Annotated in this window: 106 protein-coding genes and 1 riboswitch (2 of these 107 running past the window's edge); of the genes, 52 read left to right on the forward strand and 54 right to left on the reverse strand. The window is 70.5% G+C overall.

Translation table 11 applies throughout. The annotated features are described in order from the left end of the window. The 5 genes from ACQHII_RS43885 to ACQHII_RS43905 form a co-directional block, all read right to left on the reverse strand. Positions 1-435, reverse strand: the 5' end (the start) of a protein-coding gene (locus ACQHII_RS43885) for a 2-hydroxyacid dehydrogenase (RefSeq protein WP_427924508.1). 549 nt of this gene lie to the left of the window's left edge; 435 of the gene's 984 nt are visible here — the first part of the coding sequence; it begins with the start codon at positions 433-435; its stop codon lies off the left edge, out of view. A 32-nt stretch (positions 436-467) separates the two neighbouring features. After that, positions 468-1,163, reverse strand: a complete 696-nt coding sequence (locus tag ACQHII_RS43890; RefSeq protein WP_427924509.1) for an alpha/beta fold hydrolase — start codon at positions 1,161-1,163, stop codon at positions 468-470. Positions 1,164-1,209: 46 nt separating this feature from the next. Beyond that, a complete protein-coding gene (locus ACQHII_RS43895; protein WP_427924510.1) occupies positions 1,210-1,881 on the reverse strand; it encodes a cyclase family protein in 672 nt (223 codons plus the stop codon). After that, complete coding sequence (locus ACQHII_RS43900) at positions 1,881-3,467, reverse strand: purine-cytosine permease family protein (RefSeq protein ID WP_427924511.1); 1,587 nt, start codon at positions 3,465-3,467, stop codon at positions 1,881-1,883. Before ACQHII_RS43900 ends, ACQHII_RS43895 begins: the two co-directional genes overlap by 1 nt. A 209-nt stretch (positions 3,468-3,676) precedes the next feature. Then, positions 3,677-4,228 carry a hypothetical protein gene (locus ACQHII_RS43905; RefSeq protein ID WP_427924512.1) on the reverse strand — a complete coding sequence of 184 codons (552 nt, stop codon included), beginning with the start codon at positions 4,226-4,228 and terminating at the stop codon, positions 3,677-3,679. Between the two features lie 359 nt (positions 4,229-4,587). Between ACQHII_RS43905 and ACQHII_RS43910 the strand changes: the two genes are divergently transcribed. After that, positions 4,588-5,025, forward strand: coding sequence for a protease inhibitor (locus ACQHII_RS43910; RefSeq protein WP_427924513.1), 438 nt, complete (start codon positions 4,588-4,590; stop codon positions 5,023-5,025). Positions 5,026-5,163: 138 nt separating this feature from the next. Here the strand turns inward: ACQHII_RS43910 and ACQHII_RS43915 are convergent, their stop codons facing one another. The 3 genes from ACQHII_RS43915 to ACQHII_RS43925 form a co-directional block, all read right to left on the reverse strand. Then, complete coding sequence (locus ACQHII_RS43915; RefSeq protein WP_427924514.1) at positions 5,164-5,541, reverse strand: STAS domain-containing protein; 378 nt, start codon at positions 5,539-5,541, stop codon at positions 5,164-5,166. A gap of 136 nt (positions 5,542-5,677) precedes the next feature. Beyond that, the gene (locus ACQHII_RS43920; protein ID WP_427924515.1) at positions 5,678-6,184 is read right to left on the reverse strand and encodes a methyltransferase family protein; all 507 of its coding nucleotides are present in this window, start codon (positions 6,182-6,184) and stop codon (positions 5,678-5,680) included. 104 nt (positions 6,185-6,288) lie between these two features. Continuing rightward, positions 6,289-7,794 (reverse strand): MFS transporter, encoded by a 1,506-nt coding sequence (locus ACQHII_RS43925; protein WP_427924516.1) that lies wholly within the window; start codon positions 7,792-7,794, stop codon positions 6,289-6,291. Positions 7,795-7,918: 124 nt separating this feature from the next. Here ACQHII_RS43925 and ACQHII_RS43930 point away from each other — a divergent pair, with 124 nt between their 5' ends. After that, positions 7,919-8,761, forward strand: coding sequence for an alpha/beta fold hydrolase (locus tag ACQHII_RS43930; RefSeq protein WP_427924517.1), 843 nt, complete (start codon positions 7,919-7,921; stop codon positions 8,759-8,761). On the opposite strand, the gene ACQHII_RS43935 is transcribed toward ACQHII_RS43930, so the two are convergent. Continuing rightward, a complete protein-coding gene (locus tag ACQHII_RS43935) occupies positions 8,755-9,432 on the reverse strand; it encodes a TetR/AcrR family transcriptional regulator (RefSeq protein ID WP_427924518.1) in 678 nt (225 codons plus the stop codon). The genes ACQHII_RS43930 and ACQHII_RS43935 overlap by 7 nt on opposite strands. A gap of 76 nt (positions 9,433-9,508) precedes the next feature. Between ACQHII_RS43935 and ACQHII_RS43940 the strand changes: the two genes are divergently transcribed. From ACQHII_RS43940 to ACQHII_RS43950, 3 genes are all read left to right on the forward strand, one after another. Continuing rightward, positions 9,509-9,949: a VOC family protein gene (locus ACQHII_RS43940; RefSeq protein ID WP_427924519.1), complete on the forward strand. Its 441-nt coding sequence runs from the start codon at positions 9,509-9,511 to the stop codon at positions 9,947-9,949. 79 nt (positions 9,950-10,028) lie between these two features. After that, the gene (locus tag ACQHII_RS43945; protein ID WP_427924520.1) at positions 10,029-10,394 is read left to right on the forward strand and encodes an ArsR/SmtB family transcription factor; all 366 of its coding nucleotides are present in this window, start codon (positions 10,029-10,031) and stop codon (positions 10,392-10,394) included. A 6-nt stretch (positions 10,395-10,400) separates the two neighbouring features. After that, complete coding sequence (locus tag ACQHII_RS43950; protein ID WP_427924521.1) at positions 10,401-10,928, forward strand: SRPBCC family protein; 528 nt, start codon at positions 10,401-10,403, stop codon at positions 10,926-10,928. 24 nt (positions 10,929-10,952) lie between these two features. Here the strand turns inward: ACQHII_RS43950 and ACQHII_RS43955 are convergent, their stop codons facing one another. From ACQHII_RS43955 to ACQHII_RS43970, 4 genes are all read right to left on the reverse strand, one after another. Continuing rightward, positions 10,953-13,769: an NHLP bacteriocin export ABC transporter permease/ATPase subunit gene (locus ACQHII_RS43955; RefSeq protein WP_427924522.1), complete on the reverse strand. Its 2,817-nt coding sequence runs from the start codon at positions 13,767-13,769 to the stop codon at positions 10,953-10,955. Position 13,770: 1 nt separating this feature from the next. Then, complete coding sequence (locus ACQHII_RS43960) at positions 13,771-15,993, reverse strand: NHLP family bacteriocin export ABC transporter peptidase/permease/ATPase subunit (RefSeq protein ID WP_427924523.1); 2,223 nt, start codon at positions 15,991-15,993, stop codon at positions 13,771-13,773. Beyond that, positions 15,990-16,796 carry an HlyD family efflux transporter periplasmic adaptor subunit gene (locus ACQHII_RS43965; protein WP_427924524.1) on the reverse strand — a complete coding sequence of 269 codons (807 nt, stop codon included), beginning with the start codon at positions 16,794-16,796 and terminating at the stop codon, positions 15,990-15,992. The genes ACQHII_RS43960 and ACQHII_RS43965 overlap by 4 nt, the downstream gene beginning before the upstream one ends. 133 nt (positions 16,797-16,929) lie before the next feature. Then, positions 16,930-17,145 (reverse strand): type A2 lantipeptide, encoded by a 216-nt coding sequence (locus ACQHII_RS43970; protein WP_328826744.1) that lies wholly within the window; start codon positions 17,143-17,145, stop codon positions 16,930-16,932. 759 nt (positions 17,146-17,904) lie between these two features. Here ACQHII_RS43970 and ACQHII_RS43975 point away from each other — a divergent pair. Beyond that, a complete protein-coding gene (locus ACQHII_RS43975) occupies positions 17,905-19,296 on the forward strand; it encodes a S1 family peptidase (RefSeq protein WP_427924525.1) in 1,392 nt (463 codons plus the stop codon). Between the two features lie 86 nt (positions 19,297-19,382). Here the strand turns inward: ACQHII_RS43975 and ACQHII_RS43980 are convergent, their stop codons facing one another. Next, positions 19,383-21,533, reverse strand: coding sequence for a SpoIIE family protein phosphatase (locus tag ACQHII_RS43980; RefSeq protein WP_427925538.1), 2,151 nt, complete (start codon positions 21,531-21,533; stop codon positions 19,383-19,385). 170 nt (positions 21,534-21,703) lie between these two features. Between ACQHII_RS43980 and ACQHII_RS43985 the strand changes: the two genes are divergently transcribed. From ACQHII_RS43985 to ACQHII_RS44010, 6 genes are all read left to right on the forward strand, one after another. Next, positions 21,704-24,145, forward strand: coding sequence for a SpoIIE family protein phosphatase (locus ACQHII_RS43985; protein ID WP_427924526.1), 2,442 nt, complete (start codon positions 21,704-21,706; stop codon positions 24,143-24,145). A gap of 81 nt (positions 24,146-24,226) precedes the next feature. Continuing rightward, positions 24,227-24,511, forward strand: coding sequence for a hypothetical protein (locus ACQHII_RS43990; RefSeq protein ID WP_427924527.1), 285 nt, complete (start codon positions 24,227-24,229; stop codon positions 24,509-24,511). Between the two features lie 91 nt (positions 24,512-24,602). Further along, positions 24,603-25,670, forward strand: coding sequence for a glucose-1-phosphate thymidylyltransferase (locus ACQHII_RS43995; RefSeq protein ID WP_381238267.1), 1,068 nt, complete (start codon positions 24,603-24,605; stop codon positions 25,668-25,670). Then, entirely contained in the window at positions 25,667-26,638 is a 972-nt protein-coding gene (rfbB, locus tag ACQHII_RS44000) for a dTDP-glucose 4,6-dehydratase (RefSeq protein ID WP_427924528.1), read from the forward strand. The genes ACQHII_RS43995 and rfbB overlap by 4 nt, the downstream gene beginning before the upstream one ends. Beyond that, positions 26,638-27,519, forward strand: a complete 882-nt coding sequence (gene rfbD, locus ACQHII_RS44005; RefSeq protein WP_427924529.1) for a dTDP-4-dehydrorhamnose reductase — start codon at positions 26,638-26,640, stop codon at positions 27,517-27,519. Before rfbB ends, rfbD begins: the two co-directional genes overlap by 1 nt. After that, entirely contained in the window at positions 27,516-28,319 is an 804-nt protein-coding gene (locus ACQHII_RS44010; protein ID WP_427924530.1) for a class I SAM-dependent methyltransferase, read from the forward strand. The genes rfbD and ACQHII_RS44010 overlap by 4 nt, the downstream gene beginning before the upstream one ends. On the opposite strand, the gene rfbC is transcribed toward ACQHII_RS44010, so the two are convergent. The 4 genes from rfbC to ACQHII_RS44030 form a co-directional block, all read right to left on the reverse strand. Further along, positions 28,309-28,917, reverse strand: coding sequence for a dTDP-4-dehydrorhamnose 3,5-epimerase (gene rfbC, locus ACQHII_RS44015; protein ID WP_262056811.1), 609 nt, complete (start codon positions 28,915-28,917; stop codon positions 28,309-28,311). The two genes, ACQHII_RS44010 and rfbC, sit on opposite strands and share 11 nt — an antisense overlap. 55 nt (positions 28,918-28,972) lie before the next feature. Continuing rightward, positions 28,973-30,937 carry a glycosyltransferase family 2 protein gene (locus tag ACQHII_RS44020; RefSeq protein ID WP_427924531.1) on the reverse strand — a complete coding sequence of 655 codons (1,965 nt, stop codon included), beginning with the start codon at positions 30,935-30,937 and terminating at the stop codon, positions 28,973-28,975. A gap of 137 nt (positions 30,938-31,074) precedes the next feature. Then, a complete protein-coding gene (locus tag ACQHII_RS44025; RefSeq protein ID WP_427924532.1) occupies positions 31,075-31,668 on the reverse strand; it encodes a hydrolase in 594 nt (197 codons plus the stop codon). Between the two features lie 58 nt (positions 31,669-31,726). After that, positions 31,727-32,188 (reverse strand): MarR family winged helix-turn-helix transcriptional regulator, encoded by a 462-nt coding sequence (locus tag ACQHII_RS44030; RefSeq protein ID WP_427924533.1) that lies wholly within the window; start codon positions 32,186-32,188, stop codon positions 31,727-31,729. Between the two features lie 130 nt (positions 32,189-32,318). Between ACQHII_RS44030 and ACQHII_RS44035 the strand changes: the two genes are divergently transcribed. Together ACQHII_RS44035 and ACQHII_RS44040 are read left to right on the forward strand one after the other, a co-directional pair. Then, positions 32,319-33,134: an SAM-dependent methyltransferase gene (locus ACQHII_RS44035; protein WP_427924534.1), complete on the forward strand. Its 816-nt coding sequence runs from the start codon at positions 32,319-32,321 to the stop codon at positions 33,132-33,134. A gap of 26 nt (positions 33,135-33,160) precedes the next feature. Continuing rightward, positions 33,161-33,661: a metallophosphoesterase family protein gene (locus ACQHII_RS44040; RefSeq protein ID WP_427924535.1), complete on the forward strand. Its 501-nt coding sequence runs from the start codon at positions 33,161-33,163 to the stop codon at positions 33,659-33,661. A gap of 8 nt (positions 33,662-33,669) precedes the next feature. Here ACQHII_RS44040 and ACQHII_RS44045 read toward each other — a convergent pair whose 3' ends face one another. Further along, complete coding sequence (locus tag ACQHII_RS44045) at positions 33,670-34,776, reverse strand: XdhC family protein (RefSeq protein ID WP_427924536.1); 1,107 nt, start codon at positions 34,774-34,776, stop codon at positions 33,670-33,672. 177 nt (positions 34,777-34,953) lie between these two features. Between ACQHII_RS44045 and ACQHII_RS44050 the strand changes: the two genes are divergently transcribed. Both ACQHII_RS44050 and ACQHII_RS44055 read left to right on the forward strand, forming a co-directional pair. Beyond that, positions 34,954-36,921 (forward strand): GTP-binding protein, encoded by a 1,968-nt coding sequence (locus ACQHII_RS44050; RefSeq protein ID WP_427924537.1) that lies wholly within the window; start codon positions 34,954-34,956, stop codon positions 36,919-36,921. An 88-nt stretch (positions 36,922-37,009) separates the two neighbouring features. After that, positions 37,010-38,866: a cellulase family glycosylhydrolase gene (locus tag ACQHII_RS44055; RefSeq protein ID WP_427924538.1), complete on the forward strand. Its 1,857-nt coding sequence runs from the start codon at positions 37,010-37,012 to the stop codon at positions 38,864-38,866. A 50-nt stretch (positions 38,867-38,916) separates the two neighbouring features. Here the strand turns inward: ACQHII_RS44055 and ACQHII_RS44060 are convergent, their stop codons facing one another. Continuing rightward, positions 38,917-40,164 carry a YncE family protein gene (locus tag ACQHII_RS44060; RefSeq protein WP_427924539.1) on the reverse strand — a complete coding sequence of 416 codons (1,248 nt, stop codon included), beginning with the start codon at positions 40,162-40,164 and terminating at the stop codon, positions 38,917-38,919. Between the two features lie 164 nt (positions 40,165-40,328). On the opposite strand from ACQHII_RS44060, the gene ACQHII_RS44065 reads away from it, so the two are divergent. Then, positions 40,329-40,994 carry a TetR/AcrR family transcriptional regulator gene (locus ACQHII_RS44065; RefSeq protein ID WP_427924540.1) on the forward strand — a complete coding sequence of 222 codons (666 nt, stop codon included), beginning with the start codon at positions 40,329-40,331 and terminating at the stop codon, positions 40,992-40,994. Here the strand turns inward: ACQHII_RS44065 and ACQHII_RS44070 are convergent. After that, positions 40,991-41,965 (reverse strand): helix-turn-helix transcriptional regulator, encoded by a 975-nt coding sequence (locus ACQHII_RS44070; protein WP_427924541.1) that lies wholly within the window; start codon positions 41,963-41,965, stop codon positions 40,991-40,993. The genes ACQHII_RS44065 and ACQHII_RS44070 overlap by 4 nt on opposite strands. A gap of 100 nt (positions 41,966-42,065) precedes the next feature. Between ACQHII_RS44070 and ACQHII_RS44075 the strand changes: the two genes are divergently transcribed. Then, a complete protein-coding gene (locus tag ACQHII_RS44075) occupies positions 42,066-42,464 on the forward strand; it encodes a VOC family protein (protein WP_427924542.1) in 399 nt (132 codons plus the stop codon). On the opposite strand, the gene ACQHII_RS44080 is transcribed toward ACQHII_RS44075, so the two are convergent. Further along, entirely contained in the window at positions 42,461-43,687 is a 1,227-nt protein-coding gene (locus tag ACQHII_RS44080) for a glycosyltransferase (protein WP_427925539.1), read from the reverse strand. The two genes, ACQHII_RS44075 and ACQHII_RS44080, sit on opposite strands and share 4 nt — an antisense overlap. 211 nt (positions 43,688-43,898) lie before the next feature. Between ACQHII_RS44080 and ACQHII_RS44085 the strand changes: the two genes are divergently transcribed. Continuing rightward, a complete protein-coding gene (locus ACQHII_RS44085; RefSeq protein ID WP_427924543.1) occupies positions 43,899-45,857 on the forward strand; it encodes a ricin-type beta-trefoil lectin domain protein in 1,959 nt (652 codons plus the stop codon). A 49-nt stretch (positions 45,858-45,906) separates the two neighbouring features. Here the strand turns inward: ACQHII_RS44085 and ACQHII_RS44090 are convergent, their stop codons facing one another. Both ACQHII_RS44090 and ctaD read right to left on the reverse strand, forming a co-directional pair. Continuing rightward, entirely contained in the window at positions 45,907-46,248 is a 342-nt protein-coding gene (locus ACQHII_RS44090) for a hypothetical protein (protein WP_427925540.1), read from the reverse strand. Between the two features lie 5 nt (positions 46,249-46,253). Next, complete coding sequence (ctaD, locus tag ACQHII_RS44095) at positions 46,254-47,870, reverse strand: cytochrome c oxidase subunit I (RefSeq protein ID WP_427924544.1); 1,617 nt, start codon at positions 47,868-47,870, stop codon at positions 46,254-46,256. 105 nt (positions 47,871-47,975) lie between these two features. Here ctaD and ACQHII_RS44100 point away from each other — a divergent pair, with 105 nt between their 5' ends. Both ACQHII_RS44100 and ACQHII_RS44105 read left to right on the forward strand, forming a co-directional pair. After that, entirely contained in the window at positions 47,976-48,497 is a 522-nt protein-coding gene (locus ACQHII_RS44100) for an RNA polymerase sigma factor (protein ID WP_427924545.1), read from the forward strand. Between the two features lie 87 nt (positions 48,498-48,584). After that, complete coding sequence (locus tag ACQHII_RS44105) at positions 48,585-49,475, forward strand: CU044_5270 family protein (RefSeq protein ID WP_427924546.1); 891 nt, start codon at positions 48,585-48,587, stop codon at positions 49,473-49,475. Position 49,476: 1 nt separating this feature from the next. Here the strand turns inward: ACQHII_RS44105 and ACQHII_RS44110 are convergent, their stop codons facing one another. After that, entirely contained in the window at positions 49,477-50,325 is an 849-nt protein-coding gene (locus ACQHII_RS44110) for a bifunctional 5,10-methylenetetrahydrofolate dehydrogenase/5,10-methenyltetrahydrofolate cyclohydrolase (protein WP_427924547.1), read from the reverse strand. 21 nt (positions 50,326-50,346) lie between these two features. After that, positions 50,347-50,431, reverse strand: a riboswitch (ZMP/ZTP riboswitch). Positions 50,432-50,459: 28 nt separating this feature from the next. Continuing rightward, entirely contained in the window at positions 50,460-51,299 is an 840-nt protein-coding gene (locus ACQHII_RS44115; protein WP_427924548.1) for a hypothetical protein, read from the reverse strand. Positions 51,300-51,358: 59 nt separating this feature from the next. Between ACQHII_RS44115 and ACQHII_RS44120 the strand changes: the two genes are divergently transcribed. Further along, positions 51,359-51,847, forward strand: coding sequence for a MarR family winged helix-turn-helix transcriptional regulator (locus tag ACQHII_RS44120; RefSeq protein ID WP_427924549.1), 489 nt, complete (start codon positions 51,359-51,361; stop codon positions 51,845-51,847). 78 nt (positions 51,848-51,925) lie between these two features. Here ACQHII_RS44120 and ACQHII_RS44125 read toward each other — a convergent pair whose 3' ends face one another. Continuing rightward, on the reverse strand, positions 51,926-52,291 hold the full coding sequence (locus tag ACQHII_RS44125) for a nuclear transport factor 2 family protein (RefSeq protein WP_019067833.1): 366 nt from the start codon (positions 52,289-52,291) through the stop codon (positions 51,926-51,928). A gap of 170 nt (positions 52,292-52,461) precedes the next feature. Here ACQHII_RS44125 and ACQHII_RS44130 point away from each other — a divergent pair, with 170 nt between their 5' ends. Beyond that, the gene (locus ACQHII_RS44130) at positions 52,462-52,755 is read left to right on the forward strand and encodes a hypothetical protein (protein WP_359608693.1); all 294 of its coding nucleotides are present in this window, start codon (positions 52,462-52,464) and stop codon (positions 52,753-52,755) included. Between the two features lie 68 nt (positions 52,756-52,823). Here the strand turns inward: ACQHII_RS44130 and ACQHII_RS44135 are convergent, their stop codons facing one another. Further along, positions 52,824-54,578 (reverse strand): ABC transporter ATP-binding protein, encoded by a 1,755-nt coding sequence (locus ACQHII_RS44135; RefSeq protein ID WP_427924550.1) that lies wholly within the window; start codon positions 54,576-54,578, stop codon positions 52,824-52,826. A 136-nt stretch (positions 54,579-54,714) separates the two neighbouring features. Between ACQHII_RS44135 and ACQHII_RS44140 the strand changes: the two genes are divergently transcribed. The 3 genes from ACQHII_RS44140 (at position 54,715) to ACQHII_RS44150 (ending at position 57,434) form a co-directional block, all read left to right on the forward strand. Further along, the gene (locus tag ACQHII_RS44140; RefSeq protein ID WP_427924551.1) at positions 54,715-55,803 is read left to right on the forward strand and encodes an S-(hydroxymethyl)mycothiol dehydrogenase; all 1,089 of its coding nucleotides are present in this window, start codon (positions 54,715-54,717) and stop codon (positions 55,801-55,803) included. Continuing rightward, the gene (locus tag ACQHII_RS44145; RefSeq protein WP_427924552.1) at positions 55,803-56,432 is read left to right on the forward strand and encodes an MBL fold metallo-hydrolase; all 630 of its coding nucleotides are present in this window, start codon (positions 55,803-55,805) and stop codon (positions 56,430-56,432) included. Before ACQHII_RS44140 ends, ACQHII_RS44145 begins: the two co-directional genes overlap by 1 nt. 87 nt (positions 56,433-56,519) lie before the next feature. Next, positions 56,520-57,434 (forward strand): SDR family oxidoreductase, encoded by a 915-nt coding sequence (locus ACQHII_RS44150; protein ID WP_427924553.1) that lies wholly within the window; start codon positions 56,520-56,522, stop codon positions 57,432-57,434. A gap of 2 nt (positions 57,435-57,436) precedes the next feature. On the opposite strand, the gene ACQHII_RS44155 is transcribed toward ACQHII_RS44150, so the two are convergent. Further along, positions 57,437-57,973: a hypothetical protein gene (locus tag ACQHII_RS44155; protein WP_427924554.1), complete on the reverse strand. Its 537-nt coding sequence runs from the start codon at positions 57,971-57,973 to the stop codon at positions 57,437-57,439. Positions 57,974-58,023: 50 nt separating this feature from the next. On the opposite strand from ACQHII_RS44155, the gene ACQHII_RS44160 reads away from it, so the two are divergent. Next, on the forward strand, positions 58,024-58,815 hold the full coding sequence (locus ACQHII_RS44160) for an SDR family NAD(P)-dependent oxidoreductase (RefSeq protein ID WP_427924555.1): 792 nt from the start codon (positions 58,024-58,026) through the stop codon (positions 58,813-58,815). Here the strand turns inward: ACQHII_RS44160 and ACQHII_RS44165 are convergent. Continuing rightward, the gene (locus tag ACQHII_RS44165) at positions 58,801-60,189 is read right to left on the reverse strand and encodes a pyridoxal phosphate-dependent decarboxylase family protein (protein ID WP_427924556.1); all 1,389 of its coding nucleotides are present in this window, start codon (positions 60,187-60,189) and stop codon (positions 58,801-58,803) included. The two genes, ACQHII_RS44160 and ACQHII_RS44165, sit on opposite strands and share 15 nt — an antisense overlap. 140 nt (positions 60,190-60,329) lie before the next feature. On the opposite strand from ACQHII_RS44165, the gene ACQHII_RS44170 reads away from it, so the two are divergent. Together ACQHII_RS44170 and ACQHII_RS44175 are read left to right on the forward strand one after the other, a co-directional pair. Further along, positions 60,330-61,280, forward strand: a complete 951-nt coding sequence (locus ACQHII_RS44170) for an RNA-binding protein (RefSeq protein WP_427924557.1) — start codon at positions 60,330-60,332, stop codon at positions 61,278-61,280. A 141-nt stretch (positions 61,281-61,421) separates the two neighbouring features. Next, positions 61,422-62,120 (forward strand): L,D-transpeptidase family protein, encoded by a 699-nt coding sequence (locus ACQHII_RS44175; RefSeq protein ID WP_427924558.1) that lies wholly within the window; start codon positions 61,422-61,424, stop codon positions 62,118-62,120. A 32-nt stretch (positions 62,121-62,152) separates the two neighbouring features. On the opposite strand, the gene ACQHII_RS44180 is transcribed toward ACQHII_RS44175, so the two are convergent. Genes ACQHII_RS44180 through ACQHII_RS44195 form a run of 4 tightly spaced genes read right to left on the reverse strand, consistent with a single transcriptional unit; the run spans position 62,153 to position 66,654 of the window. Next, on the reverse strand, positions 62,153-63,352 hold the full coding sequence (locus ACQHII_RS44180) for a Gfo/Idh/MocA family protein (RefSeq protein ID WP_427924559.1): 1,200 nt from the start codon (positions 63,350-63,352) through the stop codon (positions 62,153-62,155). Positions 63,353-63,410: 58 nt separating this feature from the next. Continuing rightward, positions 63,411-64,766 carry an ABC transporter substrate-binding protein gene (locus ACQHII_RS44185; protein ID WP_427924560.1) on the reverse strand — a complete coding sequence of 452 codons (1,356 nt, stop codon included), beginning with the start codon at positions 64,764-64,766 and terminating at the stop codon, positions 63,411-63,413. Between the two features lie 10 nt (positions 64,767-64,776). Further along, complete coding sequence (locus ACQHII_RS44190) at positions 64,777-65,721, reverse strand: carbohydrate ABC transporter permease (RefSeq protein ID WP_427924561.1); 945 nt, start codon at positions 65,719-65,721, stop codon at positions 64,777-64,779. Between the two features lie 15 nt (positions 65,722-65,736). Beyond that, positions 65,737-66,654, reverse strand: a complete 918-nt coding sequence (locus ACQHII_RS44195; protein ID WP_427924562.1) for a carbohydrate ABC transporter permease — start codon at positions 66,652-66,654, stop codon at positions 65,737-65,739. Between the two features lie 170 nt (positions 66,655-66,824). Here ACQHII_RS44195 and ACQHII_RS44200 point away from each other — a divergent pair, with 170 nt between their 5' ends. Both ACQHII_RS44200 and ACQHII_RS44205 read left to right on the forward strand, forming a co-directional pair. Further along, positions 66,825-67,985, forward strand: coding sequence for an ROK family transcriptional regulator (locus tag ACQHII_RS44200; RefSeq protein ID WP_427924563.1), 1,161 nt, complete (start codon positions 66,825-66,827; stop codon positions 67,983-67,985). Positions 67,986-68,085: 100 nt separating this feature from the next. Beyond that, complete coding sequence (locus ACQHII_RS44205; protein WP_019067850.1) at positions 68,086-68,271, forward strand: hypothetical protein; 186 nt, start codon at positions 68,086-68,088, stop codon at positions 68,269-68,271. Between the two features lie 139 nt (positions 68,272-68,410). On the opposite strand, the gene ACQHII_RS44210 is transcribed toward ACQHII_RS44205, so the two are convergent. Then, positions 68,411-69,781, reverse strand: a complete 1,371-nt coding sequence (locus tag ACQHII_RS44210) for a S1 family peptidase (protein WP_427924564.1) — start codon at positions 69,779-69,781, stop codon at positions 68,411-68,413. Between the two features lie 222 nt (positions 69,782-70,003). Between ACQHII_RS44210 and ACQHII_RS44215 the strand changes: the two genes are divergently transcribed. The 5 genes from ACQHII_RS44215 to ACQHII_RS44235 all read left to right on the forward strand — a co-directional run bounded on the left by ACQHII_RS44215 (position 70,004) and on the right by ACQHII_RS44235 (position 72,915). Beyond that, entirely contained in the window at positions 70,004-71,182 is a 1,179-nt protein-coding gene (locus ACQHII_RS44215; RefSeq protein WP_427924565.1) for a MalY/PatB family protein, read from the forward strand. 76 nt (positions 71,183-71,258) lie between these two features. Further along, a complete protein-coding gene (locus ACQHII_RS44220) occupies positions 71,259-71,753 on the forward strand; it encodes a type 1 glutamine amidotransferase domain-containing protein (RefSeq protein ID WP_427924566.1) in 495 nt (164 codons plus the stop codon). Beyond that, entirely contained in the window at positions 71,732-72,010 is a 279-nt protein-coding gene (locus tag ACQHII_RS44225; protein WP_427924567.1) for a hypothetical protein, read from the forward strand. Before ACQHII_RS44220 ends, ACQHII_RS44225 begins: the two co-directional genes overlap by 22 nt. Positions 72,011-72,020: 10 nt before the next feature. Continuing rightward, the gene (locus tag ACQHII_RS44230; protein ID WP_427924568.1) at positions 72,021-72,407 is read left to right on the forward strand and encodes a PPOX class F420-dependent oxidoreductase; all 387 of its coding nucleotides are present in this window, start codon (positions 72,021-72,023) and stop codon (positions 72,405-72,407) included. 37 nt (positions 72,408-72,444) lie between these two features. Then, positions 72,445-72,915 carry a DUF1003 domain-containing protein gene (locus ACQHII_RS44235; RefSeq protein WP_427924569.1) on the forward strand — a complete coding sequence of 157 codons (471 nt, stop codon included), beginning with the start codon at positions 72,445-72,447 and terminating at the stop codon, positions 72,913-72,915. A 65-nt stretch (positions 72,916-72,980) separates the two neighbouring features. Here ACQHII_RS44235 and ACQHII_RS44240 read toward each other — a convergent pair whose 3' ends face one another. The 3 genes from ACQHII_RS44240 to ACQHII_RS44250 form a co-directional block, all read right to left on the reverse strand. Continuing rightward, on the reverse strand, positions 72,981-75,767 hold the full coding sequence (locus ACQHII_RS44240) for an alpha/beta hydrolase family protein (protein ID WP_427924570.1): 2,787 nt from the start codon (positions 75,765-75,767) through the stop codon (positions 72,981-72,983). Between the two features lie 209 nt (positions 75,768-75,976). Then, a complete protein-coding gene (locus tag ACQHII_RS44245; RefSeq protein ID WP_427924571.1) occupies positions 75,977-76,390 on the reverse strand; it encodes a Zn-ribbon domain-containing OB-fold protein in 414 nt (137 codons plus the stop codon). A gap of 150 nt (positions 76,391-76,540) precedes the next feature. Further along, positions 76,541-77,215 (reverse strand): TetR family transcriptional regulator, encoded by a 675-nt coding sequence (locus ACQHII_RS44250; RefSeq protein WP_427925541.1) that lies wholly within the window; start codon positions 77,213-77,215, stop codon positions 76,541-76,543. A 208-nt stretch (positions 77,216-77,423) separates the two neighbouring features. On the opposite strand from ACQHII_RS44250, the gene ACQHII_RS44255 reads away from it, so the two are divergent. From ACQHII_RS44255 to ACQHII_RS44265, 3 genes are all read left to right on the forward strand, one after another. Continuing rightward, complete coding sequence (locus ACQHII_RS44255; RefSeq protein ID WP_427924572.1) at positions 77,424-78,515, forward strand: substrate-binding domain-containing protein; 1,092 nt, start codon at positions 77,424-77,426, stop codon at positions 78,513-78,515. 84 nt (positions 78,516-78,599) lie between these two features. Continuing rightward, positions 78,600-79,454, forward strand: a complete 855-nt coding sequence (locus ACQHII_RS44260) for a hypothetical protein (RefSeq protein WP_427924573.1) — start codon at positions 78,600-78,602, stop codon at positions 79,452-79,454. An 81-nt stretch (positions 79,455-79,535) separates the two neighbouring features. Further along, positions 79,536-80,186, forward strand: coding sequence for a peptidoglycan-binding domain-containing protein (locus tag ACQHII_RS44265; protein WP_427924574.1), 651 nt, complete (start codon positions 79,536-79,538; stop codon positions 80,184-80,186). A 19-nt stretch (positions 80,187-80,205) separates the two neighbouring features. Here the strand turns inward: ACQHII_RS44265 and ACQHII_RS44270 are convergent, their stop codons facing one another. The 5 genes from ACQHII_RS44270 to ACQHII_RS44290 all read right to left on the reverse strand — a co-directional run bounded on the left by ACQHII_RS44270 (position 80,206) and on the right by ACQHII_RS44290 (position 86,833). Then, on the reverse strand, positions 80,206-80,580 hold the full coding sequence (locus ACQHII_RS44270) for a hypothetical protein (protein WP_019064417.1): 375 nt from the start codon (positions 80,578-80,580) through the stop codon (positions 80,206-80,208). A 414-nt stretch (positions 80,581-80,994) separates the two neighbouring features. Then, entirely contained in the window at positions 80,995-81,918 is a 924-nt protein-coding gene (locus tag ACQHII_RS44275) for a MurR/RpiR family transcriptional regulator (protein ID WP_427924575.1), read from the reverse strand. A 67-nt stretch (positions 81,919-81,985) separates the two neighbouring features. Continuing rightward, a complete protein-coding gene (locus ACQHII_RS44280; RefSeq protein WP_427924576.1) occupies positions 81,986-83,710 on the reverse strand; it encodes an ArnT family glycosyltransferase in 1,725 nt (574 codons plus the stop codon). A 92-nt stretch (positions 83,711-83,802) separates the two neighbouring features. Continuing rightward, positions 83,803-85,731 (reverse strand): phosphatase PAP2 family protein, encoded by a 1,929-nt coding sequence (locus tag ACQHII_RS44285; protein WP_427924577.1) that lies wholly within the window; start codon positions 85,729-85,731, stop codon positions 83,803-83,805. Positions 85,732-85,933: 202 nt separating this feature from the next. Further along, positions 85,934-86,833, reverse strand: a complete 900-nt coding sequence (locus ACQHII_RS44290; protein ID WP_427924578.1) for an N-acetylglucosamine kinase — start codon at positions 86,831-86,833, stop codon at positions 85,934-85,936. 295 nt (positions 86,834-87,128) lie between these two features. Here ACQHII_RS44290 and ACQHII_RS44295 point away from each other — a divergent pair, with 295 nt between their 5' ends. The 6 genes from ACQHII_RS44295 to ACQHII_RS44320 all read left to right on the forward strand — a co-directional run bounded on the left by ACQHII_RS44295 (position 87,129) and on the right by ACQHII_RS44320 (position 95,404). Then, positions 87,129-88,262, forward strand: a complete 1,134-nt coding sequence (locus ACQHII_RS44295) for an ROK family protein (RefSeq protein WP_427924579.1) — start codon at positions 87,129-87,131, stop codon at positions 88,260-88,262. Positions 88,263-88,536: 274 nt separating this feature from the next. Further along, entirely contained in the window at positions 88,537-89,859 is a 1,323-nt protein-coding gene (locus ACQHII_RS44300; RefSeq protein ID WP_427924580.1) for an extracellular solute-binding protein, read from the forward strand. A 123-nt stretch (positions 89,860-89,982) separates the two neighbouring features. Then, positions 89,983-90,897 (forward strand): carbohydrate ABC transporter permease, encoded by a 915-nt coding sequence (locus ACQHII_RS44305; RefSeq protein WP_427924581.1) that lies wholly within the window; start codon positions 89,983-89,985, stop codon positions 90,895-90,897. Further along, positions 90,894-91,796 carry a carbohydrate ABC transporter permease gene (locus tag ACQHII_RS44310; RefSeq protein WP_427924582.1) on the forward strand — a complete coding sequence of 301 codons (903 nt, stop codon included), beginning with the start codon at positions 90,894-90,896 and terminating at the stop codon, positions 91,794-91,796. The genes ACQHII_RS44305 and ACQHII_RS44310 overlap by 4 nt, the downstream gene beginning before the upstream one ends. Positions 91,797-91,798: 2 nt before the next feature. Then, positions 91,799-93,517, forward strand: a complete 1,719-nt coding sequence (locus ACQHII_RS44315; protein WP_427924583.1) for a hypothetical protein — start codon at positions 91,799-91,801, stop codon at positions 93,515-93,517. A 51-nt stretch (positions 93,518-93,568) separates the two neighbouring features. Next, the gene (locus ACQHII_RS44320; protein ID WP_427924584.1) at positions 93,569-95,404 is read left to right on the forward strand and encodes a hypothetical protein; all 1,836 of its coding nucleotides are present in this window, start codon (positions 93,569-93,571) and stop codon (positions 95,402-95,404) included. 4 nt (positions 95,405-95,408) lie between these two features. Here the strand turns inward: ACQHII_RS44320 and ACQHII_RS44325 are convergent, their stop codons facing one another. Then, complete coding sequence (locus ACQHII_RS44325; protein ID WP_427924585.1) at positions 95,409-96,074, reverse strand: nucleoside/nucleotide kinase family protein; 666 nt, start codon at positions 96,072-96,074, stop codon at positions 95,409-95,411. A gap of 114 nt (positions 96,075-96,188) precedes the next feature. On the opposite strand from ACQHII_RS44325, the gene ACQHII_RS44330 reads away from it, so the two are divergent. Then, a complete protein-coding gene (locus ACQHII_RS44330; protein ID WP_427924586.1) occupies positions 96,189-96,584 on the forward strand; it encodes a YybH family protein in 396 nt (131 codons plus the stop codon). A gap of 14 nt (positions 96,585-96,598) precedes the next feature. Here the strand turns inward: ACQHII_RS44330 and ACQHII_RS44335 are convergent, their stop codons facing one another. Further along, positions 96,599-97,513 carry an LLM class flavin-dependent oxidoreductase gene (locus ACQHII_RS44335; RefSeq protein ID WP_427924587.1) on the reverse strand — a complete coding sequence of 305 codons (915 nt, stop codon included), beginning with the start codon at positions 97,511-97,513 and terminating at the stop codon, positions 96,599-96,601. A 113-nt stretch (positions 97,514-97,626) separates the two neighbouring features. On the opposite strand from ACQHII_RS44335, the gene ACQHII_RS44340 reads away from it, so the two are divergent. The 3 genes from ACQHII_RS44340 to ACQHII_RS44350 all read left to right on the forward strand — a co-directional run bounded on the left by ACQHII_RS44340 (position 97,627) and on the right by ACQHII_RS44350 (position 101,069). Then, positions 97,627-98,217 carry a TetR/AcrR family transcriptional regulator gene (locus ACQHII_RS44340; protein WP_427924588.1) on the forward strand — a complete coding sequence of 197 codons (591 nt, stop codon included), beginning with the start codon at positions 97,627-97,629 and terminating at the stop codon, positions 98,215-98,217. 114 nt (positions 98,218-98,331) lie between these two features. Further along, a complete protein-coding gene (gene tmpA, locus ACQHII_RS44345) occupies positions 98,332-99,972 on the forward strand; it encodes a 2-trimethylaminoethylphosphonate dioxygenase (RefSeq protein ID WP_427924589.1) in 1,641 nt (546 codons plus the stop codon). Positions 99,973-100,148: 176 nt separating this feature from the next. Then, entirely contained in the window at positions 100,149-101,069 is a 921-nt protein-coding gene (locus ACQHII_RS44350; protein ID WP_427925542.1) for a S41 family peptidase, read from the forward strand. Between the two features lie 36 nt (positions 101,070-101,105). Here the strand turns inward: ACQHII_RS44350 and ACQHII_RS44355 are convergent, their stop codons facing one another. After that, positions 101,106-101,861, reverse strand: a complete 756-nt coding sequence (locus tag ACQHII_RS44355) for a GntR family transcriptional regulator (RefSeq protein WP_427924590.1) — start codon at positions 101,859-101,861, stop codon at positions 101,106-101,108. Positions 101,862-101,901: 40 nt separating this feature from the next. Continuing rightward, a complete protein-coding gene (locus ACQHII_RS44360; protein ID WP_427924591.1) occupies positions 101,902-102,285 on the reverse strand; it encodes a DUF5997 family protein in 384 nt (127 codons plus the stop codon). 58 nt (positions 102,286-102,343) lie between these two features. Here ACQHII_RS44360 and ACQHII_RS44365 point away from each other — a divergent pair, with 58 nt between their 5' ends. Continuing rightward, a complete protein-coding gene (locus ACQHII_RS44365) occupies positions 102,344-103,150 on the forward strand; it encodes a LysR family substrate-binding domain-containing protein (protein WP_427924592.1) in 807 nt (268 codons plus the stop codon). Positions 103,151-103,170: 20 nt separating this feature from the next. Here ACQHII_RS44365 and ACQHII_RS44370 read toward each other — a convergent pair whose 3' ends face one another. The 5 genes from ACQHII_RS44370 to ACQHII_RS44390 form a co-directional block, all read right to left on the reverse strand. After that, a complete protein-coding gene (locus ACQHII_RS44370) occupies positions 103,171-104,064 on the reverse strand; it encodes a M48 family metalloprotease (RefSeq protein WP_427924593.1) in 894 nt (297 codons plus the stop codon). Beyond that, positions 104,061-104,444 (reverse strand): BlaI/MecI/CopY family transcriptional regulator, encoded by a 384-nt coding sequence (locus tag ACQHII_RS44375; RefSeq protein WP_427924594.1) that lies wholly within the window; start codon positions 104,442-104,444, stop codon positions 104,061-104,063. The genes ACQHII_RS44370 and ACQHII_RS44375 overlap by 4 nt, the downstream gene beginning before the upstream one ends. A 562-nt stretch (positions 104,445-105,006) precedes the next feature. Next, positions 105,007-107,859 (reverse strand): BTAD domain-containing putative transcriptional regulator, encoded by a 2,853-nt coding sequence (locus ACQHII_RS44380; protein WP_427924595.1) that lies wholly within the window; start codon positions 107,857-107,859, stop codon positions 105,007-105,009. A gap of 580 nt (positions 107,860-108,439) precedes the next feature. Then, the gene (locus tag ACQHII_RS44385; protein WP_427924596.1) at positions 108,440-109,381 is read right to left on the reverse strand and encodes an NAD(P)-dependent oxidoreductase; all 942 of its coding nucleotides are present in this window, start codon (positions 109,379-109,381) and stop codon (positions 108,440-108,442) included. After that, positions 109,378-110,082, reverse strand: coding sequence for an SDR family NAD(P)-dependent oxidoreductase (locus ACQHII_RS44390; protein ID WP_427924597.1), 705 nt, complete (start codon positions 110,080-110,082; stop codon positions 109,378-109,380). Before ACQHII_RS44390 ends, ACQHII_RS44385 begins: the two co-directional genes overlap by 4 nt. 116 nt (positions 110,083-110,198) lie before the next feature. Here ACQHII_RS44390 and ACQHII_RS44395 point away from each other — a divergent pair, with 116 nt between their 5' ends. Next, positions 110,199-111,098 (forward strand): LysR family transcriptional regulator, encoded by a 900-nt coding sequence (locus ACQHII_RS44395; RefSeq protein WP_427924598.1) that lies wholly within the window; start codon positions 110,199-110,201, stop codon positions 111,096-111,098. Between the two features lie 147 nt (positions 111,099-111,245). Further along, a complete protein-coding gene (locus ACQHII_RS44400) occupies positions 111,246-112,385 on the forward strand; it encodes a hypothetical protein (RefSeq protein ID WP_427924599.1) in 1,140 nt (379 codons plus the stop codon). 20 nt (positions 112,386-112,405) lie between these two features. Here ACQHII_RS44400 and ACQHII_RS44405 read toward each other — a convergent pair whose 3' ends face one another. Then, positions 112,406-113,248, reverse strand: a complete 843-nt coding sequence (locus tag ACQHII_RS44405) for an SDR family NAD(P)-dependent oxidoreductase (RefSeq protein ID WP_427924600.1) — start codon at positions 113,246-113,248, stop codon at positions 112,406-112,408. Positions 113,249-113,309: 61 nt separating this feature from the next. Continuing rightward, positions 113,310-113,635 carry the 3' portion of a nuclear transport factor 2 family protein gene (locus ACQHII_RS44410; RefSeq protein WP_427924601.1) on the reverse strand. Its footprint extends 34 nt past the window's final position, so the window shows 326 of its 360 coding nt (coding positions 35-360); the start codon falls outside the window, past its right edge; the stop codon is at positions 113,310-113,312.

A 113,635-nucleotide genomic window follows, 5' to 3' on the forward strand; every position in this document is an offset into this window, starting at 1 on the left:
GCTCTGCAACCGGGGCAGCGCCCAGTCGCCGTCGGCGAGCGCGGTGTGCGCGGGGACGATCCGCTTGGCGAGCGCCAGCATCAGGGCGAAGGTCTGCTCGGCCACGTTCTGTTCCTCGGCGCCGCTGGAGCCGATGTTGCAGACGAGCACGCCCTGGGCCCGCGCGGCGTCCAGGTCGACGTAGTCGAAGCCGTGGCTCGCGCACTGCACCAGCTCCAACTCCGGTGCGGCGGCGAGGTGTTCGGCGGTCACGGGGGAGAGCGCGGTGATCACGACGTGCGCCGCGCGCAGGGCCGTGGGGTCCTCGTCGACCGCCTCCACGACGGTGACGTGAACGTCGTCTGGCAGCAGGGTCGCCAGCCCGGCTCCCGCCGTGCGGCCGCCGATGTGGGGTGGGACGACGGCCAGTACGTTCTTCGTGGTCGTGGAGGGCATGCGGAATCCTCGTCGCGGTGGGGGTGTGTGCTTCAGGAGCGGGCGGTCAACTCGTCCAGGATGCGGGCCAGTTCGCGGGGCCGGGAGAACATCGGCCAGTGGCCCGTCTCCATGCGGACCAGCTCCCAGCGACCGCTCGCGACCAGGTCGTCCGCCGGGGCCGGCAACTCGTCGCCGTCGAGCAGGCACTTGACGTAGGTGGCCGGGAGGTCGGCCAACGGGCGGGCGAGGACGGCCGGTTCGGTGAGCGTGGCACCCGGGTGCGGGGTCCCGTCGGTGACGATACGGGCGATCTGCTCGTCCGTGAGGTCCTGGCCCGTGTAGTCGGCCGGGTCCAGGGGTGGCCAGTCGCCCCCAGTCTCGTCGAGCGACTTCCTGATGTGGTCGCTCGGGAAGCTGTCCAGGAACGACTTCCCGTCCACCGGCACGTTCGCGTCGACGAACACCACCCGGGACAGCCGGTCGCCGATCCGCTCCGCCGCCTGCCCGACGGGGACACCGGAGTAACTGTGCCCGACCAGCACCACGTCCCGGAGACCGAGGCGCTCGACCTCGTCGACGATGTCCTGGACATGGGTCTGCTGCCCGGCCGGAACGCCCTGCTTCTCCGCCAGCCCGGACAGGGTCAGCGCATGCACTTCGTGCCCCGCCTCACGCAGTTCGGGCACCACCTCGTCCCACGCCCACGCACCGAGCCACGCGCCTGCCACCACAACGAATCGAGTCATGGTCCAAACGTAACCGCCGGGTCTGACAGCGGCCCGGCGCGGGCGATCAGACCGCCCGCGCGACCGCCCGCACCGGCGCGCCGTCCGCCCCCGGCAGCCGTAGCGGAAAGAGGAACAACTCCAGCTCCGGGAGGTCCACCACCTGCTCAAGCCCCGTGAGGTTCTCGGCGATCACCCCGCCCGCGCCGCACAGCACCCGGTGCGCGGGCAGGCCGAAGTCGGCCGTCGTATCGCCCGGTCGGGGCGTCGGATCGACACTGAGCGCGTCGACGGCGACCGTACGGACGCCCGCGTCTACGAGGGCTTCGGCGGACTCCGGAGTGAGCCACGGGTGGCCGAGGTAGTCGTCGGTGCCCCAGTGCGCCGACCAGCCCGTCGCCAGCACGAGCAGCGAACCGGGCCGCAGGCGCAGCTGGTCGAGCGCGGGTGTCAGCAGGGCGGGAGTGATCGGCGCCCTGGCCGGCAGCCCCCGTACGTCGGCCACGACCGCGGGCCCGGCGAAGCGTTCCAGGGGCAGCTCGTCGAGGAGGGGCCACGCGTCGTCCACGTGGTAGGGGGCGTCGACATGGGTGCCGGACTGCGAACCCAGGTGCAGGTGAAGGACGTTGACGCCGTCGCGGTGGACGGTCAGGGCGGGGGAGACCTCGACGGCCGGGTCACCGGGATACACGGGCATCCCGGTGACGACGGGCACCGACAGGTCGATCCAGGCCGGCATCAGCCGCTCTCGGTGGCCAGTGCGGGCGCCACGGCCGGCGCTCCGGGGCCGGTGATCGGCGGCACCGGGACCTCGACGGTGCGGGCCAGCCGCGCCCCCTCCGGCCCGTACACCGCGCGCGGTTCGGGGAACAGCCGGAGCAGGGACAGGAACAGCACGGCGGCCACCGCAAGCGACAGCGGCAGGCTGATGTCGACGCCGTTGGCCAGGTCGCCGAGCGGGCCGACGAACTGCCCCGGGATGTTGGTGAACAGCACGCCCACCACGGCGGCCACCCACCAGGCGGTCATGCCGCGCCAGTTCCAGCCGTGCGCGAACCAGTAACGGCCGCCGCGCTGACGGCGGTTGAAGACCTGGAGCGCGTCCGGGTCGTACCAGCCGCGTCGGGTGTAGAAGCCCAGCATCATCACGACCATCCACGGTGTCGTGCAGGTGATGATCATCGTGGCGAAGGTGGAGATCGACTGCACGAGGTCGAGGCCGAAGCGCCCGATGAAGATGAACGCGATGGACAGCACGCCGACCAGCAGCGTCGCCTGCACCCGCGACAGCCGGGGGAACACGGACGAGAAGTCGAGGCCGGTGCCGTAGAGCGAGGTCGTGCCCGTGGACATGCCGCCGATCAGGGCCAGCAGGCACACCGGCAGGAAGAACCAGCTCGGCGAGATCGCGAGGAGGCCGCCCACGAAGTCGGGGGCTGACGGGTCGACGTACTTGGGTGCCTTCGTCGCGATGATGCTCGCGGTCGCCAGGCCGAAGACGAACGGCAGGAGCGTCGCGATCTGGGACAGGAAGGCGGCCCCGATCACCTTGCGGCGCGGCGTGTTCGCCGGGATGTAGCGCGACCAGTCGCCGAGGAACGCACCGAACGACACCGGGTTGGAGAGCACGATCAGCGCCGCGCCGATGAACGACGGCCAGAACAGCGACTGCGTGGCCGCGTCCGCCGAGGACGTGAAGACACCGGCGTACGACGGGTCGAAGTCACCGGCGAACGCGATCGCGCCGAGCAGGAACAGGACGGTCGCGGAGGTCACGGCGATCTTGTTGACGAACAGCATGAACCGGAAGCCGTAGACACAGACCGCGAGGACCAGCCCGGCGAACAGCGCGTACGCGACGACGTACGACAGGGTGCTCTGCTCCAGGCCGAACAGCCGGTGCGCACCGCCGACCAGGGCGTCGCCGGAGCTCCACACGGAGATGGAGAAGAAGGCGACCGCGGTGAGCAGGGACAGGAACGAGCCGACGACCCGGCCGTGCACGCCCAGGTGCGCAGAGGAGGCGACCGCGTTGTTCGTGCCGTTGACCGGGCCGAAGACCGCCATGGGGCAGAGGATCAGGGCGCCCACGACGACTCCGAGGAGCGTGGCCGCGAGGCCCTGCCAGAAGGAGAGGCCGAACAGGATGGGGAAGGCGCCGAGGACGCAGGTGGAGAAGGTGTTGGCGCCGCCGAACGCGACCCGGAACAGGTCGAGCGGGGTGGCGGTGCGGTCCGCGTCGGGGATGCGCTCGACGCCGTAGGTCTCGACCTCGGTCAGGGACTGGCTCGGCGCGGCGGGGGAGGGGGCGGGCTGCGAGGGCAAGGAGGCTCCAGCGGGGGACGGCGGTGGAGCGCGGGGTGGCGCGGTGGCGGTGGGACGGCTGGTCACGCGCGCGGGGTGGGCGGGGTGAGCGGATGCCGTCCTCGGGGTGTCCGCCGACGCTACGGTCCGCCGCGATACCCGCACCAGAGGACGGTTCATCCATCTTTCGTGCCGTGGGTGGAGGAATCGTCCACCCAGAGGCTCCGTCGTCACTCGCTGTCGGCCGGGGTGTCCTCCGGTTCGGTGTCGGGGCCCTGGGCGCGGACCCGCTGGACGTGTTCGAGGGAGTCGCGCAGTTCGGTGAGCCAGTCGTCGGTGTGGCGCTGGACGAGGCGCACGCACCAGGCGAGGGCGTCACTGCGGCTGCGGGCCACGCCGGCCGCGATGAGGGTGTCGAGGACCTGGCGCTCGGGCTGGCGCAGCCGGGTCATGACGGGCGCGGAGATGTGGGTGAACAGGGAGCGCTCCCCGGCGCACTCCGCACCCCACGAGACCTTCCTGCGGAACCGGTGCTCGGCCTCGCGGGCGACCGCGATCCGGGTCTCCCGGGTGCGCTCCCGGAACTCCTGGACGCGGCCCTGGACCGCCGCCTCCTTCTCGGCGTCCGAGACGTCCTCGGCCAGCTTGGGCGCGGGGATGCGGCCGATGACGGTGACCTCCTCGCGGTCGACCGTGACCTCGACCAGCTCCTCGAAGAGGTCGTCGGGCAGGCGGCCGGTGAACCAGCCGCGAAGCTTCTCCTGCTGCTCTGTCGTAATCATGTAATGACGATTACTCGCCTGCACCGCGAACGCAAGGGGCTGCGGTGGAGTGCGCCGAGAGCTGAAGCGGAATGTTTCGGGACTGTTTCAGGACGATTGGCGAGGACGGGTAAACCGGCCAACCGGCCCGATTCGGCGCTCGCGAGGCCCGTGGTTCCGGGGTTCGCGCGTTCGAATTCTGTGACTTCACGCCACTGATTCAACACGCAAGGTTACTTAAACCTGTGGGTCTGATGTGTGTTCCGGCGGCGGACTCGGCAGAGTGGCGCCCGCCGGTTCGGCACCGACCGAGCGGGACCGGCATCTCTTCGAACCGATCCGTTCGTGATCGGTTCGTATCGAGCGGAAGGATGCACACAATGCGGAACACCGCGCGCTGGGCAGCCACTCTGGGCCTGACGGCCACCGCCGTCTGCGGGCCCCTCACCGGGACCGCCCTCGCGGCCCACGGCACCGGCCCGTCCGCGCTCTACGCCCCGTCGGCCCTGGTGCTGACCATGGGCCACGGGGACGACGCCGCCCTCGCGACACCGGAACGCGCGGTGACCCTCACCTGCGCGCCCACCTCCTCCGGCACCCACCCCTCCGCTGCCACGGCCTGCGCCGAACTGCGCGGGATCGGGGGCGACTTCGACGCCCTGGCGGCCCGGAGCGATGTGCTCTGCAACAAGCTCTACCGGCCCGTCGTCGTCACCGTCGAGGGTGTCTGGCAGGGCAAGCGCGTCTCCTACGAGCGCGCCTTCTCCAACGAGTGCGTGAAGGACTCCTACGGGTACGGAGGTGTCTTCACGTTCTGAGAGACCGGGGTCGCACGGTCTCCGTGAGCATCAGGAAGGGTCCGTAGCTGGGGAGTGCGCACCCCTGTCGCGGAGTACGGCGATCCCGCACCAGGGGTCGGCCGGGCGGTGTGGGGTCGCCCGAGCCGGCCCCTGCTTTCATTGCGGCCTCTCCTCCTGGGAGGGCAGCACGCGCAGCGGCGGAAAGCGGCCGAGCAGACCCGAGGCGCGCAGCAGCCGGTCGATGCGCGGCCCGTCGGAGACGATCCGCAGCCGCCCGCCGCGCTCCCTCGCCCGCGCTTCGGCCCGGCACAGGACGCGCAGCCCCGAGCAGTCCAGGAACTCGACGGGCCGCAGATCCACCAGCACGTCCGGTTCCGCGACCGCCGTCGCGGCGTCCAGGTGCTCGACGACCAGACCGGCGGTCGCCATGTCGATCTCCCCCGAGACCTCGACCACCGTGAAGCGGCCGTACGGCCGTGTCAGGGCGCAGGAGTTGGCCGGGGGACTGTCGCGTTCGTCCGCTTCCGCTGTCATGGCCGCTCCACCTCGGCACGGGGCGCATTCGGTTTCGGTAGTTACCCCGGAGAAGCCCTGAGCATCCATGACACGCCGCCCGCAAGATCTGGTTCACTCGACATGGTGAACTTCGGTCAAAAAGGTTGACTTTCTGTCAATAGGCGGTCGAGTCCTGGCTCCAGGGTCGAAGACGAGGCCACCACCCCGGCACCGCCTCGCGGTAGCGGTCGTAGTCGGCACCGAATCTGCGCCCCAGGTCGGGCTCCTCGTACCAGCGCGCGAACGCCCACATCAACAGCCCCGCACAGCCGCCGTAGACGAACAGGACGGGCCGTGCGAGCAGCAGGGCCTGGCCGGCGATCGTCGCGTCCACCGCCACGTACATCGGGTTGCGGACGTAGCGGTACAGCCCGCCCACGACCAGCCGCTCCGTCGGTGCGACCGGTGCCGGAGTGCCGACCCCCTCGGTCACGAACCGTGCGAAGGCCATCAGCAGTACGGCCGTACCGGCCGCGAGCGGTACGAGGCCCAGCAGCCGCAGCGGCTGCCACCAGTCGCCGGCCCGCCATCCGGTCAGCCACCACGGCAGCAGGACGGCCACGGTGCCCGGGGCGAGCGCCAGGAAGAGCGAACTGCCGTATGCGGCCACCGATGTGCGCATACCGCCACCATCGCGCCGAAGCGGAGCCGAAGAGAAGAGGGGCCGCCGTCTCCCTGCGGACGGCGACCCCTCGGTCCTTGCGGCTCACCTCGCGGCGGAACGGATCACATGTGGACGACCGGTGCGGCGTCCGCGTCCTGCTCCGGAACCCCGCGGCGGTAGAGCGTGAGCGCGATCAGCGTGCCCGCGGCGAAGAAGCCTGCCGACCACCAGAACGCGGTGGTGTAGCTCTCGATCGTGGCCTGCGCCTGGACCAGCTTGCTGGTCGCGTCCTTCCCGGCCAGGTAGTCCGTCGCGGCGCTCGCGGCCAGCGTGTTCAGCAGCGCCGTACCGATCGAACCGCCCACCTGTTGCATGGCGTTGACCGTCGCCGAGGCGACACCCGCGTCCTCCGCGGCCACACCACCCGTGGCGAGCTGCATCGCCGGCGGCATCACCATGCCGAGGCCCGCGCCGATCACGATCAGCTGCGGCAGGACGTGGCTCGCGTAGGACGAGCCGACCCCGATGCCGGTCAGCCAGGCCATGCCGACCATGGCGACGGCGAAGCCCAGCGGAATGACGACCTTCGGGCCGAGGCGCGGCACCAGGACCGTGGTGCCCACCTGCGCCATCACCATCAGCGCACCGATCATCGGCAGGAACGCGACACCGGTCTTGGTCGGGCTGAAGCCCAGGTTCAGCTGGAGGTAGTAGGTGAGGAACAGGAACACACCGAACATGCCCGCACCGGTGATCAGCACGGCGAGGAACGAAGCGCCCCGGTTGCGGTCGAGCAGGATGCGCAGCGGCAGCAGCGGGTGCTCGGCGCGGTTCTGCCACCAGACGAAGGCCGCCAGCAGGACGACGCCCACGATCAGGAAGCCCCAGGTCTGCGGTGAACTCCAGTCGTGCGTCTCGGCGTTGGAGAAGCCGTAGACGAGGGAGAACAGACCTCCGGCGACCAGTACCGTGCCCGGCACGTCCAGCTTGGAGCCGGCCGCGTCGCGGTGGTTGGAGAGCAGGACCCAGCCGCCGGCGAAGGCGACGAAGGCGATGGCCACGTTGACGTAGAGCGTCCAGCGCCAGTCGAAGGCGTCGGTCAGTACACCGCCGAGCAGCAGGCCCACCGCGCCGCCGGCGCCCGCGATGGCGCCGTACACGCTGAAGGCCCGGGCGCGCTCGCGGGCGTCCGTGAACGTCGTGTTGAGCAGGGAGAGGGCGGCCGGCGCGAGCAGCGCGCCCGCGACACCCTGGAGGGCGCGTGCGGTGACCAGCATGCCGAAGCTGTTGGCGGCACCGCCGAGGGCGGAGGCGCCGGCGAATCCGACGACACCGACGAGGAAGGCGGTCTTGCGGCCGAAGAGGTCGGCGATCCGACCGCCGAGCAGCAGCAGGGAGGCGAACGCCAGGGCGTACGCGGTGACGATCCACTGCCGGTTGCCGTCGGAGAAGCCGAGGTCCTTCTGGGCGGACGGCAGGGCGATGTTCACGATGGTGGCGTCGAGGACGACCATCAGCTGAGCCACGGCGACGATCGCGAGGATCCACCACCGCTTCGAGGAGGACGCGGCGGGCTGCGCCTCCGTGACACCCGAATGGATGCCTTCGGTCAGTGTCTTCTGGGACATCGGGAACCACTCCAGGGAAGTCGTTCGGGGTTTACCAAAACGTAAACGAAACGGTTTCGTACACATCGACACTAGAGCACTTTCAGCGAAACGGCAACGTTTCGCTGAGGACGGGGATCCAGGCATGCGCGAGGGCAGGTTCGAGGCCGAAGGGGCCGGGCTGTACTACGAGGTGCGCGGCGGCGGCCCGGCGCTGTTGATGATCAGCGGGGCCGGAGGGGACGCCGGCTACTACGACGGCGTCGCGGAGATCCTTTCCGACGCTTTCATGGTGATCTCCTACGACCGGCGCGGCAACTCGCGCAGCACCGGCCGGACCGCGACGCCGATGGACCTCGCCGTCCAGGCCGCCGACGCCCGTGCGCTCATCGACGGCCTGGCCGGCGGACGGGCGCTGGTCTTCGGCAACAGCGGGGGCGCGATCATCGGACTCACGCTGGCCGCGCTGCACCCGGAGGTCATGACGGGCCTGATCGCCCATGAACCGCCCGCCGTGAACGTCCTGCCCGACGGCGACCCCGGGCGCGGCTTCTTCGCCGAACTCGCCGCGCTGTACGCGCAGGGCGGTGCGCCGGCGGCGGGGCGCCGGTTCGCCGAGACCACCCGCGGCGAGGGCACGTACCGCTGGCCGGGCGAGCTCTGGAAGCGGTTCCTGGGAAACCAGGACCACCTCTTCGGCGCGGAGTGGTCGGGCTTCGCAGGCTTCCGGCCCGACGAGACCGCGCTCAAGTCGGCCCCGTTTCCCGTCGTGTTGGGCGCGGGAGCGGAGGATCGGGGCACGTACTACGCTCGCCCGTCGATCGAGATCGCCCGCCGGATCGGGGCGCCGTGGGCCGAATTCCCCGGCATCCACATGGAGTTCCTGCGTGATCCGGCTCAATTCGCCGCCGCCGTGCGGGTGTTGGCGACCCAGATGCACAGCCGCGACGGTGACGTCCCCGCACTCTGGAACGGGGCGGATCAGTGAGGGCCGAGCAGCTCCGTGACCAACACCCGCCGCAGCCACGCCCGGTAGGCCTCCCGCGTCCAGCCCCGGTGTCTGCGCAGGAGTTGATGCATGTGCGGTGACGCGAGCGCGTAGAGCGTGTCGGCGGCGGTGCGCGCGTCGAGGCCCGCGCGCAGTGCCCCGCGCTCCTCAAGTGCCGTGGTCAGGGCCAGATGCACGCCGTACGTCGCCTCGGCGCCGGCGTCCGCCGACGCCCGCATGTCCGGGTCCGCGCCCGCCGCCTCGACGGTCACCATGATCAAGTCGCCGGCGCGCTCCAGCAGTTCGGTGAGCTGGTCGACGCTGCGGCCGATCGCGCGCCCGGGGTCGGGCTCGTCCCGGATCTCCAGGGTCTCGGGGCGGTCCGGCACCGCGACCGGCGCCTCGTCGCCCGCGATCGCGACACCCAGGGTGTGCCCGAACAGGGCCGCCTTGCTGGGAAACGCGTCGTACAGCGTGCGCTCGCCGACACCGGCCAGCGCCGCCACCTCCTTCATGCGCGTGCCCGTGAACCCCTTCTCCGTGAACAGCAGGGCGGCCGCCTCCCGGATGCGGACACGGGTCGCCGCGGCGGTCTCGGCGCGTCTGGCGGAGCGGTAGGGCCGCTTCCGGTCGCTGTTCCGGTTGCTCTTCTGGTTGACGGGGTCGGACATGGGGAGGAGTCTAGAAGTAAATCGTCGCAGTGGCGCTGCGGTGAAATCGATCAGGGCGATGAGGAGTGTGGGTGCCATGCCGGAGCTCGCCGGAATCCACCACGTGAAGCTGCCCGTCACCGATCTCGACCGCTCGCGCGACTGGTACGGCCGCGTCCTCGGCTTCAAGGTCACGCACGAGTTCCCGGACGCGGAGGACGGAGTCGTGCGCGGAGTCGCGGGGGAGGTGCCGGGGCTCGGCGACTCGATGCTCTGTCTGCGGGTCAACTCCCGGGCCGCGCAGGGCTGTCAGGGCTTCGACCCGGTCAGCTTCGCGGTCCCGGACCGCGCCGGCATCGAGGCCTGGGCCGCCCACCTCGACACCCTCGGCGTCCCCCACTCCCCGGTGATCGAGGCCTCGATCGGCTGGCTGCTGGTCTTCAACGACCCGGACGGCCTCGATCTGCATCTGTACAGCTGGGCGGCGCACGGGGTGGATCACGCGGACATCCCCGGGTACGGCCGCCCGGTCTCCTGAGCGGGCACGTGGCTTCCTGGGCGGGGCGTCGGGTGTACATGCCTTGACCGGCATATAACCACGGAGGCATATTGGGCTCATGTCCGACGCCTCGCTCTGGACCGCCCTCGCCGATCCCCACCGGCGGGCCATCGTCGCCCTCCTCCTGGAGCGGCCCCGGCCCGTCGGCGAGCTGGGGGAGGCCTGCGGTCTGAGCCAGCCCAGCACGTCGAAGCACCTGCGGGTGCTGCGGGACGCGGGCCTGGTCCGGGTACGGCAGGACGCGCAGCGCCGCGTCTACGCCCTCGACCCCGCCCCGATCGCCGCCCTCGACGCCTGGCTCGCCCCCTACCGCGAGCTGTGGAACCGCAGCCTGGACAGGCTGGGCCAACGCCTCGACGAGACGTCGTACGACACCGACACCGACACCGACACCGACACCGAGGAACCCACCCCGAAGGGCTGATCCACCATGTCCGTCGACCTCACCGGCACGTATCTGACGCTCGAAGACGGCCGCCCCGCCGTCCGTTTCAGCCGCGTCTACGACCAACCCCTCGACCGCGTCTGGCAGTTCGTGACCGACCCCGACGAACTCGCCCAGTGGTTCCCCTCGCGCGCCGAGTTCGAGCTGCGCCCCGGCGGCACGGTCACCTTCAGCGGCGACCCGAACATGCCGGAGTCGACCGGCAAGGTCATCGCCGTCGACCCGCCCCGGCACCTCTCGTTCGAATGGGGCGGCGACGAGCTGCGCTTCGACCTGGAGGAGGTCGAGGAGAAGCGCACCCGCTTCACCCTCACCAACGTCCTGAGCGCCGAGGACACCGCGTCCCGTAACGGGGCCGGGTGGGAGGTGTGCCTCGGCGCCCTGGACGCGAGGGCGCGCGGCGAGCGCACCGAGGGACCTCATGCGGGTGCCGGGGCGCCCTGGAAGGAGTTCTACGACGGCTACTTGGCGGCCGGGATTCCCTCCGGCGCGCCCGTGCCCGGCCTGGACTGACGTATCCCGGTTCGGGCCGGCCCGTCACGCCATCTGCCGCCGCACCAGCTCGTGCAACCGCCCGCCCGTGTCCGCCAACAGCTGGGCGGGCGGCCCCTGTTGGGCGACCTTGCCGTCCTCCATGACGACCACCCGGTCGGCGTCCAGGACGGTCGACAGGCGGTGCGCGATGACGATCCGGGTCGCGTTGAGGGCCTTGGTGCTCTCGATCACCGTGCGCTGGGTCTCGTTGTCCAGGGCGCTGGTCGCCTCGTCGAAGAAGAGGATGCGCGGCCGGCGGATCAACGCCTGCGCGATCATGAGGCGTTGACGCTGGCCGCCGGAGACCGCGCCGCTGCCCGCGACGATGGTGTGCAGGCCCATCGGCATCCGCCTGATGTCCTCGGCGAGCCCCGCCATCTCGGCCGCCGCCATCGCCTCCTCCGGGGTGAACGGCTCGGTGCCGCAGATGACGTCCAGGATGGAACCGGTGAACGGCTGCGCGTGCTGGAGCACCACCCCGCACTGCCGTCGTACGGCCGACTGGTCGAGGGCTCCCAGGTCCTGGCCGTCGTAGAGGACGCTGCCGGAGACCGGTCTGTCGAAGCCGATGAGGAGGCGCAGCAGGGTGGACTTGCCGCAGCCGCTGGGGCCGACGATCGCCACGAACTCGCCCGCGCGCACCTCGAAGGACACGTCGTCGAGGACGAGGGGGCCGTCGTCGGCGTACCGGAAGGACAGGCGGCGGGCCTCGATCGCGCCGGACAGCTGTCCGGGGCGGGTGCTCGCGGTGCGGACCTCCGGGGCCGCGTCCAGGACCGGCCTGATCTCCTCGAACAGCGGCAGTGCGGAGACCACCGAGACGAAGGCGCCGGTCAGACTGGTGACGGAGGTCAGGACCATCGTCACCGAGGTGTTGAAGGTGAGGAAGGCGGCGGCCGACATCGAGCCGCGTGCCGGGCCCGCGAGCAGCATGAACATCAGCAGGGTGCAGACGGGCAGATACACCGCGCCCATCACCGTGGTGAGGTTCTTGATCCGGCCGACCTTCTGCTGGAGTTCACGGCTGCGCGCGAACTCGGAGGCCCAGGCCGCGTAGGCGTAGTTCTCGGCCGCCGCGATCCGCAACTTCGGCAGTCCGCGCAGGGTTTGGAACGCCTGGTTGTTCAGCCTGTTGCCGAGCACGACCAGCTTGCGCTGCCAGCGCACCTGCCACAGGCCGAGCCCCAGGAACACGGCCGCGATCACCACGAGCATGCCGATCGCCGCGAGTGCCATCGACGCGCTGTACCAGAACAGCAGCCCCAGGTTCATCGCGCCGACCGTCACCGACTGGGCGACGACAGGGCCAATTCCCGCCAGCAGGCGGCGGATCGAGCTGATGCCCATCGCCGCGCTCGCCAGCTCACCCGTCGAGCGCTCGGTGAAGAACTTCGTCGGCAGCCTCAACAGGCGGTCCCAGACGGCCGGTTGGAGCGTGGCCTCGATCCGGCCCTCGAGCCGGAGGATGGTGAGGTTCTCCAGCAGCATGAAGGCCGCCGCCACCACGCTCGTCACCATGACGGCCAGACAGACCTGGACGATCAGATTCGTCTGGGCCCTCGGCACGAACTCGCCGAGCACCTTGCCCGTGGCGATCGGCACCAGCGCCCCGATCGCGACCGTCACCAGTCCGCTGACCAGCAGGTTGGAGAGGTCGCTCCCGGTGCCCTGCATGCTGAAGCGCAGCAGCCTCAGAGGACTGAGCCGGCGCTCGGGCAGCGGGCGGTAGAACATCACCGCGCGCGGCTCGAACTCCTCCGCGTTCGCCTTCTCGATCGGCGTCTCGCGGCCGGTCGCCGGATGGACGGCGACATAGCCGCCGCGCCGCCACAGCAGCGCGACCGGCGCCCCGGACAGCGCCCGATGGCCCACCAGCGGGCCGACGTTGTCCCGCCACCAGCGCCCGTCGAGCCGTACGGCCCGCACCCGGACCCGGGAGGCGAGGGCGATCCGCTCGACCGGGTCGAGGCGGTCGCTCTCGCTCCCGCTCTGCGCGGGTTCGGCCAGCGTGATGCCGGCCGCCTCCGCGACCAACTTGCAGGCCGCGTACGACGCGTCGGCATCCGCGGCCGTCGTGCGCCGCGCCGAGGACCTGCCGATCGACGCGAGCAGCGTCCGGTCGGCCTGCGCGCGGACCGCCTCACCGGCCTTGATACCGGCGGCGGTTCGTGTCTCGTGCGTCCGCTCCAGCTGCTCGATCCACTTGTCCAGCGTGGACAGGAGCCGGTACTGCTGGTCGACCATGCCCTGCCAGACACCGGGGTCCATCAGCAGATCGGCCGCCGCCTCGGCGCCGTACATCGACCCGTACTGCACGCTGCCCGGGGGCACCTGCATCCAGAAGACGTCGTCGTCGGTGAGCGCGGCGGCCCGTTCGCCGGCCATCGGCGCCTGGAAGAGGATGGAGAGACCGCGGCCCACGCCCAGGGCGAGGGCGTATTCGAGGGGGCTCGAAGTCGGCGGCACGTACTGGGGGTTGCCGTACTCGTCGTACGACCACGTCTGGGTGTTCGCGGGCTGGTACAGCTCCCGCAGGTTGATGCGGTGCACCACGCAGTCCCGCAACGGGCGTGCCACCAGGGTGTGTTGGGGGCCGGCGACCGGGCCGAGCAGCAGTGAGCCCGCCTCCAGCCGGCCGAGGTGGTGCCAGTGGCCCTGCTGTACGGCGTCCACCGCGAAGAGGTCGATGGCGCCCGACGCGACCAGCCAGAGCACCTGCGGGCCTTCGAGGTCCAGGCGGTTGAACCCGGCGCAGTCGATCGGCGTGCCCAGGGATCCCAGCGCGCCCAGGACCAGGTCGCCTTCGTGGAGGGACGTCATCTCAGTGCTCCTTGACCAGCGTGGCGTACGCGCCGCCGGCCGCCACCAGGGCGTCGTGGCGCCCGCGTTCCACGATCGTGCCGTGTTCGAGGACGACGATCTCGTCGCTGTCGCGCACCGTGCTGAGCCGGTGCGCGATCACCACGCAGGCGCAGCCGCGCTTGCGGAGGTTGTCCATCACGATCAGCTCGGTCTCCGCGTCCAGGGCGCTCGTCACCTCGTCGAGCACGAGGATGCTGGGCCTGCGCACCAACGCCCTTGCGATCTCCAGGCGTTGGCGCTGACCGCCGGAGAAGTTGCGCCCGTCCTGCTCGACCCGGCTGTGGATGCCGCCCGGTCTGCGCATGACGACGTCGTACAGGGCGGCGTCCCGCAGCGCGTCCGTCACGGCCTCGTCCGGGATCGACGGGTCCCACAGCGCCACGTTGTCGCGGACCGAGCCCTCGAAGAGGAACACGTCCTGGTCGACGAAGGACACGGAGGCGGCGAGCGCGCCGCGCGGGATGTCCTCAAGGCGGTGGTCGTCGATGCGGATCACGCCCTCCCAGGGCGTGTAGAGACCCGAAATGAGCCTGGACACCGTGGACTTGCCGCTGCCGGAGCCGCCCACCAGCGCCACCTGCTGGCCCGGTCCGACCGTGAGCGAGAAGCCGGTGAGGAGGGGCTTGTCGAGGGGGCTGTAGCCGAAGGTGATGTTCTCCAGCTCGACGTGTCCCTGAAGGCGGCGGGTCGAATCGGCGCCGCCCGCGCGGGAGTAGAGGGGATCGGCCTGGAAGTTCTCGACGTCCTTGAGCCGGGCCACGTCCGCCGCGAAGTCCTGGATGCGGCCCGCGACGCCGTTGAGCCGGGTGATCGGCGCGGTGAAGCGGGTGACCAGGGCCTGGAAGGCGACCAGCAGACCGACCGAGATGCCCCCCTCCACGGCCCGCATGCCGCCGATCCACAGGATCAGCGCGCTGTTGAGGGAGGCGAGCGTCGGTGCGACCACGCCCAGCCAGGCGCTCGGCACCCCGAGCCGCTGCTGCTCCTCCAGGGTGGTGGCGTGCTGCCCGGCCCACTTGCGGAAGTAGCCGTCCTCACCGCCGGTCGCCTTCATCGTCTCGATCAACTGGAGCCCGGTGTAGGCGGTGTTGGTCAACCGGGCGCTGTCGGCACGCAGTTTCGCCGTGCGGGTCGCGCGCAGCCGGATGACGACCCGCATCGCCACCACGTTCAGCAGCGCCACACCGATGCCCACATAGGTGAGTTGGGGGTCGTAGGTGTAGAGGAGCACCGCGTAGAGGACCACGACCACCGCGTCCACGCCCGCCGCCGAGAGGTCGCGGGCCAGGGTCTCCGCGACGGAGTCGTTCGACTGGAGGCGCTGGACCAGGTCGGCCGGGCTGCGCTGGGAGAAGAACGTCACCGGCAGCCGCAGCAGATGGCGCAGGAAGCGGGCGCTGGAGAGCGTGGAGGAGATGATGCGGCCGTGCAGCAGGTTCGCCTGTTGCAGCCAGGTCAGCACCAGGGTGAGCAGCACGCAGGTCCCCATGGACGCGAACAGCACGCCCAGCAGGGAGGTTTGACCACCTATCAGAAACATGTCGATGTAGGTCCGGCTGAGCGCGGGCATCGCCGCGCCGACCAGGACCAGCAGCAGGCTGGAGAGGACGGCGGCCGGCATCGTGCCCGCGGTGCCGCGCAGCCGGGCCGGCATCGCACCGAGCACACCCGGCTTGCGACCCCCCTTCTCGAAGCCGTCGCCCGGCTCCATGACCAGGACGACCCCGGTGAAGCTGGAGTCGAAGTCCTCCATGGGCACGAACCGGCGGCCCTTGCCGGGGTCGTTGATGTACACCCCGCGGCGGCCGAAGCGGCGGCCCATGCCGTCGTAGACGACGTAGTGGTTGAACTCCCAGAACAGGACGGCGGGGGACCTGACTTCGGCGAGGGCGGCGGTGTCCATCTGCATGCCCTTGGCCGTGAGGCCGTAACTGCGGGCCGCCTTCAGCAGGTTGCTGGCGCGCGAGCCGTCGCGGGAGACACCGCAGGCGATGCGCAGTTCCTCCAGCGGGATGTGGCGGCCGTAGAAGCCGAGGACCATCGCGAGGGAGGCGGCGCCGCACTCGACGGCCTCCATCTGGAGGACGGTGGGTGAACGGACCGTCTTCGCGCGGCCCTTGGGCACCGGGCGCTTCGGCGGCGCGGAACGGCGCCGGGAACGGGTGTCCTGCGCGGGGCTCAAGGCAGCAGCCAATCGAGGGGACGCTGGTCGGCCAGCCGGATCGAGGCCGAGGCCATGGTCATGGAGGTGAGCGCGAACGGCGGCCCGTCGGCGGACGACCACTTGTAACCGCTCTTCGTGCGCGCCGACCTGTCGAGCCTCACCAGCACGGCCACCGGCCTGCCCTTCTTGGTGAACTGCTCGCCCAGCTGGCTGTCCCCGAGGAACGCGGCGATCTGCTGCGCCGACTGGGCGGACCGGTCCACCGCCTTCACATGGCCGCGCAGCACGCCGTAGGTCTGTGTCGGCACGGACGAGACGGTCAGGTCGACGGCGGCGTTCGCGGGGACGGAGGCCGCGTTCTCGGCGGGGACGTACACCGTCGCGTAGAGCGGGTCGGTGGCGCGCGCGACCTTCTCCACGGCGGCGACGTTCGCGCCGGTCTGGATGATCTGGCCGATCGTGGCGGCGAGCGCGGTGATCCGGCCCGCGGCGACCGTGCGCACGACGGAGTCGCCGTCGGCCGTACGGACCTTGAGGACAGGGGAGTCGGCCGGCAGCCGCTCGCCCTCCTGGGCGACGACGGCCGTGACCTGTCCCGCGACCGGGCTCTGCAGGATGTAACTGCCCTCGCCGTGCGTGAGGATGGCGGACGCCCCGACCGTGGACGCCACGGAACCGGTCACCGCCCACACGGAGGCGGCGGCCACGACGACCACCGTCACACAGAGCACGAGCCAGCCCTGCGGACGCGCGAACCGCACCGGAAGATCGAGCTCCTCGGGCGACTGGAGCTTGGCGAGGGCCTGTTGGCGGAACTGCACGGAACTTCCCTCACCTGTGGGAGAGATCTTTTACAGCATCGGAGCACGGCATCGGAGCACAGCACCGGAGTACGGCACCCCAAGAGTCCCGGAGCCGGGAAGCGGCTCCGGGACTCGGTGGAACAAGGTGCGATCAGAGACCGGCGACCAGGTTCGTGACCGGGGCCACGTTCAGGCCGGTGACACCCTCGACGGTGCCGACGACCGTGTCGACCAGGCCGGAAACCGGGGCGACGCCGTCCACCAGGCCGGTGACGGTGCCGAGGGCGTTCACGGACAGACCGCCGGAGACGTTGTCGAGCTCGGCGTCGGAGATCTCGACGGTCTCAACCTGGGGGGTGGAGTTCATGATGGAACTTCCCTTCATATGGATATTCACAAGGGGGGAGCGGCCCCCTCTGGGGGACAGACGACGGCCGCGACCGCAGGCGCCGGGCGCCGTTTCCGGAGCCCTCGCGGCTCCTGCGGTGCGATGGATCAAAGCACGCCGCTGACGGGCGCAGCCAATCAAACTCCCGTCCCACCAGGGCACTTGAGCCCCAGGAGGCGCGAACCGTGCAGGCGTGGGCACGAGGTGTCGGCGAGTTCTTCACACGCTGCACCGCATCGCTCCGCGGGAGGGCTTGCGGCGCCGAAGCGGAATCGGGCACTCCCCACCAAAGGCGTTTCCGGGGGCGTGTGCATGTGCAGATCCGTCGAGTCCAGTGACTTCGATGGGTACGCGCTGTGCAGATTCCCTGAAGCCGGGATTCCGCCGATGGTTCTCGACGGACCGTTACTGATCGATCGCGTTCCGTTCCGGCCTGGGAGTCGGTCGACTGAGCGCGTGCGCGCTGCGGTTCGGGCGGCCACCGATTCGATCAAGACATCCGGCCGTTCGGCGGACACCGGACGCGGAGGGCCCGCCGCACTGTGCGCACAGGCCCGCAGCCACCTCGTACCCGTCCCAGGTCAGCGCTTGGACATGGCCGATTCGCGTTTTCGCAAAGGAAGTTGAGAAACGGAATTGAACACCTCACGTGACACGTGCGTATCAACGGGCATCCAGGCGCCCCCATAAGCCGCCACCCCGGCGGCACAGACCCCGGTCCCCAGGAGGTCGAGAAGTTTGAGTCACAAGCGAATTCCGAAGCGCAAGGCCGCGATAGCTGTCGGCGGTGTCGCTGCACTCGGAGCGGCGGCGATCCTGCTGCCGAACGCCAACGCGTCCCAGGACAACTCGGCAGGCGCCGCCACCCCCAAGACCCTCAAGGCGACGGGCGCCTCGGACCTCTCCTCGCAGATCGCCGGACTGCTCGGTGACGCCTTCGCCGGGTCCTACTACGACAGCGCCACCCAGCAGCTCGTCGTCAACGTGATCTCCGGCGACAACAACAACGTCGTCGTACAGGCGGAGAAGGCCGGCGCCAAGGTGCGCGAGGTGCAGAACAGCACCGCCGAACTCGCCGCCGCCGCCAAGGTGTTGAAGACCAAGGCCACCATCCCCGGTACCGCCTGGTCCGTCGACCCGAAGACCAACAAGATCCAGGTCCTCGCCGACAGCACCGTCACGGGCACCAAGTGGGACACCGTCCTGTCGACCGTCAAGAGCCTCGGCACGGACATGGCCACGGTCAAGAAGACCGCCGGCTCCTTCAAGACGCTGGTGTCGGGCGGCGACGCCATCTTCGCCCAGACCGACCAGGGCGGCGTCCGCTGCTCCCTCGGCTTCAACGTCACCGCGAGCGACGGCACCCCCGCCTTCCTGACCGCCGGGCACTGCGGCGTCGCGGCGAAGCAGTGGTCGGACACGCAGGACGGCCAGCCGATCGCCACGGTCGACCAGGCCGTCTTCCCCGGCAACGACTTCTCCCTGGTGAAGTACGACGACCCGGCCACCCAGACCACGAGCGACGTCAACGTGGGCAACGGCCAGACCGTCCAGATCACCCAGGCCGAGGACGCCACGGTCGGCACCCAGGTCTTCCGGATGGGCTCGACCACCGGTCTGCACGACGGCACGGTCACGGGTCTCGACGCGACCGTCAACTTCCAGAGCGAGACCGACCCCAACGGTGTCGACACCGTCAACGGTCTCATCCAGACGGACGTCTGCGCCGAGGCGGGTGACAGCGGCGGCTCCCTCTTCACCCAGGACGGCGGCGCGGTCGGCCTGACCTCCGGTGGCAGCGGCGACTGCACCAGCGGCGGCGAGACCTTCTTCCAGCCGGTCACCGCCGCGCTCACGGCGACCGGGGCCACCCTCGGCGACGCGGGTGCCGGTGCGGGCGCGGGTGCGGGCGACACCGCCACGGCGGACCCGTCGGCGACCGCGGCCGACCCGTCGGCCACCGACGGCACCGGCGACCAGTCCGGAGCCGTGGACCCGAGCGCCACGGACGGTACGGGCGACCAGTCCGGCGCGGTCGACCCGAACGCGACCGACGGCACCGGTGACGCCACCGGAGACGGGACGGGCACCGGAGCCGACGACGGTTCCTCGCTCACCTCGAACCACTGATCCGACCCCTTCCAGCGTTTCAGGTCGGCGGTGGATCGGTCCGGCCCTCCGGCGGGAGGGCCGGACCGCCCCGCGTTCACGTCGGGTCAGTCGGGGCCCGGCCCCCGGGCCCGCAGCAGTAGCAGCGCCACGTCGTCGATCCGCTCCCTCGCCGCGGCACTGTGCCGTACGAGTTCGTCGGCGATCTCCTCCAGCGGCAAGTCCCCTGCCGCTGCGAGGCGTTGGCCCAGTTCGGCCAGGGCGTCCTCGATGTCGACGCCGGGGGACTCGATGAGCCCGTCGGTGTAGAGCGCGAGGACCGAACCGGGCGCGAGATTCACCTCCGTCGTCGGATAGGTCGCTTCGGCGTCGATGCCCAGCAGCGGACCACCGGCCAGGTCCAGCACCCGCACCCGCCCGTCCGGACGGCGCAGCAACGGCGGCGGATGCCCGGCCCGCGCCATCACGGCCGTACCACGCGCGGGATCCAGCCGTAGATACAGACAGCTCGCGAACAGTTCCACGCCCAGGTCGATCAGCAGCCGGTTGGTGCTGCGCATGACCTCCTCCGGGGCCTGGCCGACCGTCGTGTACGCGCGGACGGCCGTCCGGATCTGGCCCATCAGCCCGGCCGCGGTCACGTTGTGCCCCTGGACGTCGCCGATCACCGCCGCCGGACCCGAGGTGGTGACCAGGTCGTAGAAGTCGCCGCCGATCTCCATGCCCTGGGTGGCCGGCAGATAGCGGGCGGCGGCCTCGACGCCCGGCAGCGGCGGCAGCGAGTGCGGCAGCAGCGCGGCCTGAAGCCCGTGCGCCAGCTGGTGCTTCGCGTCGTAGAGCAGCGCACGCTCCAGCGCCTGCGCGATCAGTCCGCCCAGACTCGTCAGGACCGCGCGCTCGTCCGCGAGGAACACATGCGGCTCGGGATAGGCTAGCACACAGGTCCCGACCGGCCGCCCGGACGCCACCAGCGGCAGATACGCCCAGGCCGCGAACCCGTCGGGGGTGGCGTTCCGGCTCGGATACAGCCGCTCCAGGTCCTGCCGGGAGTCGAAGAACGCGGGCACACCGCTGCTCAGCGCGGCCGTCCCCGGCGTCGACTCGGTCAGTGCCATCCCGTCGAAACGCTCCACCACCCGCGGATCGGGATAGCCGCGGTGCCCCAGCACATGCAGCCGCCCGCCCCGCGAACCGAGCACCACCAGCGCCTTGCTGCCCACGGCCGGCGCGACCTCGTCCGCGATCAGCGGCACCACGTCCTCCACCCCGACCGCCTCGGTCAGCGCCCCCGCCAGGCTCAGCACCTGGGAGATGGTCACCAGGCGCGACGGCCCCTCGCCCGGCCGCGGCCCCGCCCGGCCCAGCTCCGTCACCGCCCGCGCCCGGCTGATCCGCACACTCAGCCCGGTCGTGTTCGGATACATCCGGAACGACAGCCACTCGCCCGGCGGACGCAGCGCCACGAACGACGTGACCTGCTGACTGAGCAGCGCGGCCCGGTAACGGTCCTCGTACACCGGGTCGTTGAGCCAGGGCACGGCCGCCCACAACTGGGTGCCCAGCAGACTGCTCACCGACATCCCGAGCAGTTCCCCGGCCGCCGCGTTCGCGAAGCCCACGCGCCCGTGCAGATCCAGCGAGCACAACCCGTACGGCAGCCGGGCCACCATCCGCGCCGCCTCGACCGTGCCCAGCGTCCCGGCCACACTCGTCGCGGGCCCCGTAGCCAGCAGATCGGGCTCCGCACGCGCCGGCCTGCGCTCCTCCACGGCCCGCTCCAGCCGCACCGCGAGCCGGGCGCAGGCGCTGGTCAGCTGCTCGCGGTCCCGGTCGGACAGCACCGGCGGATGCGAACCGGGCCAGGTCACGAAGACCGAGCCGTAGACCGTGGACCCGGTGGCCACCGGCACCGCCGCCAGCGCGAAGGGATACGGCAGCACGACCGCGATCCGCGGATAGCGGCGGGCCATGTCCTCCTCGCCGCCGACCCAGATCAGCCGCCGCTCGCGCACCGCCTCGGCGACCGGGATCGGCGCGCTCAGCCCGACCCGCTCCCAGGGCGCGGCGAACGCCCGGGGCAGGCCCGCCATCACCGCCATCTCCAGCACCGGTTCCTCGGGCGTCAGCAGATAGACCGCGCCCGAGTGCGCGTGGACGGCGTCCATCATCGCGGCCAGCGCGAGCGACAGCGTCGGCCGGCCGTCCGGAGCCTGTCCGGACACCTGCCGGGACAACTGCCCGTCGGACACGCCGACCACCTCCTCGCCCGGCCGTGCCGTTTCGGGGCTCAGGCTCAGGCTCCACCCTGACGGCCCGACGCGCACGGCGAGTACGGTGCGGCAGGGCACTGAGGGCCATCCGGCCCCTCATCTCCACGGAACGGTCACAGGGGCTGCGCAGTCGCCGCATAAGCGCTGTAATTGCGGACGTGGTCAGTGAGGGCGCTGAGGGACGCAGAACGAGAACGCTGCGGGCCGAACTTGCCCTCAAAACGCTCACCACCGATCCCGACTCCCGCGAACGGCTGCGCCGGGTCCTCGAACAGGCCCTCGTCTTCGCCGGCGCCACCTTCGCCGGGGTGTACACGTCCGGTGAGGCCGACCTCCTGTGCCTGGTCGAGTCGGTCGGTGTGCCACGGACCCTGTACGGACTGCGGGACGGCTATCCGGCGTCCGGGGGAGCGCCGGTCGCCGAGGTGCGGCGGTCCGGGCACTCGGTGTGGCTCGGCCCCGAGGAACTGGCCGCCGGCGGCGACTCGCGGCGGCTGCCGACCGGGGAGTTCCATCTGGCGGTCCTGCCTGTGCGCGGCGACCGGGGCGGCGGCTGTCTGCTCGCCGTGAGCGAGCACCCGGCCGGTTTCGACACCGACGACCGCGCCTGCCTCACGCTGATCGCCGAGGCCGCCGCGATCCCGGTCCCGGACGAGGCCGTGACGGGCGGGGAACTGCCCGCGGGCTCCTTCGACCTGGCCATGGACACCGGACGGGTCGAGGTCGGCGGCGACATCCTGACGCTGTTCGGCCTGGGCCCGGACGACTTCGACGGCAAGGTCGAGACCCTCCTCGGACTGACCGTGCCGGAGGACCTGCCCTCGCTGATGTCCGTCGTCGAGGCCGACCACATGGCCATCGGCGACCGCGAGCTGGAGTTCCGCGTCCTTCAGCCCTCGGGACCTCCCAAGTGGCTGCGGCTGCGCGGCCGGCTCCTGCCCGGCGGCGACGGCCGCCCGGCCCGGCTCGTCGGCACCGTCGGCGACGCCTCCCAGCTGCGTTCCGGCGTCAACGACGTGGCCCGCGTCCAGCGCCTCGCCGCCGCGCTCGCCATGGCCGGCACGGTCCGCGACGTCAGCCAGGCCGTGGTCGCCGCGCTGCGCAAGCCGCTGCGCGCCGACCGGATCGCGCTCGCCGAACTGGAGGGCGACCGGCTCGTCGTCACCGTCCTCGACCCGCCCGAACCGGAGTCCTGGCCCGAGCTGTGGCGCCAGGAGTGGCGCAGCGAATGGCCCGACGCGCCCGTCCGTACGATGCCCACCCTCGCCGCCGCCCTGCGCGAGGGCCGCGCCGCGATCTGGCCCGCCGGCACCGACCTCGAACCCGCCCTCGCCGAGGTCGGACCGGGCGGCCTCGCCGTGCTGCCGCTGTCCGCCGGCGGCCGGGTGTCCGGGGCCTGTCTGATCGGCTGGGACGACCCGCACGTCTTCGGCCCCGACGAACGCGCCCTGCTCACCGCCTCCGCGGGACTCGCCGGCCAGGCCCTGATGCGCGCCCACGCCTTCGACGCCGAACACGAACTCGTCGGCATGCTCCAGCGCCAGCTGCTGCCGCGCCGGCTGCCGAAACTGCCCGGCGGGGTCGCAGTCGCCCGCTATCTGCCGACCACCGCGGGCCTTGAGGTCGGCGGTGACTGGTACGACGTGATCCCGCTGCCCGACAACCATGTGGCCCTCGTCATCGGCGACGTCCAGGGCCACAACGCGGGCGCCGCCACCCTCATGGGCCAGATGCGCACCGCGCTGCGCGCCTACGCCGTCGAGGGACACCCGCCCGACGTGGTCGTCTCCCACGCCAACCGGCTCCTTATCGACCTGGAGACCGACCTCTTCGCCACCTGTTGCTATGTCGACGTCGACATGGAGGAGGGGTCCGCCTGGTACGTGCGGGCCGGTCATCTGCCGCCCGTCCTGCGCCACCCGGACGGCAGCACCGAGATCCCCGACCTGGACGGCGGCCCACCGCTCGGCGTGGTCACCCAGGCCGACTTCCCGATGAGCGTGCTGCGGCTCCAGCCCGGCACGGTCATCGCGCTGACCACCGACGGCCTCGTGGAGTCCAAGGAGGCCGACATCGACGAGGGCCTCGACCGCCTCGCCCACGGTCTCGCCGTCTCCGACCCCGCCCACCTCGGCCTCGTCGCCGACGCCCTGCTCGGCAACGCCCGCCGCGACGACGACGTGGCGCTCCTCCTCATGCGCTACGACGGCCTCGCCACCCGCCCCCGGCGCGAGAACTGGACGGTGTGGCGCGTCCCCGAGGCGGCCCGGCACGCCCGCCGCTTCACCAGGCGCACCCTGCGCGTCTGGGGCGTCACCCAGGAGGTCGACACCATCCTCCTGGTCGTCTCCGAGCTGGTCACCAACGCCCTGGTGCACACCGACGGCCCGGTCCGCCTCGACCTCACCCTCGTCAACCACCGGTTCCGCGTCGCCGTCGCCGACTCCTCGCCGCGCACCCCGGTCAAGCCGACAAGCATCGGCTGGGAGGCCACCGGGGGCCGCGGGATCCTCCTCGTCGAGGCCATGTCGGCGGCCTGGGGCACGGTGCCGGTGAGCGGCGGCAAACAGGTGTGGGCCGAGATCGCGCTCGACCGGTAGACGGCCGCACGGGTGCCCGTCGGGGCGCGTAACGGCAGGTCGGAACGGCTGTACGCGTTCGCCGTGATGGGGTGCCTGCTTGTGGCACACACCTTCGAAGAACTGGTCGAGAAGCAGCGCGCGGCCGACCAGGCGCGCGCCAGGGTCAAGGAGATGCGGGACGCCCTCGGCGCCCCCGCCCACGAACCCTGGACCGAGGCCCAGACCGAGACCTACGAGACCGCGTGGCGGGCCTGGCGCGACCTGAGCCGAGATGTGCAGGCCGCGGCGGGTGAGTACGCGAAGGACGAGGGCCTGGACCGGGCCGAGGTCGTCGCGGACGTGGAGCGGGCGGCGGGTGATTTGCCCGATCCGTCGGGCGATTAGACACCTCCCGTCCCACCTATCGTTGGATGGTCGTAATAAACGAACATAGGGAGGAACGATGCACGTCCAAAGATGACGCTAAGGTGAAGCGATGAAGGCTCTCGTTCTCTCCGGCGGCACTGGATCCCGCCTGAGGCCGATCACACACACATCGGCAAAACAGCTCGTCCCGGTGGCCAACAAGGCCGTCCTTTTCTACGGGCTCGAATCGCTCGCCGACGCGGGAATCACCGAGGTCGGCATCATCGTCGGTGACACCGCGGCGGAGATCGAGGAGGCGGTGGGCGACGGGTCGAAGTTCGGCCTCAAGATCACCTACATCCCGCAGGACCGTCCCCTCGGACTGGCCCACGCCGTCCTGATCGCGCGCGAGTACCTCGGCGACGACGACTTCGTGATGTACCTCGGCGACAACTTCATCGTCGGCGGCATCACCGGCCTCGTCGAAGGCTTCCAGGCCAACAAGCCCGACGCGCAGATCCTCCTCACCCACGTGCCCGACCCGCGCTCCTTCGGCGTCGCCGAACTCAGCGAGTCCGGCCAGGTCATCGGCCTGGAGGAGAAGCCGGAGCACCCCAAGAGCGACCTCGCCCTGGTCGGTGTCTACCTCTTCACGCCCGCCATCCACGACGCCGTGCGCGCCATCAAGCCGTCCTGGCGCGGCGAGCTGGAGATCACCCACGCCATCCAGCAGCTGATCGACGACGGCGCCGACGTGCGCTCCTCGGTCATCCACGGCTACTGGAAGGACACGGGCAACGTCGTCGACATGCTCGAGGTCAACCGGACCGTCCTGGAGAGCATGGACCGCCGCATCGACGGCGAGGTCGACGACGCCTCCGAGACCATCGGCCGCGTGGTGATCGAGGAGGGCGCGCGCATCGAGCGCTCGCGCATCGTCGGACCCGTCGTCATCGGTTCCGGAACCGTCGTGAGCGACTCCTACGTCGGACCGTTCACCTCGGTCGCGGAGAACTGCAGGATCACGGACAGTGAGCTGGAGTTCTCCATAGTGCTTCAGGACTCGTCCATCGCCGGGGTGGGCCGGATCGAGTCCTCGCTCATCGGCAAGCACGTCGAAGTGACCCCCGCTCCGGGGGTACCCAGCGCCCACCGCCTCGTTCTCGGAGACCACAGCAAGGTGCAGATCCGTTCATGAATCTCCTCGTCACCGGCGCCGCCGGCTTCATCGGTTCCACGTACGCCCGCATGCTCCTCGCCTCGGACGCGCCCGACGCGCCCCGCATCACGGTGCTGGACAAGCTCACGTACGCCGGCACGCTCGACAACCTTGAAATAGGCCACCCGCGCCTGGAGTTCGTCCAGGGCGACATCTGCGACGCCGAGCTGGTCGACAAGCTGATGGCCGAGGCGGACCAGGTGGTCCACTTCGCCGCCGAGTCCCACGTGGACCGCTCGATCAACGGCGCCGCCGACTTCGTCCGCACGAACGTGGTGGGCACCCAGGTCCTGCTCGACGCGGCCCTGCGCTACACCGTCCCCTTCGTGCACGTCTCCACCGACGAGGTCTACGGCTCCATCGAGACCGGCTCGTGGCCCGAGACCCACCCGCTGGCGCCCAACTCGCCGTACTCCGCGTCGAAGGCCTCCTCCGACCTGCTCGCCCTGGCCTACCACCGCACCCACGGCCTGGACGTCCGCGTCACCCGCTGCTCGAACAACTACGGGCCGCACCAGTTCCCCGAGAAGGTCATCCCGCTGTTCGTCAGCAACCTCCTCGACGGCAAGAAGGTCCCGCTGTACGGCGAGGGCCTCAACGTCCGCGACTGGCTGCACGTCGAGGACCACTGCCAGGGCATCGAGCTCGTGCGTACCAAGGGCCGGGCCGGCGAGGTCTACAACATCGGCGGCGGCACCGAGCTCAGCAACAAGGAGCTCACCGGTCTGCTGCTCGAAGCCTGCGGCGCCGACTGGGACTCGGTCGAGCGCGTCGAGGACCGCAAGGGCCACGACCTGCGCTACTCCGTCGACTGGTCCAAGATCCACGACGAGCTGGGCTACACCCCGCAGCACGACTTCGCCTCCGGCCTCGCGGACACCGTCGCCTGGTACCGCGACAACCGCGCCTGGTGGGAGCCGCTCAAGGCCCGGGTGGAGCGCGCCTGATGAAGTGGCTGGTCACCGGTGCCGGCGGGATGCTCGGCCACGATGTGCTCGACGAACTCGCCCGGCGCGGTGAACAGTTCGTCGGTCTCGACCGCGCCGCCCTGGACATCACCGACCCCGCGTCGGTGGACCGGGCGTTCGCGGAACACCACCCCGACGTGGTGGTGAACTGCGCGGCGTACACCGCCGTCGACGACGCCGAGACCGACGAGGAGCGGGCCCTTCGCATCAACGGCGAGGGGCCCCGGCTCCTCGCCCGCGCCTGCGCCGCCTCGGGCGCGCGGCTGGTGCACGTCTCCACCGACTACGTCTTCGACGGAGAGGCCCGCAGCACGCCGTACCCGGAGAATCACACCACCGCTCCGCGCACCGCGTACGGCCGTACCAAACTGGCGGGCGAGCAGGCCGTGTTGGCCGAACTGCCCGGTAACAGCGCGGTCGTCCGCACGGCTTGGCTGTACGGAGCCTGTGGGGGTAACTTCGTCCGCACGATGATCGAGCTGGAAGCACGTCGCGACACTCTCGACGTCGTCGACGACCAGCGCGGTCAGCCGACCTGGACCGCCGACGTCGCCGTACGGATCGCTGATCTGGGCGCCCGTATCGGACAGGTCGAGGGCGCGCACGGGGTGTTCCACGCGACCAGCTCCGGCGAGACCAGCTGGCACGGTCTCGCGCAGGAGGTGTTCCGGCTCATCGACGCCGACCCGGAGCGCGTGCGCCCCACCACGAGCGCTGCCTTCGTGCGTCCCGCGCCCCGCCCCGCCTACAGCGCCCTCGGGCACGAGCGGTGGCGGGAGGTCGGCCTGGAACCGCCTAGGGACTGGCGGTCCGCCCTGCACGAAGCACTTCCTCACATCCGCAAGGAGATTTCTTCGTGAAACGTCATGAGTTCCTGCGGGGACTCCACAAGTCAACCGCGAACCGCAACTACCTGGAGATCGGCGTCAACGACGGCCGCAGCCTGACGCTCTCCCGGGTGCCCAGCGTTGCGATCGATCCCGCGTTCAAGGTGGTCACGGAGATCCGCTGTGACGTCCACCTGGCCAAGGCGACCAGCGACGACTTCTTCGCCCGCGAGAACCCGCTGGTGCACCTGCGCGGCGGCCGGCACCCGCTGCGTCAACTGGCGCGCAACCGGAGCCCGTTGGGCTGGTGGAAGACCGTCACGCTGGATCTGTCGTTCATCGACGGCATGCACCTCTTCGAGTACGCGCTGCGCGACTTCATCAACGTGGAGAAGCACTCGGACTGGGCCAGCGTCATCGTCTTCGACGACATGCTGCCGCGCAGCATCGACGAGGCGGCCCGCGACCGGCACACCGACGCCTGGACCGGCGACGTGTACAAGCTGGTCGAGATCCTCGCCCGCTACCGTCCCGACCTGGTGACGGTCCTGGTCGACACCCAGCCCACGGGTCAGCTCGTGGTCTTCGGCGCCGACCCGAACAGCACCGTCCTCAAGGACAAGTACGACGAGATCATCGCCGAGTTCGAGGTCCCGGACCCGCAGAAGGTGCCCGAGGCGATCCTGGAGCGCACCACCGCGGTGCAGCCCGAGGCGCTGCTGAACGCCGGCTTCTGGGGCCCCCTCGCCAAAGCGCGGGACCGCGGGACCAAGCGGTCCCGCGGCTGGGAGCCCCTGCGCCGCTCGGTGGAGCAGCTCAGCGTCAGTCGCTGACCTGTCCACCGCGCAGTCGCTCGTAGTAGGCGGAGCAGTCCGCGTAGGACGGAAGAAGTCCTGACTGCTCCGCCTCTGCCAGTGTGGGCGCCTCGGCGTCCTTCTCCGAGAGCACCGGCTCGAAGCCCTCGGGCCAGGCGATGCCGAGCGCCGGGTCGAGCGGGTTGATCCCGTGTTCACGCCCGGGCGCGTAGCCCGTCGAGCACAGGTACACCACCGTCGCGTCGTCGGTCAGGGCCATGAACGCGTGCCCCAGCCCCTCCGCGAGGAACACGGCGTGCTTGCTGTCGTCGTCCAGCCGGACGGCCTCCCACTGACCGAACGTGGGAGAGCCGACGCGGATGTCCACGATCACGTCGAGGACGGCGCCCCGCACACACTTGACGTACTTGGCCTGGCTCGGCGGCACGTCGGAGAAATGCACTCCGCGCACCACACCGCGCCGCGAGACCGAGCAGTTGGCCTGGGACAGGGCCAGGTCGTACCCGGTGGCCTCGCGGAACTCCTCGCCGCGGTACCACTCGTGGAAACTGCCCCGGTCGTCAGGGAAGACCTTGGGTTCCAGGACCCAGGCGCCTTCAATTCCCAGTGCTCGCACGTTCTTTCGTCCTCCATGGCTTGCTCGGGTACTGCGATGTGTTCGGGTACGACCGCTACTTGTTCAGCGCGCGCTTCAGCTTGCGCGCCACCCGGTAGGCCAGCCCCGGCTTGGGCTTGGCGGCCACCGGCTTGGGCGCGGGCTTGGGCTCGGCGGGCTTGGCCTTCGGCGCCGCCTCCACCCGGACACCGCCGGCGTCACCGGCCAGCCGCACCGGCAGCGCCAGGAAACGCTGCCCGGTCGCGGTCGGGGTCAGGCACACCGAGGCGGCCCACGCCAGGTCCTTCAGCTCGGCGGCGGGCACCTCCGCCGCCAGCCGCGCACCGGAGGACTCGGGCGAGACGACACCGGGCACGTCCAGGGTCGTACCGGACGACTTGTGGGTCAGGCGCAGCAGTACGTCGGTGGTGGCGGGGACGTAGAAGGGGAGCAGTACGCTCACGCGGGCGCCGGTGACGGTGAAGTCGCCGGGTGTGAGGTCGGCGAGGCCGAGGCGCTTGCTCGCCTTGTCGACGTCGAGGGAGAAGTTGCCGTGCGGCTCCGTGTAGTACGGGAGCAGCACCTGGCCGGCGACGACACCGGCGTGCCCGGCGTTCTCGCCGTGCTGCGGGACCGGGCCGAGGCGGCACTCCTTGTTCCAGGAGCCGATGACGACCCGGACGTAGGTGTCCCAGAGGCCGCCGGCCAGCGGGGCGCCGCCGGCCGCGGTGGCCGGGTCGACGGTGGCCGTGGCGTGCAGCACCAGACGGACGCCGTCGCCCTCGGGAACCGCCTCGTGCGAGATCTGCACGGGCTGGAAATGCGAGGCGGCGCTGGTGCGTTCACGGACGACGAGGTCGGCCGTCGCCTTCTTGAAGACGTGGGTGGCGTCGGCCGTCAGCAGCGCGGTGGCCTCGGCGAGGGTCTTCGGCTCGGGGTGCTTGGGGGCGGGCGCGCCCTGGGCCGGGAAGATCGCGGGCTTGCCGTCGATGACGAACTCGGCCTGGTAGTGGACCAGCAGCTTGCCGTCCCGCCACTCGATCTCGCCGGGGGCCGCCTGCGGCTTGAGGGAGGCCTCCCACTCGGCGAGCTCGACGAGGTCGTCGTAGCGGTCGGCGGCGGCGAGGGCGGCGACGACCCGCAGCCGCGGGCCGAGACCGGCGGCGACACCGGGGCCGAAGCGCTCGGTCATGACACCGCGGATCTCCTTGAGGAGCTCGCGGCGGTACTCGTCCGGGGCCTTGAGAAGGCGGCCGCCGCCGAGGCGCTCCATCATCTCCACGCGCAGCCAGCGGCGGAAGATCCTGTCGCGGGCCGGGCCGGGCTCGGTGTACTTCTCGACGACGTCGAGGGCCTCGCGCAGGTTCTTGAAGTAGCCGACCGGGTCGAAGCGCTGGAAGCCGGCGTTCGAGGCGTCCTCGCGCTTGATGTGGTAGTAGCAGACGTAGTCGCTGAGCACGGCGACGTTGTCCGCGGCGAGGTAGGCCTCCGTCACGAAGACGTGGTCCTCCAGGCGGCGGCGCCCCTCCGGGAACCGCAGGTTGATGCGGTCGAGGAACGCGCGGCGGAGCATCTTGTGCGGGGTGAGGCTGTCCATCAGCGGCGCGGTCTCGACCGACGCGTGCGGGTAGTTCTTGCGGAACAGCTCCACGGGCACGGCACGGCCCTTGCCGGCCATCTTGCCGACGATGACGTCCGCGCCGTTGGCCACGCCGTACTCGTACATCCGCTCAAGGGCTTCGTCGCCGAGGTAGTCGTCGTTGTCGACGAACATGACGAACTCGCCCTTGGAGGCGGCGATGCCGACGTTCCGGGGCTTGCCCGACCAGCCGGACGCCTCCTGGTGGATGACGTGGATGTGGGGGTGCTGCGCGGCGACCTCGTCGAGCCGCGCGGGCGTGCCGTCCGTCGAGCCGTCGTCGACGAAGATCGCCTCGTACTCGTCGTTAGGCAGGGACTGCCTGAGGAGAGAGGAGATGCAGTCCTCGATATAGGGCCCTGGGTTGTACACAGGGACGACGACACTGACCTTGACCGACATCCGGCTTCTAGCCCCCTTGTTTGCGCTGACCGTTGCCCGATGCGGAACGGCGCGAGTGGGGTGATGCTAACCCGGTCTGTCTCGATGCCGCCCATTGGGCTGGTGTTGGGCAACGGTTAACCCGCAGTAGGTCGATGTCAGCTCCCGTCGTGGGTCTTCGCCAGAAGTTCCAGGATTTCGGCGGACGTGCCCGTTTCGCCCAGGCGCGGGAAGATCCGCTCGATGCTGTGGGCGTGCGACACGGCGTCCAGATCGCTCATCGCGTCCGTGGCCAGGGTCACGTGATAGCCGTGCTCGTGGGCCGCGCGGGCGGTGGACTCGACGCCGATGCTGGTGGCGATGCCGGTCAGCACGATCTGCGTGACACCGCGCCGGCGCAGCTGTACGTCCAGGTCGGTGCCGTGGAAGGCGCCCCAGTTCCGCTTGACGACGTGGATGTCCCCGGGGTGCCCGGCCAGCTCGTCGACGACGACGTCCCAGCCCTCGGGGCGGGCCGCGCCCCCGGGGCGCCGCTGCTCGGTCCGGCCGGGCACCGCGTCCGCGCCGTCGTCCGCGAAGGTGACCCGGACCAGCACCACGGGAAGGCCGGCCGCCCGGAATGCGTCCGCGAGCTCGACGGTCCGGGCGACGACCTCGGGCCCGCTGTACGGCTGGGTCGGGGCGGCGACGATGCCGCCCTGGAGGTCGATCACGACGAGGGCGGTACGCGGGTCGAGGGTGGTGAGTGCCATGGGGGAGGCCTTTCAGGAGGTGCGGGGGCTCAGCCGGTCGTCCGGGTGGGTTTCGATGTCACTGCTCCGACAGCCGTTCCAGCAGCGTCAGCGCGTCGATGATCGTCCGCCGTTCCTGCTCCGTGTAGCGGTCCTCGAAGGCGCGCGCGAGCCACTCCTCACGGACCTGCCGGTTGTCCTCGACGCGCCCGCGGCCCGCCTCGGTGAGGGTGACCAGCTGTCTGCGGCCGTCCTCGGGGTCGGGGCCGCGCCGGATCAGCCCGTGCCGGTCGAGGGCGGCGAGGGTGGCGGCCATCGACTGCGGCCTGACCCCCTCGGCCGACGCCAGCGCGCTGGCCGTGGCCGCGCCGTGCTTGCCGACCAGGGTGAGCGCCGACTCCTGCGAGGGCGTCAGGTCCCCGTCCGCCGCGACCTCACGGATCCGGCGCCGCAGCCGGCTGAACACGACCCGCAGATCCCGTGCGGAGCGGGCGGCGGAGTCCGAGATGCCCGCCGGTGTCCGGGAGCGCTGCTGATCCATGGGCGCCACCGTAGAACCGTCAGCGAAAACTGTCCAGTCACAACTGAACAGTTTGACCTGCCGAATCCTCCCCGGTGCACTACTCTGTGCGCCGGCAGAGGTGGCGAGGGCGAGCGGGGAGCGGATCGCGTTGAACGAGCACTCAGCAGGCGCAACGGCCCCGATCGACTCGTCCGTGGCGCATCCCGCCCGCGTCTACAACGCCTGGCTGGGCGGCAAGGACAACTACCCGGCCGACCAGGAGGCCGCCGAACTCGCCGCCGCGGCCAATCCGGAGATCGTCCCCGCGGTCCGCGCCAACCGGGCCTTCCTCGGCCGCGCCGTCCGTGAGCTGGGCGGCAGGGCCGGTATCCGCCAGTTCCTCGACATCGGCACCGGCATACCCGCCGCGGACAACACCCACGAGGTGGCCCAGCGCGTCGACCCCGGGGCACGAGTCGTCTACGTCGACAACGACCCCATCGTCCTGGCACACGCGCGTGCCCTGCTCGTCAGCAGCAGGGAAGGTGCGACGGACTACCTGGAGTCGGACCTGCGCGACGCGGACCGCATCCTCGCCGCCGCGGCCGGGACCCTGGACCTCTCCCGGCCGGTGGGGCTGATGCTGGTGGCGATCCTCCAGTACGTCCCCGACCGCGACGACCCCTACGCGATCACCCGCCGCCTCCTGGACGCCCTCGCCCCCGGCAGCCACCTGGTCCTCTCCCACCCGGCGGCCGACATCGGCGCCGAGGAGGTCGCCGAGTCGATGCGCGTCTACAACGAACGCGCCGCCGAACACGCGGGGGCCACCCCGCGCACCCACGCCGACGTCACCCGCTTCTTCGACGGCACCCAGATCCTCGACCCCGGCGTCGTCCAACTGCCGGTCTGGCGCCCCGACCCCGAGGACACCCCGGCGGCCGGTCCCCTCCCGATGTGGTGCGGGGTGGGCGTCAAGCCCTGACGGCAGCGCGCCCCTAGGCTGGCCCCGTGCGTCTGCTCCTGATGTCCGACACCCACCTCCCCAAGCGCGCCAGGGAACTCCCCGCCGGGCTCCTCGCCGAACTCCCGCGCGCCGACGTCGTGTTCCACGCCGGCGACTGGGTCGACACCGACACCCTCGACCTGCTGGAGAGCCGCAGCCGCCGGCTCGTCGGCGTGTACGGCAACAACGACGGGCCCGCACTGCGCGCCCGGCTCCCCGAGGTGGCGTACGCCGAACTCGGCGGCCTGCGCTTCGGCGCCGTGCACGAGACGGGGCCGGCCCAGGGCCGTGAGGCGCGCTGCGCGGCCCGCTTCCCGGACCTGGACGTGCTTGTCTTCGGACACAGCCACATCCCCTGGGACACCACGGCCCCCACCGGTCTACGGCTCCTGAACCCGGGCTCCCCGACCGACCGCCGCCGCCAGCCGCACTGCACCTATCTCACGGCGACGGTCACGGACGGCGCGCTGACCGATCTCGTCCTGCACCGGCTGCCGCCCAGGTGACCCACCGATCACCCGGACCGCGCCCGGTGGATCGCCCCCGCCACCCCCGTGAGCGGCATCCCCGTGCCGCTCCACCGCAGCGCGACGATCTCGGCGGCCACGGACACGGCCACCTCCTCCGGGGTGCGGGCGCCGAGGTCCAGGCCGATCGGTGAGCGCAGGCGGGCCAACTCGCCCTTGGCGAGGTCGGATTCGAGCAGCCGCTTCATACGGTCGTCGTGCGTACGGCGACTGCCCATCGCCCCGATGTACGCGGCCGGCCGGCGCAACGCCTCCTCCAGCAGCGGTACGTCGAACTTCGGGTCGTGGGTCAGGACGCAGATCACCGTCCGCTCGTCGGTGTCCGTGCCGGCCAGATACCGGTGCGGCCAGTCCACGACCACCTCGACGCCCGCAGGGAAGCGCTTCGGCGTCGCGAACACCGGGCGGGCGTCGCACACCGTGACCCGGTAGCCGAGGAAGTCACCGATCCGGGCGACCGCCGCCGCGTAGTCGATGGCGCCGAAGACCAGCATCCGGGGCGGCGGCGCGAAGGAGCGCAGAAACACGGTGACGGAGTCCTCGCGGCGCTCGCCGCGCGGCCCGTAGTGCCGCAACCCCGTTGCTCCGAGGGCGAGTTCACCGCGCGCGTCGGCGGTGACCGCGACGTCGAGACCGGTCGTGCCGAGGGTGCCGCCCACCGAGTCCGGCCAGACGGCGAGGGTGGCTCCGGGTGGCGCGGGTCCGTCGATCACGGTCGCCACGGTCACCGGTTCGCGGGCGGCGACCGACCGCGCGACCGCCCCGAACGTGGGATCGGCCTCCGGTGTGACGGGCCGTACCAGCACGGTGATCTCGCCGCCGCAGGTGAGCCCGACCGCGAAGGCGTCCTCGTCGCTGTACCCGAAGGTCTCGAGCCGTGCCTCGCCGCTCGCCACCACCTCCCGCGCCAGCTCGAAGACCGCTCCTTCCACGCAGCCCCCGGACACACTGCCCACGACCTCGTCGCCCGGGCCCACGGCCATGGCCGCACCGGGATCGCGCGGCGCGCTGCGGCTCACCGCGACGACGGTGGCCAGGCCGAACGGTTCCCGGGCCGCGTACCAGCGCCCGAGCTCCGGGAGGATCTCCCGCACGCCGTGCTCCTCTCACCGCCGCAGTCCCTGTACGGACGTTAATCCGTTGCCGCCGCCCCCGCCGCTCTGCTGCACTGATCGGTATCCGTCAGCGACGACCGAGGAGTACCGAGATGCGCACACCGTTCATGTCCACCCAGGAAGGAAGGCCCTCCTCAGCAAAGGACATGACACCAGGTGCACTTGCTCAACCTCGGCATCCTCGCGCACGTAGACGCAGGTAAGACCAGTCTGACCGAACGGCTGCTGCACTCGGCCGGTGTGATCGACGAGATCGGCAGCGTCGACGACGGCAGCACCCGCACCGACACGCTCGCACTGGAGCGGCAGCGCGGTATCACCATCAAGTCCGCCGTCGTCTCGTTCCCGGTCGGCGACGTGACCGTCAACCTCATCGACACCCCGGGCCACCCGGACTTCATCGCCGAGGTGGAGCGCGTGCTCGGCGTGCTGGACGGTGCCGTCCTGGTCGTCTCGGCGGTCGAGGGCGTCCAGCCGCAGACCCGCGTCCTGATGCGCACGCTCCGGCGGCTGCGCATCCCGACACTCCTCTTCGTCAACAAGATCGACCGCTGCGGGGCGCGGTACGACGCGCTGCTGCGGGAGATCTCCGAGCGGCTCAGGGCGGCGGTCGTACCGATGGGCCCGGTCGAGGCCGTCGGCACCCCGTCGGCCGCTTTCCGGCCCGGTCTCGACCCGGGCGCGGCGGCCGTCCTCGCCGACCACGACGACGAACTGCTCGCCGCCTACGTCGAGGACACCGTGTCCTACGACCTCCTGCGCACGGCCCTCGCCGCCCAGACCCGCCAGGCGCTCGCGCACCCGGTCTACTTCGGCTCCGCCATCACGGGCGCCGGCGTGGACGCGCTGATCACCGGCATCAGGGAACTGCTCCCCGCCGCCGAGGGCGACCCCCGGGGCCCGCTCTCCGGCACGGTGTTCAAGGTCGAGCGCGGTCCGGCGGGGGAGAAGGTCGCCTACGCGCGGATGTTCTCCGGCACCCTCCGTACCCGCGACCGGATCACCTTCGGCGAGACGGGCGAGGAGGGCAAGGTCACCTCGATCAGCGTCTTCGACCACGGCACGGACATCGGCGCCGACTCCGTCCCGGCGGGCCGGATCGGCCGACTGCGGGGCCTCGGCGAGATCAGGATCGGCGACGCGATCGGAGTGCCGAGGAAGGCGTACGAGCACGTCTTCGCACCGCCGACCCTGGAAACCGTCGTCGTCCCGGGCCCGGACACCAACCGGCGGGCTCTGCACCTCGCGCTCACCCAACTCGCCGAACAGGACCCGCTGATCGGCCTGCGCCACGACGAGGTACGCCAGGAGACCGCCGTCTCCCTGTACGGCGAGGTACAGAAGGAGGTCGTCCAGGCCACGCTGGCCGACGAGTTCGGGGTGCGGGTCACCTTCCGTGAGACGACACCGCTGTGCATCGAGCGCCCGGTCGGCACCGGCGCGGCGGCCGAGTTCAACAAGAAGGGCGACAACCCGTTCCTCGCCACGGTCGGCCTGCGCATCGACCCGGCCCCGGTCGGCTCGGGCGTGCGCTTCGCTCTCGAGGTCGAGCTGGGCGCGATGCCGTACGCCTTCTTCAAGGCCGTCGAGGACACCGTGCGCGAGACGCTCGGGCAGGGGCTGCACGGCTGGCGGGTCGCCGACTGCGTGGTCACCATGACGCACTCCGGGTACTCGCCCCGGCAGAGCCATGCCCACCAGGGCTTCGACAAGAGCATGTCGAGCACCGGCGCCGACTTCCGCGGACTGACCCCGCTCGTCCTTGTCGAGGCGCTGCGGCGGGCGGGGAGTCAGGTGTACGAGCCGATGCACCGGTTCCGCGTCGAGGCCCCGGCCGACACCCTGGGCGCCCTGCTGCCGGTTCTCGCCGCGGTGCGCGCCGTACCGGGGACCACCGAGACGCGGGGGCGGGTCTGTGTGCTGGAAGGGACGGTGCCGGCGGCCCAAGTGCACGGTCTTGAGCGGCAGTTGCCGGGGCTGACGCGCGGCGAGGGGGAGTGGGAGAGCGCGTTCGACCACTTCGCGGCGGTCGCGCACGGGACGGTTCCGGAGCGGGCGCGCACCGACCGCAACCCGCTGAACCGGAAGGAGTACCTGCTGAACGTGACGCGTCGGGTCTGCTGAAAATGTTTCAACAGGGTTTGTAGCGCGTGAACTTACTCGTGAGTCAGAAGTGTTGACAGTGTCCGGAAATCACCGGACTGTAGTGGACATGACGAATATCCGGGCGCGTTTGATCGTTGTCCTGGTTGTCCTCTGCGGATTCCTGTCGGTGCTGGGTGCCGGGCCCGCCACCGCCGCCACCCCAACCGACTCTCTCTGGTTCGACGGATCGGCGCTGACCGTGCAGAACGGCAGCTTCGTCGACAGCTACGGCCGCCAGGTCGTGCTGCGCGGCTACAACGTCTCCGGCGAGACCAAACTCGCGGAGAACAGTGGTCTCCCCTTCGCCTCGGTCGCCGACGCGAAGAAGTCCGCGACCGCGCTGCGCGCCCTCGGCGGCGGCAACTCGGTGCGCTTCCTGCTCTCCTGGGCCTACGCCGAACCCGTCCAGGGCCAGGTCGACACCACGTACCTGGCCGCGGCCACCGCCCAGATGCAGGCGTTCCTCGATGCGGGCATCCGCGTCTACCCCGACTTCCACCAGGACCTCTACTCCAAGTACCTCTTCAACAGCGGTAGTTGGTACACCGGTGACGGCGCGCCCAAGTGGGCCGTCACGCTGGGGAGTTACCCCCAGGAGTCCTGCGGGATCTGTCTCTTCTGGGGCCAGAACATCACCCAGAACTCGGCCGTCACCAAGGCCCAGTACGACTTCTGGCACAACAACTACGGCCTCCAGGACTCCTTCCTCGCCACCGCCCAGTCGACCATGGCGTACATCCAACAGCACCTGACCAGCGACGAGTTCGCGGGTGTCGTCGGCTTCGACCCGTACAACGAGCCCTTCGCGGGCACCTACGACTCGGGCCAGACCAGCCGCACCTGGGAGCAGAACCTGCTCTGGCCGTTCTACGTGAAGTTCCGCGCACGGATGGACGCGGCCGGCTGGAGCGCCAAGCCCGCCCTCGTCGAACCGAACCTCTTCTGGAACTCCAACATCTCCAGCCAGGTGCAGGAGGGCGGACTCCTGGACGCGGGCACGCTCGGCTCGCGCTATGTCTTCAACACCCACTTCTACGACCAGAAGGCGATCTCCGGCATCCTGATGTGGGGGAACGCGGCCGACGGCCAGTACTCGACCGACTTCGGCACCATTCGTGACCGGGCCTCCGCCGCCGGCACCGCCGCCGTCGTCAGTGAGTTCGGCCATCCGCTGTCCGGTACTGTCGCGGGCAAGGCACCGACCGTCCTCAAGGCGATGTACCAGGCCCTCGACTCCCGTCTGCCGGGCTCCAGTTGGTGGTCCAACCCGGCCGGCTCCGGCCCGGTCCTGTCCGGCACGCAGTGGCAGTGGGACATCTACAACGGCCGCCACCACGAGCTGATGAACGACAACCCCGACAAGGTGCTCACCACCGGAGACGCCTGGAACGACGAGGACCTCTCCGCCGTCGACATGACCGACTCCGGCACGGTGACACTCCGTCAGGACGCCCGGCTGCTCGACCGGATCTACCCGAGCGCGACCGCCGGCACCACGGTCGCCTTCACCTACGAGGACCGCTCCCGCGACGGCTCCACGACCCTCACGTGGAACCCGGTTCCCAGCACCCTCCCGAACGTGTCCTCGCTGGTCGGCTCCGGCCAGTACGGCCTGCTGATGTGGCGCTCCAACAGCTCCACCGCACCGACCGAACTCCACCTCCCGGCATCCTTCCCGGCCGCGTCCACGACCGTGGTCTCCGACCTGGGAGCGATCTCCGGGGTCCCGGCGTACACGTCCTCCACCGCGATCGGCTACGCCAACGAACCGGGCGGCACCGGCAGTCACCGCCTCCTGCTCTCCGCGAGTGGCTCGGGAACCCTGCACTACGCCCTGATCACCAACGGCGCGTCGAGCCCCTCCTCGACGCTGCTGAGCGCGGCCAGGTCCGAACTGGCCGCATGGGCGGCGGCGCACAGCTGACAAACGCGACGGCACCGGTCCCCTCGGGAACCGGTGCCGTCGCCGTTCGCTCAACTCGCGGACGGGCTCGTCCAGTCGGCCTGCACATGGCCCAGCCGTACGCGCTGCGGATGGTCGCCCACCGGGACGGAGAGCACCTTCTGGCCGGTGGCGAAGTCGATGGCCGTCACCTGGTCGGCGCTGGCCTCGGAGATGACGCAGTCCTTGCCGTCGCCGCTCACGGTCGCCCAGTACGGCGTGGAGGCCGTGACGAGCGGACCCTCCTGGAGGGTGGCGCGGTCCACGACCGTCGCGTAGTTGTCCATCGTCCCGGCCACGCACAGCTTGGTGCCCTCGGGGTTCATCGAGATGCCGTGATGACGCGAGTCGAGCAGCCAGGTGGTGCGGTCCGTGCTGGTCGCGGGGTTCGCCGGGAGCGTCTTCACCCGGGTGATCTTGTCGGTGGCCACGTCGTACTCCAGGAAGCCGTTGAAGAACGACACCTGGAAGTACAGCTTGGACCAGTCCGGCGTGAAGGCGGCCGGGCGGACCGCGTCCGAGAAGTTGGTGAGGCCGATCGCGTCCAGCCGGTCCCGCATGTCGATGATCCTGACCTGCTTGAACGTGGTGGCGTCGACGACGGTGATGTGCCGGTCGCCCTTGGTCCAGTCCCAGGCCGGATCGTCGAGGGAGGTGGTGACCTCGCCGATCGCCATGTTCCAGATGTACTTGCCGCCGTTGGTGAAGAAGTTCTCGTGCGGCTTGTCCCCGGTGTCGAACTCGCCCAGTTCCGCGCCGGTGTCGATGTCCAGCACCTGCACCTTGTTCGCGGTCGAGGCCGAGACCGCGACCCGGGTGCCGTCGGGGGAGACCGCCATGTGGTCGGCGCGGTAACCGGCCACCGGGAAACGCCAGTTGATGGTGTCGGTGGCCAGGTTGATCGACACGACGTCGGCGAAGCTGGGGCGGGAGACGACGAGGGACTTGCCGTCGGGCGTGGAGTACATGTCGTCCACGTACTGGTCGTGTCCCTGTCCGACCTCGTTGTGGATGGACGTGTAGTAGATCCACTTGATCGGATCGGCGTTGATCTCCGCCAGCCGCGCCGCCTTGTCGGGGACGATGTTGATCTCCCCGATCTTCGCGAAGTCGCCGGTGGACTTGATGACGTCCGCGGTGCCGTCCCAGTTGTTGCCGACGAACAGCACCTCCCGCAGAGCGGCGGAGGAGTCGGCCGTGGCGGCCGTCGCGGGAGCGGCTACGGTCAGGACGAGGGCGGCGGCCATGGAGCAAAGGTGCCTGGGTCTGAAGGCAGGCATGACTGCTCTCTTCTGTGAGGTGAGAGGGTGCCGGAGGGTGTGAAGAAATCTGAACACGCGCGAATTCAGAATGAACTTACTGAAAAGTAAGGACGGGCCCTCTTCTCCGCAAGACTGCGGACACGACAAGATTGGCCGATGGTCGAGAAGATAGAGGTGTGACAGTGGCGGGCAGGCTCAAGGCGCCGACCGGTCGCTACGGCGGCAAGTCCGCCGAGCAGCGGCAGGCCGAGCGACGCGGACGCTTCCTGGACGCCGCGCTCCAGCTCTTCGGCGACGCCCCGGGCTACCGCGGCACGACCGTCGCGGCGCTCAGTGAGGCCGCGGGGCTGTCCACCCGCCAGTTCTACGAGGAGTTCCGCAGCCTGGAGGACGTGCTGGCCGCGCTCCACCTCCAGGTCAACGACTGGGCCGAGAAGGCCGTACTGGCCGCGCTCGACGCCGCCGACGGTCTGCCACTGGCCGAGCGGGCGACCGCGATCTTCCACGCCTACGCCGCGAACGTCACCGGCGACCCGCGCCGCATCCGCATCACCTTCGTCGAGATCATCGGCGTCAGCCCGCGCCTGGAGGAACAGCGGCTGGCCCGCCGCGCCCGCTGGATCAACCTCATTCGCGGCGAGGCGAGGGCCGCGGCCGAGCGCGGGGAGGCCGCGCGGCGCGACTACCGCATCGCCGCGACGGCGTTCATCGGCAGCGTCAACGGCCTCCTCCACGACTGGAGCGCGGGCTGGGTCGACGCCACGCTGGACGAGATCGTCGACGAACTCGTCCGACAGCTCGTGGGCATCATGCAGCCGCCGGGCTGGAACGGTCAGGACCCGTCCTAGGCCGACTCGTCGGTCGCGTACTCGTCCAGGCGGCGGGCCAGCGCGCGGACGAGATCGCGCAGGGCGGCGGGCCGTTCGACGACGAACGGGCGGTCGAGGGCGGCGAGGACGGGCGGAATCCAGTCCAGCCGCTCGGCCCGGATCCGGACGCGAACCCAGTCGGCGCCCTCGTCGGTCGTGGTCACGGTGGCGATCGAGGCCGGGAGATGTCCCCGAATGTGCTGCACACTGCCGCGGATCCGCAGTGACACGTCGTGCGTCCAGGGCGTGCGCGCGAGGCTGTCCAGGACCGTGGCCGCCGGGTCGAAGTCCGCCGGTACGTCGAACGAGCCGGAGCGCACGCTCAGCGAGGTGACCCGGTCCAGACGGAAGGTGCGGACCTCGCCGTCGGCCGGGTCGGCACCGGTCAGATACCAGCGCCCGGCATGCGCGACCAGCCCGTACGGCAGGACCGTACGGTCGCTCTCGCGGCCCTTGCGGTCGGTGTAGCCGAGCGCCACCGGCCGCCGATGGAGCGCGGCCTCGGCGAGTTCGAGCAGTACCTCCGTCTCCGGGGCGGTGGCGGCGCGCGGTCGCGCGGTGAAGTCGGCGGTGTCGAGCAGGGCGTCGAGCCGCCGGCGCAGGGTGGCGGGCAGCACCCGCAGCAGTTTCGCCGTGGCGCTCTCGCCCGCCGCGGCCGACGCGGTGACGAGCCCCGCCCTCCGGCCGGCCAGCAGACCGAGCACCACGGCAAGGGCCTCCTCGTCCGTCAGCATCAGCGGCGGCATCCGATAGCCGGGAGCGAGCCGGTAGCCGCCGTGGCGACCGCGTACCGAGTCGACCGGCACGCCCAGCTCCAGCAGATGCCCGGCGTAGCGGCGGACCGTGCGTTCGTCGACGCCGAGCCGCGTGGCCAGGTCGGGGACGGTGCGCAGGCCGCCGCCCTGAAGGATCTCCAGCAGGGCCAGCACGCGGGCGGTCGATGTGGTCACCCGGAAAGTCTGCCTCGGATACCGGGCGGAAGCTGTCCGGTATCGGTTCTAGCGTGGGAGACGTCCGTTCGTCCGACGCCACTGCTTACAGGAAGCCGTCATGAACTTCGTCTCGATCCGTGTCATCACCCACGACGTCGCCCGTCTTGTCGGGTTCTACGAACAGGTCACCGGCACCGCGGCCACCTGGTCGACCCCCGACTTCGCCGAACTCGTCACCCCCGCCTGCACGTTGGCGATCGCGAGCACCCGCACCGTGGCCCTCTTCGGCGCCGGTTCCGCACAACCCGCCGCCAACCGCTCGGTGATCACCGAGTTCCGCGTGCCGGATGTCGACGCCGAGTTCGACCGCGTGGCACCCCTCGACTGCGAGATCGTCCAGAAGCCGACGACGATGCCCTGGGGCAACCGCTCCCTCCTCTTCCGCGACCCCGACGGCAACCTGATCAACTTCTTCACACCGGTCACCCCCGAGGCGGTGGCGCGACAGCGGCGCTAGACCATCGTGTCGAGGGCGGCGAGCACGGGAGCCGTACCGTCCTCGGCGCGCACCCGGGCACCGAGGGCCCGTGCGCGCTCGGCGTAGGCGGGCTCGCGGGTGGCCCGTACGAGCGCTGAGGACAGGGTGTCGGCGGTGAGCCCGCGCAGCGGTACGGCGCGGGGCGCCACGCCCAGGGCGACCAGCCGGGCGGCCCAGAAGCCCTCGTCGAACTGGATCGGCACCGGCACGGCCGGCACCCCGGCCCGCAGCCCGGCCGCGGTCGTGCCCGCGCCGCAGTGATGGACCACGGCCGCCATCCGCGGGAACAGTGCCGCATGCGGCACCTCGCCGATGCCCAGGACATCGTCACCGGCCGCTTCGAGGCCGCCCCAGCCGCGCTGGATCACCCCGCGCAGCCCGGCCCGCCGCAGCGCGCGCACGATCTCGGCACTCAGCCGCTCGGGGTCGGGCACGGTGGCACTGCCGAGCCCGACGAAGACCGGAGCGGGCCCCGAGTCGAGGAAGTCCCGCAGTTCGGACGGGAGTTGGGCGTCTCCGTCGTACGGCCACCAGTAGCCGGCCACCGTGAGCCCGGGCCGCCAGTCGGCCGGGCGGGGCACGATCAGCGGGCTGAAGCCGTGCTGGACGGGCCAGTTGTGCGCTTCCCGGGACCGGAGCGCGGTGCCGGGACGGGTGCGGGTAAGGCCCAGGCGGGTGCGCACCTCCGGTACGGCGGTGGCGAAGACATGCTCCACCGCCCGGTTCACCCCGTGCCCGGCGACCCGGTTGCCGACCGTGCCCCAGGAGCCGCCGCCGAGCACCGGCGGTGCGAACTCCCTTGTGGGTGCCAGGGGTTGGAGGTACACGCCCATGCTCGGCAACGACAGCCCCTCGGCGATGGCATGCCCCAGCGGCCCCAACGAACTGGACAGCAGCAGCACGTCGCTCGCCCGCGCGGCCGTCAGCAGATCGTCGGTCATCCGCCCGACCAGCGCCCGCGCCATCGCGACCACCCGCAGCAACTTGCCCCCGCCCGAAGCGCTGCGATGCAGCGCGCGCCCGCGTGAGGACTCCAACTCGGCCCGTGGATCGACCGGAAGAGGATGGAAACCGACACCCGAACCGGCTACCAGGGGCGCGAAACCTCCGTGGGTGACGAGGGTGACCTCGTGCCCCGCCCGGACCAGGGCATGCCCGAGTCCGGTGTAGGGGGCCACATCGCCCCGGGATCCCGCCGTCATGATCGCTACGCGCACGCCGGTCAGTATCGCGCCCGGCGGCCGGCGAGTGGGGGATTCCCGCGACGCGTGGGTGATCTCCGCGGGGATTGCGGGAGATTCCAACTGCCCCTCGTGTCACAGCCGTTGACTTCACCCTCCGGTGGCTCTACTTTCAGCGCGCCGTTTCGTTCGATTGCCCGATCCTTGTTCGAAATTTCGACAAAGGAGCCGCATGTTCCGCACCCCCGTCCTGCGCGTCCTGGCGATGGCCGCAGCCGCAGTCACCCTGCTTCTCTTCACCAGACCCGCGCCCGCGGACCCACTCCACGCGGCCCCGGTCGCCTCGACCACCCGTCAGATCGCCGTGCCCACCGCCCCGATGGGCTGGGCCTCCTGGAACAGCTTCGCCGCGAAGATCGACTACAGCGTCATCAAGGCGCAGGTCGACGCGTTCGTCGCCTCCGGCCTCCCGGCGGCCGGCTACAACTACATCAATATCGACGAGGGCTGGTGGCAGGGCACCCGCGACAGCGCGGGCAACATCACCGTCGACACCAGCGAGTGGCCCGGCGGGATGAGCGCCATCGCCGACTACATCCACAGCAAGGGCCTCAAGGCCGGCATCTACACGGACGCAGGCGCGAACGGCTGCGGCTACTACTACCCGACGGGACGCCCCGCCGCCGCCAACACCGGCAGCGAGGGACACTACGCCCAGGACATGCTCCAGTTCTCGCAATGGGGCTTCGATTTCGTGAAGGTCGACTGGTGCGGCGGCGACGCCGAGGGCCTCGACGCGGCCACCACCTACAAGTCGATCAGTTCGGCCGTCGCCACGGCCGCGGCCACCACCGGCCGCCCGCTGACCCTCTCCATCTGCAACTGGGGCTACCAGAACACCTGGAACTGGGCCACGGGCCTCGCCCCCATGTGGCGGACCAGCACGGACATCTACTACTACGGCGGCACCGCGTCGCAGTCGGCCGTGCTGTCCAACTTCGACCAGACCCTGCACCCGGCCGCCCAGCACACCGGCTACTACAACGACCCCGACATGCTCACCGTCGGCATGTCCGGCCTCACGGCGGCCCAGAACCGCACGCACATGGCCCTGTGGGCGATCTCCGGCGCCCCGCTGCTCGCCGGCAACGACCTCACCACGATGACCAGTGAGACCGCCGCGATCCTCAAGAACTCCGACGTCGTCGCCGTCGACCAGGACGCGCGCGGCCTCCAGGGCGTGAAGGTCGCCGAGGACACCACCGGCCTCCAGGTCTACGGCAGGGTCCTCTCCGGCACCGGCAACCGCGCGGTCGTCCTCCTCAACCGCACCTCCTCCGCTCAGAACATCACCGTCCGCTGGTCCGACCTCGGTCTGACCAGCGCCTCCGCCACTGTCCGCGATCTCTGGGCACAGTCGAACCTCGGCCCGTACGCCACGAGTTACACCGCCAGCGTCCCCGCGGGCGGCTCGGTGATGCTGAAGGTGAGCGGCGGCACCGAGGCGGCGAGCACCAACTACACGGCCACCTCCACCGGCAAGTACACCGGCGTCGGCGCGGCGAGCACCGGCCTGGACGTCGTGGACATCCCCTACACCAACACCGGCTCCACCGCCGTCACCGGCACCCTCCAGGTCAACAGCCAGACCGCGACGACGGTCTCCTTCCCGCCCACCGGCTCCAGCCAGGGCACGGTCTCGGTCCAGGTCGATCTGTCGAAGGGCTCTGCCAACTCCCTCACCTTCACGGGCAGTTCACTGCCGACCCTAGGTGCGATCAACGTCCAGCCGATCCCCGGCACGAACGGAAACCTGGTCGTCGGTACCGGCTCCGGCCGCTGCGCCGACGTCTACAACAACACCATCACCAACGGCACCCAGGCCGAGATCTGGGACTGCAACGGCGGCCAGAACCAGGCCTGGACGTACACCTCCCGCAAGGAACTCGTGGTGTACGGCAACAAGTGCCTGGACGCCTACAACAACGGCACCACCAACGGCACCAAGGTCGTCATCTGGGACTGCAACGGCCAGAACAACCAGAAGTGGACCGCCAACTCCGACGGCACCCTCACCAACGTCAACGCGGGCCTGTGCCTGGACGCGTCCGGCGCCGCCACGGCCAACGGGACCCTGCTGATCCTGTGGACCTGCGGCACGGCGAACAACCAGAAGTGGACGCTGACGTAGTCGTGGCGCGTCGTCCCGCCGGCCGTCAGGGCCGGCGGGACGCGTGCGTCTAGGCGAGCCCGGTGACGACCAGTCCCGTCGCCACGAGCAGCGCGCACCCCAACAGCCAGGCGGCGAAGAGGCGTTGCCGCAGGCGCCGGTACCTCTCCTCGTACTCGTCCCGCAACTGCCTGCCCCGCTCTGCCGTACGCTCCCAGGACGCGCGGGAGAGTTCGAGATACTCCGTCTCGAAGTGCCGTTGCACTTGCGCTCGTTGGCCGTCGGTGAGCCGGTCGAGCCGGTCGGCGAAACGCGCGGCGGCGGCGCGCCCCTCCTTGTGGGCGGCGGCGATCAGCAGATGTCCCTCGATCTCGTTGAGGAACGTCCGCGGGTCCAGGGGGAGTTCGTCCATGGTGGTCACCGTGACGTCAACTCCCTTTCCAGGGCCGGGACATCCGGGTGGTGGAGGTCGAACGCCGGGGATTCGCTGCGGATGCGGGGCAGGGTGAGGAAGTTGTGCCGCGGCGGCGGGCAGGACGTCGCCCACTCCAGTGAACGGCCGAAGCCCCACGGGTCGTCGACCTCGACCTTCTCTCCGTACTGCGCGGTCTTCCAGACGTTGTACAGGAACGGCAGGATCGACAGACCGAGGACGAAGGAGAAGATCGTCGAAACCGTGTTGAGGGTCGTCAGGCCCTCCACCGCGAGGTAGTCGGGAATCCGGCGCTGCATTCCGTTCACGCCCAGCCAGTGCTGGACCAGGAAGGTGCCATGGAAGCCGATGAACAGCGTCCAGAAGGTGATCTTGCCGAGGCGCTCGTCGAGCATCTTGCCGGTCATCTTCGGCCACCAGAAGTGGAAGCCGGAGAACATCGCGAAGACCACGGTGCCGAAGACGACGTAGTGGAAGTGCGCCACCACGAAGTACGAGTCGGAGGTCGAGAAGTCGAGGGGTGGTGATGCGAGCATCACGCCGGTCAGGCCGCCGAACACGAAGGTGATCAGGAAGCCGGTGGCCCAGAGCATCGGGGTCTCGAAGGACAGGGACCCCTTCCACATCGTTCCGATCCAGTTGAAGAACTTCACGCCCGTCGGCACGGCGATGAGGAACGTCATGAAGGAGAAGAACGGCAGCAGGACTCCGCCGGTGACGTACATGTGGTGGGCCCACACGGTCACCGAGAGGCCGGCGATGGAGATGGTCGCGGCGACCAGGCCCATGTAGCCGAACATCGGCTTGCGGGAGAAGACCGGGATGACCTCGGAGATGATGCCGAAGAACGGCAGCGCGATGATGTACACCTCTGGATGGCCGAAGAACCAGAAGAGGTGCTGCCACAGCAGCGCACCGCCGTTCGCGGCATCAAATACGTGTGCCCCGAATTTTCGGTCCGCCTCCAGCGCGAACAGCGCGGCGGCCAGGACCGGGAAGGCGAGCAGGACCAGGACGGCGGTCAGCAGCACGTTCCACACGAAGATCGGCATGCGGAACATCGTCATGCCCGGTGCGCGCATGCAGATGATCGTGGTGATGAAGTTGACCGCGCCGAGGATCGTGCCGAAGCCGGAGAAGGCCAGACCCATGATCCACATGTCGGCGCCGATGCCCGGCGAGCGGACCGCGTCCGACAGCGGGCTGTAGGCGAACCAGCCGAAGTCGGCCGCGCCCTGCGGGGTGAGGAAGCCGCCCACCGCGATGGTCGAGCCGAACAGGTAGAGCCAGTAGGCGAACATGTTCAGCCGCGGGAACGCCACGTCGGGCGCGCCGATCTGGAGCGGCATGATCCAGTTCGTGAAGCCGGCGAACAGCGGCGTCGCGAACATCAGCAGCATGATCGTGCCGTGCATCGTGAACGCCTGGTTGAACTGCTCGTTGGACATGATCTGTAGTCCGGGTCTGGCGAGTTCGGCGCGCATGAGGAGCGCCATGACACCGCCGATCAGGAAGAACCCGAACGCCGTGACGAGGTACAGCGTGCCGATCGTCTTGTGATCCGTGGTCGTCAGCCACTTGATGCTCTTGAGGTCTCTCACGCCCCGCCTGTGTCCGCGCCCCGCCCGCCCGTCACACTCGACGGGCGCGAGGAGAATCACGAAAACGGGTGTGACGATCGCCCGGGTGCCGGACACGAACGGAACATGAGCAACGACGAGATCTTCGCCGCTGCCTATCGCGAGCACTACTGGGCGGTCAGCCGCTACGTTGCCCGGCGACTGGACGGGCGGAGCGGTGAGGTGGAGGAAGTGGTGGCGGAGGTCTTCACCGTCGCCTGGCGCCGCCGTGCGGATCTGCCGCCGGCCCCGCTGCCGTGGTTGTACGGCGTTGCCCGCAACTGCCTGGCCAACGCGGTACGGGGGTATGGGCGCCGCCGTCGGCTCGTCCATCGGCTGGGCAACGACGAGAGCGCGCACGGGCGGCAGGTCGCGGTGGGGCCCGATGCGGAGGCACCCGGTGGATGGGTGCACGAGGCGCTCGCGCGGCTGTCGGCCGCCGACCAGGAGGTTCTGCGGTTGACGGCGTGGGAGGAGTTGGGTGTGGAGGAGGTCGCCGTTGTCCTGGGGTGTGGTGTGCGGGCTGCGGCCATGCGGTTGCATCGGGCGCGGCGTCGGTTGAGAGCGGAGATTGATCGTCTCGTGGTGCTTGGAGGTCCGGGGCGATGATCAATTTGTCTGCTGCGCCGTCGTGGCTGGTCGCGCAGTTCCCCGCGCCCCTTTGGGGCGCAGCACCTGAGCCGGAGGAGTATCGCGATGGCCGATGAGCTTGAACTCCTGCGCCGCGCCAATCCGTTCACGGTGGATGGGCCCGTGTACGGCGACGGGCCGCTGAACCACCAAGCCTCACGTCGCCTCAACCGGCTGCTGTACGAACGGCGTCGCCGGCTGCTCTGGAGTCTCGTGGCCGGAGTCGCCGTAGCGGCGACGGTGTTCACGCTGTTGCTGGGTGGACCGGGCGGCACTCCCGCCGTGGCGGCGCCCCGCCCCCTGGTCGTGGAGGCGAACTCCACGCCCGTGTCGTTGAAACAGCTCGCCGCTCTCGCCGCGGCGGTCGCGGTCGACGGAACTCCCGTACTGCGCAGGGGAACCCACGTGCAGTCGTGGAGTCTCGGCATGTCCGACGACAAACCGCCGGTCACCATCCCCGAGGAACGCATCGTGCGCTGGAACGCGGACGACAGTCACACGGAACGTGTCGTCGAGGACGGGCATGTCGTCAAGGAGACTACGTATCCACCGAGTTGGAGCGACGTCCCGCCCGAGGCCCGGCCCCCGCACGACGTGGCGGGACTGCGGGCGTACCTCCAGGAGACCGCGTACAGCAAGACGCCCTTGACCACCCCCGAACTCCTCGGTGCCGTGGAGGAGTTGCTGGACCACTGGACGCTCGGGGCGCGTGAGGCGGCCGCGTTGGCGCGGCTGCTCGCGGGGGCGGACGGGCTGCGGCCGGTGGGGGAGGTGACCGACCGGCTCGGGCGGCGCGGGGAGGCGTACGTGTATCGGCAGTCGGGCAGCCGGCTGATGCTGATCATGGATCCGGCCACCGGCGCCGTCCTCGGGATGGAGAGCACCTTCACGAAGGACCAGCCCGAGTACGGCGTCAAGGCCGGGGACGTCATGGACTACAGCGCGTGGACGCGCTGAATCACACCCCGAGCTGCCGGGCCGCGGCCGTCACGGTCTGTTCCAGGAGCGTGGCGATCGTCATCGGGCCGACGCCGCCAGGCACCGGCGTGATCAGCGAGGCGCGCTCGGCGGCGGAGTCGAAGTCGACGTCACCGACGTTGCCCGCGTTGTAGCCCGCGTCGAGCACGACCGCGCCCGGCTTGATGTCCTCGCCGCGGATCAGCCGGGGGCGGCCCACGGCGGCGACCACGATGTCCGCCTCGCGGACCGCCGCCGACAGGTCGCGGGTGCGGGAGTGGCAGTAGGTGACCGTCGCGTCGCGGGCCAGGAGCAGCATGCCGGCCGGCTTGCCGAGGATCGCGCTGCGGCCCACGACGACGGCACGCTTGCCGGACGGATCGACGTCGTACTCGTCGAGCAGCCGCATCATGCCGCCGGGCGTGCAGGACACGAAGCCCGGCAGGCCGAAGCTCATCGCCGCGAAAGACGCGAAGGTGACGCCGTCGACGTCCTTCTCCGGCGCGATCGCCTCGAACGCGGCCCGCTCGTCGATGTGTTCGCCCATCGGGTGCTGGAGCAGGATGCCGTGGACGGTCGGGTCGGCGGAGAGCGCGGTGAGGGTCGCGACCAGTTCGGCGGTGGTCGTGGTGGCGGGGAGCTCGACGTGCCGGGACTCGATGCCGGCCTTGCGGCTGCGGTTCTGCTTCATCCGGACGTAGGTGACGGAGGCCGGGTCCGCACCAACCAGGACCGTCGCCAGACAGGGCGCCGTACCAGTGCGTTCCTTGAGGTCGGCGGCCTGCTTCGCCGTGTCCTCGACGATGCGCCGCGCGAGCGCCGTACCGTCCATGAGCCGTGCCTGAGACATGATCCACTCCTGAGCTGGTTGACCCTTCGCCCAGGCGCACGGCATTCACTCCGCGTGGGCCGCTCCACGGTGGTGCTCCACCTCAGCGCCAGTCACGACCCACGAACAGCCTAACCGAGAGAGTCCTACGGCTGTCAGGCCCCGTTCTCCGCAGGCGGTGCCGTCGGATCGACGCCGGTCAGGAAGTCCCGGGCCTGTGCCGCGAGGCGTGGCGCCCCGATGGCCTCCGCCCAGCGGGCGACCTCCGTCGCGAGCGCCCCGGCCCCGGCCTCGTCGCCGGAGTCCCGGGCCAGCACGGCGAGCAGCAGCTGCTGGGAGAGCGTGCCGGGGACGGTGCCCGCGCCGGCGCCCAGCGTGGTCGCCCGGCGCCAGCGCTCCAGGGCCAGGTGGTGGTCACCGGCGTCGTGGTCGTGGTCGCCGAGGTGGCGCAGGGCCTCCCGGGCCAGCAACGGGTCGTCGACCGACTCGGCGGCGCGCAGCGCGGACGCGTAGTGCGGGGGTGCCCCCGCCAGATCGGCGAAGTGGTTGTCCGTGACGAGGCCGAGGTACAACTCCGCCCAGCCCCGGCGTCCCTCGTCCGGCGCGCTGTCACGCGACGTCTCCGCCTCGCGGAGCAGGGACGTGAGGGCTTCCGGGTCCTTCCCGTCCGGGCCCAGGCGGAGCCGTCCGTCGACGACGAGCAGCCGGCGGTAGGTGTTCCGCAGCCGCGCGAAGTCCACGTCCCAGTCGCCGCCCGGGAACTCCTTCCCGGCCGCCTCGATACGCGCCGTCGCGGTGTCCGTGCCCGCGAACCAGTCCTGTTCCAGGGCGACTTGAGCCGCGGCGCGGGCGATCCGCGCCCGGGGCTCGGACGAGTCCGTGGTGCATGCGTCCAGGAGGCGGGAAGCGCGCTCCCACCGTCCCGTCACGCTCAACTCGTGGGCCGCTGCGATGAGTTCCTCGACGGGGATGACCGCGTTCGCTGTGGATGCCATGACGGGGAAGGTAGTTATGCGAAAAACTATCCACAAGAAAACCACTGCGGGAGGCAGACGTGGAGGACTCGGTCGACCGGCACGTGGCCCTCTGGGTGAAGGAACTCGCCTGGATGGACCCGGTGAAGGAGGAGATCTTCTTCCGGCTGGCGATCCTGGCCCGGCATGCTGGTCAGACACGGCGGGACGTGCTCGACGCCGACGGGCTCAAGCAGTGGCAGTTCAAGGTGCTGCTCATGCTGCGCAGGCTCGGGCCGCCGTACGAGACGAGCCCGTCGCGGCTGGCGGAGCTGCTGGGGCTGACGCGTGGGGCGCTCTCCGCGCGGCTCGCGGCCGTCGAGGAGGCGGGGCTGATCGTCCGTACCCATGAGACGGGGGACCGGCGGCGGGTGCGGGTCCGGCTCACCGACGCCGGATACGCAGTCCTTGAGGAGCATGTGGCGGCGGAGGAAGCGGGCGAGCTCGCGCTGCTCGCAGCGCTGACCCCAGCAGAGCGGCGGACGCTCGCAGACCTGCTGCGGAAACTGGTGCTCGCCGTCGAGTCCTAGCCGGTCCCGCGGGCACCGTACTGGCCGAGAAGGTCCAGGTCAGCCGGGTGGTGACCCGGACCTTCGGCACCCATCCAGCTAGCCGTCCCATGCCTGGATCATGGTCTGCCGGGTGATCTTGCCGTCGTCCAGGACGAGCATCGACTCGGCCAGGACCCGGGTCCCGTCGGCGTACTGACAGGACTCGCTGTAGGCGACTCGGTCGCCCTGTACGACGCACTCCTCCAGTTTGTGCGTCATGTCGCGGCTGTAGACGTCGGCGAGCATGGCGCCGATCTCTTCCCGGCCGTGCAGGACCTTGGGGTTGCTGGGCTGGGTCTGGTGGTCGACGACGTGGATCTCGGCGTCGTCGGCGTAGAGCGACAGAAGTGTCGCCGCTGTGTGATCTTCGATGCCCCGGCGCAGGGCTTCGGTGTCGAAGCCGGGGCGTGCCGCGGTGCCCATGGTGACCTCCTTGGAGGGCCGCGACCCGAACAGGAGCGAGCCGCGCGGGCCTCTCCTACGAGACTCCTCCGCCGGGCCGGGGTCGGCAAACCGAGGGGCGCGCTCCGCCTCACGGGTGAGTGGTGACCGGTGCCCGTGACCGGGCGGCTACCGTCCGCGTTGCTGGAAGCATGATCTCAACACGACGTATTGCCGCCGCCGTTGGTCTCGCCGTCGGAGTCACCGGCCTCGTCGCGCCGATGGCGAACGCCGCCGACGCGCCCGCCTTCAAGGACGGCAAGGTCAGCCCGGTCGCCCTGCTGGACTCCCTCGCGGTGAGCGAGATCCCCGCCGAGCACCAGGCGCAGCTCCCGAAGGTCGCCGACCAGATGAAGGCGCTGAACCACCTCAACGACCTCCAGCAGCTGCACCAGGTCACCGACATGGCCGCGCCGGTCACGGGACTCCTCCCCGCCGTCGAGTAGCCGGTCCGCGCAGCGCGCAGACCTTGAGGGCCGTCCGGAAACGGGCGGCCCTCAGTCGTGCGGCGGCGTCAGCCCGCCGTCGCCAGGAACTGGGTTGCCGCCAGCTCCGCGTACAGCGGGTCGGCGCTCACCAGCTCCCGGTGCGTGCCCACCGCGCGGACCCGGCCCGCGTCCATGACGACGATCCGGTCGGCCATCGTCACCGTGGACAGCCGGTGCGCGACGACCAGGACCGTCGTCGTACGGGCCACATCGGCGACGGTGTCGCGCAGGGCCGCCTCGTTGACCGCGTCGAGCTGCGAGGTCGCCTCGTCCAGGAGCAGCAGGCGGGGGTGGCGCAGCAGGGCGCGGGCGATCGCGACGCGCTGGCGTTCGCCGCCGGAGAGGCGGGTGCCGCGGTGGCCGACCAGGGTGTCGACGCCCTTCGGGAGCCGGGCGACCAGGCCGTCCAGGCGGGTCGTCTTCAGCACGCGGGTGACGTCGTCCGCGCTCGCGTCCAGGTTGCCGAGCAGCAGGTTGTCGCGCAGGGAGCCCGACAGGACCGGCGCGTCCTGCTCCACATAGCCGATGGCGGAGCGGAGCTCGGACAGCTCCCAGTTCGCGAGGTCCCGGCCGTCGAGGGTGATGGCGCCGGACTCGGGGTCGTAGAAGCGCTCGATGAGGGAGAACACGGTGGTCTTGCCGGCGCCGGACGGGCCGACGAACGCCGTCATGCCCTGGGCCGGCACGGAGAAGGTCACGCCGTGATGGACGTAGGGCAGGTCGTCGGCGTAGCGGAAGCGGACGTCGTCGAAGGCGAGGGACGCGGGTTCGGCGCCGGGGGAGGGCAACTCGGCGGGCAGGGACGGGGGTTCGGCCGGGAGTTCCAGCGCTTCCTGGATGCGGGCGAGGGCCGCGGCGCCCGTCTGGTACTGCGTGATCGCACCGACGACCTGCTGGATCGGCATCATGAGGTAGAAGACGTAGAGGAGGAAGGCGACCAGCGTGCCGACGTCTATCGCGCCCGTCGCCACGCGTGCTCCGCCCACCGCGAGGACGGTGATGAACGCGATCTGCATCGACAGACCGGCCGTATTGCCCGCCGCGGCCGCCCACTTGGCGGCGCGGATGCTCTGCCGCCACGACTCCTCGGCCGCCGCGTGCAGGGTGCGCTCCTCGCGGTCCTCGGCGCCGGACGCCTTCACCGTGCGCAGCGCGCCGAGGATCCGCTCCAGCGAGGCACCCATCACACCGATCGCGTCCTGCGCCTGCCGGCTGGCCCGGTTGATGCGCGGCACGATCACGCTGAGCACGGTGCCCGCGCCCACGATCACACCGAGGGTGACGGCCAGCAGCACGGGATCGACCAGGCCCATCATCACGATCGTCGCCACGAGGATGAGCCCCTCGGTGCCGAGGCCGACCAGTGAGTCGGTGGTGACCTCGCGCAGGAGGGTGGTGTCGGAGGTGATGCGGGCCATCAGGTCGCCGGGCTCGCTGCGGTCCACCGCGCCGATCCGCAGCCGCAGCAGATACGACGACAGGGCGCGCCGCGCGCCGAGCACCACCGACTCGGCGGTGCGCCGCAGCACGTACGAACCCAGCGCGCCCACCGCCGCGTTGGCGACCACCAGCGCCGACATCGCGAGCAACGCGCCGGTGATCGTCCGGTCGTGCGAGAGATCGTCGATGAGTCCGCGCGCCACCAGCGGCAGCAGCAGCCCGGTGCCGCCGGTGACCAGCGAGAGCAGCGCGCCCGCCAACAGGGCCCAGCGGTGCGGCCGTACGTAGTCGAGGAGCAGCCGCCAGGCCGGCGCGCCGCTCCGAGTCCCTGCGATGGCCACGGCGCTCCTCGGGATGCGGTCGGAGCCTTCAGGCTACGTCGGCCGCCGACGCTGTCGAGCCTCCGTCGTGCCCTTACCGATCAGTCACGCGTAGGGTCTCAGGCAGGGACAACGATCGACGAAAGGGTTCAGGACCATGGCGCAGGAAGTGCGCGGCGTGATCGCGCTGGGAAAGAACGAACCGGTCCGGGTCGAGACGATCGTCGTACCCGACCCCGGCCCCGGTGAGGCCGTGGTGAAGGTACAGGCCTGCGGGGTCTGTCACACCGACCTGCACTACAAGCAGGGCGGCATCAGCGACGACTTCCCCTTCCTCCTCGGCCACGAGGCGGCGGGGATCGTGGAGTCGGTCGGCGAGGGCGTCACCGATGTGGCACCCGGTGACTTCGTGATCCTCAACTGGCGTGCGGTGTGCGGTAATTGCCGGGCCTGTCTGCGCGGCCGGCCGCAGTACTGCTTCAACACCCACAACGCCAAGCAGAAGATGACCCTCGCCTCGACCGGCCAGGAACTCTCCCCGGCCCTCGGTATCGGCGCCTTCGCCGACAAGACGCTGGTCGCGGCGGGCCAGTGCACCAAGGTGGACCCGACGGTCTCCCCGGCCGTCGCCGGTCTCCTCGGCTGTGGCGTGATGGCCGGTATCGGCGCGGCGATCAACACCGGGAACGTCGGGCGCGGCGACACCGTCGCCGTCATCGGCTGCGGCGGGGTCGGCGACGCGGCGATCGCCGGGGCGCGGCTCGCGGGCGCGGCCCGGATCATCGCCGTCGACATCGACGACCGCAAGCTGGAGAAGGCCCTCACGATGGGCGCCACCCACACCGTCAACTCCAAGACCTCCGACGCCGTCGAGGCGATCCGCGAACTGACCGGCGGCTTCGGCGCCGACGTCGTCATCGAGGCGGTCGGCCGCCCCGAGACGTACAAGCAGGCCTTCTACGGCCGTGATCTCGCCGGCACGGTCGTCCTCGTCGGCGTTCCGACGCCCGAGATGAAGCTCGAACTCCCGCTCCTGGACGTCTTCGGACGTGGCGGTTCCCTCAAGTCGTCCTGGTACGGCGACTGTCTGCCCTCCCGCGACTTCCCGATGCTGATCGACCTGCACCAGCAAGGCCGCCTGGATCTGGGCGCGTTCGTCACCGAGACGGTCCAACTCGACGAGGTGGAGAAGGCGTTCGAGCGGATGCACGGCGGGGATGTGCTGCGCTCGGTGGTGGTGCTCTGATGGCCGCGCGCATCGAACACCTCGTCACCTCCGGGCAGTTCACGCTCGACGGCGGCACCTGGGACGTCGACAACAACGTGTGGATCGTCGGCGACGACCACGAGGTCGTCGTGATCGACGCCGCCCATGACGCCGACGCGATCGTCGAGGCGATCGGCGACCGTCGGCTGACCGCGATCATCTGCACCCACGCCCACAACGACCACATCGACGCCGCCCCGGCCCTCGCGGACCGTACCGGCGCCAAGATCTGGCTGCACCCCGACGACCTGCCGCTGTGGAAGCAGACCCACCCCGACCGCGACCCCGACGCCCATCTCGCCGACGGCCAGGTCATCGAGGCCGGCGGCGCCGACCTGAAGGTCCTGCACACACCGGGACACGCGCCCGGTGCGGTCTGCCTCTACGACCCCGGGCTCGGCACGGTCTTCACCGGCGACACGCTCTTCCACGGTGGCCCGGGCGCCACGGGACGGTCGTACTCCCACTTCCCGACCATCATCGACTCCATCCGCGACCGCCTCCTGACCCTCCCGCCGGAGACGAAGGTGCTCACGGGACACGGCGACTCGACGACCGTAGGGGCCGAGGCCACTCACCTGGAGGAGTGGATCGCGCGGGGCCACTGACGCCCCGGAAACAATCCCGACAGAAGATGTCCGGCTTCCCGTGCACGATCGACATGAGACACGTCGAACGAGCACGGGAGGTCGGACATGCCGGGCCCACTGGAAGGCAAGGTCGCGCTGGTCGCGGGGGCGACGCGCGGAGCGGGACGCGGGATCGCCGTGGAACTCGGCGCGGCCGGCGCCACCGTCTACGTCACCGGCCGCACCACCCGCGCCCGGCGCTCCGATTACGACCGTCCCGAGACGATCGAGGACACCGCCGACCTGGTCACCGCGGTCGGCGGCCGGGGCGTCGCCGTACCCACCGACCACCTGGACCCCTCGGCCGTACGGTCCCTCGTCGACCGCATCGACGAGGAACAGGGCCGCCTCGACATCCTCGTCAACGACATCTGGGGCGGCGAACACCTCTTCGCCTGGGACACCCCGGTCTGGGAACACGACCTCGACAAAGGGCTCCGGCTCCTCCGGCTGGCGGTCGAGACACACGCGATCACCAGCCACCACGCCCTGCCCCTGCTGCTGCGCCGCCCCGGCGGCCTGGTCGTCGAGATGACCGACGGGACCGCCGACTACAACCGCGACACCTACCGCGTCTCCTTCTTCTACGACCTCGCCAAGTCGTCCGTCCTGCGCATGGCCTTCGCCCTCGGCCATGAACTCGGCCCGCGCGGTGCCACCGCCGTGGCGCTCACCCCGGGCTGGCTGCGCTCGGAGATCATGCTCGACCAGTTCGGCGTCCGCGAGGACAACTGGCGTGACGCCCTCGACCGCGTCCCCCACTTCGCCATCTCGGAGACCCCGCGCTACGTCGGCCGCGCGGTCACCGCCCTCGCGACCGATCCCCAAGTCGCCCGCTGGAACGGGCAGTCGCTGTCCAGCGGCGGGCTCGCTCCGGTGTACGGCTTCACGGACCTCGACGGGAGCCGGCCGGACGCGTGGCGGTATCTGGTGGAGGTGCAGGATTTGGGGAAGCCGGCGGATGTGACCGGGTATCGGTGAGGTCAGACGGGGCTCACGGGCGGCAGTACCCAGGCGGCCGAGTGACCTGGGGGCAGGGCCAGATCGTCACGTACGGCCGCGTAGTAGCCCTGTCGCCCTTCCCGCTGTCGTTCCAGCAATTCCTGCCAGGTCTCCGGATCGTGCCGGCCCTCGCGCAGGAACCGCTCCATCGCCAGCACCGAGGTGACCCACACCCGGGCCTTCGCCACCACCTCCGGGCTGCCCAGCATGAGCAGCGTCTCCCCGGCCGGGTCGCGGGCCAGCGTGGCCTCGGCGATCATCGGTGCCGCCTCCTCGGGGGTGAGCGGGTGGGGGTGCGGGTCGTTGCGGAAGTGGGACGCGACCCGGTAGGTGAGCGTGACCGTCTGCTTCAGGACTCGTGCGTAGTCCGTGTACACGGCGAGCCGCCGCTCTTCCCAACGGGCCTCCCGCTCACGGTTGAACCTCACCCGCTCACCCCGCACGATCGCCACGTACGAACCGAGCGCGCCGATCACCACACCGATCAGCGCGGGAAGTTGCTGTATGAACGCGTTCATGTCCGCACGGTATCTGCCGAGTTGATCGTTCCGGCAGTAGGTTCGCGTGCATGACTGACACAACGCGCTTCGAGGGGTACGGAGTTCTCGTCACCGGTGCGGCCCGGGGCATCGGCGCGGCCGTCTCCCGGCGGCTCGGTGAGGAGGGCGCGCGGGTTCTGGTGACCGACACGGATCTGCCCGAGGCGGAGAAGGCGGCGGCGGACCTGCGTGAACTCGGGCTGGCGGCGGAGGCGTTGGGCTGCGACGTGGGCGACCGGGCGGCGGTGGAGCGCGCCGTCGCTCATGCCGTGGCGACGTTCGGAGGGCTCGACGTCCTGGTCAACTGCGCGGCCCACTGCACTCCCGACCTCCCGCTCTTCGAGGACCAGCCCGACGGCGAGTGGGGGCGCGACCTCGACATCACGTTGACGGGAACGTTCCGCTGCTGCCGCGCCGCACTCCCGCACCTGGTCGCCTCCGGACGCGGGGCGATCGTCACTATCGGTTCCGTCAACGGGGCCCAGGACTTCGGCAACCACGCCTACAGCGCGGCCAAGGCCGGACTCGTCTCGCTCACCCGCACCCTCGCCGGACACGCCGCCCGGCGGGGTGTGCGGGTCAACCTGGTGGTGCCGGGCACGGTCCGCACCTCCGCCTGGGAGGGTCGGGACGACGACCTCGACGCGGTGAGCGGGCTGTATCCGCTCGGCCGGGTCGGCGAGCCCGAGGACATCGCGGCAGCCGTTGCGTTCCTCGCCTCGCGCGACGCCTCCTGGATCACCGGCACCACGCTCACCGTCGACGGAGGAGTCACCGCGGTCAACACCGGCTTCCGGCAGGCCCTTTCAGAGGGGCGTTGAAGCCAGCGTCGCCAGCACCCGGTCCGTATCCGCCTCGGACGTACGCCAGTTGCTGAACGCGGCCCGCAGCGCGGGCGTCCCGTCGTACACCGTGGGCGTCAGGAACGCCTCGCCGGTCGCGGCGACGGCCTCCGCCAGCGCGGCCACCCGTTCCTGCGTCGGGTGCTCGGCGAGGGTGAAGCAGACGACGTTCAGCCGGACCGGTGCCGACAGCCGCAGGCCCGGGAGCGCGGCGATGCCGTCGCCGAGGCGGTGGGCGAGGGCGATGTTGCGCTCGACGATCTCGCGGTGCCCGGCGCGGCCGTACGCCAGGAGGGAGAACCAGGCCGGGAGGGCGCGCAGCCGCCGTGAGTTCTCCGGGGTGAGGTGGAGGAAGTCCGGGTCGCCGGTCGGCAGGCCGAGGTACGGCGAGGAGTTGTGGAACACCCGGGTCTGCAGGTCGCGGCGGCGGGTGAACTGGACGGCCGCGTCGTAGGGCACGTTGAGCCACTTGTGCAGGTCGACGCAGACCGAGTCCGCCGCGTCGAGTCCGTCGACGAGGTGGGCGTGGGCGGGGGAGAGGGCTGCGAAACCGCCGAACGCGGCGTCCACGTGCAGCCAGAAGTCGTGCCGTTCCTTGAGGGCCGCGATGGCCCGCAGGTCGTCGAAGTCGACGGTGTTCACGGTACCGGCGTTCGCCACGACAATCGCCGACCGGCCTCCCAACTCGGCCAGGACGGAGTCGAGTCGGGACACGTCGACGGCCTCACGGTTGCTGGCGAGCACGGGCACCTGCCGCAGCCGGTCCCGGCCGATGCCCAGCACGGACAGCGCCTTGCTGACGCTGGAGTGCGGGCTCCCGGAGAGCACGTCGACCGGTCCGAGCGCGGCGGCCCCGTCCCGGGACACGTCCACGCCCTGCCTCTCGCCCACCCACTCGCGGGCGACGGCGAGCCCCACCGTGTTGGACACGGTCGCGCCGGTCACGAAGGCTCCGGAATGTGCATCGCCCAGCCCGAACAGCTCGCGCAGCCAACCGACCGTCTCCCGCTCCAGCGCCGCCGCCCAGGAACCGGCCGCGCCGGACACGTTCTGGTCGTACGCGCTGGTCAGCCAGTCCCCGGCGACCGACGCGGGCGTCGCACCGCCCGTGACGAACCCGAGGTAGCGCGGCCCCGCAGACCCCGAGAAACCGGGCGCCCACCGCTCGGCGAACCGCGCGAGAGCGCCCTCGGCACCGGTCCCTTCGACCGGCAGCGGGTCGTGATCGGGTGCCTTCCCGGGGTGGACAACCGGCCGCTCGGCCATACCGGCCAACTCACGGGCGGCGAAGTCACGGGCGGACTGGAGGAGTTCGGGAAGCCGGGCGAGATCGTCGGCGAGAGTGCGGTGCATGGGCGGGAGCGTAGGACGAGGGGAGGGCCGGCGTATCGGTCCACTTCGCGGAAACTGGACCGATGGCGCGGGAATCGTCCCAGTGGTCGGTGCCCGAAAATTCCTTGGGCGCTGTCGGAGCCGTGCCGGAGGATGGAGATGTGCAACTCCCCTACGTCCACCGCGTCACCAAGTACGACCCCGCCGACCGCGACGAACACGGGCACTACACGGGCACCGAGGACACCGCCAGCGATCACGGTGAGGTGGAGGCGGCCTATGTCCAGGCAGTCGGGGCGTTCGCCGCGGAGGCGGGTGTCGATCGCCTGTCCGTCCGTGAGCCGCAGGTCCCGTCCCTGGCACACTTCGGCGTCGAGCCGCCTCTGGAGGGCTTCGGGCTCGCCGGGATCTTCCCGGCGGGCCTCACCGGCTTCCATGACGGAGCGGAGGTCCCGCTGGAAGTCGGGCTCGAACTGGTGCGGCTCATGCTGCGTGACAGTGGTGCCTGGTGCCGGCTGGAGGCGGAGGGCAGTTTCGCCGTGCATGTCGGATTGGACCAGTATCTCTACGTCGGCAGTAGCCGCCCCTGCGAGGAGGCGCTGGTACGAACCCGCGCGCTAGGGCTGTTCCCGGAACGCATCGACGCCTCTCCATACGACATGGTGACCAACGAGGAGGACGTCCGGCGGCCGGCCGACGACGACTTCTGGGCCGCTCTGCGCCGGGCCGTCGTCATGTGCAGCGCCGGACTCCTGGAGGAGATGTACATCCGAGGCGCGTCTCAATGGCATCGCCTCACCCCCGACACCATCGACACGGTTCGCGCCGGGATCACGCCCCGCGCCCGGCTGGCCGTATGGCCCGACCTGTCCTCCGACACCGAGGCGGTCCTGGGCACCCTCCTTGCCGACGGCCTCGTCGAAGGCGTCTGGCAGGACAAGGACGGCAGGATCCACAGTGCTGTCGCCGACGAGGACGACCTTCCGGAGCTGGCTGCCCGGATATCCGGTGCAGAGGCCGCAACGCTCCGGTCCGTGTACGCCGATGAAGACGCGCCTCTGCTCACCGCCGTCATGCCCGACGGCGACGGAGTGGTGCGAGCCCGTTGGTAGCGGCATCGGATCCGGGAATGTCACCGGGTGACTCGGAAAGTCACCGTTTCGTCGCAGCGCGCCCTGGACTACAACCCGCACCCGCAGGTACAGGTCTAGGTGGCAGAGATCGCAGTTCCGGGGCAAGGGAAAGGGCAGGTCATGGGGGACATACGCAGACGAGGCGCCGTGGTGCTCGGGCTCACCGGGCTGGTGGCGCCGCTCACGCTCGCGTTGGGGAGCATGCCGGCGCAGGCGGCGGCGAGCTGTACGACGCAGGCGGGGCCGTACCAGAAGCAGGTGGAGACGTTCCTCGGGCGGCCGGTCGACGGGAAGCAGTCGGCCGCCGACTGCAAGGCCATCCGGGCCTTCCAGACCAAGCACGGCATCACGCCGAACATCGGCTACGCCGGGTCCGTCACCTGGGGTGTGATGGACCTGATGAACAAGCAGAAGGCCGTGGGCAACAAGCCCAACGCGGCCGGCAAGTGCCCGACCAACAAGGGCCGTATCGCCTGCGTCAACCTCACGCTCCAGATCAGTTGGATCCAGGACGGCAGTCGGCTCGTCTACGGCCCGGTCCCGGTGCGTACCGGCCGTAACGGCTACGAGACCCGCACGGGACTGAAGAAGATCTACTGGCGGGACATCGACCACGTCTCGAACATCTACAACGTGCCCATGCCCTACAGCCAGTTCTTCGACGGCGGCCAGGCCTTCCACTCGGTCAACCTCAGCATGTGGAACCCGCCGGGCTCGCACGGCTGCGTCAACATGACCCCGGCCACCGCGAAGAAGTACTGGTCGCTGCTGAAGAACGGCGACGACGTGTTCGTGTACGGCCGCAAGCCGGGTACCTGACGGACAGTCACCCGGCTTGCGTACCCTGCCCGTTACTCCGGCGCGTCCCCGAAGTCCGGGATCTCCAGCCTCGCCCCGCCCTGCCGTGCCGAGTCGTGCGCGACGATGCCCGGCAGGGTGTAGCGGGCCGCGACCCACGCGTTGACGGACGGCAGGGTGCGGGAGTTGACCGCGGTCACGAAGTCGTCCGCCAGGAAGTGGTGGCTGCCCTCGTGGCCGTTGTGGAGGTTGTCGAACTCCCGCGGCAGCCGCGACCGGTCGTGCACCGGCGCCGAGCCCGAGGTGAAGGCGGCCCGGAGGTCCGGCGCGATGTGCTGGAGTGACGGATCGTCAGGAGACATGGTGGGCTTGGGCTCCAGCAGCTCGCTGATGTCCTTCACCCCCTTCTTGTCCTGCCAGAAGGCCACCGTCGCGAGCTGCTCCATGCTCGCGTCCGTGCCGAAGAACCGGAAACGCGACTCCCGGATCTGCGAGGGATAGCCCACGCGACGGAACTCGTTCGTACGGAACGAACCGCCGCCCGCCACCTCGAACAGCGCGGTCGCGTTGGAGAAGTCGTTGCCGAACTGGCTGACCTCCCGGTCGAAGACCCCGTCCCCGCGCTCGTCCACGACCCCGATCGCGGACACGCTCACCGCGTGCGTCCGCCAGGCGCCGAGCACCCCGCCCACCGAGTGCGTCGGGTACAGCAGCGGCGGATAGCTCGCGGTGGCCTTCCAGTTGTCGCCGCCGCTGTACTGGTACGCCTCGTAGAACCCCAGATCCATGTCGTGGACGTAGTCGCCCTCGGCGTAGAAGATCCGCCCGAAGGCGCCCTCCGCGATCTGGTTGCGGGCGTGCACGGTCGCCGGGTTGTACTGGCTGGTCTCGCCCATCATGTACGTCAGCCCGGTCGCCTTGACCGCGTCGATGATCGCCGCGATCTCCTCCGTGCTGATCGCCATGGGGACCGCGGAGTACACGTGCTTGCCGGCGCCGAGCCCCTGGAGGACCAGGGGGCCGTGCGTCCAGCGCTGGGTGAAGATCGCGACGGCGTCGACGGCCTTCGACTCCAGCATCGCCTCGTACGACGGGAAGGTGCCCGCCAGCCCTTGTTCGGCGACCAGTTGCTCCGCCCGCTCCGGGAGGAGGTCGGTCACATAGACCTCGCTCACGCCCGGGTGGGCCTGGAACAGTCTGGCGAACTGGCCCGAGAACTGGCCTGCTCCGACGATGCCGAGGGAGAACGTCATGGGTGCGTGTCCTTCTCTGACGAGGATGTCGTTGACGCGTGGGTCGTCGACCGACGCGTCACTGACCGAGGATGAAGTTGATCTGCTTGTTCGTCTTACCCAGACCGCTGACGGGTGCGTCGTTGGCGTAGACGTCCTGCATGGCGGGGTGCATCAACGCGTACACGTCCGCCGCGTAGTTGGTGATCGGATAGGAGAAGGTGGTGAAGTCCTTCTTGTCGGAGACCGGCCTGGTGAAGGCCGTGACATCGATGCCCTTCTTCTTGTAGGCGGCGACGGCGGTGTCCGTGCCGTCGGGGGTCGCGGGGAACACGATTCCGTAATTGCCGACCGTTTTCTGGCATTCGTCGGAGGAGAGGTACTTGACCCATTTCTCCGCGCCAGGTTTGTTGTGCGCCTTCTTGGTGATCGAATCGGCGAGACCGTTCATCATGGTCGCCCGCTCACCGCTCGGACCGGTCGGCGTGAACGCCGTGCCGACCTTGACGCCCTTCGCCGCGTAGTACGTCGAGATCATCCACGCACCGTCGAAGGAGGTCGCCGCCTTGCCCGAGGCGATCTGCGCGTTGGCCGGGTTGGCGCCGTCGCTGTAGTCCGTATAAGGCGCGAGATAGCCCTTCTTCGCCAGCCCGAAGTACCACTTGATCACGGACTGGAAGGTCTTGCTGTCGTACTGGTACTCGGTGCCCCAGCGCTTCTTGTCCGTGTAGCTCCAGCCGGCCGAGCCGGTGAAGGGACTCCACGTCGTCTGACCGTCGGCGTCGCCCGCGCCGCCGCTGGCGAGGCCGTACGTCTTGACGTGCTTCTTGTCGAAGCCCGGTTCGTCGCCGCGCTTGCCGTTCCTGTCGACGGTGAGATGGGCGATGGCCTTCTCGAAGGTGCCGCCGTCCGTCGGGTTCCAGGACAGGCTGTTGAGCTGGTCCGCGCTCAGGCCCGCCGCCTTGGCCATCTTCTGGTTGTAGAAGAGGGCGACCGTGTCCCAGTCCTTCGGGGCGCCGTAGCGATGGCCGTCCTGGCCCACCCAGTTGGCGGCGAGGCCGGGTTGGTAGGCGGCGTCACCGATGCCGAGGTCGTCCAGCGGCTCCAGCACCTTCAAATCGGCGAACTGGCCGAACTTCTGGATGTGGTCGGTGAAGACGTCCGGCTGGGTGCCGGCGATGAAGCTCGCCGTGAGCTTGGTCCAGTAGTCGCCCCAGCCCAACTGCGTGATCTTCACCTTGAGTCCGGGGTTCTGCTGCTCGAAGCCCTTCGCGCAGGCCTGGTAGGCGGGGAGCTGGTTGGAGTCCCACAGCCAGTACGTCACTGTGTTGGAGGCCGACCCCACGGAGTCGCCCTTCGCGCAGCCCGCCGTCAGGGACAGCGCGAGCGCCCCGGTCAGTGCACCTTTTAGCGCAGCGACTGTACGAATTCGCATGCCCTGCCCCTTACTTGATTCCGGTGAAGCCGATGGAGCTGACGATGCGGCGCGCGAACACCGAGAAGAGCACCAGCATCGGGAGCGCGGCGATCAGGGTCGCCGCCATCAGGCCCGACCAGTCGTAGCCGGTCTGCGGGGTCTGCGAGCGGAAGATCGCCAGCGCCACCGACAGCACGCGCGAGCTGTCGCTGTAGGACACCATCAACGGCCAGAAGTAGTCGTTCCAGGAGGTGATGTACGTCAGCACGCCCAGCGTCAGGATCGGCGTGGACGCCATCGGCAGCAGCACCCGGAAGAAGACGCGGACCTTGCCCGCGCCGTCGAGCAGCGCCGCCTCCTCGACCTCGCGCGGGACGTTCATGAAGAACTGCCTGAGGAAGAACACCGCGAACGGCGTCATGAACATCGTCGGCAGCGCGATCCCCAACAGGGTGTCCACGAGCCCGAGTTGCTTGATGAGGACGAAGTTCGGCAGCAGGGTGAAGATGGCCGGCACCATCAGCCCGGCCAGGAACAGCCCGAACATCCGGTCCCGGCCGCGCCAGCGCAGCCGGGCGAAGGCGTAGGCGGCCATCGCGGAGAAGAACACCTGACAGACGGTGACCAGCGTCGAGACGATCACCGAGTTGAGCAGATAGCGCCAGAAGGTGAGTCCGCCGCCCGCACCGCCTTGCGCGATCGCCTCCTTGGTCGACTGGAGGCCGAGCGCCCGCTCGAAACCGCCGGTGGTGAAGTCGACCGGCAGCGGGTCCGAGGGGTGCGCGGCGAGCCCGGTGTTGGTGGAGAGCGCGGTGCGCAGGATCCAGTAGAAGGGCAGCAGTGTGATCAGGACGATCGCGGTCATCGCGGCCCAGGCGGCTACCTTACCGACGGAGATGCGGGGCCGGGGCGGCCGTACGGTCGTCTGCTCGGTCGTGGTGGGGGTGCTGGGCGTGGTGGTCAGGGTGGCCATGTCGTCTCCTTCCGGTCAGCCGAGGTCGGTCTGGCCGGCGCGGGTGATCCGGTACTGGAGGAAGGTGATCGCGCTCAGCACGATCAGCAGGGCCACGGACATCGCGGAGGCGTAGCCGAACTGGAAGCGGCCGAAGGCGGAGCCGTAGATGTAGTACTGGAGGACGTTGGTCGCGTTCGCCGGGCCGCCCGCGGTGGTCACCGCGACCGTGTCGAACACCTGGAACGAACCGATCACCGTCATGATCAGCACGACCGCGAGGACCGGCCGCAGCAGCGGCATCGTGATCCGCCAGAACATCCGCCACTCGCTCGCGCCGTCCACCTTCGCCGCCTCGTACATGTCGTTCGGGATGGCCTGGAGCCCGGCGAACAGCAGCAGCGCGGTGTAGCCGACGTGCCGCCACACGTTGATCAGGGCGATCGTCGGGATCGCCCAGGTCTTGTCGGCGAGGAAGGGGATGCGGTCGAAGCCGAGTCCCCCGATGATCTCGTTGCCGATGCCGAGCTGGGTGTCGAGGATCCAGAGCCAGACGATGCCGACGACGACGTTCGACATCAGATACGGCGTCAGTACGATCCCGCGCAACAGGGCGGACTGGGTGAGCCGTTGGAGCAGGACCGCGATGGCGAGGGCCGACACCGTCTGGATGCCGATGTTGATGACCACGTACTCGACGGTGACCTTCAACGAGGACCAGAAGATGGGGTCGTGGACCATCCGGTCGTAGTTGTCGAGGCCCACCCACTTTGCCGGCGTCAGCAGGTTGAAGCGGGTGAAGCTCAGGTAGATGCCCCGCAGGGTCGGCCAGAGCAGGAAGACCAGGAAGCCCAGCAGGGCCGGGGCGACGAAGACCGCCGCCAGCCGTCCGTCGCCCCCGCCTTCACGGGCCCGCGGTGGGCGCAACGGGGGGCTGCTTGAGGCGGTGGTCATCTGGAGACTCCTTCGTCTGCGACGGCTCGTCCTCGGGTGACTTACTTTCGACGCGAAAGAATCCTGGCGTCAAGAGGCCTGCATGCATCTTTTCTGTGCGGGATTCTGGTCATTGGAGGGCTTTAATAGTTCTGGAGCAAAAATATCTTGGGTGTGGGAGTCTGACGCCCATGACCACACGTGCCGCCAGCTGGCAGCCGCTGAGCCCCGGCGAACGCTCCGTGGCGATCGAGGTACTCGTCCACGGCCCGCTGTCGCGCACCGACATCGCGCGCCGCCTCGACCTCTCGGCGGGCAGCCTCACCCGCCTCACCAAGCCGCTGATCGAATCCGGCCTGCTGGTCGAGGTCCCCGACGGCGGCGGCCCGGCCGAAGTCCGCCAGGGCCGCCCCTCGCAACCCCTCGACGTGGTCGCCGAGTCCCGCACCTTCCTCGGGTTCAAGGTCACCGAGGACATGGTCTACGGCGTCGTCACCACCCTCAGGAGCGAGATCGTCGCCCGCCTCGACCGTCCGCTCACCAGCCACGACCCGGCCGAAGTCGCGGACCTGCTCGCCGGGATGACCGGCGAACTCACCGCCCGGTTCCCCACCCTCACGGGCATCGGCATCGGTGTCGGCGGTCTCGTCCGGGGCCGTGCCGTGGTGGGGGAGTCGGCCTTCCTGCACTGGAGCGACGTCCCGCTGGCCCAACTGGTCGAGGAGCGCACCGGGTTGCCGGTCGTCGTGGAGAACGACGTGGCCGCGTTCGTCGAGGCCGAGACCTGGTTCGGTGCCGGGCGCGGCCTCGACCGCTTCGTCGTCCTCACCATCGGCGCGGGCGTCGGCTACGGCCTGGTCCTCGGCGGCAGACGGGTGCCCTACGCCGAGGAGGACCGCGGCTTCGGACGCCACTGGATCCTGGACCCCAACGGCCCGCTCACCCCGACCGGTGAACGCGGCAGCGCCGTCTCGCTGTTGACCATCCCCAGCATCCGCTACCAGGTCCGGGCCGCCACCGGGCGGGACCTCACGTACGAGGAGATCCTCGCCGGTGCCGCGGCCGGTGAGCCCATGTCCGCCCGGGTGATCGGCGAAGCGGCCCGTGCGCTGGGCGTGTTGGTCGCCCAGATCGCCAACTTCGTGCTGCCGCAGAAGATCCTGCTCGCCGGTGAGGGCGTCGGCCTGATGGACGTGGCCGGGCCGGTGGTGGAGGCCGCACTGCGCGCCCACCGGCATCCGCTGGCGGCCCCGCTCGACATGGAGACCAAGGTCTCCGACTTCCACGACTGGGCGCGCGGAGCCGCGGTGTTGGCGATCCAGGTGCTGGTGCTGGGTGTGGCGGAGGTGTGAAATGCGTTACGGGGGTTGACAGATGGACGTGATCAGTAACACGGTCCGATATGTCCGAATGGCTCGTGATTACTCACATCGCCTTCACCTGCGGCGACGTATGCTTCACACCATGTCCACCCGTGTTGAATCAGCCACCGAGCGATCGGCAGCCGAGGTCAACGAGGAGATCAGGGCCCTGTGGCTCCGATCGGGCGGGACACTGAGCGTCGAACAGCGCGAGGAGTACCGGCGGCTGGTGATGGAGTGGGCCACCGCGGCTCCCCAGCCGGCCACGGCGGCCTGAGAGCAGCCGCCCGGCCCGCGCGCACCTGTCGTTCGGATCCCGTCGCCCGGCCTTCCTCGTGACCCTCGGTCCAGCCGGTCGAGCCCCCGTCGACCCGACCCGACAGCCCACGATCACCCGCGGCGCACTCCCCGAGTGATCAGCCCCACATGGCCGAATAGTGCCGCTGGAAGGCCTTGCGGTCCTGCTCCGCGCGGATCCAGCGCGTCGCCACCAGCGCGATCAGACTTCCCGCGATCACCAGCAGCCCCGGGCCCACGTTCTTGGGGTTCGTCAGCCGGGACGCCAGGGTCGTCGTGCCCGCCGTGGTGTTCGTCGCCGGAGCCGACGTCCCGGGCGTGACCGAAGAACCGGTGCCTGCCGCGCTGCCTGCCGCCGAGGCGGACGGCGCGGGCGAGGCGGCCGTCTTCGGCGCCACCAGCAGCTTGACGTTGAGCGCGGCCAGCGCCTTGGTCAGCGGCTGGAAGAACGTCGTACCGCCCGCCTTGCAGTCGCCGCTGCCGCCCGAGGTCACTCCCAGCGCGATGCCGTTGGAGAACAACGGGCCGCCGCTGTCGCCCGGTTCGGCGCACACCGTGGTCTGGATGAGGCCGGTCACCGTGCCCTCGGGATAGTTCACCGTCGCGTCGAGCGCGGTCACCTCGCCGTCGTGCAGCCCGCTGGTGCTGCCGCTGCGGAACACCTTCTCGCCCACGGCCGCGTCGGCCAGGCCGGTGATCGTCACCCCGCTGCCGTTGCCGATCGCGACCACGTCCGCGCCCTCACCGGCCGAACCGCTCGCGTACTGCACCAGGGAGAAGTCGCTGCCGGGGAAGTTGTCGGAGACCGTCTTGCCCAGCTGCTGGTCGCCCTGGTTGTCGGCGAACCAGATCGAGCCGACCGGGCCGCAGTGCCCGGCCGTGAGGATGAAGTCGGTCTGGCCGTTGGTCACGTTGTAGCCCGCCGAGCAACGGCCGCCGGTCGACAGGATCGGCTGCGCCCCGTTGATCCGGGTGGTGAACTTGCCCTGCGTGCGCTGCATCTCCACCGAGGCGCCGATGCTCTTCGCGACCTTCGTCATCGCGGCCCAGCTGGTGGCGGAGACACTGCTGTCGCCCTCCACGATCACCTTGTTGTTCCGGTAGTCCATCGCCCACGCGGTGCCCGCGATCTTGGGCGCCGAACTCAGCGTGGTGGCAGCCGACTTCAGCTGGTTCATGCTGTACGGCACGACCTTCGCCTCGGCGCCCGCCTTCGTCACCTCGGCCGCCGTCGCCTTGTCGGTCACCGCGACGACCGTACGGCCGCCGGAGTCGACCCAACTGCCCGCCGTACGGGCCGAACCGAGCTTCGCCACGAGAGCGGAACCCTTGTCCGCGGGCGTCTGCGGCGCGCTGAGCGTGGCGGCGTCCCTGGCCGGGGTGTCACTCGCCATGGCCGCCTGGGTGACCATGGCACCTCCCAGCAGGAGTCCGCCGACGGCCGTCAACCGTGTCACTCGCCGGACGACCCGTCGTCGTGCGTGCCTCATGCCTGGCTCCCGAACCCCGAACGTGCGGTGCCGAACACCGCGGGGCCCTCCGGTCGTTGAGGTGCCCTTCCTCCATACGTGGCCCGGCACCCTCCTGTTCACCGTCTGGAAGATCGGCTTCAGCCGCCGGCCACAACAGGCGCTCCGAACGGCCGAGTTGGCCCCGGCGGCGCCCGGCGCGGCCCGTCGCCCACGCGTCGCGGTCCCCCTATCTTGGGCCTCATGACCAGCAACCCGCAGGCCGCGGCCGGTGAATCGAATCCCCTGCGCGCGCTCACCCTCGACCGCCTCCGCTGCCGTACCAGCATGAAATGGCGCACCTACCCCGAGGACGTGCTGCCGCTGTGGGTGGCCGAGATGGACGTGCCGCTCGCCGACGCCGTGGTCCGCGCGGTCACGGACGCGCTCGCCCTCGGTGACACGGGCTATCCCGCCGGCACGGCCTACGCGGAGGCGCTCGCCGAGTTCGCCGAGAAGCGCTGGGGCTGGGACGGGCTCGCCGTGGCACGCACCCGGATCGTGCCGGACGTCATGCTGGGCGTCGTCGAGATGCTCCGGCTGGTCACCGGGCCGGGCGATCCGGTGGTGCTGAACCCGCCCGTGTATCCGCCGTTCTTCCAGTTCGTGACCCATATGGACCGGCAGGTCGTGGAAGCCCCGCTGGGTGCGGACCTGCGCCTCGACCTCGGCACCTTGGAGGACGCGTTCCGGCGCGCGGCCGAAGGCGGGCGCCGGGCCGCCTATCTGCTGTGCAGCCCGCACAACCCGACCGGCACGGTGCACACCGCCGCCGAACTGACCGCCGTCGCCGCCCTCGCCGAGGGGTACGGCGTGCGGGTCGTGGCCGACGAGATCCACGCACCGGTCGTCGCGGCGGGCGCCGCCTTCGTGCCCTACCTGAGCGTGCCGGGCGCGGAGCGCGGACTGTCGCTCATGTCCGCGTCGAAGGCATGGAACCTCGCCGGCCTCAAGGCCGCCCTGGCCGTCGCGGGCCCCGCGTCCGCCGACGACCTGGCCCGCATGCCCGAGGAGGTCGGCCACGGCCCGAGTCACGTCGGCGTCATCGCCCACACCGCCGCCCTGCGCGACGGCACCGCCTGGCTCGACGCCCTGCTGACCGGCCTCGACGACAACCGCAGACTGCTGACCGCTCTGCTCGCCGAGTACCTGCCGGCCGTCGCGTACCGGCCTGGCGAGGCCACCTACCTCGCCTGGCTGGACTGCCGTGAACTCGGTCTCGGCGACGACCCGGCGCGGGTCTTCCTCGACCGGGGCAGGGTCGCGCTGAGCCCCGGCGTCGACTTCGGGAGCGGTGGTGCAGGGCACGTACGGCTCAATCTCGCGACGTCTCCGGAGGTGATCACGGAAGCGGTACGGCGGATGGCGGCGGCGCTGGGGTGAGCGGGGCGCCGTGCTGGGGTGGGCAGGGTTGCTGGGCTGTCATGAACACCTGGCGGTCGGCTGCCATGATGAGCCCATGCGCGTGCTGATGCCGGTCCCCGACCGCGACTTCGACGTCACCGAGGTCGCCGTGCCCTGGCGGCTGCTCACCGACGCCGGGCACGAGGTCGTGCTCGCCACCGAGGTGGCCGGGACCCGGCCCGCCGCGGATCCCCGACTGCTGACCGGCGTTCTCTTCGGGCAGCTCGGCGCCGAGGACGAACCCAAGCGGTTCTACCAACAGCTCACCGAGGCACCGGAGTTCGGCGCAACGGTCGCCTGGGCGGACGTGGACGTGACCGGGTTCGACGGCCTGCTGCTGCCGGGCGGCCACGCACCCGGCATGCGCCAGTACCTGGGCTCGGCCGAACTGCGGGCGAAAGTGGGGGAGTTCTGGTCCCTCGGCCGCCCGGTCGGCGCGATCTGCCACGGCGTCCTCGTGCTCGCCCGCACCCAGGACCCGGCCACCGGCCGCAGCGTCCTCGCCGTACGACCTGCCTGCCCAAGTACATGGAACGCACCGCCTACTTGACCACCGCCTGGCGCCTCGCCCGCTACTACCGGACCTACCCGGCCTACGTGGAGGACGAGGTGCGGGCCGCACTCGACGACCCGGGCACGCAGTTCGAACGAGGGCCCAGGGAGCTCACCCGGCGCGGCACCGCGAGCGACGACAGCCACGCGTTCGTCGTGGAGGACGGCGGCTATCTGTCGGCGCGCTGGCCCGGAGACGCCTACCTTTTCGCCCGCCGGTATCTCGATCTCCTGCGGGCACCCTCGGGTGCTTAGACTGCCGACCATGGACGAGACCCCGCTGGACCGGCTCGGCGCAGGCCAGTACCTGCTGATCACCAGTTACCGCAAGAACGGCTCCCCGGTCCCCACCCCGGTGTGGGTGGTGCGCGACGGCGACACCCTCGGGGTGTGGACGGTCGCCGACTCCTGGAAGGTCAAGCGCATCCGGGCCCGCGGCGATGTCCTCGTGGGCCCCTGCGACCTGCGCGGCAACCCGACCGGCGACCAGGTCCCCGCCACCGCCGAACTCACCGACGCCGAGACCGCCGCCCACTACCGCGCCCTCATCAAGCGCAAGTACGGCCTCACCGGCCGTCTCACGCTCCTGGGCAGCCGGCTGCGCCGCGGCCTCGACGGCACCATCGGCATCCGCGTCACCCTCAAGGCCTGAGGGCGGACCCCGTGCACACCGAACCCAGGGAGCGCCCGTGGACCCCGCGCTGAACCCGGCCGACCTGCGGCTGCGGCAGGAGCGGATCGTCTTCGCCCGGATGCGCAGCACCCAGGACCGGGTCGCCGACGCCATCACCGCCTTCGCAGGCACCATGCTCTTCGTCTATCTGCACGCCCTGTGGTTCGCCGTCTGGATCGCCCTCAACGAAGGGCTCCTCGGGCACGCCGGGATCTTCGACCCGTACCCGTACGGACTGCTCACGATGATCGTCAGCCTGGAGGCCATCTTCCTGTCGACCTTCGTCATGGTGAGCCAGAACCGGCAGGCGGCGCGCGAGAACGTCCGCGCCGACCTCGACTTCGAGACCAACCTCCGCTCCGAGGTGTGGTCGGCCCACATCGGAGCCGCCCTGGGCCTTGACCCGCGCGAGATCGAACAGCGTGTCCAGGAACTCCTCACCGAGAACCGCGCCAAGATGAACGGCGGGACCAAACCGGCGAGTTGACCGACCGCACGGCGAAGGGGCCGCAGCTTGCGGGCTGCGGCCCCTTCATTTCGTACGGCGGTCGGCTACGACGCGTCGAGCACCGTGCCGGTCAGCACCGGGCCGTTGGGTACCGGGTCGCCGTTGTCGTCCATGGCCCGGAAGAGCACGGACTCGGGCTGCTCGGTCACCTGGTCGGTGATGGTGGGCAGGCTGATCTCCGCGCTCGACTGGCCCGCCGGAACGGTCGTCCAGAGGGCCAGGTTCGGCACCTGGGACAGGGGCCGCTCCGGCGCGGGCTCCTCCCCGGAGTTCTCGCGGAGCCACTGCGCGTCGACGTCGAGGGTGGACAACTCCGGCCCGGTGGTGACCGGTTGGACGGCGAAGGCGGCGTAGATGTCCACGTCGGCCGGCGTGGACAGCGTCACCTTCCACTTGAGGGGTTGTCCCTCGGTGACCCGGTCGGCGACCGGGGCGACGGTGATCGTGGGCATCGGGTCGTCGTTCTCGGCGGTCACCCCACCGCGGTGGGCGCCGATCACCGCGCCGTGCACCGCCTTCACGAAGATGTCGTGCTGACTGCCGTAGTCGAAGCGGATGTTGCCCTCGACCCTCACCGGCACGTCGATGTCGTGGCCGCCGGGCCGTACGGTCACCAGCCGTGATGTGGCCTGGCCGGTGGCGGGGTCGGCGACGTAGAGGCGCACCTGGCCGTTGCCCCGGCCCGAGACCTGGACGGGGACGTGGTACGTCTTGACGCCCGAGTCGCCTTCCTTGACGGTGAGCCGGCCGATGTCGACGCGGGGGAGCGTGGCCGCGGTGACCGCAGGAGTGCCGGGGCGCCAGCCCCAGGCGTCCATCAGCCAGGCCTGGCCCGAGCGTGAACGCGGGGTCAGGGCAAGGGACTTGATGTGGCGCAGATCGAGCCCGGCACCGGAGGCGGCGGTCAGCGGTACGCGGACCTCGCGTGCCCAGTAGGAGGCGGTGCGCTCGGTGCCGGGCAGGCCGTCGACGCGCACCCGGCCGAGGGTCGCGCGGTGGCCGGAGGTGTCGGTCAGGGACACGTCGAGCTGGGTGCCGGTGGTGTTCGGCGGCACGATCACCCGCAGGGCGAGGCTCTTGGCGCCGCCGAGGGAGACCGGCTTGTCGGGACGTACCGTCACCGCCGAACCGGCCGCGGACCACTTCAGCGCGAGCGCGCGGCGGCCCGCCTCCTTCGAGGTCTCCCAGGACGCGAAGTGCGGAGAACTGCCCTTGGTGTCGGGGCCAAGGCAGGCGACCGCCGGGTCGGGATCCACCGCGGAGCACAACTTGCCGCCGGAGACGGTGACTTGACCGTCCGGCAGGAAGCCGGCGCCGCGGTTGGCGCCCACCGCGTGGGTGAGGACCCGCGCGGGGTCCGCCGAGGGCGCCCGGCGGCCGGAGCCGTCGAGCAGCTCGCGCGCCCGGTCGTCACCGGCGACGAACAGCCGGGCCGCGGTGGCGATGTAGGTGGAGCCCGCCTTGTGCTGCTGGTCGGCGGTCAGCCGGGTCGCGGTGCCCGGCGAGCACACCGCGTCCCGCTGGTCGGGGTCGTTGTAGAAGTCGTCCTCGGCGGGCGCCTGCGCCTGGCCGGGCGTCCACTCGGTGTTGAAGAAGTTGTGGTCGGCGCCCTCGACGTAGACCGCGCTGTGCAGTGCGGTGCCCCGGCTGACTCCACGGGTCCCGTCGACGTACACCTCGCCCTGGAGATCGGAGACGTCACCGTCGCAGCCGGGCAGGATCGTCACCGACGGCACGTCGGCCACCGGGTTCTGGCCGAAGATCGTCGGGCCGATGAGGACGGTGCCGCGGATCTTCCAGCGCACCGGGCCGTGATACCCGTCCTGCGCGGCAGGCGGCGGATAGAGGCTGTCCATCGCCGCCCGGTTGACGCCCTCGCCCCCACGCGAGTGACCGATCAGCAGCACGCGGGAGAGGTCGGCCGACGGCGCGTCGCGCACGACCGCCGGAGCGGTCCCCGGGTGGGCGGACCAGTCGGCCCAGTGGCCCAGGTGGAGCCGGACCAGCGACGAACGGGCCTGCGCGCCGGCGTCCTCGGCATCGGCGTCCTGGGCGTTGATGCCGTTCGCGGAGATCGACACCGTCACATAGCCCTGGGAGGCGAGGAGTCGCTGGTCGCGCAGATAACCCCGGTAGCTCGGCACGGACTTGGTGCCGGTCGGGCAGGGCCAGTCGCCGGTGATGTCCTCGGTGCCCGGCTTGTAGCAGGTGTAGTGCCGGCCGTGCAGGAACAGCGCGAGCGGCCGCTTGCCGGTGGCGCCCTTCGGCGCGACCACGACGGCCTTCATCTCGATCGGCGTGGCGTACCCGGGCAGCCGGACCGAGTCGAGCGTGTACTCGCCGGTCGTCGTACGGTACGTACCCGGCCTGCCGGGATCGACGGCGGCGGCCGGGAGTTGAGCGGCGGGCCGGGCGACTGCCCCCGAACGGCCCGTGTCGGAACCGCTGGTGTCACCGGCGGCGTCCAACCGTCGTCCACCGGCCACTACTTGAAGGTCCGTCAGTTTTCCGGGCGAGGCGGCGTCGAGGCCGAGCCGAAAGGTCCGTCCGTCCTTCGCCGGTCTCGGTACGCCGAGGAGCCGGCCACCGGCGTGGAACTCGACCCGGGCGTCCCCCATGGGCACCTGCCTGCCCGAGCGCCACACCAACTGCTGCGCGGATCCCTTCCCGGTGATCCGCCAACCCGGTGGCAGAGTGCCGTCGTCGGCCGTCGCCGTGGTCGTGAACGGTCCGGTGTCCGAGGGTGGTACCGCCTGTGCGGACCCGGACACCCCTCCCGCCACCGCGAGCACCGCCGCGGCCGTGACCCATATTCGCCGGGCACGGAACAATGTGTTCTCCTCCTCGAACCCCAGACGCGGGCGTCCCGTCGGTCCCGGGAGCCCCTCGCGCCCCGGAGGACGGGAAGGGGAGCCTGTGGGTTGCCTGTGGAGGAGGATTCGGCCGATCTTCGGCGGCCGGGCCCGAACTCGGCCGTGCGGCACGGCCGTTCAGGAACCCGTTGCCGACCGTTGCCGACCGTTGCCGGCCGGGGCGGCGGTCAGTGCCAGGCGCGGTACGGCTCGTCGAGGAGCTGGAAGACCGGTTCGCCCCGCACCGGGTCCTTGGCCGTGGACAGCCGCACGCGGTCGCCGCTGTGGATGCCCATGGGGTGGCCGATGACCCGGCCGCGCACCACGAAGCCCTCGGCCATCTCGATCAGCGACACATTGCGGGCGGCGGGGGTGTTGCGGTGCACGACCGTCGAGTGGCGCACCGTGCCGGTGCCCTCGCTGCGCTCCGTGCGCAGGTCGCCGCCCTGGCAGACCGGGCACAGGAGCCGGTGGTACATCGAGGTGCCGCACCAGGTGCAGCGCTGGAAGAGGATGGTGTCCCCGTCCGGGCCGTGCGGTTCGAGTACGCCCGCCGGGGAGCCGGCTGCCGGACGGGTCGCGAATCCTGAGTGGTGGTACACGCTGTCAACTCCCTGCGCTCGGCCGGAATCCCGCGTGCGCGGCCGAGCCGGGCACGCGTGTGCGCGGTTCACCGTGCCACCGTGCACGACCACAGCGTATGGCACTCAGTGCCAGGCGTAAAGATACTGCGTACCCTCGTATTTTCCGGTTCAGTCGCGGCCGAGCGCGGACTCGATCTCCTGCACCACGCGCCACAGCGGCGCGTCACGCCGGGAGACGACCACCACGACGTCCTCGGGCTGCTGTTGCACCAGGGCGACGGGTGCCGGCGGATTCCCGAAGGCGGACTGCACATACCCGAGGGCGTGGTCCACCTCGGTGGCCGCGTCGCGCTGCCCGGCCGAACGCAGCCAGGCACGCAGCGCGTTGTTGTGCGCCGCGACCACGGCGGCGGCGATCACATCGGCCTGGAGGGTGCCGTCGGGCCGCCCGGCGAAGCGCCCGCGCAGATAGTCGGCGAGGGCGCGCTCGTAGCGCCACACCACCGACAGTTCGTACGCGCGCAGTCCCGGCACCTTCTTGGTGAGGCGGTAGCGCTGGACCGAGAACGTCGGGTTCTCGTTGTACATCCGCAGCACGAGCCGGGCCGCGTCGCAGACCCGTTGGACGGGTTCGTGCTCGTCGCCGCCGGAGGCGAGGAACGCCGTCATGTCGGCGAGGCAGCGCTCGTGGTCGGGGAAGACCACGTCCTCCTTCGACGGGAAGTAGCGGAAGAAGGACCGCCGTCCGACCCCGGCCAGTGCCACGATGTCGTCGATGGTGGTCTGTTCGTAGCCCCGCTCCAGGAACAGCTGGAAGGCGGCCGCGACCAGGGCGTCCCGCATGGGCGGCTTGGAGCTCATGGACGGGAACGTAGCACCAGGCCGACACGGATGGCACTCAGTGCGCCACCGAAAGGGAACTGAGTCCCCTGAGACGGGTCACTGAGGCTCACGACGGAGTGCGCCGACCGATGCGGTCGAGACGATCGAGACGGTCGATACGGTCCGAGGCATAGAGTGACGGCGACCGGCAGTGCCATCAGGGGGACCCATGCGACTTCACGTCGACCAGCGCCATGAGCGGGTGCTCGAACTCGTCAAGGAGCGCGGCAGCCTGCGGGTCGCCGAACTCGCCGCGGAACTCGGCGTCTCCGCCGTCACCCTGCGGCGCGACGTGGAGACGCTGGCCGGCCAGGGCCGGGTGCGGCGACTGCACGGCGCGGTGGTGTGGCCGGGGGAGAGCGTCGTGGAGCCGCCGGTGCGACGGGAGCCGGCCGAGGGCCCGGTGATCGGAATGATCGTGCCGACCACCGCCTCGATCTTCGCCGACATCGTGCGCGGCGCCCGCGAGTCCGTCCGGGCCCAGGGCGGCCGGCTGGTGCTCGGGGTCTCCGGATACGTCGACACGGAGGACGCCGTACAGGCCGGGCATCTGCTCGCGGGCGGCGCGCAGGGACTGCTCGTCACGCCCAGCTGGTCCGGCGGTGTACCCGTCGACGGCCAGGAGCGGTGGCTCGTGGACCGGGGCGTGCCCACCGTCCTGGTCGAACGCTCCGCCCCGCCCGGCAACCCGGCCGCCGCCCTCGACCGGGTGCGCACCGACCGGGCCCACGGCGCCGCGGTCGCCGTCGGCCACTTCGCGGCCCTCGGACACCGCAGGATCACCGCGGTACTCCAGGAGGGCCCGCACGCCGCCCGGATCATCGAGGGCTACGGGTCGGCCGTACGCTTCCTCGGCCTCGAAACCGCCCCGGGCGCCCCCTCGGTCCGTGAACACGGCGACTACGAGGCGAGCGTGGACTTCCTGGCCGACGCCGTGCGCCGACGCGGGGTCACCGCCGCCCTCGTGCACAGCGACGAGGACGCGATCGTGCTCGTGCCCCGGCTCCAGGCCCTCGGCATCCGCGTCCCCGACGACCTGGCGCTCGTCGCCTACGACGACGAGGTCGCCCCGCTCGCCGACGTCCCGCTCACCGCCGTCGCCCCGCCGAAGCGGTCGGTGGGGGAGCTGGCCGCGAAGCTGCTGCTGTCCCGGCTCGCCGAGCGCGGGAAGGGAGCACGGCCCGCCCCGCGTCAACACGTGGAACTCCTCCCGGAGTTGAGGATCCGGGCCTCCTGCGGAGGCGGACCGCCCACCCGGTGAATCCGGCACGACCGTTTTGATCATTACGCGCGAACGCTCTCCCCGCCCTCGGCCGACTCGACACCTCACCCAAGGAGAACCGGCATGCCCTCCCCGTCCCCGGCCCGCCCCCGCGTCCTGTACGTCACCGACCTGGCGTACCAGGCCCGCGGGCGCCGCTACTGCGACGAGGACATCGGCCTCACCTCCCGGTTGCGCGAGGACTTCGACCTGGCGTTGTGTCATCCGCTGGACGCGGTCGGGCTGATGGACGCGTTCGGGCTGATGGACGCGTTCGACGCGGTCGTGGTCCGCAACAGCGGTCCGGTCCTCGGGTACCAGACGGAGTACGACGCGTTCCGCGAGCGCGCGACCGAGGCCGGAACCCGGGTCTACAACCAGCTGTCGGGCCGGGCGGACATGGCCGGCAAGCAGTACCTCCTCGACCTCGGTGCCGCCGGCTTCCCGGTCATCCCGACCGTCGACCGGATCGAGGACCTGGACCGGCTCCCGCGCACCGACCGGTATGTGGTCAAACCCAAGCTCGGCGCCGACTCGATCGGTCTTCAGATCGTCCCGGCCGACCGCCTCCCGGCCCTCGCCGACGGCAGCGTCCTGGTCCAGCCGTGCGTCGACTTCTCGTACGAGGTGTCCTTCTACTTCGTCGACCACGACTTCCAGTACGCCCTGTACGCCCCGGACACCGGGCGGCGCTGGCGGCTCGAAACCTATGAACCCACCGCCGCCGACCTGGAGTTCGCGCAGCGGTTCGTCGACTGGAACACCATCGACCACGGCATCCAGCGGGTCGACGCCTGCCGTGCCCCCGACGGCGGACTGCTGCTGGTCGAGCTGGAGGACCTGAACCCCTACCTCTCCCTGGAGGCACTCGACGAGACGCGCCGGGACGCGTTCGTCGCGGCGCTGAAGGCGTCGTTGCACCGGTTCGTCGGAGCGTGAGCTGAACTCCTGAGGCCGTGGGCGCGTATCTCTCCAGGGGAATGGCGGAGATCCGTGCGCGCGGAACGGAAGGAGAGCAGTGTGTCTACACCGCCCGAACCGGGAGCCTCGTCCGGCGGCCCGGTACTGGAACCCGCACGTGTGCTGCGCCGCCGCCGCTCGGACAACCTCGCGGAGCTGATGCGGGACACCCGCCGGGACTCCTCCGTCTTCGAGTCGGTCCCGCTGCCCCGCCCGTTCTCCGGCTCCGACGACGAGACACAGGAACTGCCGCCGGTACGCGGTGACTTGCGCCCGGCACCGGGCGACAGCCCCTTCGGCCCGGGACTCCGCCGGGCCGCCATCACCATCGGTGTCAGCGCCGCCGCCCTGGTCGGCTTCGCCTGTGCCCTGCTGCTGCCCGGCAGAGGCGAGGCCAGCACCGTGCAGCCGGTCACCACACCCACCCCGGTGACCTCCGCGACCATCACGGGCACCGCCGACCCCGACGGCGCCGGCACCCTCCGCGAGGGAGACAGCGGCCCCGAGGTGACGGAGCTCGAACAGCGGTTGCTGCGCATCCCCAACGTCTACGAGAACGGCTCCACCAGCGGCCAGTTCGACGCGACCCTCAAGGAGGCGGTCGCCCGCTTCCAGCTCTGGTACGGCATCCGCGGTGACGAGAACGGCGTCTACGGCGACGACACCCGCAAGGACCTGGAGTCCCGCACGACGCTCGACGCGGGCCAGTAGAGCCCGCGCCCGGAGCCGGTCAGCGTCCCGTGCTGTGCCCGACCAGTGCCTCGGTCACCGCGCGGACGCTGCGCGCGATGTGCTGCAACTGGAGGACTTCGGCGGCGTACAGCTTGATCGTGTGCTCGATGACGGACTCCGGCAGGCCGATGCCGGGCAGGTCGGCGCGTGCGGTCTGGAGAGCGGTGCGGGCCACGCGGATCTCGTGCTGGACCTGGATCTGGGCGTGGCGGGCGAGCAGCACGGGGTGGCGGATGAACGCGGGGTAGCTGGCGTAGCGGGCCGGCACCAGCTCGCGCAGCCACTTGGCGGCCGAGCGCTCCCAGTCGTAGCTGCCGGGCGTCTTGACCTGACAGGGCCAGTCCTGGCTGATGCGGGTGGTGGTGAGTTGCATGTCATCGCTTCCCGGTGTGCGGCGTCGCGGGGGATGGTTCGACGGTGTTGGGCGGCCCCGGTCTAGGGGATGACCGGGGCCGCCCTGGGCGCTCGCGCAGGCGATGCCCGACCGAACACCCCTGGCGCCGACGCGGGTAGGAGACGGCGGCTGGGGGTGTCCGTGCAGGAGCCCCGGAGGACGGGTGTCGCCGGCGCGGCAGGTGGAGCGGCGTGCGCATGGGCGGACCGGTGCTTTCTCGGGGCGGGTGCGAGCGCTGGGCTCACGGGTGCGGAACGGGTCCGGAGTGGGCCGGAAGCGATCCGTGAGCAGTATTTATATATGCCGTCCGCTTTGCAAGACGTATGAAAACATTCATGCGTGAAATGATTGGAAGTGTCCCATTTTGATGTGATCAAAGGGGGGAGGGGTGGGTCAGTCCCGCATGAAGAACTGGTGCTGCTCGGCGATCTGCTCGTAGTCCTCCAGGCGGGCCTGGGTGCGCTCGGGATCGGCGTCCGTCATGGCCTGGAGCAGCGCGGATGCCATCACGCCGGGGGCCGCGTACGAGTCGAACACCAGGCGGGAGCCGGTGCCGGTGGCGAAGGTGACGTCGGCCTCGTCGGCCAGCGCGCCGAGCGCCAGATCGGTGACGAGGGCCACCTTGAGGCCGGCGCTGCGGGCCACCCGGATCGCGGTCAGCGTCTCGTGCGCGTGCCGCGGCATGTCGAAGGCCAGCAGCCAGGTGCCGCCCGCCTCGCGGGACTGCAGGATCGCGTCGTAGGCGACGCTGCCGCCCCTGGTCACCAGCCGTACGTCGGGGTGGATACGGCGGGCGGCGTACGCGAAGTACTCGGCCAGCGAGACGGAGATGCGCAGGCCGAGGACGGTCAGCGGGGTGGACGCCGACAGTTCGCGGCCGACCTCGATCAGCCGGTCCGGGTCGGCGAAGTCCCGGCGCAGGTTCTCCAGGTTCTCGATCTCGGCGTCGACCGCGGACTGGAGTTCGTTGCTGCGGTTGACCTCGGCCGCCGCCGGGCCGCCCGCGAGGGTGCTCAGGGCGATCGCCTGGAGCCGCTCCCGTAGCGCCGGGTAACCGCTGAAGCCGACCGCCGCGGCGAACCGCGTCACCGAGGGCTGGCTGACGCCGACGCGTTCCGCGAGATCGGTGATGGAGAGGAACGCGGCCTCGGTGATGTGCTCGATCAGGTACTGGGCGATGCGCCGCTGACCCGGCGACAGCCGTGGCCCGTCGAAGAGTTCGCGGAGTTGGGAAGTCGGCGCCGCCCCGACTTCCGGGTCGGTCTTTCCCGAGGTGATCGCGGATGCCTGGGCTCGTGCCTGCTGCGGCGATGGCACGGATCCGCCTCCTTTGTCTCCCACGGTCACTCAACATAGCTCACAGAGCGTTGTGACCAGAGGGCGATCAGCGTCGGTAAATGGTGATCGAATGACCGACTTGATCGATCGGGCGACTGCTGTCGATCAACTCGGCCAGTTTCCCCTGCGCCTTGTCGATCGAGGTGTCCGAAACGACCAGCAGACCGTGCACCTCGCGCACCCCTACCTTGCGCGGATCGGACGACTCGATGCCGTAGTACGACGGCACCCCGCTGCCCTTGTAGACCAGCCAGATCCGCTCGCCCGCGTACCGCTCACGGAGCCGGTCGGCGAGCCGGCCGAGGTCCTGGCCCCAGTCCACATTGGAGTCGTGCAGCCGCAGATAGGTCTTCGACGGACCGCCGAACGCCTCGTTGGAGTACGGCAGATAGTAGGGGAACGTCCGCAGCGAACTGACCGCGACGAACGCCACCAGCACCCCCGTGGACATTGCGGCCCACCGCCACCGCAGCACCGGCACACAGGCCGCCGCGACCGCCAGGAACATCGGCACGAAGATCGCGTACCGCGTACCGAAGTCCCGCGAGCCGTCCATCGCCGCGGCCAGCAGTACGCCCGTGGGCACGAGCAGATAGGGCGCCACCGGCCGCAGCCGCCGTACCGCCACGACCGCGACGGCGCCCGCCGCCCACAGGGCGAGCATGCCGAGCGGGGTCTTCACCAGGAGCGCGGCGGGCAGGTAGTACCAGTGGGACCCGGTGTAGAGGTGCCCGAACAGGAAGCCCTGCCACGGGTAGTCCTCCAGACCGAACTGGATGCGCATCCCGTCGAGGAACGCCCGCGGGAACGGCAGCAGCTCGACCACCCGCCCGCGCAGCCCGTGCACGGCGGGCACCGGTTCCGTGGACGCGAACCGCAGCTGCGGGTCCACCACCAGATACGACGCCCACACGACGGCGACCGCCGCCAGCGCGACGACCACCGCGCCCGCGGCGCCGAGGAGCAGCGTCCGCCGCCGCGCGTCGCGGTCGGCCGGGCGGCGGGCGGACCACACCGACGCCACGGCCAGCAGCATCAGCACGGGCACGGCGGGCAGGGCGCTCATCTTCGTCGCCACGGCCGCACCGAGCGCGGCGCCCGCGAGCGGCACGTAGAGCCGGGGCCGCCGCCGGGCCCGCCACAGCAGCCACACCGACGTCAGCACGAAGCCCGCCTCCGGCACGTCCAGGGTGGCCAGCGAGCCGTGGGCGATCACGTCGGGGGAGAACGCGTAGAGGGCGAGTGCCGCCAACCCCCGTGCCGCGCCCACGAGTTCACGGGCGAAGGCGAAGACGACCAGCCCGAACAGCAGCGTCAGCACGATCACCGGCAGCCGGGCCCAGAACATCAGCCGCCAGGGGTCGTTGCCCGACTCGTACAGCAGATGGCGGCCCAACTCGCCTTGATCGCCCTTGTACTTGGCGTCGAAGTGCGGGTCGGCGAGGGCGATCCCGGCGGCGATCACCAGTTTCCCGAGGGGCGGGTGCTCGGGGTTGTAGTCGAGGCTGTGCTCGCGCAGATAGACGGTGGCGGTGGCCACGTACACCGGCTCGTCGATGGTCGGTGTCTGCTGGACGGCGGTCGTGACCATCACGGCGGCCATCTGTGCCAGGAGCAGTGCCACCAGGAGCGGCAGCAGCCACCGCCGGTGGCGCCGCAGCCCGGCGCGGAGGCGGACCGGTCGGCTCTCCGCCGCGCGCGGCGGGGGAGGCGCGCCGCCGTCGTCGAGCGTGCCGGGGTCGAGGACCGAGTGTTGTTCGCGCGCCATCATCCGCCCTGCGGTGAGGCCGGCCGCTCGGCGGCGGGAGCGATGCGGAGCCGGGTCATGGCCCTACTGTCGCATCGCTCCCGCCACCAGGGGCGTCACCGCTTCAGGAGTCGTACCGACAGACCTTCCGCCGTATACACGGGTACGGCCCGCAGCTTGTCCGAGTTCAGCGTGATGCTGTCGAACTGGCCGCGCAGCGCCGCGGCGCCCAGGACGCGCACCGTGGAGCCCGCGGCCGGCGGGCGCTCGGCGTCGAGCAGCAGGGACAGTGTGCTGCCCTTGCCGAGCGTCGCGCGCCGGGTGACCTCGACGGCGGGCTGGTGGCCCGAGCGCAGCGTGACCTCCAGGCCGGCGGACTGCTGGGCGTAGGTGCCGTGGATCTGCACGGACTCGGAGACCCGCAGCGTGCCGCCGAGCACGCTCACGTCGCCGTGGCCGAGCGCGTGTGCCGAACCGGCCACCAGCGCACCGGACTTGAGGACGGTCCCGCCGGTGTACGCGTTGTGCCCGGTCAGCGTGAGCGTCCCGGTGCCCTGCTTGGTCAGGCCGCCGCAGCCGTCGATGTCGTTGCGCCAGGCGTCGTTCGCGCCGAAGCCGCCGGCCGCCGCGTCGAGGGCGACGACGACGTCGGAGTCGAAGGAGCCGTAACCGTCCGCCGCCGCGAAGAGGTTGAGGCGCCCCCACTGCTCGAAGCCGTCAAGCAGGAGGTAGCCGGAGGGCAGGGCGGTGGTGCGCAGTACCTCGCGCCGCTGGGCCGCGTCGAGGTAGGGCAGCCGGGTCTCCAGCAGGACCTCCGCGCCCTTGGGCACGGTCAGCGCCGTGTTGCGGCCGCTGCGGGTCAGGACGTAGGTGAACTTGGGCTCCACCACACGGGAGTTGGCACTCCGGTCCGCGTACGGGTCGGTCGCGGTGGTCGCCGAGTGGGCGTACGCGTAGAGCGTGTCCGCCGTCGTGCCGGTCTGCGCCTCGAAGTAGGCGAGGGCCTGGGCGCGGGCGGCGGCCTTGAGTTCGGCGTTGGCCGGGTCGGCGAGGGTGGCGGCGGCCAGCGCGGTGGCCATGATGCGACCGCCCATGACGTCGACCGTGGAGTGCATGCCGGCCATGATCCGGGTGTGGCTCAACTCGAAGGTGCGGGTGACCAGTTCCTGGAAGCGCTCCGGCACGGCGTACGCGTAGGCCAGGCCCGCCAGGTGGAAGGCGTTGGTGTGGCCGCTCGGGAAGCCGCCGTCGTCGACCGGTGACGTCGAGCGCTGGCGCAGGAGTTGAGGGGCGACGACCACCTTGGAGTCGTAGACCGGGTAGCCGAGCGCGTCGACGGTGCCGGTGTCGACGACCTCGCTCTTCTCGTTCATGCGCCACGGACGCGGGTACTGGTAGGCGTACTTGCTCGGGTTGCCCGACGCGTAGTTGCCGCGCACGGTGTCGACGAGTTCGGCCACCTTGCCGAGCGCGGAGGCGTGCGAGCCGGCGCCGAGGGCGGATCCGGCCGGTGCGTCGGCCGGGACGGCGTCGCTGATCGTGGTCGCCGGGGTGCCGTCAGGGGCGCTGGTGATCGAAGTGACCGCCAGGGCACCGGACTTGTAGAGGTCGGCCAGCGGACCCAGGCCCGCGATCATCGCGTAGCTCTGGTGCTGCCGGTCGTAGAGGAACGCCTCCTTGGCCTGTGCCTCGGTGCGGCGGGTCGTGAGGTCGATGCAGTACCGCATGTTGGCGCGCAGGATCTCGGGCCGCAGCGGGGTGCCGGTGTTCCAGGCGGCACCCGTCTTCCATATCCGGGCCATGCCGCCGAGGACCCGCACCACGGCGTTGGTCTCGGGGGTGAGATTGGTGCTGACGTTCGTCTTGTAGTCGTCCACGAACGCGAGCGGAGCCGTGGCGGCCTTGGCGTCCGCGGCGGCCAGCCAGCCGACCAGCGTCGGCGCGGCGACCACACCGGCCGAGGCGCCGAGCGAGGTCTTGAGGAATCCACGTCTGTTCACGGCGAGTCGACCGGCGTCAGTGCGGTGCCCGGCGGGTGACGGCATGGGTGTGTGCCTCTCTTGAGTTCTACGGCCCGGAGGGGCCGGTGGGGTCGTGCGATCTGCTGTGGTTCGGGGTACGCGTGTGACGTATGAAAGCGCATACGTCTACTGACGCGTACGTGCGAAGGTTTACGGCGAGCCGTGTCCCTGCGGAGGGGGTTCGGCGTCCGTCGCATGACCCCCGGGTGAACGGGAGTCGTGCGGTTCACAGGATCGATCGGGCCAGTGCCAGCGCGCCCTCGACGGGCGGTACCCGGATGGGCTGCGGCCGTGCCCCCGGCACCCGTTCGGCGAGTGCCGTGGTGAAGGCCTCGTACAGGCGGGGCTGGGCGAGGACGGTGCCGCCCGCGACCACCACGTCGTCGACGGGGACGCCGCGTTCGGCGAGCCGTACGACGAGTGCGGCGAGCGACCGGCCGGCCTCGGCTATCACCTCGCGCGCGAGGAGCGAGCCGGTGTCGGCGGCGGTGAAGACGACGCGGGCGTGGCGGCCCCAGTCGGCGGAGACGTCGGAAGCGCTTTCCAACGCGGCGCCGAGCGCGGGCACTTCGGCCACGGCGAAGGCCTCGACGAGTCCCAGGGCGAGCGGGTCCGGGGCCTCGCCCCGGTCGTGCGCGGCCCAGGCGGCGCGGGCCGCCTCGCGGACGAGACCGGCGGCGCCGCCCTCGTCGCCGAGTACGGCGCCCCAGCCGCCCACTTGGAGCCGGCTGCCGTCGGCGAGCAGGCCCACCGCGACGGAACCGGTGCCGGCCACCAGGCCGACCCCCTTGTCCAACCCGGCCGCGGGGACGAGCAGTTCGGCGTCCCCCACGACGAGCGCGGGAATCCCGAGTCGCTTCTCCAGCGCGGCCCGGATCTCGGCGCACTGGCGGGGCGTCTCACAGGCGTGCCCGCCCACGGCGACCGCGGACGGGCACGCGTGTGCGGGCAGGGAGTCATGGACCAGAGCGGTCAGCCAGTCGGCGGCGGTCGCGATGTCGTGCGGCCGCCAGCCGCTGCTGGCACGGATGTGGTCGGCGACGACACCCGGGCCCGCGCAGGCACGCAGATGTGTCTTGGTGCCACCCACGTCGATGCCGACCACGAGGGGCGTGGAGTCCTGCACGGAACCTCTTTCGTCGTTGCGCTGTGCTGCGACGGTGGGCGAACCGTGTCCGCGGGGACGGAAGTTGAAGCACTAGGGAAGCCCCGGGACGGGCTTCTGACGGACCACGGCAGGCGAGTACCGTGACGTTCGTTAGGAAGTTAACTAACGAAGTACAGTGCGTCAAGAGGCATCGCGCAGCGGACAACGGGACGTAACGTCCGGGCCCGCGTGACGCCAGGACATCCCATCGCCGCGGCCCATGGAGATCCTCCGGGCGTGCGGCCTGTGAACTGGGGGAAGTGTGGAACACGTCGTGGCGCGGGCGTCTCGGCTGACCGAGAGCGCGAGCGCGGTGTTCGAGGTGCTGGCCGCAGCCGGCAGCGCGACCCGCCCGCAGCTCGCGAGCCTGGCCGGCCTGTCCAAGCCGACGGTGTCCTCCGCCGTCGTGGAACTGGAGAACGTCGGGCTCGCCGCCCACTCCGGCACCGCCTCCGGCGGCACCGGCCGCAACGCCGCCGTATACAGGCTCGGCCCGGCCGCCGGTGCCGTACTCGCCGTCGACCTCGGCCCCGCCCTCACCCGGGTGCGCGGCTGTGCCCTCGACGGCACCCTGCTGGCCGAGGCCACCGAGTCCCGTGAGGACGCGGCCGACGCGGTGCGCGAGGCCCTCGACGCGCTGCCCGCGGGCACTCCGCTGCGCACGGTCGTCGTCGCCGTCGGTGACGTCGCCGCGCGGAACCGGGCGGGCGCCGGCATGCGCCCCGCGACCGCCAAGGCGGGTCCGGTGTTCGACGCCATGACGGTCGCCCTGCCGCCCGGTGTGCCCGTCCACCTGGAGAACAACGTCAACTGCGCGGCCCTCGCCGAACTGCACGAGGGGGCCGCGCGGGGCCGCGACACCTTCGGCTATCTGCGGATCGGCGTCGGTATCGGTCTCGGCATCGTCGTCGGCGGCCATGTGCTGCGCGGCGCGAACGGCGCGGCCGGTGAGCTGGCCCGGCTGCCCTACCCCTGGGACGAGGCCGTGGAGCCCCGCAGGGAGGCCCTGGAGGAGTACGTGGGCGCCCGCTCGCTGCTGCGCCGGGCCGCCGCGGCCTGGCGGGACACCGACGGGCCCTGCCCCGGCACCGCCGACCAGCTGTTCGCCCTGGCCGCGCAGGGGCAGCGCACGGCGTCCGCCCTGATCGGCCGACACGCCGCCGACGTGGGCAGACTCGCCGCGGCCGTGGCGGCCGTACTGGACCCGGGACTGATCGTCCTGGGCGGCAGCACCGGCACGGACCCGCAGCTGCTGCCCGGGGTGCGCACCGAGCTGGGGCGACTGAGCTGGCCCACCGAGGTGGTGAGCAGCACGGTGGGCGATCTCGGCACCGTGGTGGGCGCCGCGCGGCTCGCGGTCGCCAGAGGAGTCCAAACCGTGACCGATGCCGCGGGGGTGAAGGATTGACGGCTTCGGACTCGGTCTGCCAATGTCCGGACAAGCGCTTTCTAAGTCGGCCGGGACGTCGACTCGGAGTGAGCCTCCCGCCCGTACGAGAAGTACGGCAACCGCACCAGGGTGTGCTTGTGCGGCAGCGGCCGAGAGGGCCGGGGATGCCACCCATCGGAATGGCGAGGCCGGGCGAGGCCGAACCCCCCGAAAGCGAACCTTTCTGCAGAATGCACCTGTGCCGCCTCGGATGGCGCCGTGCTTCCTCCGCTACGAAGAAAAGGGATCGAAGATGACCAGAGTGAGTGTGCGGAGCTCCCGCCGACTCGTCCACGGCGGCGTGCGCCGCATGGTTCCTCTCGCTGCCGCGGCCACGGCAGGAGCCCTGCTCCTCACCGCGTGCGGGTCGGGCTCCAGCTCCGGCGGCACCTCCAAGTCGCTGACCTTCTGGATCTCCACGGTCCCGGGTCAGGACGCGGGCTGGAAGAAGCTGGTGGCGCAGTACAAGAAGGAAGAGGGCGTCAGCGTCAAGCTCGTCAACATCCCCTACGACGGGTACCCGACGAAGCTGCACAACGCCGCGCAGGCGAACTCCCTGCCGGATGTCGCCGACGTGCCGGCCCTCGACCCGATCTGGTCGAGCAAGCTGATCGACCTCAGCTCCATCAGCGGCAACAAGGCCAACAACATCAACTCCAACTTCCTCGCCAAGGACTCGTCCGGCAAGGTGCTGGCCATCCCCTCGGACGTCACCGCGTCCGGCCTGTTCATCAACAAGTCGCTGTTCGAGAAGGCCGGCGTCGCCGTGCCGAGCTCGCCCTCGAACACCTGGACCTGGACCGAGTTCATCGCCGCGGCCAACAAGGTCCGCGAGAAGACCGGCGCCAAGTACTCCCTGACCTTCGACCAGTCGCCGTCCCGGCTCCGCGCCATGGTGTACGAGATGGGCGGCAAGTACGTCCACGCGGACTCCTCCGGCAAGTTCTCGGTGGACGACGCGACCAAGAAGGCCGTGAAGTACTTCGTCGGACTGAACGACGACAAGACCATGCCGAAGTCGGTGTGGACGAGCGGCGCCGACCCGTCGGCCATGTTCCAGAGCGGTGACGTCGTCGCCTACTGGTCCGGTGTCTGGCAGGTCGCCTCCTTCGCGGACAGCATCAAGAAGTTCGAGTGGGCGAGCGTCCCGACCCCGGCCCAGCCGGTGCAGGCCAGTGACGTCAACAGCGGCGGCATGATGGTGGGCTTCAACAACAACAGCGCGGCCTCCGCCGCGGCCAAGAAGTTCCTGTCGTGGGTGTACGAGCCCAAGCAGTACACCGAGCTGGTCGAGACCTCCGGCTTCCTCCCGGTCGAGAGCGGCCTGAGCCCGAAGTACCCCTTCAAGTCGGCGGCGGCGCAGGCGGCGTTCAAGCTGTACAACGAGGAGATCCCGCTGTACGCGCCGATCTCGGGCTACTTCAACAACGCTCAGACGAACTGGGTGCTGAAGGGCAAGAGCCTCGCCACCGACCCGACCAAGACGGAGCTCGGCAAGGCGATCAACGGCCAGCAGTCGGTCGACAAGGCCCTCCAGAACATCGTGGACGGCTACAACACGGCGGTCGGCGGCTGATCGTAGGGCCAAGGGCCCGGGCGGCGGGATCGCACACCGCCGCCCGGCCCTGGCCGCCCACGTGATGCCGGGCCCACCGCGTGGGCCCACAGCAATCAATCCACCAGCACGGAAGTCAGGAAGATGACAAAAAGCGCCGCGGACGTGTCCGTGAGGCCGCCCAGGAAACGACGCAGCACCTACACCCTCGCGCCGCTGGTCCTCATCGCGGCCAATGTCGTGCTCTTCGCGCTGTTCTTCGTGTGGCCGGCGGTGATCGGGCTCGTCTACTCCTTCACGAACTACACCGGTGTGGGGGCGTTCCAGTTCATCGGACTGGACAACTACCACAACCTGTTCGGGGACTCCGCCTTCTACGACGCGCTGACGCGGACGCTGCTGTACGCCGTGCTCTTCGTCCCGCTGAACTTCGCGCTCTCGCTGCTCGCCGCCAACCTGGTGGTGAGCAAGCACGCCAGAGGCGCGTCCGTCGCCCGGGTCATCTTCTTCATCCCGTGGCTGTTGTCGCCCATCGTCGTGGGTGTCCTGTGGCGCTGGCTGTTCGGCGAGAACTTCGGACTGGTCAACTACGTCATCGAGAAGTTCGGCGGCTCGGCCGTCCCGTGGCAGTCGAACGCGGACCTCTCGCTGATCGTGGTGGTGTTCGCGGCGTCCTGGGCCTGGACGGGCTTCTCGATGCTGCTGTTCATCGCGGCGATCAAGAACGTGCCGGTGTCGTACTACGAGGCGGCCTCGCTCGACGGCGCCGGTCCCTGGCGCCAGTTCTTCAGCATCACACTGCCGAGCATCGCGCCCACCTCGTTCATCGTGATCCTGCTCAACACGATCAACGCGATGAAGGAGTACCCGGTGTTCGTCTCCCTCAACAACGGCGGACCCGGGACCTCGAACAACCTGCTGGTCCAGTACATCTACCAGACCGGCTTCCAGCGGGGCCAGATCGGCTACGCGAGCGCCGCGTCGTTCGTGCTCATGCTCATCCTGATGGCCGTCGCGATCATCCAGCTGATCGTCAACCGGCGGGTGGAGAACCGATGACAACCACAGACATGCCGCGCAAGGTCGACGCCGCTTCCGGACGAGCCGTTTCCAAGAAGCGACCCCGCGGCGCGAGCAGTGGTGGTCTCCGACGGGCCGTACCCGCGACGACACTGCTGTGGATCCTGGCGTGCCTCTACGGCCTGCCGGTGCTGTGGTTCATCCTCAGCTCCCTCAAGCCGGCCAGCGACCTGTTCTCGTATCCGCTGACCTTCATTCCGCACAACCCCACCTTCTCGGGTTACTCCGCGGCGTGGCGCAGCGCCAACTTCTCGCAGTACTTCATCAACACGACCATCGTGTGCGTCATCACGACGATCCTCACGGTGGGCGTCAGCTGCTGCACCGGCTACGCGCTGGCCAAGTACGACAACAGGTGGCTGAAGGCGTTCTTCATCTGCATCCTGGCCACCACGATGCTGCCCGGCGAGGTCATGCTCGCCCCCGAGTTCCTGGTGGTCCGCAACCTCGGCCTGTACAACTCGTTCGCCGGCATCATCCTCCCGGCCGTGCTCACCGCGACCGGCTGCTTCATGTTCCGCCAGTTCTTCATCACGGTCCCCGACGAACTCGTGGAGGCCGCCCGCATCGACGGCGCCCGCGAACTGTCGATCTTCCTGCGGATCATGGTGCCGCTCTCCCGGCCCATCATGCTGACCCTGGCCATCCTGTCCTTCCAGTGGCGGTGGAACGACTACATCTGGCCGCTGCTGATGCTCAACGACCCGAACAAGTTCACCGTGCAGATCGGCATCCAGAGCATCGTCGGCGCGCAGAACATCAACTGGTCGGTCCTGCTGGGCGCTTCGGTCATCTCGATGATCCCGCTGATCGTGATCTTCCTGGTCTTCCAGCGCTATGTCATGGGCGCCGACATCAACGCCGGACTGAAGGACTGACCTTGTCCACCCCGCTCGACCACGAGTTCGTCCGCGCGGTGGCCAGCGCCGCCGACCGGTCGGCCGCCCCGCTGGCGGCCGACCCCGACGGGCAGCTCGCCGGTGTCACCCACCGAGCCCTGGCCCGCCGGGTGAAGACTCTGGTCGCGGCCTGCCGTTCCACGGACTCGGCCCTGCACGGCAGCGGGCATGCCGTGGCCGCCGCACTGGCCCACCTCGGCGCCCTCCGGGCCGCGCAGACCGCCACCGGCCTCTTCGCGGGCGGCGACAACGTGCAGTCGCCGCCGGACTCCGCGTTCACGGTCAACGACGTGTGCGACGCGCACGTCCTCGCCGCGGGCGCGGGTCCGGAACTGCGCCACGTCACGGCCGCACTCGCCGAGATCGCCGGCGCGGCGTCCGAAAGCCTTGTGTCGGGCGGGGTGCACACCCCCAACCACCGCTGGGAACTGTGCGCGGCACTGGCCCGGCTGCACCGCTCCTTCCCGGACGACCGGCTGCTGGACCGCGTCGAGCAGTGGCTCGCCGAGGGCGTCGACATCGACGCGGAGGGCCTGTACTCCGAGCGCAGCGCCGTCTACGCCTCCCACGTCTCCAACCCGTCGCTGCTGCTCCTTGCCGACGTCCTCGACCGTCCCGACCTGCGGGACGCCGTCGAGCGCAACCTCACCGCGACCCTGGACCTCATCAGACCCGACGGCACGGTGGAGACCGTCCACTCGCGGCGCCAGGACCAGCGCGGGCACTTCCCGCTGGCCCCCTACCTCGCGCACTACCGACTGCTCGCGATCCGCACCGGCCGGGGCGACCTCAGCCGCGCCGCGCACTGGGCGGCGGCCGGCGGCATCGACGACCCCGACCTGCTCGCCGCGACCCTCCTCACCCCCGAGCTGTGCCGCGAACTGCCGACACCGGAGCCGGAACTCCTGCTCCACCACCGGTACTTGACCACGGCACGCCTCGCCTCCCGGGTCTCCACCACCGCGCACAGCGTCCTGTACGGCGGCTCGGACGTGCCCGAGCAGCGCCGCATCCGCTCGGGCCTCGCCTGCAACCCCACCTTCCTACGGCTGTTCGCCGGCGACGCGATCCTCGACGCGGTCCGCCTCTCCCGGGGCTTCTTCGACCTGGGCCCGTTCCGCGCCGCCGACATGGAGCAGCTCGCCGACAACAGGTACCGGCTCACCGAAACCCTGACGGCCGCCTACTATCAGCCGCTCCCACCGGACCGGCAACGGGCCGACGGCGCCTATCAGTTGGCGGACGAGGGACGTTTCTCGGCGGCGCTGGCCTTCGCGGACCGCCCCCGTGACGAGGTCTCCCACACGACCCGCGTCGAAGCGGACCTGCGGGAGGACGGCGTCGACCTGCGGATCGACATCAGCGGCCCACGCGTGCCCTGGTCCCTCGAACTGACCTTCCGCGCAGCGGGAGTCGTGGCGGGCGCCGCACCGATCGGCGACGGCCGCTGGTGCCTGACGACCGGGCCGCTGACCTACCGGGTCGGCGACGACGAGATCCGGGTCGAGGTCGACGTCGAGGCGGGCGAACCCCTCGCCGGACCGGACCGCGGCGAGGTACTACGGTACGACCCGGGCCAGGACTCCACGGTGGTGGGCGGCACCGACGCGACGACAGGGAACCGCGTCTACATAGGTGGAAACGGTCCTCAAACACTGAGTGTTGCCCTGCGCACCAGCCGCCCCGCACCCGCATCCTGACCCCGACAACCCACGCCACGGCCACCTCCGGTACGAAGGGCTGATCCACCCGTGCACCTCCTCCACCAGCGCGGCCCGCTGCACAACCTCCCCGACACCCCGGAGGCCTACGACGCGGTCCTCGCCGACGTCGTCGAGCAGGCCCTGCGGCGCATCACCCCGGAGGGCAACCTCGAACACCCCGACTGCTACGACGACATCGGGGACACCTCGCTCGGGATCACGTCCCTGCTGGCCTTCGCCTGGCAGCGCGGCAAGGACCCGCGGCTGCCCGAGGCGGTTCGGCGCAGCCTCGCCTTCCACCTCCGCGAGCGCGTCTACACCGAGGACAACCCCGGCTATCCGAACCTGAGGGTGCGCAACTCCGGCCTCCCGTACGCCCGTTACGTACTGGAGGCGGGCGCGCACCCCATTGGCGACTGGCCGAGCACGGTGTGGGCGCTGCTCCAGGCGGTCAACATCCTCGACGCGACGGACGGACTCGTCGACGACGAACAGCGCACCGCTGTCGTCGAGTTGGCGCACGGCTACTGGCGCTGGCTCACCGAGGCGACCTTCTTCAACCCGCAGGAGGCCGGCAACCAGGCGATCGGCTGTGTGGTCGGCGGTCTGATGCTGGCCAGTCATCTCCCTTCAGGAGAAGGCGAGTCGGTGCGCGAACGCGCGCTCGCCGTGTACGCGGACGAGATCCGCGCCCACCGCGTGAGCGACCGCGGCGCCCTCCTCCCGCCCGAGCACGGTGGCGCGTACGACAACAACTACGGCCCGATCTCCCTCTCCTTCCTTGCCAAGGCCCACATCGTCAGCGGCGAGGACGTCTTCGCCGAGGATGGGGAGGCGCTGGCCCGCTACATCGACGCCCGCCTCACGGGCGGCGGCTTCGACAACGGCGGTCCGCGCTACAGTGAGCAGCACTCCGCCTTCGAATCGGTCCTCGGCCTGCGCTACTTCGGCGCCCGTATCGGCTCGGACATCGGCCGCTACCGTGGCGACAGCCGCTGGGCCCGGCACGCGGTCAAGCCCGACGGGGGAGTGGACGGCCACTTCGCGTGGATGCTGGTCTGGCAGATCCAGGACACCACGCCCTGGCACCGCACCCCGTCCACGGAGCCGGTCCGCCACCAACTCCGCGCCGGCACGGTCTCGGTGGCCTTCGACCGCAAGATGACCCCGTCGGTGGTCGAGGCCGACGGCACGTACTACCTGCCCGCGGCCGTCAACCGGCAGCATGGCTTCGGCCCGGTGGTCGACGGCTTCCTGTTCTGCCGCCCGATGGGCGAGGTACGCGTCCGCGACCTCCGCGCCGACGGCCTCACCGCCAAGCTGGTCATCAAGCCGGTGGTCGGCCGCGACCACGTCCTGCGGCACATCCGTTCCCTGTACGTCACCGACGGCACGAGCCTGTGGACGTCGGTCGCCGTCGAACGGCTCGACGGAGCACCGTACTTGCTCGCCGGGCTGCCCTACGCGGCGGACGACGGCGACCGGGTGCGCAGGACGGCGGAGGGCGACGTCACTTCAGTGGGCGCCCTGCGCCTCACCCACCCGACCGGCGAAGGTGCCGACCACTTCGACGCCCGCTCCGAACTCTCCCAGCAGGAGGCGGCGTTCGCCCTCGCGGCCGACCCGCGCGGCTACGGCAACCCCGACGAGGGCTGGAGCCACCTGGTCACCTCCACGGCCCTGGAAGCCGACTCGGCACCGGGCGCGCCGGAGGACCTGAACGTGTTCGTCGTCCGCTACGGCCCCGGAACCGGGCCGCTCACCGCCGAGTTCGCGAGCGGCGAGAACGGTGAACTGACCGTCCGCACCGAGGCGTTCACCGCGGTGATCGGCGATGCGGCGGGCGACGCCCACGGAGAGCCGGAACTGACGCTCCACGCGTGAGCCCTCAGCTGCGGGGCACGCCGTACGGCGAGGGCAGAGCGGCCGGGGGGATCACCAGATCCGCCCGGCCGCGCGTCGTGGCGACGAGGTCGGCGTTGCGCTGGTCGGTGCCCAACACCCAAGCGACGGCGGTCTCGTGGTCTTTGCCGAACTCCTCGTGCCGGGCGACGAGTCGGCGGACGCGTTCGTCCTCGTCGGCCTCGCAGAACCAGACCTCGTCCAGACACGGCCCTACCCGCGCCCACGAACCCGCGTCCAGCAGCAGGTAGTTGCCCTCCGTCACCACGAGCCGGGCCGTGGGAAGCACGGGGATCGCACCGGCGATCGGCTGCTCCAACACCCGCTCGAAACCAGGCGCGTAGACGATCTCGTCGGTCTCCTCCCGCACCCTCCGCAGCAGCGCGGCGTACCCGGCCGCGTCGAAGGTGTCGGGCGCGCCCTTGCGGTCACGGCGGCCGAGCCGGTCCAGTTCGACGTCGGCGAGGTGGAAGCCGTCCATGGGGACGTGCGCGACCCATGGCTCGTCGGTGCCGTTGAGCTCCCGTACCAGCTGCTCGGCGAGGGTCGTCTTGCCCGCGCCCGGGCTGCCGGCGATGCCGAGGACGGCACGTCGGCCGGGGCGGGCGAGCGCGGTGGCGCGGGTGAGGAGGTCGTCGAAGGTCAGCGGCACAGGGAGAGTGTGCCATCCGTCCCGGTCGCCCGTCCGGGGCGATGGACGCGCCGAAGATCGGGGATTCGGTCGGCAGAGAGACCATGGAGTGGGGGACAGGAACAGGAGCCGCCCATGTCCGACGACGCGACACAGATCCGAGCCCTCATCACCGACTGGGCCGCGGCCGTCCACCGCGGCGACCTCGACGGCGTACTGGCGGACCACACGGACGACCTCGTCATGTACGACGTCCCGCCGCCCCACGCCGGAATCCACGGCCTCGCCGCCTACAGCGCCAGCTGGCCGCCGTTCTTCGAGTGGCAGGCACAGGGCGCCCGCTTCGACATCGACACCCTCGACATCACGGCCGGTACGGACGTCGCCTACGCCCACGCCCTGCTCCGCTGCGGTACCCCGGAGGAACTCGCCGCGGACCCCACCCTGCGCCTGCGGCTCACCTTCGGCCTGCGCAAGGAGCACGGCCGCTGGCGGGTCGCGCACGAGCACCACTCGTTCCCGCACGATTGATGGGGACGGGCCCTTCAGGCGGCCTTGTCGATCAGTTCGTCGGCGACCCAGCGGGCGACACCGGCGGGGTAGGGCGCCGACAGTCCGAGGACGATGTGGTGGAAACCCGCGTCGATCGCCTCGCGGATCGCCTCTCTGGTGGCCTCCGGTTTGTCGTACGACACGGAGAGGTGGATCGAGCGCGTGACGGAGGCGGGGTCGCGGCCGATCTCGGCGCAGTAGCGGTCGAGGAGCGCGCTGCGGGCGACGGCGTCCGCGATGTCGCCGCCGGGGATGTTCCACAGGTCGGCGTGCTCGGCGACCACGCGGAGGGTCGCGGCCGAGCGTCCGCCGATGAGGATCGGGGGGTGGGGGCGCTGGACGGGCTTGGGGTTGCCGAACGCTCCGGTGAGGTGGTGGTGGGTGCCGTGGAAGTCGAAGGGCCGCTCCTCGGTCCACAACCGCCGGATCACCGTGCAGGCCTCGGCGAGGCTCGCCACCGCGTGCGCGGAGTCGTGGAAGGGGAGACCGTGGGCCGCGTACTCGCGCCGGGCCAGCGGATGGTCCGGGCGGGAGCCCACACCGATGCCGAAGTCGAGCCGGCCGCCGGAGACGATGTCGACGGTCGTGGCGATCTTGGCCAGCAGCGCGGGCGGCCGGAAACGGTTGCTCGTCACCATCACACCGAGCCGCAGCCAGCGGGTCTGCGCGGCGAGCGCAGAGAGCAGGGTCCAGCCCTCGTAGGCGGGGCCGTCCGGGTCGCCGCCGATCGGCATGAGGTGGTCGAACAGCCAGGCGTGCTCGATCTCCGGGACGGTGTCGGCTTCCTGCCAGACGCGGACGATGTCGTGGTAGTCGACCTGCATGGGGGCGGTCATGATTCCGAAGCTGGTTCGGGGTTTTTTGGGCAAGGCGCCTTCCGTCCTTCGGCAGCACGTGGTGGCAGGCATGGCTTGGTCGTCCGGCTTGTGCTCTGGCATGATGAGCAAGCGGAACGCTGTTCCGGAAAACGATACGGAACCTTGTTCCGTTTGGCAAGCTCGAGTAGTGGAGGAACTGCGCGGTGAGCGACAACGAGGCGGGCGTGGGTGGCGCGGCCCGGTCCAGGCGGGCGGACGCCCGGCGCAACAAGGAGACGCTGCTCGACGCGGCGGCCAAGGTCTTCGTCGCGTCCGGCGTGGACGCGCCGGTGCGCGACATCGCGCGTGAGGCCGGCGTCGGACTCGGCACGATCTACCGTCACTTCCCGAACCGCGCGGATCTCGTCATCGCCGTCTACCGGCACCAGGTCGAGGCCTGCGCCGAGGCCGGTCCCGCGCTGCTGGCCGGCGGCGCCACCCCGTACGCGGCTCTGCGGGAGTGGATCAATCTCTTCGTCGACTTTCTCGTCACCAAACACGGACTCGCTTCGGTGCTGCGGTCCGACAGCGCCGGTTTCGAGTCGCTGCACTCCTACTTCCTCGACCGCCTCCTGCCCGTGTGCGCCGAACTGTTCGACGCGGCAGCCGCGGCCGGCGAGGTCCGGTCCGACCTGACCGCCTACGAACTCATGCGTGGCGTCGGCAACTTGTGCGTCGGCGCGGAGGGCGACGACCGCTACGACGCGCTCCGGCTGGTCGACGTCCTCGTCTCGGGCCTGCGCCTGCCGGTCTGACGTCGGGCTGGTTCATACGCGCGTGGCCGGTACGTCACCTCTTGCTCACCCGGCGCTGAGACGTTCGCTCTGTCGGAAAAGTTGGCTGTACAACTTGGTGAGAGAGTGATGGCGATGTCACAGCCCGTAGAAGATCTGCCGCTCGCGTGGCTGCGGGACAACTGCCCCTGCCTGCGATGCCGCGACCCGCGCAACGGTCAGAAGCTGTTCCAGATCACCGAGCTGCCCGCCGACCTCGCGCTGGACGCCGTACGCCGGACCGAGGACGGCGTCGAGGTCGACTGGGCGCCCGACGGCCACCGGTCCACGTACTCCGCGCGCTGGCTGACCGCCAACGCGCCCGGCGCAGGGGGCGGCCCCGGCGACCGGCGTGCCGAGAACGGCAAGACGCTGTGGACCACCGCCGAGCTGAACGACCGTCTTCCCGAGGCGAGTTGGGCGGAGTATCTGAGCGACCCGGTGGTCAGGGCGCGGATGCTGGAGTCGGTCCTCGGGCTCGGCTTCGCCCTGCTGCGCGAGGTGCCGTGCCGTGAGGGCCAGGTGCTGGAGGTGGCCCAGACCTTCGGCTACGTCCGCGAGACCAACTACGGTCGGCTCTTCGACGTACGGGTCGAGCCGGACCCGAACAACCTCGCCTTCACCGGCGCCCGGATCACCCCGCACACCGACAACCCCTACCGCGACCCCGTACCCACCCTCCAACTGCTGCACTGCCTGACCAACGCGGCGGCGGGTGGTGACTCCGGTCTGGTGGACGGCTTCAAGGCCGCCGCACTGCTGCGTGCCGAGGACCCGGAGGCGTTCGCGGTGCTGACCCGCACCCCCGTGCCGTTCCGCTTCGGCGACGCGCACACCGAACTGGCTGCTGACCGCCCGCTGATCGACGTGGACGGCCTGGGCCGGATCCGCGAGGTGCGCTTCAACAACCGCTCCATCGGCACCCTGTTGCTCCCCGCAGACGAACTGGAGGTCTTCTACCGGGCCTACCGCACCTTCGCCGAGATCACCCTGCGCCCCGAACTCCAGCTGGAATTCAGGCTGTTGCCCGGCGACTGCCTCATCTTCGACAACGTACGGCTGCTGCACGCACGCACCGCCTTCGAGGAGAGCGGCGCCCGACACCTCCAGGGCACCTACGCGGACCTCGACGCGCTGGCCGGCACGTTGGCGGTGCTGCGCCGCCAAGAGGCCGTAGCAGCAGGGGAGTTCATCGACGAACTGGCTCAACTCTTCGAGGGGGAGGGGGCGAGCGCGTACCTGGGCGAGCGGGTGACGATGGCACAGCACATGCTCCAGGCGGCGGCCCGTGCCGAGGAGGCGGGCGCGTCCGATGCCCTGATTGCCGCCGCGCTGTTGCACGACCTCGGCCACTTCCACGGACCGGTCAGCGGTGCGGAGTTGATGGAGGAGGGCATCGACAACCGGCACAGCCACACCGGGGCGGACCGGCTGGCCGAGTGGTTCGGCCCCGAGGTCACCGAGCCGATCCGGCTGCACGTGGCGGCGAAGCGGTATCTGTGCGCGGTCGAACCGGACTACTTCGACCGCCTCTCCCCGGCCTCGGTGCACACCCTGGAGGTCCAGGGCGGCCCGATGTCACCGGCCGAGAGCGCCGAGTACGAGGCGGATCCCCACGCGGCCGACGGCGTCGCCGTACGCCGCTGGGACGACGAGGCCAAGGACCCCGAGGCAACGACTCCGGACTTCGCGCACTTCCGGCCGCTGCTCATGGGCCTGGTGCGAACCGGCCAGTGATGTGGGGGAGTTGCCCGGCAGCTGATCGTCGGCCTTAGGGTTGCCTTCCGCGTCGAGAGGCTGGGGGACCGGTGGGGTGGGGACGGCTATGGCGTGTGTCGACCTGTGCGGGGCTGGCAGGAATACTCGCGGCGACGGGATGCACGAGCCGTGTGCAGGATTCGACGGACGACGACATGGCGCCCGCGGCGAGGACGTATCTGTCTCAGGCCCTGGACATCATGGAGCAGCACTCGCTCCTTCGACGCAAGGTCGACTGGACGGACCTGCGCGACACGGCGTTCGCGCAGGCGCACGGTGCGCGGAAGCCGGCGGATACCTACGGGGCGATCAGTTGGGCCCTGCGGAGTCTGGGCGACGCGCACAGCAGCTTCATGGAGCCCGAGCAGGCCAAGGAGAGCCTGGAATCCCCCGCGGTTGATCTCCATGAACTGGAGGGCCGTTCGCTGAAGAACGGCATCGGCTACCTGTCCTTTCCCGGGGCGCGGGGATCGCAGGAGGCGTACGACCAGTACGTACAGCGGGGTCGAGCGGCTGTGGCGAAGGCGGACGAGAACGGCGCCTGCGGCTGGGTGGTCGATCTGCGCAACGAAACGGGCGGCGGCATGTGGCCGGTGCTGGCCGTCGTCGGCCCCATCCTGGGAGACGGCAAGGTCGGCATGTTCGTGGATGCCGACGGCAAGAAGTACACCTGGTCGATCAAGAACGGTGCCCCCTACTTGGACGGAAGATCGAAGGGTTGGGACGACGCCCGGCCCGTCGCGAGGAACAGCCCGCCGGTCGCCGTCCTGACCAGTCAAGGAACGGCCAGCGCGGGTGAGGCGGTCGTGGTGGCCTTCCGCGGGCGTCCGCGTACTCGCTCCTTCGGCACACCGACCGACGGCGTCCCCACGGGCAACAACGCGTACCGCCTGTCCGACGCCGCCCTGATAAACCTCACGGAAGCCAAGGACGCGGACCGCACAGGCCGTACCTACGACGCGGCGATCCCACCGGACGAGGAGATCGCCAGGAACCCGCTGGCACGGGACCGCGACGACGTCCTGCGAGCAGCACAGGACTGGCTCCTCAAGCAGTCCGCCTGCGCACGACCGTGATCCGCTCCGGAGTTCGCCATGTCGCCGGGCCGTCGCTCACGCCTCGTCCGCCGAGCGCCGGGCCAGTGAGCCGGACGTGGCCGAGCTGTGGACGGTGAAGGCCACCGTCTCCGGCAGATAGCGGTCCTCGGACCATTCGATCGGGGTGCCCGCCGGGTCGGTGCTGCGGCGCCGTTCGCGCAGCAGCGGATCGCCGGGCCGACAGCAGAGCAGTCGGGCGTCCTCGGCGTCGGCCGGGCACAGGTCGATGGTGTGCTGCGCGTCCGCGAACAGCACCCCCGAATCCTCCAGGACCACGGTGTGCGACACGGTGTCCGGGGGCAGCCCGGTGATCAACTCGCCCACGGCGCACGGGTAGACGGTACGTTCCACCATCACCGGTCGCCCCGAGAGCGTCCGCAGCCGCCGTACCGCGTGGATCTCGGCTCCGGCCGGCAGCCGTAGTCGTTCGCGCTCGGCGGCGTCGGCGGGGCGGGTCTCCGCGGCGATGATCCGGCCGCCCGGTTCCTCGCCCGTGGAGCGCGCCCAGCGGGTGAAGCTGAGGAGTTCGCCGAAGCTCTGCGGCCTCGGCGTCCCGATCACGACGCGTCGGGTGCCGCGCCGCGAGGCGATCAGTCCCTCGGTGCGCAGCAGGGCCATCGCCTGGCGGACGGTGCCCCGGGAGACGCCGTACCGTTCGGCGAGTTCGCCCTCGGCGGGCAGCCGGCCGCCGGAGCCGTAGCGGCCCTCGCCGATCTCCCGGCCCAGGTCGGCGGCCACCTGCCGGTACAACGCGAGAGGCTTCCCCGTCACCGTGCGCGTCTCCGTCCTGAGCGCCTGCGCCCCGATGCCGTCAGTCGTTGTCGGCGTTCTTCTTGTTCTTGATCCGCTCGGCTTCCTTGCGGACCTCGGCCTGCGTGGCGCGCTCCTTCTCCAGCCACTCGGGGCCGTCCTTCTTCAGGGCCTCGATCTGCTCGGTGGTGAGCGGCTCGGTGACCCCGCCGCGGGCGAGACCGGCGATGGAGACACCGAGCTTGGCCGCGACGACCGGGCGCGGGTGCGGACCGTTGGCGCGCAGCTCGCGCAGCCACTGGGGCGGGTTCGCCTGCAACTCGTTGAGCTCGGCGCGGGAGACGTCACCCTCCTGGAACTCGGCGGGTGTGGCCTCTAGGTACACACCCAGCTTCTTCGCCGCCGTGGCGGGCTTCATCGTCTGGGTGGTCTGCTGCGACTTCATACCGTCAAGAGTATCGACCGTGTAAGAGGCCTCCGACCACGGCGGGTAACCTTGCGGGGTGACAGGCTCGGAAGCATCTCCCACGTTCCGGCTCGCGTACGTCCCCGGGGTGACGCCCGCCAAGTGGGTGCGGATCTGGAACGAGCGCCGGCCCGACGTCCCCCTGACCCTCGTACCCGTCCCGGCCGCCGAGGCGTCCGACGTACTGCGGCGCGGCGAGGCCGACGCCGGACTCGTACGTCTGCCGGTCGACCGTACGGTCCTCAGCGCAATCCCCCTCTACACCGAGGCGACCGTGGTCGTGGCCCCCAAGGACCACGTCGTGACGGCGGCCGAAGAGGTGTCCCTCGACGAACTCGCCGACGAGGTCGTCCTGCACCCCCTCGACGACGTCCTCGGCTGGGAACAGCCGCCGGGCGAGCCCGCGTTCGAGCGTCCCGCGACCACCGAGGACGCCGTGGAACATGTCGCGTCGGGCATCGGCATCCTCTACGTCCCCCAGTCCCTGGCCCGGCTGCACCACCGCAAGGACCTCACCTACCGGACCGTCCTGGACGCCCCCCAGTCGGACGTCGCCCTGTCCTGGCCCGAGGACGCGACGACCGACCTCGTCGAGGACTTCATCGGCATCGTCCGGGGCCGTACGGTCAACAGCACCCGCGGCCGCACCCCGCCACCGGCCCAGCCGAAGACGAAGACGAAGCGCACCGAAGCGGCCCCGGCGCGCCGCAAGCCCACAGCCGGAAAAGCGACGGGAAAGACGACGGGCAAGGCGACCGGCAGGACCGGCACGACGGGCAAGAACCCGCGCGGCTCCTCCGGCGGCGCCAAGGGAACCAAGCGCGGCAAGCCCCGGGGCCGCTGACGGCAACTGCCCCTGGCCGCCTAGACGATCACGCCCGCCAGCATCCGGAACAGATCGTCCGTCGCGTCCGCGGCGCCGAGCGCGGGCAGCGCGCCCAGGGCCAGGACCGCCACGGCGAGCGGCCACAGGCGAGGCGGCGGGGAGGTCTGGAGCGCCGCGATCCGCCGCGTGACCGCACGGTCGGTGAAGCCCAACGCACAGGCGGGGCGCGGGTGTTCGGCGCTCAGGGCGGCGCGGGCCAGGGCGCGGGCGGTGGTGGTACGGTCGCCGACCGCGTCCGCCGCCCGCTCGTCCGCCCACCGCTCCACCAGGAACGCGACCGTGCCCCGCACGGGCCGCAGCAGCGGGTTGGCCGCCGCGGCGAGCGTCGTCGCGGTCACCAACAGGGCGTGCCGGTGGGCGAGATGGGCGCGCTCATGGGCGAGCAGCACCCGGCGTTCCGCCGGCTCGAGGGCGCTCAGCATGCCGGCGGTGACGAGGATCCGGCCGGGTGTGCCGGGGATGGCGAAGGCCTGCGCCTCGGGGGAGGCGGCGACGATCAGTTCGGTGTCCGCCGGGTGTCCCTCGCACAGCCGCCGCAGGGCCCGCCGTGTACGGCGGTCGGCGTTCACCGCGGTCTGGACGGACACGAGGAGCACGGCGAGGGCGACAGCGGCAGCGATCCCGATCACCTCGGGCACCGGTTCCGCCAGCCGGTACCCGTCCTGCCGGGCCTCGGCGACGACCGGCGGCGCGTCCCCGACGAGGGTCGCCGCCAGCAGGAACAGCGACCAGCAGGTGGCCGCCGCGGTCACCACGGCGGCGGCCGTCAGCACGCGTGCGGCCAGCGCCGGAGCCACCCGGCTGCCGATCGCCGGGCTGATCACGGCGAGCAGCACCGACAGCGGCAACGGCGTGTAGACGTCGAACCTCATCCCGCGCCCCCGGCCAGCAGGTCGCGCAGCGCCTTCTCCTCCTCCGGCCGCAGACCGCTCACGAACTGCTGGAGCGCGGCGATCGGATCCGGGCCCCGGTCCAGCGCCTCGTGCATCGCCTCGGCGGTCAACTCGGCCGCGTTCTTCGCCGGCCGGTACGCACCGCGCCGCCCGTCCGCGTCCCGCAGCACGAGCCCTTTGTCGTAGAGCCGCTTGAGGATCGTGTGCACGGTGTTGTAGGCGAGCGGGCCGTCGATCTCCGCCTGCACCTCCGCCGGGGTCAGCGGCCGGTCGGTCGCCCAGAGCGCGGCGAGAACCTCGCTCTCCAGCTCACCGGCGCTACGCCGTTCCGCCCGGGCCCGCGGGTCTGTGCCAGCCATGGGGGTCACCTTACAGCGTGTAGGGTGCAAGATGTCCACTGTTGGCGCTCTGACCTGGCTCTTTTTCCTGGCTGGGGTCGATCAGTGCGTCTGGCAGCTTCCTGCTTCTACCTGGGGGTTCCCGGGAGTTACTCGCGTCGCGCAGAGTGCTGTAGCGCGCGTTGGAGCGGCCCTACTGCTCTACGTCGTCCGGCTGGTCGGGGTCGACTGCGGCGGTCATCGCGGTGCGGCGGTGGTGCCGGTGAGGTGGCTCGCCCCGGAAAAGCATGTCTGAGTGCCGGGCCTGGAGACGCCTTCGCGGTTCCGTGAACATTACGTCCTGGCAGGAGCGCTCAGGCTCATTCATATCCACGCCGTCGCAGCAGAGGGGCCCAGCCTGATCTCTGTGGAATTTGATGAAGCGTCAGAAGGGCGCGGAAGGTCGAGCATACAAACCACAGGCATCTACGGAGTCACCTCTCCGGGCGCTGACGGCGTAGGGCAAGGAGTCAGCGGAGACCGGGGGCCATGGCGGGCGTGGTGACTTCGATGACCGCGCTAGTCGAAGTGGTCGTCGTCTCATTTACTTGATTCGCTCCCGGAGCAGGTCTCCTTCGGGATGGCCGAGTGAATCGAGTATTTTCAGCGCGTCGGTCCATGATTGATGGGCGTCGCGGGGGGAGTCGGGGGAGTGCACGTCCCCGATGTGTATCAGTGTGTCGGCGATCAGGTATGCATCGTTGAGTTCGCGATAGAGGGCCAGTGCCCGGTTGAGTGCCTCAAGTGCTTCCGGGCGTCGTTCGAGACGGTCGTAGGCGACGCCGAGGCTGTCCCATGATGCTGCTTCGATATTTCGGTTTCCGGCCGTGCGGGCGATGTCGACAGCGTGACGGCAGGATGCTGCTGCTTCTTCGAAATCTTTGAGCAGGATATGGGTCCATCCGACTTCGTTGGTTACTGCGGCCAGTCCGACGTCGTAATGTGCTCTCTGATACAAAGATGAGGCGGCTTCATAATGTGTCAGAGCTTCGTGATGCCGTTTTCTGGCGTTGCTGAGAAATGCCAGATAGCGGTGGGTGAGTGCCGCCCCGAGCAGGTCGTCGGTGTCGGAGAATATCTTCAGTGCTTCGTTCAGGTGGGTTTCGGCTGCGGAGTTGTCGCCGGTCCGGCCGAGTGCGAAACCGAGAGACCTGTGCATCTGTGCCTGCCCCTGGGTGTCGCCGGCCCGTTGGGCGGCTGAAAGTGCGGAGCTTTGAATGGCGATCTGCTCCTGACGTCTTCCGCTTCGGTCGAAGATCAGCTCGAGAACAGCGGCGAGGCGCCACACCGGCGCGCCTGCGTCGTGGTCGGCGTGGCGGAGGACGACGGCCTGGAGGGCGGCCATCTCCTGGTGGAGCCATTCGGCTGCGTACGCTGTGCTGGTGAAGGAGATGACCTGGGTTCCGGGTGCGGTGGCCGTGAGCGCGGGGTGTTCCCGGTGGGTGTTGATGGCTCTGGACGCGTTGTGTGCCGTGTGTAGGTAGTGGTCGTAGAGTCGGCGTTCCGCGGTTTTGAGGGTGTTGCCGGATTTGCCGCGCGCGAGTTCTTGGCTGAATACCTTGAGGAGATCGTGCGTGGTGTATTGCCCGGTCCTGTATTCGGTCCACAGGTTGGCTCGGTGGAGCTCGGACATCACTCGGCGTGTGCTTTTCAGTGTCAGACCGGTCAGGCTTGCCGCGGCGTGGAGCGACACGCTGTGCGCGGGACTCAGGCACAGGCGTATGAACGCGTCCGCTGCCTGTTCTGTGAGTGTGCGGTATGACCAGGAGAAGACGGAGCGGGTATCCGTGGCGGGGTCTTTTTCGCCGGTCAGCGTGAACGCGCGGAGGCTGTCGCGACTTGCTGCGAGTTCGGCTGCGATGTCTGACAGCGGAACGGCCGGCCGGCTGCTGGCGCGTGCGCAGACGATGGCGAGGGTGAGGGGGAGTGTGCCGCAGTGGGCTGCGATGGCGAGTGCCGCGTCGCGTTCTCGCTCGACGCGTGATTTCCCGAGTCTTCTGGAGAGGAATTCCAAGGACTCCGTCACGGTGAGTGTGTGCACACCGAGGAGGCTCGCTCCTGCGGATGCCGCCAGGCCGGTCATTTCCTCGCGGCTGGTGATGAGCGTGAAGCAGTCCGGATTTCCGGGTAGAAGCGGGCGTACCTGCTCTGCTTCTCGTGCGTTGTCGAGAACGATCAGGCAGCGGCGTCTCGCCAGAATGCTGCGATACAGCGCGATCTGGCTGTCGAGGTTCGAGGGAATGCGTTCGCTCGGTATACCGAGCGATTCAAGGAAGTAGCAGATCGCCGTGGAGGGGGAGAGGGGCTTTCCCGCGGGGTCGTAGCCCCGCAGGTTGATGTACAGCTGGCCGTCCGGGAACCGGTGGGAGTTGCGGTGGGCCCAGTGCAGGGCGAGCGTGGTCTTCCCGACACCGGGAGCCCCTCCGATGGCGACGGCCCTGTGAGCGTCGACCGGGAGGAGGGAGTCCAGGTGCTCCAGCTCGTCACGCCGTCCGGTGAACACGTGCAAGGTCGCCGGTAGTTGGGCGGGGCGGACCGAGGACCGGGTCCGACCGGGAGAGGCTGTCGCCGCCGGGGCGCGGGGGCCGGTGTCCGAGGTCTGGGCGGTGTCCGTGCCGCGCAGTACGTCGGCCTGCGCGGCACGCAGTTCGGGGCCGGGATCGACTCCCAGTTCGCCGGCGAGCCGTGAGCGGACGCTCCGGAAGTGTTCCAGGGCTTGAGCGGTATGCCCCTCTGCCGCCAGGACACGGACGAAGCCGGCCTGCAGTAATTCGTTGAGGGGGTCGCCCTGGGCGGCCTGCCGCAGGAGCGGAAGGGCGGCCTTGGTGCGTCCGGCCGCGAGGGATGTCTCCGCGGCGGCCTGAGCGGCGCGGTAGTACTCCGCGTCGACCGCGGCGAACACGGGCTGCGCACGCAGTTCGTGGGGCAGACCGGCCGCGGTCGGGCCGTGCCACAGTGACAGCGCCTTGAGGAGCAGGTCGGCGGCCTCCTCGGGCCGGCCGCCGTCGGCGGCTTCGTGGCCCGCGTCGCGCAGTCCTCGAAACCGCAGGAGATCCGAGGCCCCCTCTCCGAGGTTCAGCCGGTAGCCCCCGGCGGCCCGCACCAGCACCCGCGCCTTGCCTCTCTGCGTGAGACCGGGCTCGAGCAGCCTCCGTAAAGCGCCTACATGACGGTGCACCACGTTGACTGCTCGCCCGGGAGGATCGTCGCCCCACAACGCGTCGATCAGGTGGTGCAGGGGCACGGGCTGCCCCACCTGGACCAGGAGCAGGGCCAGCACACCTTGCTGTTTGGGAGGTCCGAGGTGCAACTCCGTGTCCCGGTACCAGGCTCGCAGCGGGCCGAGGATCGAAAGGCGCAGCGGCTGTTCTGCCGCGGGTGCCGGTTCTGGTTTCATGTTCGCACCTCCCGGGGGCGGCGAGCGGGGTCGGGCGTCGGCGGAAGATCATGGCGGTCCGCGTGTGGATCTCCGTGGTGCGGGCGGATCGCGGATCGGGCTGTTGTGGTGCCGCGGCCGACGCGGAATGCGGATCCGGATGCGCGGGAGGGGTCCGCGGTCGGTCAGGGCAACGAGCGGGGTTCCGTATGCGTTCGCCTCTCAGGCAGTTCGGTGCTGTCTGCGCCGCACCGGTAGGTCGGCGTGCACGGCTGCGCGCTGAGCACGCGGACCGGCACGGGATCCAACGCCCTTGCACCGTAGGACAGTTGGGCACCGCCAGGGGGTGTCACCACGGATTGCGTCGGCGACATCCCCTGAGGGGGGATTTCCTGCGAGGCGGCGCGCGCTGTGGCCGTCGGATCGTGTTCCTCGGTCGGTTTCAGGTGTGTGCCGGCCTGCCCGCCATCCGGAAGCCCGGCCGGGTGAGGCCGTTTGGGCGGTGAGGCCGCCTCGGACACATGCGCCTGGCGGGCAGGGCACGCGGCCCGACGGATCGGCCGGGGAAGCGGGGAGGGGCCAGGTGATGGTGTGCAGCGGGTCAGGGGGATCTGGACGGTTGGATCTGCCCCGGGGGCTGTCCCGGTCGGGCCGAAGCGTTGTGCCGCAGGAGTTCGGCCAGCACGGAGACACCGTCACGGTCCTCCAGCCCCGCGGCCATGGCCTGGTCGATGAGCCTCCGGCTCGCCTCCAGTTGGGCCATGGGTGCTCCCACGGATGCTGCCAGGGCGTCGATGAGTGTGAGGTCTTTGGCGACGAGGGACAGGGTCATGTGGATGGCCGCGTCGTGCGGCCGTACGAAGTTGTCGCGGTTGTAGAGGACGAAGGGGGCCGCGGCGGGGCTCTGGGTGAAGGCGTCGTAGGCGTCGGCGCGGTCGATGCCGGCGCGTTCCGCGAGGACGAGTGCCTCGGCCAGTGCGGTCGCCAGCGACAGGAGCAGGGAGTTGATCGCCAGCTTCATGATGTTGCCGTTGCCCGAATCCCCGAAGTGCAGGATGCGGGTGGCCAGGACGTCCAGGACGGGACGGACACGGTCGAGCGCTTCTCTGGGACCGCCGGCGAGGAAGGTGAGTTCGCCGCGGGTGGCGAGTTCGACGGAGCCGGACATCGGGGCGTCGAGGAGCGTGGCGCCGCGTGCGCGGACCCGGGGTGCGAGGTCGCGTGTCGTCTGCGGAGCAACTGTGCTGGTTTCCAGGACAGTTGCTCCCTCGCGCAGTCCGGCGAGGATGCCGTCGGGCCCGTCGTAGACCTCGCCGACCGCCGTGTCGTCGGTCAGGGAGACGATGACGATGTCGGCGGACGAGGCCGCCTCGCGCGCGGTGCCGACCACGCACGCGCCCGTCTCGCCCGCCACGTCGAGGGCGCGTCCGGGGGTGCGGTTGGTGACGGTGACGCTGTGCCCTGCCCTGCGCAGGCGCACCACCATGGGGCGGCTGATACGGCCGATGCCGATGACGGCCAGTGTGGGCAGGGCGTGGGTCATGCGTGGCCGCCGTTGAGGTCGAGGTTCACGCCGTTCGCGGCGGGGTTCTCCAGCAGGAACAGGGAGCCCTCGACGATGTCGCGCATCGTGGGGACGACGCCGGTCAGGATCCGGGCCCGGGCGGCTTCCACGGCGGGCCGGTTGCCGGCCCAGTACGGGCTGTCGCCGACCATGCCGGGGTGGATGGCGTTGACGCGGACCGGCGCGAGCTCCTTGGCCAGCGTCGCCACCAGGCCCGTCACGCCGGCGTTCACGGTGGTGACGGTGGTGGAGCCGGGGTAGGGCACGTCCTTGGCGAGACCGCCGAAGAGCAGCACGGAGCCGGTGGGGGAGAGGCGCGAGCGCAGGGTGTGGACGACCGTGGTGTAGCCGACGATCTTGGCGATGGCCAACTCCGTTGCCCCGGCGATGTCGTAGTCGGCGATCGTGTTGTTGTCGCGCCGCATGCCGGTGAGGACGATCGCGTCGAGGTGGTCGATGCCGCTCAGCGACTCCTTGAGGATTTCGGGCTTGGAGAGATCGGCCTCGATCCCCCGCACATGGCCGGCATCCGTCTCGGAGTTGATCTCCTTGGCTGTCCTCTCCGCGCGGGCGCCGTCGCGCCCGGCGACGATCACGGAGGCACCCCGGCGGGCATACGCCGCGGCCAGCTCGCGGCCGATGCCCGAGGTGCCTCCAACGATCAGAACCTGCTTGCTCATGACCATCCCTTCATCGGGCAGCGGGAGTTGCTGCCGCTGAAAGCCTGGCGCAGAAGGTATATCGAGTCCAACGAAAAACATTGACATGTGTTATCGAGGAAATCGATAATTGGCCGGTGGAATTAAGGCAGTTGCGTTATTTCATCACCGTGGCCGAGGAGCTCAGCTTCACCCGCGCCGCAGCCCGCCTCTTCGCCGCCCAGTCGACCGTGTCGGCGGCCGTGCGCGCTCTGGAGGAGGAGCTGCGGGTGTCGCTCTTCGACCGGTCGACCAGGGCGGTGGCCCTGTCGCCGGCGGGCGAGGTGTTCCTGCCCGAGGCCAAGGCGGTCGTCGTGGCGGCGGAACGTGCGCGGGAGATGGTCGGCGAGGCGTCGCGCACCCTGCGGGGCAGCCTGCGCATCGGCACGATGACCCGCATGACGGCTCTCGATCTGCCACGTCTGGTGGGGGCTTTTCGCCAGCGCCATCCGCTGGTGGACATACAGATCCAGGTCTCCGGATCCGGCGCGGGAGGGATCGCCGAGGACGTGCGACGCGGCCGTCTCGACGTCGGCGTCGTGGCCCTGGCCGCCGCCGACGCACACGACCTGGACCTGAGGCAGTTCGCGACGATCCCCTACGTGGCGATCCTCCCGTCCGAGCACCCCCTGGCGCGGCGGGAAAGCATCGCGCTCAAGGACCTCGCCCACGAGAACTTCGTCTCCGGGGCCAGCGGCTTCGGCTCACGCACCGCCATGGACCGTGCCTTCGGTGAACTCGGCATCACGCGCCGGGTGTCCGTCGAGATCACGGACATCGCCTCGGCCGCGTCGTACGTGCGGGCCATCGGCGGTGCGGCGGTCGTCCCCCGCTACGAGTCGGCGGACACGACCGGGGTGGTCATCAAGCCGGTGTCCGGGCCCGTCCCCACGCTCGACCTCTCCTTCGCGGTCCGCGCGGGACGCGAACCGAGCCCCGCCGTCGCGGCGTTGCTCCAGCTCAGCCCCAACTACACGCGTGACGACGGGTCGTTCTGAGCCCGGACGGTGCGGCGAGCGTGGACCGCGTCGGTCTCGACTGCCTTTGCCTGCGCGGGAGTTGACGCGCCCAAGGGCTTGTTCCGGTGCCGACGGCGATGGCATGCTGCGGGTCATGATCGGAAGAATCGAGTGCTCCGTCCGCCGATGAGCGCGACGGCCGGGCCAGGGCTGCCCGGATCACCGACGACCCTGTTCGACCACGCGCTCCGGCTGCATCGGCTGACTCCGGGCAAGCCGCTTGCGCGCAACGGGGAACCGTATCCCGACGACGGACGGCACCGTGGTCGGCGAGAACCGAGAGCACCGGTCGACCGGTCCCTGGCCGGCCAGGACGCGGCGCTCATCCTGGACGCGCACTTCGCTCAATTCGCCGCCCTACCCGGCGAATTGGCCGACGCGTTCCACGACGTCTACGTCCCCTCCCGCCCCAACGACCACATCGCCGCGGCGGCCGAGCGGGCCGACCGGGAACGCGTTCGCCGAACGGGGCGTTGGCTCGTCCGGCACGGGACCGACCGATGCGCGGTCACCGTGGGGCTCGCCCTGCTGGCCGCGATGGGTACGGCCGCCGACATCCCGCTGATCCAGACGATCGGGCTGCTCTCCCATCGGTTCGGGCCACTGGCGGTGCGCGCTCTCGAGTCTCAACAAGGAGGCGTCGAGGCCCTGTTGTGGCTCGCCGAGCGCGTGACGGGCTGGGGGCGCGTCCACGTCGTCGACGCGCTCTGCCGATTCGACGACGACCCGGTCGTCCGAGCATGGCTGCTGCGCCGGGCCTGCGACGGCGACCTCCTCAACGGATACTTCGCCGGGAAGGTCGCCACAGTCACCAGACTCCACGAGGAACTGGGAGCCCTCGACCATGACCACGAGATGGTCGATCACATCGGCCGGCTCCTCCATGTCATGAGCGGCTGCCGCGGGATGGGCCGCACGCTTGCTCTCTACCCTCATGCGGGGACGGTTCTGGAAGCTCACGCCCGGCATGCGGGCTCGCTCCGTCCGACCATCGCGCGCTACTTCACACTCGCGGTGCTCACTCAGCACCTGACCACGGAATCTCCCGAAGCTGTGGGGTGCACCGCGGCCCAGCAGGAAACGCTCCGGGCAACGTACGGGGAAATACTCGACCGGGAGGAGTGGACCCGGACCGCACGCGCAGGGATCGCGGCGGACGACCGCCGGATGCGGTGGCTCGCCGACTACCGGGCTCCACAGCTGAGACTGCGGGCGTTCCCCGATCGAGAACCGGGCACCGGGGAACAGCCCCGGAGGGGTAGCTGACCCGCACCGCCGAGTGCCGCCTATGGCGCGGGAGGGAAGTCCGCGCTGCGCGAGGCGGCCTCGTAGGTGCGCAACTCCTCGACCATGCCAGCCAGTTGGCCGTGGACGGCGTCGTAGCCGGCCGTGCCCAGGACGAGGCGATGCGGAGGCTCGTCCTGGTCCATCGCGTTCAGGACGGCCCGCACCCCTCGGTGAGGGTCGCCCGGCTGTCGGCCGTCCTGGTCGATCATGGAGGCGCGGACGGACCGGACGAGCGGCAGGTAGGCGTCGACCGTCTCGGACACGGGCTCCTCGGCGAAGGAGGAGTACGCGCGGGTGCGGAAGGCGCCGGGCTCGACGGCCAGCACCCTGATGCCGAACGGGGCCACTTCGCGCCGCAGCACCTCGGTGAGGCCCTCGACGGCGGACTTCGCGGCGCTGTAGTGGCCGAAGCCGGGCACGCCCCGCAGTCCGGCGACGGAGGACATGTTGACGATCCATCCGCTGCCGCGGGCTCGCATGCCGGGAAGGACGGCACGCAGCATCTCGGTGACGGAGAAGAAGTTCAGCTCGAAGGACCGCCTCACATCGGCGTCGGACGTGCCCTCGACGGAGCCGTACCAGCCCCGGCCGGCGTTGTTGACCAGGACATCGATACCACCGAACCGTTCCTCGGCGGCACGGACGGCCGCACGGATCTGCTGGGTGTCGGTGACATCCAGCGGCAGGACAAGTGCCCGCTCCCCGTGGGGACTTGCCCAGTCGTCGAGCAACTTCGGGCGGCGGGCGGTGAGGACGACGTTGTCACCGCGCTCCAGGGCGAGGTCGGCGTAGGCCGGGCCGAAACCGCCCGGGGTCCCGCCGGTGACGAACCAGGTCTTCATGCATCCTCGCGATCTGAGGGAGGGAGACGGATCGGTGAGTCGGGCGGCAGGCCGGCGGCCCTCAGGGGGCGATGACGAGCCGGCTGATCCGTCCGTGCGCGTCGAGGTCGAAGCGGTAGCGCAGATCGACCTTCCCGCCCGGGAAGTCGCCTTCGAGCTGCTGGACGACGGTGTACCCGTCGCGACCGTGGCGCTCGGCCCCGAGCGGCGTGGTGGTGTAGGTGTACTCGGAGGCGGCCCGCTCCAGCCAGCGCCCGATTTCGGCCGGCCCCCGGTAGGTGTGGCCGTCGTCCGTGACGGTGGCTTCGGGCGCGAGGACGGCCCTGGCGGCGGCGCTGTCCCGCGCGTCGTGGGCCCGCAGATAGCGTCGGACGACCTCCGGCAGGT

The organism is Streptomyces sp. cg40 (assembly GCF_050320165.1).
GTDB lineage: Bacteria > Actinomycetota > Actinomycetes > Streptomycetales > Streptomycetaceae > Streptomyces > Streptomyces hokutonensis.

Bases quoted from the DNA above. Each gene is read 5' to 3' on its own strand.
- ACQHII_RS43890 (WP_427924509.1), bottom strand. From the start codon at position 1,163: ATGACTCGATTCGTTGTGGTGGCAGGCGCGTGGCTCGGTGCGTGGGCG.
- ACQHII_RS43895 (WP_427924510.1), bottom strand. From the start codon at position 1,881: ATGCCGGCCTGGATCGACCTGTCGGTGCCCGTCGTCACCGGGATGCCC.
- ACQHII_RS43905 (WP_427924512.1), bottom strand. From the start codon at position 4,228: ATGATTACGACAGAGCAGCAGGAGAAGCTTCGCGGCTGGTTCACCGGC.
- ACQHII_RS43910 (WP_427924513.1), top strand. From the start codon at position 4,588: ATGCGGAACACCGCGCGCTGGGCAGCCACTCTGGGCCTGACGGCCACC.
- ACQHII_RS43915 (WP_427924514.1), bottom strand. From the start codon at position 5,541: ATGACAGCGGAAGCGGACGAACGCGACAGTCCCCCGGCCAACTCCTGC.
- ACQHII_RS43920 (WP_427924515.1), bottom strand. From the start codon at position 6,184: ATGCGCACATCGGTGGCCGCATACGGCAGTTCGCTCTTCCTGGCGCTC.
- ACQHII_RS43925 (WP_427924516.1), bottom strand. From the start codon at position 7,794: ATGTCCCAGAAGACACTGACCGAAGGCATCCATTCGGGTGTCACGGAG.
- ACQHII_RS43930 (WP_427924517.1), top strand. From the start codon at position 7,919: ATGCGCGAGGGCAGGTTCGAGGCCGAAGGGGCCGGGCTGTACTACGAG.
- ACQHII_RS43935 (WP_427924518.1), bottom strand. From the start codon at position 9,432: ATGTCCGACCCCGTCAACCAGAAGAGCAACCGGAACAGCGACCGGAAG.
- ACQHII_RS43940 (WP_427924519.1), top strand. From the start codon at position 9,509: ATGCCGGAGCTCGCCGGAATCCACCACGTGAAGCTGCCCGTCACCGAT.
- ACQHII_RS43945 (WP_427924520.1), top strand. From the start codon at position 10,029: ATGTCCGACGCCTCGCTCTGGACCGCCCTCGCCGATCCCCACCGGCGG.
- ACQHII_RS43950 (WP_427924521.1), top strand. From the start codon at position 10,401: ATGTCCGTCGACCTCACCGGCACGTATCTGACGCTCGAAGACGGCCGC.
- ACQHII_RS43955 (WP_427924522.1), bottom strand. From the start codon at position 13,769: ATGACGTCCCTCCACGAAGGCGACCTGGTCCTGGGCGCGCTGGGATCC.
- ACQHII_RS43970 (WP_328826744.1), bottom strand. From the start codon at position 17,145: ATGAACTCCACCCCCCAGGTTGAGACCGTCGAGATCTCCGACGCCGAG.
- ACQHII_RS43995 (WP_381238267.1), top strand. From the start codon at position 24,603: ATGAAGGCTCTCGTTCTCTCCGGCGGCACTGGATCCCGCCTGAGGCCG.
- rfbB (WP_427924528.1), top strand. From the start codon at position 25,667: ATGAATCTCCTCGTCACCGGCGCCGCCGGCTTCATCGGTTCCACGTAC.
- rfbD (WP_427924529.1), top strand. From the start codon at position 26,638: ATGAAGTGGCTGGTCACCGGTGCCGGCGGGATGCTCGGCCACGATGTG.
- ACQHII_RS44020 (WP_427924531.1), bottom strand. From the start codon at position 30,937: ATGTCGGTCAAGGTCAGTGTCGTCGTCCCTGTGTACAACCCAGGGCCC.
- ACQHII_RS44025 (WP_427924532.1), bottom strand. From the start codon at position 31,668: ATGGCACTCACCACCCTCGACCCGCGTACCGCCCTCGTCGTGATCGAC.
- ACQHII_RS44030 (WP_427924533.1), bottom strand. From the start codon at position 32,188: ATGGATCAGCAGCGCTCCCGGACACCGGCGGGCATCTCGGACTCCGCC.
- ACQHII_RS44055 (WP_427924538.1), top strand. From the start codon at position 37,010: ATGACGAATATCCGGGCGCGTTTGATCGTTGTCCTGGTTGTCCTCTGC.
- ACQHII_RS44060 (WP_427924539.1), bottom strand. From the start codon at position 40,164: ATGCCTGCCTTCAGACCCAGGCACCTTTGCTCCATGGCCGCCGCCCTC.
- ACQHII_RS44075 (WP_427924542.1), top strand. From the start codon at position 42,066: ATGAACTTCGTCTCGATCCGTGTCATCACCCACGACGTCGCCCGTCTT.
- ACQHII_RS44080 (WP_427925539.1), bottom strand. From the start codon at position 43,687: ATGACGGCGGGATCCCGGGGCGATGTGGCCCCCTACACCGGACTCGGG.
- ACQHII_RS44085 (WP_427924543.1), top strand. From the start codon at position 43,899: ATGTTCCGCACCCCCGTCCTGCGCGTCCTGGCGATGGCCGCAGCCGCA.
- ACQHII_RS44090 (WP_427925540.1), bottom strand. From the start codon at position 46,248: ATGGACGAACTCCCCCTGGACCCGCGGACGTTCCTCAACGAGATCGAG.
- ACQHII_RS44100 (WP_427924545.1), top strand. From the start codon at position 47,976: ATGAGCAACGACGAGATCTTCGCCGCTGCCTATCGCGAGCACTACTGG.
- ACQHII_RS44105 (WP_427924546.1), top strand. From the start codon at position 48,585: ATGGCCGATGAGCTTGAACTCCTGCGCCGCGCCAATCCGTTCACGGTG.
- ACQHII_RS44110 (WP_427924547.1), bottom strand. From the start codon at position 50,325: ATGTCTCAGGCACGGCTCATGGACGGTACGGCGCTCGCGCGGCGCATC.
- ACQHII_RS44115 (WP_427924548.1), bottom strand. From the start codon at position 51,299: ATGGCATCCACAGCGAACGCGGTCATCCCCGTCGAGGAACTCATCGCA.
- ACQHII_RS44125 (WP_019067833.1), bottom strand. From the start codon at position 52,291: ATGGGCACCGCGGCACGCCCCGGCTTCGACACCGAAGCCCTGCGCCGG.
- ACQHII_RS44130 (WP_359608693.1), top strand. From the start codon at position 52,462: ATGATCTCAACACGACGTATTGCCGCCGCCGTTGGTCTCGCCGTCGGA.
- ACQHII_RS44140 (WP_427924551.1), top strand. From the start codon at position 54,715: ATGGCGCAGGAAGTGCGCGGCGTGATCGCGCTGGGAAAGAACGAACCG.
- ACQHII_RS44145 (WP_427924552.1), top strand. From the start codon at position 55,803: ATGGCCGCGCGCATCGAACACCTCGTCACCTCCGGGCAGTTCACGCTC.
- ACQHII_RS44150 (WP_427924553.1), top strand. From the start codon at position 56,520: ATGCCGGGCCCACTGGAAGGCAAGGTCGCGCTGGTCGCGGGGGCGACG.
- ACQHII_RS44155 (WP_427924554.1), bottom strand. From the start codon at position 57,973: ATGAACGCGTTCATACAGCAACTTCCCGCGCTGATCGGTGTGGTGATC.
- ACQHII_RS44160 (WP_427924555.1), top strand. From the start codon at position 58,024: ATGACTGACACAACGCGCTTCGAGGGGTACGGAGTTCTCGTCACCGGT.
- ACQHII_RS44165 (WP_427924556.1), bottom strand. From the start codon at position 60,189: ATGCACCGCACTCTCGCCGACGATCTCGCCCGGCTTCCCGAACTCCTC.
- ACQHII_RS44175 (WP_427924558.1), top strand. From the start codon at position 61,422: ATGGGGGACATACGCAGACGAGGCGCCGTGGTGCTCGGGCTCACCGGG.
- ACQHII_RS44180 (WP_427924559.1), bottom strand. From the start codon at position 63,352: ATGACGTTCTCCCTCGGCATCGTCGGAGCAGGCCAGTTCTCGGGCCAG.
- ACQHII_RS44185 (WP_427924560.1), bottom strand. From the start codon at position 64,766: ATGCGAATTCGTACAGTCGCTGCGCTAAAAGGTGCACTGACCGGGGCG.
- ACQHII_RS44190 (WP_427924561.1), bottom strand. From the start codon at position 65,721: ATGGCCACCCTGACCACCACGCCCAGCACCCCCACCACGACCGAGCAG.
- ACQHII_RS44195 (WP_427924562.1), bottom strand. From the start codon at position 66,654: ATGACCACCGCCTCAAGCAGCCCCCCGTTGCGCCCACCGCGGGCCCGT.
- ACQHII_RS44200 (WP_427924563.1), top strand. From the start codon at position 66,825: ATGACCACACGTGCCGCCAGCTGGCAGCCGCTGAGCCCCGGCGAACGC.
- ACQHII_RS44205 (WP_019067850.1), top strand. From the start codon at position 68,086: ATGCTTCACACCATGTCCACCCGTGTTGAATCAGCCACCGAGCGATCG.
- ACQHII_RS44210 (WP_427924564.1), bottom strand. From the start codon at position 69,781: ATGAGGCACGCACGACGACGGGTCGTCCGGCGAGTGACACGGTTGACG.
- ACQHII_RS44215 (WP_427924565.1), top strand. From the start codon at position 70,004: ATGACCAGCAACCCGCAGGCCGCGGCCGGTGAATCGAATCCCCTGCGC.
- ACQHII_RS44220 (WP_427924566.1), top strand. From the start codon at position 71,259: ATGCGCGTGCTGATGCCGGTCCCCGACCGCGACTTCGACGTCACCGAG.
- ACQHII_RS44225 (WP_427924567.1), top strand. From the start codon at position 71,732: ATGGAACGCACCGCCTACTTGACCACCGCCTGGCGCCTCGCCCGCTAC.
- ACQHII_RS44230 (WP_427924568.1), top strand. From the start codon at position 72,021: ATGGACGAGACCCCGCTGGACCGGCTCGGCGCAGGCCAGTACCTGCTG.
- ACQHII_RS44250 (WP_427925541.1), bottom strand. From the start codon at position 77,215: ATGCGGGACGCCCTGGTCGCGGCCGCCTTCCAGCTGTTCCTGGAGCGG.
- ACQHII_RS44255 (WP_427924572.1), top strand. From the start codon at position 77,424: ATGCGACTTCACGTCGACCAGCGCCATGAGCGGGTGCTCGAACTCGTC.
- ACQHII_RS44260 (WP_427924573.1), top strand. From the start codon at position 78,600: ATGCCCTCCCCGTCCCCGGCCCGCCCCCGCGTCCTGTACGTCACCGAC.
- ACQHII_RS44270 (WP_019064417.1), bottom strand. From the start codon at position 80,580: ATGCAACTCACCACCACCCGCATCAGCCAGGACTGGCCCTGTCAGGTC.
- ACQHII_RS44280 (WP_427924576.1), bottom strand. From the start codon at position 83,710: ATGATGGCGCGCGAACAACACTCGGTCCTCGACCCCGGCACGCTCGAC.
- ACQHII_RS44285 (WP_427924577.1), bottom strand. From the start codon at position 85,731: ATGCCGTCACCCGCCGGGCACCGCACTGACGCCGGTCGACTCGCCGTG.
- ACQHII_RS44300 (WP_427924580.1), top strand. From the start codon at position 88,537: ATGACCAGAGTGAGTGTGCGGAGCTCCCGCCGACTCGTCCACGGCGGC.
- ACQHII_RS44305 (WP_427924581.1), top strand. From the start codon at position 89,983: ATGACAAAAAGCGCCGCGGACGTGTCCGTGAGGCCGCCCAGGAAACGA.
- ACQHII_RS44310 (WP_427924582.1), top strand. From the start codon at position 90,894: ATGACAACCACAGACATGCCGCGCAAGGTCGACGCCGCTTCCGGACGA.
- ACQHII_RS44330 (WP_427924586.1), top strand. From the start codon at position 96,189: ATGTCCGACGACGCGACACAGATCCGAGCCCTCATCACCGACTGGGCC.
- ACQHII_RS44335 (WP_427924587.1), bottom strand. From the start codon at position 97,513: ATGCCTGCCACCACGTGCTGCCGAAGGACGGAAGGCGCCTTGCCCAAA.
- tmpA (WP_427924589.1), top strand. From the start codon at position 98,332: ATGTCACAGCCCGTAGAAGATCTGCCGCTCGCGTGGCTGCGGGACAAC.
- ACQHII_RS44350 (WP_427925542.1), top strand. From the start codon at position 100,149: ATGGCGCCCGCGGCGAGGACGTATCTGTCTCAGGCCCTGGACATCATG.
- ACQHII_RS44360 (WP_427924591.1), bottom strand. From the start codon at position 102,285: ATGAAGTCGCAGCAGACCACCCAGACGATGAAGCCCGCCACGGCGGCG.
- ACQHII_RS44370 (WP_427924593.1), bottom strand. From the start codon at position 104,064: ATGAGGTTCGACGTCTACACGCCGTTGCCGCTGTCGGTGCTGCTCGCC.
- ACQHII_RS44375 (WP_427924594.1), bottom strand. From the start codon at position 104,444: ATGGCTGGCACAGACCCGCGGGCCCGGGCGGAACGGCGTAGCGCCGGT.
- ACQHII_RS44380 (WP_427924595.1), bottom strand. From the start codon at position 107,859: ATGAAACCAGAACCGGCACCCGCGGCAGAACAGCCGCTGCGCCTTTCG.
- ACQHII_RS44385 (WP_427924596.1), bottom strand. From the start codon at position 109,381: ATGACCCACGCCCTGCCCACACTGGCCGTCATCGGCATCGGCCGTATC.
- ACQHII_RS44390 (WP_427924597.1), bottom strand. From the start codon at position 110,082: ATGAGCAAGCAGGTTCTGATCGTTGGAGGCACCTCGGGCATCGGCCGC.
- ACQHII_RS44400 (WP_427924599.1), top strand. From the start codon at position 111,246: ATGAGCGCGACGGCCGGGCCAGGGCTGCCCGGATCACCGACGACCCTG.
- ACQHII_RS44405 (WP_427924600.1), bottom strand. From the start codon at position 113,248: ATGAAGACCTGGTTCGTCACCGGCGGGACCCCGGGCGGTTTCGGCCCG.